This window comes from Pseudoalteromonas sp. L21 (assembly GCF_021728035.1).
In the GTDB taxonomy this organism is placed as follows: domain Bacteria; phylum Pseudomonadota; class Gammaproteobacteria; order Enterobacterales; family Alteromonadaceae; genus Pseudoalteromonas; species Pseudoalteromonas arabiensis.
In genome coordinates this window covers 115,344-230,686 of sequence record NZ_JAKKCV010000002.1, presented here as the reverse complement: position 1 = coordinate 230,686, position 115,343 = coordinate 115,344, and the positions used below count along the sequence as shown (strand labels likewise).

At 40.0% G+C, this 115,343-nt stretch carries 100 protein-coding genes (2 of these 100 cut by a window edge); 45 read left to right on the top strand and 55 right to left on the bottom strand.

The features are described from left to right. From fabG to dapA, 19 genes are all read right to left on the bottom strand, one after another. A protein-coding gene (gene fabG, locus L3V41_RS06280) for a 3-oxoacyl-ACP reductase FabG (RefSeq protein ID WP_062567124.1) crosses the window boundary here: on the bottom strand, positions 1-589 show its 5' portion. 137 nt of this gene lie to the left of the window's left edge; 589 of the gene's 726 nt are visible here — the first part of the coding sequence; it begins with the start codon at positions 587-589; its stop codon lies beyond the left edge, outside the window. Next, positions 589-1,041 carry a hotdog family protein gene (locus L3V41_RS06275; protein WP_237127362.1) on the bottom strand — a complete coding sequence of 151 codons (453 nt, stop codon included), beginning with the start codon at positions 1,039-1,041 and terminating at the stop codon, positions 589-591. The genes fabG and L3V41_RS06275 overlap by 1 nt, the downstream gene beginning before the upstream one ends. Beyond that, complete coding sequence (locus L3V41_RS06270; protein WP_237127361.1) at positions 1,028-2,191, bottom strand: beta-ketoacyl-ACP synthase; 1,164 nt, start codon at positions 2,189-2,191, stop codon at positions 1,028-1,030. Before L3V41_RS06270 ends, L3V41_RS06275 begins: the two co-directional genes overlap by 14 nt. A 2-nt stretch (positions 2,192-2,193) precedes the next feature. Beyond that, positions 2,194-2,745, bottom strand: coding sequence for a DUF3261 domain-containing protein (locus L3V41_RS06265; RefSeq protein WP_237127360.1), 552 nt, complete (start codon positions 2,743-2,745; stop codon positions 2,194-2,196). Continuing rightward, on the bottom strand, positions 2,733-3,974 hold the full coding sequence (locus tag L3V41_RS06260; protein ID WP_237115332.1) for an NAD(P)/FAD-dependent oxidoreductase: 1,242 nt from the start codon (positions 3,972-3,974) through the stop codon (positions 2,733-2,735). The genes L3V41_RS06265 and L3V41_RS06260 overlap by 13 nt, the downstream gene beginning before the upstream one ends. Positions 3,975-3,977: 3 nt before the next feature. Then, positions 3,978-6,197, bottom strand: a complete 2,220-nt coding sequence (locus L3V41_RS06255; protein ID WP_237115333.1) for a transporter — start codon at positions 6,195-6,197, stop codon at positions 3,978-3,980. Beyond that, positions 6,194-6,706, bottom strand: coding sequence for an outer-membrane lipoprotein carrier protein LolA (locus L3V41_RS06250; protein WP_167346326.1), 513 nt, complete (start codon positions 6,704-6,706; stop codon positions 6,194-6,196). Before L3V41_RS06250 ends, L3V41_RS06255 begins: the two co-directional genes overlap by 4 nt. A gap of 5 nt (positions 6,707-6,711) precedes the next feature. After that, positions 6,712-7,137, bottom strand: a complete 426-nt coding sequence (locus tag L3V41_RS06245) for an acyl-CoA thioesterase (protein ID WP_062567131.1) — start codon at positions 7,135-7,137, stop codon at positions 6,712-6,714. Continuing rightward, the gene (locus L3V41_RS06240) at positions 7,130-8,674 is read right to left on the bottom strand and encodes an aromatic amino acid ammonia-lyase (RefSeq protein WP_237127359.1); all 1,545 of its coding nucleotides are present in this window, start codon (positions 8,672-8,674) and stop codon (positions 7,130-7,132) included. Before L3V41_RS06240 ends, L3V41_RS06245 begins: the two co-directional genes overlap by 8 nt. A 1-nt stretch (position 8,675) precedes the next feature. Continuing rightward, positions 8,676-9,644, bottom strand: coding sequence for an acyltransferase (locus tag L3V41_RS06235; protein WP_237115335.1), 969 nt, complete (start codon positions 9,642-9,644; stop codon positions 8,676-8,678). Further along, a complete protein-coding gene (locus L3V41_RS06230; protein WP_062567134.1) occupies positions 9,644-10,381 on the bottom strand; it encodes a glycosyltransferase family 2 protein in 738 nt (245 codons plus the stop codon). Before L3V41_RS06230 ends, L3V41_RS06235 begins: the two co-directional genes overlap by 1 nt. A gap of 3 nt (positions 10,382-10,384) precedes the next feature. Then, positions 10,385-10,738, bottom strand: a complete 354-nt coding sequence (locus tag L3V41_RS06225; RefSeq protein WP_062567135.1) for a thioester dehydrase — start codon at positions 10,736-10,738, stop codon at positions 10,385-10,387. After that, positions 10,722-12,080 carry a class I adenylate-forming enzyme family protein gene (locus tag L3V41_RS06220; RefSeq protein ID WP_237127358.1) on the bottom strand — a complete coding sequence of 453 codons (1,359 nt, stop codon included), beginning with the start codon at positions 12,078-12,080 and terminating at the stop codon, positions 10,722-10,724. The genes L3V41_RS06225 and L3V41_RS06220 overlap by 17 nt, the downstream gene beginning before the upstream one ends. Then, positions 12,070-12,633: a septation protein IspZ gene (locus tag L3V41_RS06215; RefSeq protein ID WP_237127357.1), complete on the bottom strand. Its 564-nt coding sequence runs from the start codon at positions 12,631-12,633 to the stop codon at positions 12,070-12,072. Before L3V41_RS06215 ends, L3V41_RS06220 begins: the two co-directional genes overlap by 11 nt. Before the next feature lie 9 nt (positions 12,634-12,642). Beyond that, positions 12,643-12,888 carry an acyl carrier protein gene (locus L3V41_RS06210; protein WP_062567138.1) on the bottom strand — a complete coding sequence of 82 codons (246 nt, stop codon included), beginning with the start codon at positions 12,886-12,888 and terminating at the stop codon, positions 12,643-12,645. Between the two features lie 25 nt (positions 12,889-12,913). Next, the gene (locus tag L3V41_RS06205; RefSeq protein WP_062567139.1) at positions 12,914-13,171 is read right to left on the bottom strand and encodes a phosphopantetheine-binding protein; all 258 of its coding nucleotides are present in this window, start codon (positions 13,169-13,171) and stop codon (positions 12,914-12,916) included. Beyond that, positions 13,168-13,944, bottom strand: a complete 777-nt coding sequence (locus L3V41_RS06200; RefSeq protein ID WP_237115339.1) for a lysophospholipid acyltransferase family protein — start codon at positions 13,942-13,944, stop codon at positions 13,168-13,170. Before L3V41_RS06200 ends, L3V41_RS06205 begins: the two co-directional genes overlap by 4 nt. Next, positions 13,934-14,644, bottom strand: a complete 711-nt coding sequence (locus tag L3V41_RS06195) for a beta-ketoacyl synthase chain length factor (protein ID WP_062567141.1) — start codon at positions 14,642-14,644, stop codon at positions 13,934-13,936. Before L3V41_RS06195 ends, L3V41_RS06200 begins: the two co-directional genes overlap by 11 nt. A gap of 107 nt (positions 14,645-14,751) precedes the next feature. Next, the gene (gene dapA, locus L3V41_RS06190) at positions 14,752-15,666 is read right to left on the bottom strand and encodes a 4-hydroxy-tetrahydrodipicolinate synthase (RefSeq protein WP_237115340.1); all 915 of its coding nucleotides are present in this window, start codon (positions 15,664-15,666) and stop codon (positions 14,752-14,754) included. 160 nt (positions 15,667-15,826) lie between these two features. On the opposite strand from dapA, the gene L3V41_RS06185 reads away from it, so the two are divergent. Further along, positions 15,827-16,480: a DUF6058 family natural product biosynthesis protein gene (locus L3V41_RS06185; protein ID WP_062567143.1), complete on the top strand. Its 654-nt coding sequence runs from the start codon at positions 15,827-15,829 to the stop codon at positions 16,478-16,480. A gap of 34 nt (positions 16,481-16,514) precedes the next feature. Here the strand turns inward: L3V41_RS06185 and dkgB are convergent, their stop codons facing one another. Both dkgB and L3V41_RS06175 read right to left on the bottom strand, forming a co-directional pair. Continuing rightward, on the bottom strand, positions 16,515-17,330 hold the full coding sequence (gene dkgB / locus L3V41_RS06180) for a 2,5-didehydrogluconate reductase DkgB (RefSeq protein WP_237115341.1): 816 nt from the start codon (positions 17,328-17,330) through the stop codon (positions 16,515-16,517). A gap of 213 nt (positions 17,331-17,543) precedes the next feature. Next, positions 17,544-17,810, bottom strand: a complete 267-nt coding sequence (locus L3V41_RS06175) for a hypothetical protein (protein ID WP_237127356.1) — start codon at positions 17,808-17,810, stop codon at positions 17,544-17,546. 209 nt (positions 17,811-18,019) lie between these two features. On the opposite strand from L3V41_RS06175, the gene L3V41_RS06170 reads away from it, so the two are divergent. Both L3V41_RS06170 and ykgO read left to right on the top strand, forming a co-directional pair. Next, a complete protein-coding gene (locus L3V41_RS06170) occupies positions 18,020-18,271 on the top strand; it encodes a type B 50S ribosomal protein L31 (protein WP_062567146.1) in 252 nt (83 codons plus the stop codon). Positions 18,272-18,283: 12 nt separating this feature from the next. Continuing rightward, positions 18,284-18,421: a type B 50S ribosomal protein L36 gene (gene ykgO, locus L3V41_RS06165; RefSeq protein WP_062567147.1), complete on the top strand. Its 138-nt coding sequence runs from the start codon at positions 18,284-18,286 to the stop codon at positions 18,419-18,421. A 21-nt stretch (positions 18,422-18,442) separates the two neighbouring features. Here ykgO and L3V41_RS06160 read toward each other — a convergent pair whose 3' ends face one another. Continuing rightward, the gene (locus L3V41_RS06160; protein WP_237127355.1) at positions 18,443-18,829 is read right to left on the bottom strand and encodes a cytochrome b562; all 387 of its coding nucleotides are present in this window, start codon (positions 18,827-18,829) and stop codon (positions 18,443-18,445) included. Positions 18,830-18,984: 155 nt separating this feature from the next. Between L3V41_RS06160 and L3V41_RS06155 the strand changes: the two genes are divergently transcribed. Next, positions 18,985-20,004: a substrate-binding domain-containing protein gene (locus L3V41_RS06155; RefSeq protein ID WP_062567149.1), complete on the top strand. Its 1,020-nt coding sequence runs from the start codon at positions 18,985-18,987 to the stop codon at positions 20,002-20,004. Between the two features lie 43 nt (positions 20,005-20,047). Here the strand turns inward: L3V41_RS06155 and L3V41_RS06150 are convergent, their stop codons facing one another. From L3V41_RS06150 to upp, 5 genes are all read right to left on the bottom strand, one after another. Beyond that, entirely contained in the window at positions 20,048-21,706 is a 1,659-nt protein-coding gene (locus tag L3V41_RS06150; protein ID WP_237127591.1) for a sugar phosphorylase, read from the bottom strand. Positions 21,707-21,829: 123 nt separating this feature from the next. Next, the gene (locus tag L3V41_RS06145) at positions 21,830-23,050 is read right to left on the bottom strand and encodes a hypothetical protein (protein WP_062567151.1); all 1,221 of its coding nucleotides are present in this window, start codon (positions 23,048-23,050) and stop codon (positions 21,830-21,832) included. Beyond that, entirely contained in the window at positions 23,043-24,785 is a 1,743-nt protein-coding gene (locus L3V41_RS06140; protein ID WP_062567152.1) for an HAD-IIB family hydrolase, read from the bottom strand. Before L3V41_RS06140 ends, L3V41_RS06145 begins: the two co-directional genes overlap by 8 nt. A gap of 138 nt (positions 24,786-24,923) precedes the next feature. Further along, positions 24,924-26,162, bottom strand: a complete 1,239-nt coding sequence (locus L3V41_RS06135; protein WP_237127354.1) for a uracil-xanthine permease family protein — start codon at positions 26,160-26,162, stop codon at positions 24,924-24,926. A gap of 9 nt (positions 26,163-26,171) precedes the next feature. Further along, the gene (gene upp / locus L3V41_RS06130) at positions 26,172-26,801 is read right to left on the bottom strand and encodes a uracil phosphoribosyltransferase (protein ID WP_062567154.1); all 630 of its coding nucleotides are present in this window, start codon (positions 26,799-26,801) and stop codon (positions 26,172-26,174) included. Between the two features lie 196 nt (positions 26,802-26,997). Here upp and L3V41_RS06125 point away from each other — a divergent pair, with 196 nt between their 5' ends. After that, positions 26,998-27,825 (top strand): hypothetical protein, encoded by an 828-nt coding sequence (locus L3V41_RS06125; RefSeq protein ID WP_062567155.1) that lies wholly within the window; start codon positions 26,998-27,000, stop codon positions 27,823-27,825. Here the strand turns inward: L3V41_RS06125 and L3V41_RS06120 are convergent. The 9 genes from L3V41_RS06120 to L3V41_RS06080 all read right to left on the bottom strand — a co-directional run bounded on the left by L3V41_RS06120 (position 27,822) and on the right by L3V41_RS06080 (position 38,665). Next, entirely contained in the window at positions 27,822-28,793 is a 972-nt protein-coding gene (locus L3V41_RS06120) for a Gfo/Idh/MocA family oxidoreductase (protein ID WP_237127353.1), read from the bottom strand. The two genes, L3V41_RS06125 and L3V41_RS06120, sit on opposite strands and share 4 nt — an antisense overlap. Further along, positions 28,786-29,748: a kinase gene (locus L3V41_RS06115; protein WP_237127352.1), complete on the bottom strand. Its 963-nt coding sequence runs from the start codon at positions 29,746-29,748 to the stop codon at positions 28,786-28,788. Before L3V41_RS06115 ends, L3V41_RS06120 begins: the two co-directional genes overlap by 8 nt. Positions 29,749-29,833: 85 nt before the next feature. After that, positions 29,834-31,918 (bottom strand): TonB-dependent siderophore receptor, encoded by a 2,085-nt coding sequence (locus tag L3V41_RS06110; protein ID WP_237127351.1) that lies wholly within the window; start codon positions 31,916-31,918, stop codon positions 29,834-29,836. A 104-nt stretch (positions 31,919-32,022) separates the two neighbouring features. Further along, the gene (locus L3V41_RS06105) at positions 32,023-32,205 is read right to left on the bottom strand and encodes a hypothetical protein (RefSeq protein ID WP_237127350.1); all 183 of its coding nucleotides are present in this window, start codon (positions 32,203-32,205) and stop codon (positions 32,023-32,025) included. Between the two features lie 226 nt (positions 32,206-32,431). After that, positions 32,432-32,959: a hypothetical protein gene (locus L3V41_RS06100; protein WP_237127349.1), complete on the bottom strand. Its 528-nt coding sequence runs from the start codon at positions 32,957-32,959 to the stop codon at positions 32,432-32,434. An 18-nt stretch (positions 32,960-32,977) separates the two neighbouring features. Then, positions 32,978-34,066 (bottom strand): RHS repeat-associated core domain-containing protein, encoded by a 1,089-nt coding sequence (locus L3V41_RS06095; RefSeq protein WP_346656316.1) that lies wholly within the window; start codon positions 34,064-34,066, stop codon positions 32,978-32,980. A 200-nt stretch (positions 34,067-34,266) separates the two neighbouring features. Continuing rightward, a complete protein-coding gene (locus L3V41_RS06090; RefSeq protein ID WP_237127347.1) occupies positions 34,267-36,522 on the bottom strand; it encodes an acyl-CoA dehydrogenase in 2,256 nt (751 codons plus the stop codon). Between the two features lie 253 nt (positions 36,523-36,775). Further along, positions 36,776-38,272 carry a phospholipase D family protein gene (locus L3V41_RS06085; protein WP_237127346.1) on the bottom strand — a complete coding sequence of 499 codons (1,497 nt, stop codon included), beginning with the start codon at positions 38,270-38,272 and terminating at the stop codon, positions 36,776-36,778. A 198-nt stretch (positions 38,273-38,470) separates the two neighbouring features. After that, positions 38,471-38,665, bottom strand: coding sequence for a (2Fe-2S)-binding protein (locus L3V41_RS06080; protein WP_054554573.1), 195 nt, complete (start codon positions 38,663-38,665; stop codon positions 38,471-38,473). 530 nt (positions 38,666-39,195) lie between these two features. Here L3V41_RS06080 and L3V41_RS06075 point away from each other — a divergent pair. After that, a complete protein-coding gene (locus tag L3V41_RS06075) occupies positions 39,196-39,786 on the top strand; it encodes a hypothetical protein (protein WP_237127345.1) in 591 nt (196 codons plus the stop codon). Positions 39,787-39,932: 146 nt separating this feature from the next. Here L3V41_RS06075 and L3V41_RS06070 read toward each other — a convergent pair whose 3' ends face one another. After that, the gene (locus L3V41_RS06070) at positions 39,933-40,370 is read right to left on the bottom strand and encodes a hypothetical protein (RefSeq protein ID WP_237127344.1); all 438 of its coding nucleotides are present in this window, start codon (positions 40,368-40,370) and stop codon (positions 39,933-39,935) included. A 296-nt stretch (positions 40,371-40,666) separates the two neighbouring features. On the opposite strand from L3V41_RS06070, the gene L3V41_RS06065 reads away from it, so the two are divergent. Then, positions 40,667-42,937 (top strand): CHRD domain-containing protein, encoded by a 2,271-nt coding sequence (locus L3V41_RS06065; protein WP_237127343.1) that lies wholly within the window; start codon positions 40,667-40,669, stop codon positions 42,935-42,937. Between the two features lie 88 nt (positions 42,938-43,025). Here L3V41_RS06065 and L3V41_RS19995 read toward each other — a convergent pair whose 3' ends face one another. The 3 genes from L3V41_RS19995 to L3V41_RS06050 all read right to left on the bottom strand — a co-directional run bounded on the left by L3V41_RS19995 (position 43,026) and on the right by L3V41_RS06050 (position 45,622). After that, on the bottom strand, positions 43,026-43,511 hold the full coding sequence (locus tag L3V41_RS19995; protein WP_062567560.1) for a DUF6436 domain-containing protein: 486 nt from the start codon (positions 43,509-43,511) through the stop codon (positions 43,026-43,028). 13 nt (positions 43,512-43,524) lie between these two features. Then, complete coding sequence (locus tag L3V41_RS06055) at positions 43,525-44,991, bottom strand: methyl-accepting chemotaxis protein (RefSeq protein ID WP_237127342.1); 1,467 nt, start codon at positions 44,989-44,991, stop codon at positions 43,525-43,527. Positions 44,992-45,067: 76 nt separating this feature from the next. Next, positions 45,068-45,622 (bottom strand): isochorismatase family protein, encoded by a 555-nt coding sequence (locus L3V41_RS06050; RefSeq protein WP_237127341.1) that lies wholly within the window; start codon positions 45,620-45,622, stop codon positions 45,068-45,070. A 170-nt stretch (positions 45,623-45,792) separates the two neighbouring features. Between L3V41_RS06050 and L3V41_RS06045 the strand changes: the two genes are divergently transcribed. Beyond that, positions 45,793-50,328 (top strand): EAL domain-containing protein, encoded by a 4,536-nt coding sequence (locus L3V41_RS06045; RefSeq protein WP_237127340.1) that lies wholly within the window; start codon positions 45,793-45,795, stop codon positions 50,326-50,328. On the opposite strand, the gene L3V41_RS06040 is transcribed toward L3V41_RS06045, so the two are convergent. Continuing rightward, positions 50,306-53,089 carry a response regulator gene (locus L3V41_RS06040; protein ID WP_237127339.1) on the bottom strand — a complete coding sequence of 928 codons (2,784 nt, stop codon included), beginning with the start codon at positions 53,087-53,089 and terminating at the stop codon, positions 50,306-50,308. The genes L3V41_RS06045 and L3V41_RS06040 overlap by 23 nt on opposite strands. 62 nt (positions 53,090-53,151) lie before the next feature. Continuing rightward, a complete protein-coding gene (locus L3V41_RS06035; RefSeq protein ID WP_062567564.1) occupies positions 53,152-54,045 on the bottom strand; it encodes a cation diffusion facilitator family transporter in 894 nt (297 codons plus the stop codon). A 210-nt stretch (positions 54,046-54,255) separates the two neighbouring features. Here L3V41_RS06035 and L3V41_RS06030 point away from each other — a divergent pair, with 210 nt between their 5' ends. Beyond that, a complete protein-coding gene (locus L3V41_RS06030) occupies positions 54,256-55,701 on the top strand; it encodes a sensor domain-containing diguanylate cyclase (RefSeq protein ID WP_237127338.1) in 1,446 nt (481 codons plus the stop codon). 250 nt (positions 55,702-55,951) lie between these two features. Here L3V41_RS06030 and L3V41_RS06025 read toward each other — a convergent pair whose 3' ends face one another. Then, complete coding sequence (locus L3V41_RS06025) at positions 55,952-56,914, bottom strand: AraC family transcriptional regulator (RefSeq protein WP_237127337.1); 963 nt, start codon at positions 56,912-56,914, stop codon at positions 55,952-55,954. A gap of 97 nt (positions 56,915-57,011) precedes the next feature. Between L3V41_RS06025 and L3V41_RS06020 the strand changes: the two genes are divergently transcribed. The 6 genes from L3V41_RS06020 to L3V41_RS05995 all read left to right on the top strand — a co-directional run bounded on the left by L3V41_RS06020 (position 57,012) and on the right by L3V41_RS05995 (position 62,196). After that, a complete protein-coding gene (locus L3V41_RS06020; RefSeq protein WP_062567566.1) occupies positions 57,012-57,332 on the top strand; it encodes a DUF962 domain-containing protein in 321 nt (106 codons plus the stop codon). A gap of 435 nt (positions 57,333-57,767) precedes the next feature. Further along, complete coding sequence (locus L3V41_RS06015; RefSeq protein WP_062567567.1) at positions 57,768-58,604, top strand: patatin family protein; 837 nt, start codon at positions 57,768-57,770, stop codon at positions 58,602-58,604. 149 nt (positions 58,605-58,753) lie between these two features. Continuing rightward, the gene (locus L3V41_RS06010; RefSeq protein ID WP_062567568.1) at positions 58,754-59,107 is read left to right on the top strand and encodes a hypothetical protein; all 354 of its coding nucleotides are present in this window, start codon (positions 58,754-58,756) and stop codon (positions 59,105-59,107) included. 143 nt (positions 59,108-59,250) lie between these two features. Beyond that, positions 59,251-60,876: a methyl-accepting chemotaxis protein gene (locus L3V41_RS06005; RefSeq protein WP_062567569.1), complete on the top strand. Its 1,626-nt coding sequence runs from the start codon at positions 59,251-59,253 to the stop codon at positions 60,874-60,876. A gap of 37 nt (positions 60,877-60,913) precedes the next feature. Continuing rightward, positions 60,914-61,720, top strand: coding sequence for a transporter substrate-binding domain-containing protein (locus L3V41_RS06000; protein WP_237115362.1), 807 nt, complete (start codon positions 60,914-60,916; stop codon positions 61,718-61,720). Between the two features lie 5 nt (positions 61,721-61,725). Continuing rightward, positions 61,726-62,196 (top strand): DM13 domain-containing protein, encoded by a 471-nt coding sequence (locus L3V41_RS05995; RefSeq protein WP_237127336.1) that lies wholly within the window; start codon positions 61,726-61,728, stop codon positions 62,194-62,196. 102 nt (positions 62,197-62,298) lie between these two features. Here the strand turns inward: L3V41_RS05995 and ahpF are convergent, their stop codons facing one another. Together ahpF and ahpC are read right to left on the bottom strand one after the other, a co-directional pair. Next, on the bottom strand, positions 62,299-63,879 hold the full coding sequence (gene ahpF / locus L3V41_RS05990; RefSeq protein WP_237115364.1) for an alkyl hydroperoxide reductase subunit F: 1,581 nt from the start codon (positions 63,877-63,879) through the stop codon (positions 62,299-62,301). A 155-nt stretch (positions 63,880-64,034) separates the two neighbouring features. Continuing rightward, positions 64,035-64,604: an alkyl hydroperoxide reductase subunit C gene (gene ahpC, locus L3V41_RS05985; protein WP_062567573.1), complete on the bottom strand. Its 570-nt coding sequence runs from the start codon at positions 64,602-64,604 to the stop codon at positions 64,035-64,037. Between the two features lie 641 nt (positions 64,605-65,245). On the opposite strand from ahpC, the gene L3V41_RS05980 reads away from it, so the two are divergent. From L3V41_RS05980 to L3V41_RS05955, 6 genes are all read left to right on the top strand, one after another. Next, positions 65,246-66,781, top strand: coding sequence for an AMP-binding protein (locus L3V41_RS05980; RefSeq protein ID WP_237115365.1), 1,536 nt, complete (start codon positions 65,246-65,248; stop codon positions 66,779-66,781). Between the two features lie 99 nt (positions 66,782-66,880). Beyond that, positions 66,881-67,300, top strand: a complete 420-nt coding sequence (locus tag L3V41_RS05975) for a DUF3429 domain-containing protein (RefSeq protein WP_237127335.1) — start codon at positions 66,881-66,883, stop codon at positions 67,298-67,300. A gap of 54 nt (positions 67,301-67,354) precedes the next feature. After that, complete coding sequence (locus L3V41_RS05970) at positions 67,355-67,726, top strand: hypothetical protein (RefSeq protein ID WP_237127334.1); 372 nt, start codon at positions 67,355-67,357, stop codon at positions 67,724-67,726. 4 nt (positions 67,727-67,730) lie between these two features. Beyond that, positions 67,731-68,531 (top strand): class I SAM-dependent methyltransferase, encoded by an 801-nt coding sequence (locus L3V41_RS05965; RefSeq protein WP_062567577.1) that lies wholly within the window; start codon positions 67,731-67,733, stop codon positions 68,529-68,531. A 2-nt stretch (positions 68,532-68,533) separates the two neighbouring features. Next, a complete protein-coding gene (locus L3V41_RS05960) occupies positions 68,534-69,526 on the top strand; it encodes a Gfo/Idh/MocA family oxidoreductase (RefSeq protein WP_237115368.1) in 993 nt (330 codons plus the stop codon). A 134-nt stretch (positions 69,527-69,660) separates the two neighbouring features. Further along, positions 69,661-71,337, top strand: a complete 1,677-nt coding sequence (locus L3V41_RS05955; RefSeq protein ID WP_237127333.1) for a methyl-accepting chemotaxis protein — start codon at positions 69,661-69,663, stop codon at positions 71,335-71,337. 36 nt (positions 71,338-71,373) lie between these two features. Here the strand turns inward: L3V41_RS05955 and L3V41_RS05950 are convergent, their stop codons facing one another. Continuing rightward, positions 71,374-73,425: a TonB-dependent receptor gene (locus L3V41_RS05950; protein WP_237127332.1), complete on the bottom strand. Its 2,052-nt coding sequence runs from the start codon at positions 73,423-73,425 to the stop codon at positions 71,374-71,376. A gap of 403 nt (positions 73,426-73,828) precedes the next feature. On the opposite strand from L3V41_RS05950, the gene L3V41_RS05945 reads away from it, so the two are divergent. From L3V41_RS05945 to L3V41_RS05915, 7 genes are all read left to right on the top strand, one after another. Next, positions 73,829-74,119, top strand: coding sequence for a hypothetical protein (locus tag L3V41_RS05945; RefSeq protein WP_062567582.1), 291 nt, complete (start codon positions 73,829-73,831; stop codon positions 74,117-74,119). Next, positions 74,116-75,687: a PepSY-associated TM helix domain-containing protein gene (locus L3V41_RS05940; protein ID WP_237127331.1), complete on the top strand. Its 1,572-nt coding sequence runs from the start codon at positions 74,116-74,118 to the stop codon at positions 75,685-75,687. The genes L3V41_RS05945 and L3V41_RS05940 overlap by 4 nt, the downstream gene beginning before the upstream one ends. A 148-nt stretch (positions 75,688-75,835) precedes the next feature. Next, a complete protein-coding gene (locus tag L3V41_RS05935; protein ID WP_237127330.1) occupies positions 75,836-76,699 on the top strand; it encodes a DMT family transporter in 864 nt (287 codons plus the stop codon). Positions 76,700-76,869: 170 nt separating this feature from the next. After that, on the top strand, positions 76,870-79,209 hold the full coding sequence (locus L3V41_RS05930) for a TonB-dependent receptor (RefSeq protein WP_237127329.1): 2,340 nt from the start codon (positions 76,870-76,872) through the stop codon (positions 79,207-79,209). Between the two features lie 44 nt (positions 79,210-79,253). Beyond that, entirely contained in the window at positions 79,254-79,541 is a 288-nt protein-coding gene (locus L3V41_RS05925) for a hypothetical protein (RefSeq protein ID WP_237127328.1), read from the top strand. After that, entirely contained in the window at positions 79,538-81,145 is a 1,608-nt protein-coding gene (locus L3V41_RS05920; RefSeq protein WP_237127327.1) for a PepSY-associated TM helix domain-containing protein, read from the top strand. Before L3V41_RS05925 ends, L3V41_RS05920 begins: the two co-directional genes overlap by 4 nt. Beyond that, positions 81,142-81,366: a hypothetical protein gene (locus tag L3V41_RS05915; RefSeq protein ID WP_237115377.1), complete on the top strand. Its 225-nt coding sequence runs from the start codon at positions 81,142-81,144 to the stop codon at positions 81,364-81,366. Before L3V41_RS05920 ends, L3V41_RS05915 begins: the two co-directional genes overlap by 4 nt. A gap of 114 nt (positions 81,367-81,480) precedes the next feature. Here the strand turns inward: L3V41_RS05915 and L3V41_RS05910 are convergent, their stop codons facing one another. Beyond that, positions 81,481-83,457: a ligand-gated channel protein gene (locus L3V41_RS05910; protein WP_130152398.1), complete on the bottom strand. Its 1,977-nt coding sequence runs from the start codon at positions 83,455-83,457 to the stop codon at positions 81,481-81,483. A 119-nt stretch (positions 83,458-83,576) separates the two neighbouring features. On the opposite strand from L3V41_RS05910, the gene L3V41_RS05905 reads away from it, so the two are divergent. After that, positions 83,577-84,482 (top strand): LysR family transcriptional regulator, encoded by a 906-nt coding sequence (locus L3V41_RS05905; protein ID WP_237127326.1) that lies wholly within the window; start codon positions 83,577-83,579, stop codon positions 84,480-84,482. A 16-nt stretch (positions 84,483-84,498) separates the two neighbouring features. Here L3V41_RS05905 and L3V41_RS05900 read toward each other — a convergent pair whose 3' ends face one another. The 4 genes from L3V41_RS05900 to L3V41_RS05885 form a co-directional block, all read right to left on the bottom strand. Then, positions 84,499-85,116 carry a LysE family translocator gene (locus tag L3V41_RS05900; RefSeq protein WP_237127590.1) on the bottom strand — a complete coding sequence of 206 codons (618 nt, stop codon included), beginning with the start codon at positions 85,114-85,116 and terminating at the stop codon, positions 84,499-84,501. Between the two features lie 138 nt (positions 85,117-85,254). Next, positions 85,255-85,542, bottom strand: coding sequence for a hypothetical protein (locus tag L3V41_RS05895; protein WP_237127325.1), 288 nt, complete (start codon positions 85,540-85,542; stop codon positions 85,255-85,257). A gap of 126 nt (positions 85,543-85,668) precedes the next feature. Further along, entirely contained in the window at positions 85,669-86,163 is a 495-nt protein-coding gene (locus tag L3V41_RS05890) for a nuclear transport factor 2 family protein (protein WP_237127324.1), read from the bottom strand. Between the two features lie 240 nt (positions 86,164-86,403). Then, entirely contained in the window at positions 86,404-88,857 is a 2,454-nt protein-coding gene (locus L3V41_RS05885; protein ID WP_237127323.1) for a prolyl oligopeptidase family serine peptidase, read from the bottom strand. A 152-nt stretch (positions 88,858-89,009) separates the two neighbouring features. Between L3V41_RS05885 and L3V41_RS05880 the strand changes: the two genes are divergently transcribed. From L3V41_RS05880 to L3V41_RS05855, 6 genes are all read left to right on the top strand, one after another. Next, positions 89,010-90,017 carry a LacI family DNA-binding transcriptional regulator gene (locus tag L3V41_RS05880; protein ID WP_237127322.1) on the top strand — a complete coding sequence of 336 codons (1,008 nt, stop codon included), beginning with the start codon at positions 89,010-89,012 and terminating at the stop codon, positions 90,015-90,017. After that, positions 90,014-91,234 (top strand): glycosyltransferase, encoded by a 1,221-nt coding sequence (locus L3V41_RS05875; protein ID WP_237127321.1) that lies wholly within the window; start codon positions 90,014-90,016, stop codon positions 91,232-91,234. Before L3V41_RS05880 ends, L3V41_RS05875 begins: the two co-directional genes overlap by 4 nt. Positions 91,235-91,383: 149 nt before the next feature. Further along, positions 91,384-92,610, top strand: coding sequence for a threonine/serine exporter family protein (locus L3V41_RS05870; protein ID WP_083515266.1), 1,227 nt, complete (start codon positions 91,384-91,386; stop codon positions 92,608-92,610). A 221-nt stretch (positions 92,611-92,831) separates the two neighbouring features. Further along, on the top strand, positions 92,832-93,458 hold the full coding sequence (locus L3V41_RS05865; RefSeq protein WP_062567593.1) for a LysE family translocator: 627 nt from the start codon (positions 92,832-92,834) through the stop codon (positions 93,456-93,458). 21 nt (positions 93,459-93,479) lie between these two features. After that, positions 93,480-93,872 carry a hypothetical protein gene (locus L3V41_RS05860; RefSeq protein ID WP_062567594.1) on the top strand — a complete coding sequence of 131 codons (393 nt, stop codon included), beginning with the start codon at positions 93,480-93,482 and terminating at the stop codon, positions 93,870-93,872. A 208-nt stretch (positions 93,873-94,080) separates the two neighbouring features. Further along, positions 94,081-95,499 carry a serine hydrolase domain-containing protein gene (locus L3V41_RS05855; protein WP_237127320.1) on the top strand — a complete coding sequence of 473 codons (1,419 nt, stop codon included), beginning with the start codon at positions 94,081-94,083 and terminating at the stop codon, positions 95,497-95,499. A gap of 39 nt (positions 95,500-95,538) precedes the next feature. Here L3V41_RS05855 and L3V41_RS05850 read toward each other — a convergent pair whose 3' ends face one another. Beyond that, positions 95,539-95,823: a hypothetical protein gene (locus tag L3V41_RS05850; protein ID WP_237127319.1), complete on the bottom strand. Its 285-nt coding sequence runs from the start codon at positions 95,821-95,823 to the stop codon at positions 95,539-95,541. A gap of 140 nt (positions 95,824-95,963) precedes the next feature. Continuing rightward, positions 95,964-96,680 carry a hypothetical protein gene (locus L3V41_RS05845; RefSeq protein WP_237127318.1) on the bottom strand — a complete coding sequence of 239 codons (717 nt, stop codon included), beginning with the start codon at positions 96,678-96,680 and terminating at the stop codon, positions 95,964-95,966. A gap of 165 nt (positions 96,681-96,845) precedes the next feature. Here L3V41_RS05845 and L3V41_RS05840 point away from each other — a divergent pair, with 165 nt between their 5' ends. From L3V41_RS05840 to L3V41_RS05825, 4 genes are all read left to right on the top strand, one after another. Beyond that, entirely contained in the window at positions 96,846-97,649 is an 804-nt protein-coding gene (locus L3V41_RS05840; protein ID WP_237127317.1) for a helix-turn-helix transcriptional regulator, read from the top strand. An 87-nt stretch (positions 97,650-97,736) separates the two neighbouring features. Further along, positions 97,737-98,996 carry a tyrosine--tRNA ligase gene (gene tyrS, locus L3V41_RS05835; RefSeq protein ID WP_237127316.1) on the top strand — a complete coding sequence of 420 codons (1,260 nt, stop codon included), beginning with the start codon at positions 97,737-97,739 and terminating at the stop codon, positions 98,994-98,996. Between the two features lie 535 nt (positions 98,997-99,531). Beyond that, positions 99,532-102,093: a TonB-dependent receptor gene (locus L3V41_RS05830; RefSeq protein WP_237127315.1), complete on the top strand. Its 2,562-nt coding sequence runs from the start codon at positions 99,532-99,534 to the stop codon at positions 102,091-102,093. Positions 102,094-102,288: 195 nt separating this feature from the next. Beyond that, positions 102,289-103,704, top strand: a complete 1,416-nt coding sequence (locus L3V41_RS05825; RefSeq protein WP_237127314.1) for a TonB family protein — start codon at positions 102,289-102,291, stop codon at positions 103,702-103,704. Here the strand turns inward: L3V41_RS05825 and L3V41_RS05820 are convergent. After that, the gene (locus tag L3V41_RS05820; protein ID WP_237127313.1) at positions 103,697-105,814 is read right to left on the bottom strand and encodes a winged helix-turn-helix domain-containing protein; all 2,118 of its coding nucleotides are present in this window, start codon (positions 105,812-105,814) and stop codon (positions 103,697-103,699) included. The genes L3V41_RS05825 and L3V41_RS05820 overlap by 8 nt on opposite strands. A 155-nt stretch (positions 105,815-105,969) precedes the next feature. On the opposite strand from L3V41_RS05820, the gene L3V41_RS05815 reads away from it, so the two are divergent. The 5 genes from L3V41_RS05815 to L3V41_RS05795 all read left to right on the top strand — a co-directional run bounded on the left by L3V41_RS05815 (position 105,970) and on the right by L3V41_RS05795 (position 112,670). Next, positions 105,970-108,591 (top strand): TonB-dependent receptor, encoded by a 2,622-nt coding sequence (locus L3V41_RS05815; RefSeq protein WP_237127312.1) that lies wholly within the window; start codon positions 105,970-105,972, stop codon positions 108,589-108,591. 71 nt (positions 108,592-108,662) lie between these two features. Further along, positions 108,663-110,711 (top strand): S9 family peptidase, encoded by a 2,049-nt coding sequence (locus L3V41_RS05810; protein WP_237127311.1) that lies wholly within the window; start codon positions 108,663-108,665, stop codon positions 110,709-110,711. A gap of 116 nt (positions 110,712-110,827) precedes the next feature. Next, a complete protein-coding gene (locus tag L3V41_RS05805; protein WP_237127310.1) occupies positions 110,828-111,061 on the top strand; it encodes a cytochrome c family protein in 234 nt (77 codons plus the stop codon). Between the two features lie 254 nt (positions 111,062-111,315). Then, entirely contained in the window at positions 111,316-111,774 is a 459-nt protein-coding gene (locus L3V41_RS05800) for a hypothetical protein (RefSeq protein ID WP_062567603.1), read from the top strand. 422 nt (positions 111,775-112,196) lie between these two features. Then, the gene (locus L3V41_RS05795) at positions 112,197-112,670 is read left to right on the top strand and encodes a hypothetical protein (protein WP_062567604.1); all 474 of its coding nucleotides are present in this window, start codon (positions 112,197-112,199) and stop codon (positions 112,668-112,670) included. Between the two features lie 486 nt (positions 112,671-113,156). Here the strand turns inward: L3V41_RS05795 and L3V41_RS05790 are convergent, their stop codons facing one another. Continuing rightward, positions 113,157-113,567, bottom strand: a complete 411-nt coding sequence (locus tag L3V41_RS05790; protein WP_062567605.1) for a hypothetical protein — start codon at positions 113,565-113,567, stop codon at positions 113,157-113,159. A 175-nt stretch (positions 113,568-113,742) separates the two neighbouring features. Here L3V41_RS05790 and L3V41_RS05785 point away from each other — a divergent pair, with 175 nt between their 5' ends. Next, a protein-coding gene (locus tag L3V41_RS05785; RefSeq protein ID WP_237127589.1) for a TonB-dependent receptor crosses the window boundary here: on the top strand, positions 113,743-115,343 show its 5' portion. It continues 709 nt past the right edge of the window; 1,601 of the gene's 2,310 nt are visible here — the first part of the coding sequence; its start codon is at positions 113,743-113,745; its stop codon lies beyond the right edge, outside the window.

The following is a 115,343-nucleotide window of genomic DNA, read 5'->3' as shown; positions in this document are numbered from 1 at the left end:
CGACAGGTAAATCATCTGTCATTGCCGTTTCAATTAAACCAGGAGCCACACAATTGACGGTAATTTTACGCTTAGCAAGCTCTAGCGATAATGCTTTTGTGGCACCAATAATACCCGCTTTCGCCGCGCTATAGTTAACCTGACCACGGTTACCGGCAATCCCCGATACAGATGCCATCGTAACAATACGTCCCCCCTTACGTGTTTGCACCATAGGCATCACGGTTGGATGAACCACATTGTAAAAACCATCAAGCCCTGTGCGAATTACTTTATCCCAATCATCGCCCTGCATCGCTGGAAATGCCATATCATTGGTTATCCCAGCATTACAGATCACACCGTAGTAGGCACCATGCTCAGCAATATCTGATTCTATTTGTTCTTTTGCTAATGCTCTGTCACATACATCAAATTGTAATAAACTGGCATGCCGACCCAATGCGATAATCTCGTCGCACGTTTGTTTAGCTTCAGCCAAACCGCTTCGGCAATGTACGGCAATATCAAAGCCGTCGCCTGCTAATCGTAATGCGATTGCTTTACCTATACCACGGCTAGAGCCTGTCACTAAAATACGTTTTGTCATTAACTTTCTCTTATAAACTGCATTGGATCTTGTGGCTGAAACACATTGATTTTTGCTTCTGCTAATAGCGTTTCGTCGTGGTGAATTTGACACTCAAATACACTTAATCCTGACTCTTCTTGATACAACTGTGTAACCGTTACCTTAAGCGTTTGCCCTTTTTCAAAGATCGGTGCATAGGTTTGGTATTTACGCGTACCAATTAGAAAACCTATTTGTACATCGCTCCCTTTATCTTTTGCCAGCGCACCCGCATATGCGGCAATGGTTTGTGCCATATATTCACAACCAATATAACTGGCAACCCCGTGTAAAGACGTGTTGTAAAATGGACTCTGAGGGCTAATATCTACCTCACAACAAGCACTCTCTTCAGTATAATTGGCAAGACGATTGAGCAAAATCATAGGCGCACTATGAGGTACAACCTGCTCAATTTTATAATTCTTCATTCAGATGTCCTAGTACTACACTGACATTATTGCCACCAAAGGCAAATGAATTTGATAAACAATGGCTAACCTTTACGTGTGTAGGCTGAGTTATCAGGCCAATATCAGCTAGTGTTTCGTCAGTTTCGATTTGATTAAACACCATACTCGTAAATTCAGGATAAGCTAAGTACAACCAGCAAAGGCCAGCCTCTAGCGCACCGGCAGCACCTAATGTATGACCCGTCAGATGTTTTGACGAACTGACTGGCGTATTGTTGCCAAACACATCATTGATTGCAAGTGACTCCATGGCATCATTTTGCGGTGTTGCGGTGCCATGCGCATTAATATATTGAATATCTGAGGGGTTAATACCTGCCTCATTCAATGCAGCTTTCATTGCTGCTATAGCGCCTGAACCATCAGGAATAGGCGCTGAGATATGATGGGCATCAGAGCTCTCTCCTCCACCTAGAAAAGCAACACTGTGATCACTCAGCTTTTCTTTACTCATTACGAAAAACGCCGCGGCTTCGCCAATATTGATCCCTTTTCTATCCTTACTAAATGGCTTACAGATATCATCACTGATTGAAGACAGTGAATCAAAACCGTTAATTGTAAGCTGGCAAAGACTGTCTACCCCACCACATATCACCACATCTGCTAAATCCGCACTCAATAAAGCGCGAGCACTTATCATCGCTTTTGCGCTTGAACTACAGGCTGTAGAAATACTGTAATTTGGCCCTGATGCATTTAGTTTTTTTGCGATATAGGCAGCGGGTGCAACTAAAGCTTGATCATAATAATCAAATTGGCTTGGCCACTGCCCACTTTCAGCTTGTACTTTTCTGGCTCTTTCGCCCTCTTGTATGGCAGCTGTACTGGTACCGATTACCACTGCAATACGTTCATTTGGGCACATGATTTTTGCTAAAGTATCGGATAACTGTGCAAGGGCTAAGTCAATTAACTTATAAAAACGCATCGATTCAGATAAAGGTATCTCATGGACTAACCCCACACAGGTAGGTCGCTTTTCAAATGCCAGTGAAGTAACTTCTGTTAGTGTTTGCTTAGGCTGAGCACACACACTTTGCATAGTTTGCTCTTGCCCTACGCCCATCGCGCTAACAATTCCTAAGTCATTTAGCCAAAATGGCATAATTAATTAACCCTTTGAAAAATTATTGAGTAGTCTCGCTCGTAGTTAACAAGCTTGGTTTGACTGTCTAAAAATTGAATTTCGCTGATCAGCCGTTTTCCTTGGTAAAGGCGTCGTGTTGTCCCTTGCTCATCAATTACCAGGCCATAAAGCTGTGCATTAAGTACATCTATAGGCCAATGCACAAGCATAATGTCAGCTAAAATATAACGTGGATCAACCCCACTAATCGGCAACATTTTTTCACTTTTGACCGCTCCTAATGGAACTTTTTCGAGTTGAAAAATTGGCATGCCTTGCACCGACATTACGACTAAATTTATACCCGTTTCACTGCTCAAATTTAACTGCGCTAACAGAGTATGTTGTTCTGTATTATGTTTTACTGTAAGCACTTGCTGCCAATTATCAACGTCTAGTGAAACAGGCGGATCCGATAGATAGATACCTGCGTTAGGTGCAAGATCAAGCCCTGTTTTAACTGCATACTCACTGGCACAGCTAACTAAAAATAAGCTACAAATTACAATGATATAACGCATTATTGCTGACATAACTCGACCAAGGTGTTTAAACGTTTATCGCTTTGTTTAACAAATGGGTTATCAAGATCCCACGCATAACCCGCTAAAATGGCACTGATCATTTCGCGTATTTGTTGATTTTGTTCACTATAAAAAATGACATCCTGAAATGAACCATTATACCAAGCACTCACATAGGTTCTAAAGCAATTGACGCCTTGTTGCAAAGGGATGCTGTACTGCTTTTCAAAATCAACTTTCTCACCCCGTAAATAGCTATCAACCAAAGGAGCCACCAATGAAGCTGATTTTAAAGCGATAGTGACACCAGATGAAAAAACAGGATCTAAAAACTCCCCCGCATTCCCCAGTAACGCAAAATGCTCACCATATAAAGACGACACATTCGCTGAATAACCTTTAATGGCACGCGCCTCACCCTTTACGACACGATTTGCCAGTAATTTACTTAAGTAAGCATCTTGTTCAATAAGCTGATTTAAGCAAGTTAACGGTTCTTGCTGCTCAAACTGACTCGGTTTGCCAACCACACCGATGCTTGCTGTGCCATCGCTAAATGGAATAAGCCAATACCAAATATCTTTAAATTCGGGGTGAATATTAATGAGTATTTTCTCGCGGTCAAACTGCTCGTCGCGAATATTATCCTTAAAATGACTGAAAAAAGCCCAGCGCACCGGAAAGTTTGACGGTGTTTCTAAGTCAAGTAGTCTTGGTAACACTCGACCAAAGCCACTGGCATCGAGCACAAATCGACCTTTAATTTGATACCTTTGCTGATTTTCATCAATAACGCTAAGTAGAGCACCATCTTCACAATCCGTGTAAGCTGATACACTATGTTGATAGCGAATTTCTGCCCCCTGTTGCATCGCACCATCCGCCAAGCATTTATCAAAATCAGCACGTTTAACTTGAAACGTTGTGCTTGGGCCCGCACTGAATTTTTCTGTAAAGTCGATATGTGTATGCTGGCCACGGCGCTGAAACGCCGCGCCGTTTTTAAACTGAAAACCTAAATCTTGAGCCTGCGACTGCACTGCCTCTTCTAGGTTTGCTTCAGCTAAAAAGCGCATGCATTGGGGTAACAAGCTTTCACCTATCGAAAAGCGAGGGAAAACTTGTTGCTCCAATACCACAACACGCCACCCTTTTTTAACCAATAAACTGGCTGCCACGGCTCCTGATGGACCCGCACCAATGATAATCACATCTGCCTGTTGAATTTGCGTATTCACCTATTATTTTTCCTTATTATTAGGTAATGCAACACTAAGTGGTGCGAGTATATAAATACACATTAGCCCCACTAAAACCGTTAAACCAAAGCTAAAAATAGCGGGGGTTTTTGACACTGCGAGCATACCAAATACCCACATTGATGATGCTGCTGACAAACTAATTGCCAAAACATTACTCGGTACCAGTTTATTGATTTGATAAAATACGAGGTAATCAATTGCTAACGCTAAAATCAATAAACAGCCCAATAAGTTAAAAATCGATAATTGGCTTTGTATCAAACTGCACAACAATAGTACTGCGGTTAAAGTTAAAGCGAGTATCAAGCCTTGTTTGCATGCAGTTTTAAACCCAAACTTAAAGGTAAATAACAAAACAGCGAAGGTCATAGCAATCAGTAATGTGACTAATAATGACTGTGAGTAATGACTCAGCCCCTCAGTGATCAGCGCCACTTTATCATACACAATTAAATCGCTGTCGGCGGCTGCCCACTGCTTTAATTGCTGTTTTTCAATGCCAGTTACCATGAACCAACTGGCCACAAATGAGTTGTTTATAAACACTTGATTATGTATCAGTGGTGCTAGTGCTGAATCAAGTGCGCTCTCTAAAGTTAAGGTCGACTGGCTAAACTGCACGGGATTGGCGGTCATTTGGCTAACGATATTTATAGCAGCTTGATGGGTTAATAAATCCGCTTTATTCTCGCGTTGTCTATGAGTACTTGGTACAAGATCACTGAGCATCACAGCCTTGCCTTTATACTCATTAATTTTGCTTTTTAACGTTTCTTGCTTTTCTAAAAGTTGCTGTGCATTTTCAGCAAATAAAATCATTATCTGGCCATTGTCTTTTCCTAACAACGTCATGTGCAGTGCTTCGTTATCCATCAATGCTTTTGGGCTTGCATTTAATAGTTTTACATCATCATTTACTACTGGAGGTTTAAGTAGTGTAAATACACTTAACAGCACTAGTAGTCCTATTATTAGTGCTGTTTTATACTCGTTTACCTTCTGTAATTGCTTGCTAAGAGATGAAGTAAGATGATTAGCACTTTGACTCACTGCTAACCTGTTTTGCCAGTGGGGTAGTAAAAATCGCGTGCTAAACCAAGCAGTAACAAGCCCTGCAACAACAAATACACCGACTTGAGTTAACAGCTGAACGGGCGAGAAAAATAAACTTGCATACCCCATAGTCGTAGTCAGTAAAGAGAGCGCTAACGCAAGCTTGAGTCCACGACTAAAACCGCTTTTATGCTGCGTTAAATCAAGCATGCCATGAAATGCATAATCAATAGCAATGCCAATCAGTGTGACCGCAAATACAAGCGTCAGTACATGGATCTGATTAAATAAGCTAACGAGCACTATCGAGCCACCAAGTGCAGCACTGACCACAGTCACCGATGCAAGCCACAATGCATTCACTGATCTAAATACCCACACAACCATTATGAACAGTGCAATTAAGCTCAAGGAGCCAAATAAAGTCATTTCAAATTTTGCTTGTTTAGCATTTGCAGCGGTATGAAATAAAGCCCCTGAATAATGGACGGTTGTATTTGGGTACTGACTTTCTAATTGGGTAAGTTTAGTTAATATTTCATCATTTAAAGCGATTGCCTTATTAATCGAAAAGGCATTATTCGTGCTGTGAACAAACAAAAGTAAGTAATCTTCGCCTTGGTAGTTAGCTGTTATTCGGCCATCTTGTAATTCAAATTGTTGTATATTGGCTAAAACATGCCTCAAAAAACTTGCGGTACTAAGCGTAGGATCTTGATTGATAGTGCTAGATACAAAGGGATCAGCAATTTGGCTCAATTGCCCCAAATAATACTGCTCGAAAACTCTAGGTTCACGTAGGCTTTGTTGGTACTCGGGTGCCAACAAGTAACCTGCGTATTGGCCATAAAAATGGGCAAGGGTCTCAATCTTCGGCAGTGTAAAGCGCGGTTGAATGTTTTTGCCAGCTAACCAACTCACCATTTCGTCATAAGCTTGGGTATTATTTTCACCGCTAAACGAAAAGCTCAGTTGTTGCTTGTTTGCTGAAAAAAAGTGCTCTTCTACCTGTTGTAACCTTGGCTCCGACTTGGGCAGCAAGGCTAAAATGTCATTATTTAAAGCTGGTTGTTTTACCGCAAAAACAACAACTAACATAACAGTGAGTAAAGTTAGCCAAGATAATGTAATTGCCCACGCTTTCACTTTTGCTGCTCATTTTCAGTATATGAGAAACGCAATAAGGTAAAATTCTCATTTGGCTCTTGTAAGCGCACGGTAGTCACCTTATTAGCATCAAAACAAAGTTCAAACTGACTAAAAACGTGTTTTAGCAATGCTTGGTTAGGCAAGAGGATTTCGCAATTAGGCTCAACGCTTTTATTTATTGTAAATTGCTCTGCTAACGCCGCTCTGTCGTGTTTTAAAATTGCTCGTAGCAGGCTCACATAGGGCTCAGCCCCTTTTTGTAATTGTTCGTTTCCTTGACTGTCAAGAGTATATACTTGACCCTGTTTAATAAATAAAGTGCTTTTTACCGGTGATTGCACTTGCCACGTTAAGCCCTCTTCATTAAGTTCAAAAATGCCTTTTGAAATAAAGGGCTTGCTAAAGCCCTTAAAGTGTTTTTCTTGGCTGAATGAGCCATGCTCTATCACATTCTTAGCAAGAGCTGGCGTTATAAAAAACATACTACATAGTAGAAAAATGCTCATTCGCATTAGATCACCTTTTGTAATTTCTCATGCAGTACAGGCGGTGATACAAATTGCATCTCTTTGTTTTCTATATCAACCGCCACCTGAATAGTCGTCGCTTTCGTTAACTTTTTGCCCGTCGCAACATCGCTGATAATATAATCAATACGTAATCGCGTTTCATATTCTTTCAAATATGCATCAATCCGTATCTTTTGCGTAAACAATGCAGAACCCACATATTTAATATGCATATCAATAATTGGCCACGCATAGCCAGACTCCTGCATTTGCCCGTAATCATAATCAAATAAACGCAGCAATTCGCAACGTGCCACCTCTAAATAACGTGGGTAATTACCATGCCATACCACGTTCATAGGATCACAATCATGAAAAGGGATTTCAATTTCTACATAAGTACTCAATAAAGAGCCACGACTATGCATATAAACTCCAACGTTTAGTTTGAATAGCATCAACGGTAAAACGTAACACCGCCTCAAGTGGGCGATCTTCATCAAGCTGTGGGAAAAACTCACTAATGTCTTGATACATACTCTGCACTTCTGGGGTTAAGCTTGCGTAGTCAAGCTCACCGTTATTAATACGCAAACGTAAACCTTGAATACACGCTAACAATGTACTGGCAACCACTTGTTCGGTTAACTGCAGTACACGTAAACAATCACGTGCCGCAATAGTTCCCATGCTTACTTTGTCTTGATTATGACATTCGGTTGAGCGCGAAAACACACTGGCAGGCATGGTCAACTTTAATGCCTCAGCGGTATAGGCACTGGCACCAATTTGCACCGCTTTAAAACCATGATTAATATAACGACGTTCATCTGTACTTGCTGACAAGTTTGAAGCTAAGCCATTGTTATAACGAGTATCGACAAGTGAAGCGATTTGTCTGTCTGCTAAGTCAGCTAAATTAGCCACCGCCGTTTTCATGCTATCCATTACCATTGCAATGTGGCCACCATAGAAATGACCGCCATGCAGTACGTGCTCACCTTCACCATCGATGATTGGGTTATCATTCGCCGAATTAAGCTCATTCTCGATCATTTGCCTAAACCAAGGGAGGCTATCTTGTAATACACCAATGACATGTGGTGCACAGCGGATTGAGTATCTATCTTGTAAGCGGTCAGCATTACGTGGGTGCTCTACATGGTTTAAGTCACCACGGATCCACGCGGCCACTTGCTGTTGGCCTAGGTGAGGTTTTACCGAAAACAAAATATCATCAAAATGATGACTATTACCTTTTAAAGCAAGACTGGCAAGCGCTGTAATTCGGCTGGTTAATTTAGCAAGGTAATCGGCTCTATCGAAAGCAAGGCATGCTAAAGCAGTCATTACTGCGGTACCATTCATCACCGCAAGCCCTTCTTTAGGGCGAAGCGTTAATGGTTTTAAGCCAAGAGATTGCATAACCGCTAAACTGTTTTTAATTTCGCCTTTGTAATATACATCACGCTCTCCCACCATAGCGCCAGCGACATAAGAAAGCGGTGTGAGGTCACCACTGGCACCCACAGAACCTTCTTCGGGAATAACTGGCACGATATTGTGATTTAAAAAATCACGTAATAAATTGAGCACATCCCAGCTAACGCCTGAGTATCCTTGCGACAGTGATGCTAGGCGAGTCGCTAAAATAGCGCGTCCTTGCGTTAAGTTAAATGTATTGCCTAGACCACAACCATGAAATCGAGTTAGGTGAAGAGGTAGTTCATTAACCAAATCAAGGGGTACTTTTACAGTCACCGAGTCACCATAACCTGTGGTGACACCATAAATTACGCCATCGTCTTCTAAGAGTTTATCTAAAAATGCTACGGCACTGTCGATTTTTTTGGCAAATTGGTGATCTGAAGTTAATGCAACAGCCCCTTGTTGCAAGGCAATATGAACAATATCTTCAATCGATAAACGTTGCTCACCAAATAATGTAGTCGTGTACTCTGACACTTTAGTTCTCCTTGTTTTGGTCACGAGACACTTGCTCGTCATTTTGCCAAAAATCATAAAAATTAAACCATTGATATGGATAGGCAGCTGCGTAATAACTCAACCTTTGTGCATAATCGCTCACAATTTTTTGTAATGTTTGCTGTCTAGTTTTACGTGGCAGCGCTAGTTTGTCTGCGTATTTTTCAAATACCACCCGATAAACTCTCTTTCCACCGGCTAATTTATCTTTTAAACAGAACAAGTGAAAAACAGGGCAATCTAATAACGCAGCGAGTATAAAAGGGCCCTGTGAAAATGGCGCTGGTTTTCCTAAAAAGTCAGCCTCAACCACACGTCCGGCTGTTGTAGTACTGGTTCTATCTCCTACAATGACAACGATTTCGCCTTGCTCTACTTTATCTTTGAGCATAATCGCCATATCCGGTCCAAGATCAGTGACTTGAATTAAGTTAATGCCTACATCAGGGTTTATACTTTTTAGTAATTTGTTAAATTCGACCGCATGATGAGTAAATACCAATACATTGATGACTTTACGATAGCGATGCTGACTAAGCGCACGACAGACTTCTAAATTACCCAAATGTGAGCCAATAAAAATAGCCCCTTGCTGTTGCTCGTCAAGCTCTTTAAATAATGCCTCATTAGTATAGATAATATCGCTTTGCTGAATACGGCCAAGCCAAGCATCAATTTTATCAAACGCACTGTCAGCAAAAGAACGAAAGTGGCGAAAGCTGTCACGCCATGTAACCGCTTTATGGTTACCATTTACCTTACGTGCTTGAGTTAAAAATGCATAAGATGCTTCACGAGCTGTTTTACCTGTTAAAAACAAATAAAACACAACTGGAAACAATACGAACCATAAGCCTGAACGGCCAAAAACACGATAGCAAATTAATAAAATTTGCATACCGAGCCAATTGCCACGCTCTTGCATTTTAGACCAGTGCTTAACAGCCATCAGCCAACCACCTTACGCCAAAGTAGCTTAGGTGAACGCAGTAACATGCCGAAGAATAAACGCGTATGCAGCCAAGAAATACCCACGTTATCGTGTAAGGCTCGAAAGTGAGATACGCCATTTTCGGGGTAGATCACCTGCGTTGGCAAGAAAGTAACCTTCACACCTTGCCAATATAATCTAACTAAAATTTCGATATCAAAGTCCATGCGTTTGCCTAACGTCTGTTTAGACATTAAATCTTCAACAGCCGAAAGTGGATAAACACGAAAGCCACACATAGAATCAACAATATCAAAGCTTAAAGTTTCAACCCACACCCAAAAATGAGTAATGTAGCGACTCAAATAACGGTGTTTTGGCACAGAGCTATCATAAATAGGGCAGCCACTGATCACATTGTTGGGTGACTCATTACTCAATTCTATCAACCTACTAATATCTGCTAACGAGTGCTGACCGTCCGCATCAACTTGAATCGCATGACTAAAGCCGTGCTTATGTGCATACATTAAACCGGTTTGAACAGCACCGCCCTTACCTTGATTTTGAGCATGGGTGAGCAAAGTCAAAAAATCGTACTCGGCGTCAAGTGCTGAAAATACTTGTTTCACACTTTCGTCACTGCCATCATCAACCATAATAATCGGCAATTGTAATGCCTTTAGCTCATCAAGTACCGCAGCGATAGCATGGGTGTGATTATAATTTGGAATAACAATACAAAACTGGTTCATTGTTTAATCACAAAATACGATTCGGCCAGATGCATGCTGCCCTTTATCAGAGGAATAACTAAATAAGCATTTGCCTTTTGCATTGCGTTCTAGGCTTAAGTTAACCGTCATATCAGGCGTAGTAACCACTTGAAATTTCAATATTTCTAGATTTTTTACTAAAGAGCCAAAACCAAGGTATTGCTGCGCATATTTAACGGCCCAATCTAACTGTACGACCCCTGCTAAGATAGGCGCATTAGGAAAATGTCCACGAAAATAATCTAAATCAGCCGTAATCGTTAACGCTAAGCTGACGCTATCTTTTGCTTGTGATAAAACGCTCACCTGTGGCGTAACATTATTCAGACTTGGCAAAGTACTGCTCCAATATTTTGATGCTTAATTTAGCTTGGCTGTTAAAAGGAAGCGCATCGATATAGCGCCATTTACGTGGCAGGCATATGCGTTCAAACCGATTAGATAAATAATTTTGTAAAGTACGATTTATGATTAGTTTCCCTTGTTTAAGGCGTTCACTATTTCCATCATCTGTTAATACAACAACAGCACCTATTTGTACTCTTTTCGCGGGTAAAACAACAACTTTAGCCTCTTTTACCCAAGTATGACTTATTAAGTAATTTTCTAAGTCATCTAGATTAAGCCGTTTTTCTTCTATCTTGATTGTCCTATCAATACGGCCTAGCAATTTAAATTGACCATTGCTATGCACGTGTGCCCTGTCATCTAGCGCAAAGCCAGATTGCTCAAGAATATAAGAATCGAGTATTAAACGGCCTTCTTGATTAATTGATAAATAATTACCGCTAAAAGGCTGCCATGGAACCTCAACCGCTGCTTGAGTAACTTGCCTATAAGCAATGCCGCCTGTTTCTGTACTGCCAAAAACTTGTGTGACTGGACGAGCCAATTGATTGAAAAGCGTCTCTGCATGCTGATTATTTAACGGACCACCCGATGAAAAAAGCCACTTTATGCGTGCTCGCTCGGGTATCAGTACATTGTCTAAGCATAAGCGTCCAAGCTGTGCGGGGCTGGAAACTAACACGGCTTGTTGAGTCTTTTTCAGCTTTTGCACTATGTGCTCTGGGTACTGGATTTGTGTGCTATCAATAATGTGCCCTTTTGCCAGGGGCCAAAGCAACCTAAATAACAACCCATAAATATGCTGATGTGATACCGTTGCTAAAAATGTAAATTGCCCCTGTAAATCAAAGGCCATAGACAACACTGACAGCTCACGATTTAACACTCGCCATGGCTTAACAATCGGCTTGGATTGGCCAGAAGAGCCTGAAGTATAAAAAATCACCGCCGTGTTTGTTGGCCACTGGAGCTGAGTTAGGGGTGTAGGCGCACAAGACGCTTGCTGCTCAAGATTAGTAATCGCAGACTGCGTATCTAAATCTGCAGTATCTCCTGCAAATACCGGGGTTTGAGCCAACAACAAGCGTAATGTTTCAGGCTGGCCATTGGGCGGTAAAATGACATTATGCCCAGCACAAGCAAGTGCAAACAACCGAACGGCAAATTGATAAGTATCAGGGTGAAATAAAACGACATGACATGGGCTTTTTAACGTATGTAATTTCGCTTTAAAGGCCGCTATGTCAGCAAAAAACTGCTGCTGGTTAACGATTTTATCTGAAACAACAAAAGCACCGCTTGGGTGAAATTGTAAGTTATTAGCCAACATTATTTTTTACCTTTTGTCGGATCAACCACTCAACTAGCATTAAACCAGCGATAAGTATGTATGCGATTAAACCATTGTAAAGCGTCCACACTGATAACGAGGTGAATAGACATGTATATAAAGCCACTGAGGCGTTAAGCAGGAAAAATACGCTCCATACTTTCGTCACTTGACGCGTGTAACGTACACCGTTTTCATCAAGATCACCTTCCTTTAACCGCGCTAAACTCTCTATAACTGGAGGCCCCTTTTTTAGTGAATATAAAAAAGTAGCTGCCATGACGCTGTTAATTATCACAGGATAAAGCTTTAATCCTAATTCGCTATTAAAAACCTGTGTTACCACTAACGCCACAATTGCTAGTAAAGAGGCTGGTTTTATCCATGGCATTTTATTCGCTAAGCGCTTGCTAAGTATCAATCGTAAAATTAATAAAGCAATCAGTACTAGACTAACCTGCTTAATTGAACTGTGCTGCAAACCAAAATACACAATGAATGGGTATAAAGATAAGCCGATGATAATTAACGTAGTGGTAATTGCTTTAAGCATATTGCTGTATTAAGAAACTAGTTTTTCTACTTCGCTAACAACATCTTGCACTGTGCGTACTTGCTTAAACGCATCTGGCTCAATTTTTTTACCCGTAATTTCGCGCAATTTAACGACCAAATCAACAGCATCAATACTATCAAGGTCAAGATCTTGATATAAATTTGCATCAAGGCTAATTTCATCCGCATCGATTTCAAATTCATCGACTAAAATGCCCTGTAAAACGGTGTAAATTTCGGCAGCGGTTTTCATGCTTTTTCCTACTTCTAAGTCTATATTACGATTTGTTTTGATTAATAAAATCAGCAAGTGCATCTACTGAAGCAAAATGCGCTTTTGTTTGTTCCGAGTTCGCATCAATTTTCACATTAAACTCTTTCTTGATAGCTAAACCAAGTTCAAGGGCATCAATACTATCCAGCCCTAAGCCATCAACGAATAACGGTTGGTCATTCTCGATATCATCAATGCTAATATCTTCAAGGTCTAAGCTGCTAATGATTAATTGTTTTATTTGGTTCTTTAGTTCAGTCATAGTTGCCTGAGTTCCTCTGTAAAATAATCCTGTAAATCACGGGTTAATTGTCGCGCTTGCATTGCAGGCTGCTCATCTTTAAAAGAATCTGTGTATGCAAATTGTTGATTAGCAAAGCGCATCTTAAAATACGCCTTCGTGGGAGCGACTTTATACCAAGGTGTGTCTTTAGTTAGTGTACTTGGCTTCATACTAATCACTACTGTTGTTATGGGTGCTCGACAACGTGTTGCAATATTCGCAGCACCACGTTTGAATTTTAATGGTTCATTAGGCGTTGTTCTCGTTCCTTCAGGAAAAATAATCAAATTATTACCTGATGCAAGTGACGCTGCACATTCCTCTAGTAACTCTTGTGGATCTTCGTTACTAATATACCCCGTGCCCTTTATAACTCCGCGCATAAACGGGTTTTTAAATAAGTGTGCCTTAACGACACAATCTGCATTTTTAATCACTGATATGAGAACAACAACATCAATCAAAGATGGATGATTAGCCAACACGAGTTGACCTTTAAGTTGTTTAAAGCGCGCCCTATCATGCACAGAAAAATGAATAGCGCCTGTGTAGTGCATCAAAGCAACAAAAAACTTAAATGTGTAATGCACTGTGATACGTGCTTTTTGCTTTTGTTTATGGGCTGAGGGCTCAATACAACGCTGCAAAGGGAATACCAGCAAGGTTAAAACTATGCCACCCATACCAAATACAACAAAACAAAACCCAGTTGCAAAGATACGCCAAACTTTACCCAATAAGTTAAGAGCCATGGTATTGAAGCATCCAAGCCGACTGCTGATGTACAAGCACTGTTTTCGGTTCCTTGCGAATAAACGCATCTGCAAGTTGCACGCTCAATGGTAAACAATCGCTAGGAGGAGACACATCATGATTTGATAACTTGTTTAGTTCAAAATATGCATCGTTACCAAGTTGTGTTGAAAGCAAAAACGAGACACTATGATCCACTTGCAACTCATCAGCAAAGCAAAGATATTCTTCAGGCAGCACACTGTCTGTATGGTTGATTAGAATTTGACTTTCAAGACCTGATTTGACGCGGGCATAACCATCTGTAATAGCATCAATGATACTCTCTGCACCGCCGGCAATGGCATTCATAGCTGCTTTGTTTTGACCTGTTATCGAGAAAATACCCGTGGTCGCATTATGCACACTTAGCCCAAACGCAGTAGGAGATAAAGGCGCTTGTTCAACGAGGGTATTGAGTAACTTAGCTGTTTTAGGTAAGTCACCATGACGTGATGAAAAATTCACAGCAACTTGAGTGTGTTCTGCTTTTGCGTTATGTAAGGTATGCAATGCCATTTTCATGTAAGGGCTTAACCTACGGCGTTGCATGGCAGGGATCCAGTTTAAATCAAGTTCGCTGGAGCTTGATACTAATCGTTCAGGTATTTGTTGCCCGGGTGCAACCCAATAACACAGATTATTAACAACAAATTTCACAAACGTTTATTCTTTTAGCGCTAATCGATTGCTAATTTTACCCATTGTCCACAAAAAAGTAAAACTTTGACACTTAATTGTAACCAAAATTAAGTGTCAATTCAGTTTTATCGTAAGATAACGCCTTTTTCGTTTAAAAGTTGAGCTTTATCGCCCACAATATCAGCAACATTAAGCTCATTAATTAGGTGTTGTCCAAGCGCTTGTTGTGCTTGCGTTAACGGCACATACGGTAAACGGAAAACACTGTTTACTGCACCAGTCATCATTAAAGCGGTATTAATAGCAATTGGGTTTGGTTCACAGAATAACCATTGCATTAACGGCTGTAACTGAGTGTTAAGACTATCGTTTTTGTTATCCATTAACTGACGGAACAAGCCTGGAATTAAGTTGGAAGTTACCGAAATAACACCATGAGCATTATAGATATGACGAGCATCATGACTTTCATCATCATTGCCTGACCAACACGCAATACCTTGTTGTTCATAATGAGCAATTCGCTCATTACCACCACACTCTTTAACACCGATAAAATTTTCATGCGCTGCTAGAGGTTCAATAATATCAGGTGTAAGGTCTTGCCCTGTGCGGCCAGCCACATTATAGATAAACGCAGGACCAATATCTAATAAACGTTTAAAGTGCTCTTTCACACCAAGAATAGACGTACGACCATAATATGGATTAATTTGCAGTGCTGCATCCATACCAGTTGCAAAGCCATATTCGGTAGCTTTAATGGCTTCACGGGTATTATTACTACCTGTGTTACCTATGATAACTAGACGATCTGAAAATTTACTTACACTATGTGCAATAAGCATCAAGTGCTCTTCCCAATTCATTAGTTGGCCTTCACCTGTGGTACCACCAACAATAATCCCATCGACTCCTGCTGAAATTTGTTGTTCAACAAGCTCATCGTAACAAGCCAGATCAATATCACCGTTGTTGAGATAAGGTGTTTTAATTGCTGTGATCAAACTTGCTTGTTTAATTGTTTCTAGGCTGCGCATAACTATTTTTATGTTTGGAAAATTTGCGCTAGTTGTAACATAAATACAGGCATTTTCCGAGTAGTACATGCTAATAAATAAAAATACTTGATAAAATGTTTAGGGTAAGCCAGAATTAAACACTGTACAAATAAACAGTATTTATTGCGAGTAATTGATAATGCAACTTTCAAAATTTTTGGCTAATTACTTTTACACCACAGAGGAGCTTTGTCATGCACTATCAATTGATGAAGAAACACTAACTGATTGGCAACAAAAAGGGCTATTCCCGAAACCAAGTTACTGCTTACAAAGCCAATTAGAATGCAGCTCTTACTCAGGTATTTATCAATGTGAGGAATATCAAGACTTTTATCCTCGTGGTGCGTCTAGCTGGGGCCAGCACATTATTAAACATGATGTAAAATCATCATGCCAAGCCTTCAATCACTTTGCCCAACAATATTCGACTCAACTTAGTAAACTGGCCGAGCAAGGTTACGCCCTTAATGAAGACTTATTTGGTTCTGAGATTGACGAACATTTGCAACAAGTTTGGCAGCAGTTTTTATGCAGCAAATATGGGGTATTAACCCAAAATGGGTTGATTGAAGAAGCCGTGCAACTTGATGTAGCAAAGCTACTCATTGATGATATTACCGAACTTCGTACGAAAACAGGCTTAACAGTCGATGAGCGCCAAGCACTTCACAAAGCTTTAAAACTTATGAACAAAGCATTGAGTCACGGTACTGGCAACGAAGGTAAAAACACCCTGCGTCACAAATATATTGAAGAAGTTGTCTGCAAATATGATCTATCTGTAAAATAAATAAAGCCGCCAAATGGCGGCTTAACCTTATTATTTATTGATCCCACTGTGGTGCAAAATCAGGGTTCGCTAAACGTTTGTTTTGGTCTAACGCATTAATTCTATCTATGTCTTCATGATCAAGTTTCACTGAATCATCAAAATTATCAGCCAAATTTTCTCGCTTAGTTGATGATGGGATTGTCGTCATCTCATTTGCATTTACCCAAGCAAGTACGATTTGCGCAGGTGTAGCGTCATGTTTTTTCGCTATATCCAATATCACATCATCTTTGAGGGCTTCACCTACGGCAAACGGCATATAGGCGGTAACATGGATATCATGTTGTCCACAAAAAGCGCGCAATTTAGTATTGGTAAGATACGGATGAACTTCAATTTGATTGGTGAAAATTTCTCTCGCGTCGAGCGTTTGCATCGCCTCTTTCAAGTTGGCAATGGTAAAGTTTGAAACACCAATGTGTTTTGCTAAACCAAGTTCTTTTACTTTTTTGAGCTCAGTTAAATATTCACTCATTTTTTCTCCATTACTCGGAGAAGGCCAGTGAATAAGTAATAAATCAACATAATCTAGTTGCAGCTTTTCAAGGCTTTGTTTAACACTATCAACAAACTTGGCTTTATTTAGTTTGTCATTCCAGACCTTGGTAGTAATAAAAATTTCACTGCGGGGCACAGAGCTGTCTTTAATTGCTTTACCGACTTGCTCTTCATTACCATAAATTTGCGCTGTATCTATGTGTCTAAAGCCAATATCAAGCGCCATTTGAACTGAATTGTAAGCTGTCTTTCCTTCTAGGCGAAATGTACCAATACCTAAATCTGGCATTTCAATAACATGTTGTGACATAACCTCTCCTTTTGAAGTAATTCGTTATAAGCTTACTTACTTCACTGAGGCCAAATTTTAGAGTTTCAAGGAGGGATTTAAAATAAGTTAACTTAACAGGAAATTATTAACCGTAAATAAGTACTTCCTAAATTGCTCAAGATTACCTATAAACATGTATATAGATAATACACACGCCCTCATTGGGAGTTTTATACTCTTCTATTTATTAAATTAGTCTAAGTGCTCATAGTGACCGCGGTACACTTCAAAGGTTTTCACTACCGTATGCTGCTCTTTAGTGAGATTATCAAACCAAGTATCAAAACGCTCATCATCATCTTGCTCACCCAGAGCAAGGTACTGTGCTAAGAGTTCAATTATATCATTGTGACTGAAGTTTAAAGTATCGACATGGCTCGCAAGTGTTGAATGATCTTTATCACGAAGCGTATTCATTACATTTTGGTCCAATTGCTCAGTTTGAATTTCATCGTTCACTGCCTTACTCCTTCTTATTATATGAGCACACATACCTAGTTATAACAGCCTTATTAACAATAGCCAGCTTTTTGAATTCAAGTGGTCAGAGTTTGTTCAGACTGACTAAAATCAAACCACAAACATTAAATAAGAATTATTTTTATCTTGATCTTACCAGTTTGAACACTTATTATTTGATACATTATCACATAGCAAAAGGTTATATAATGAAACCGAATATACACCCTGATTACCAGCAAGTCGCCTTTCATGATACAGCAGCAGATAGCTACTTTATTATAGGTTCAACAATTAAAACATCGCGAACAGTAGAGCTTGAAGGCAAGACCTATCCCTATGTGCCTATCGATGTATCGAGTGACTCACACCCTTTTTATACTGGTAAACAAAAAGCTGTGGCAAGTGATGGTCGAGTTGCTGCATTTAATCGCCGATTTAAAAATTTAGCGAGCAAATAAAAAGAGAATTAAATGAAGGTATTAAGTTCATTAAAAAGCGCAAAAAATAGACCTGGGTGTCAAATCGTCAAACGTAAAGGGCGCGTGTACGTGATTAACAAAGAAAACCCACGCTTTAAAGCCGTACAAGGGAAAAAGAAAAAACGTTAAAAAGGTGCAAAGGCACCTTTTTTATTTGCCAAATAGTAGCTCCCAAAAACCAGGTGGCTCATGAAGTTCATGGTATTTTTTTCGTAAAGTATCTATTTCTTTTAATGGTACTTTTGCCGCTAGTATTCCCTGCTTATTGGCGAGCCTTTTAGCATCTTCTGCTTTATGGATAACTTTATCGATACCCTCAATAGAAGCAGATTGATGCTGTTTAAAGTCAGCCGTTTTTGCTTTCTCTAATAGTTGAATAAACTCATCAATTGCGTGGTTGAACTCGCTCAACTCACTGGCTTGCATAGCATTTTTGTATGCTAACCCCATATTCTTCATGTTAGCTTCTAAATCGATGCCTTTAGCAAAGCTAGATAAAGAGGTAACTAAAAAAAGGGCACTCAAAACAACTCTCATACTACTTCCTATTAAAACTAACTTCGCGTTAATTATATCCTTTTTGGTCGATAGAAACGAATTTATACAGCCTTTTTTATAAGCCAAACAGCTAATCGAAACTTCTGCCAATAAGCGCTATACTCACTTCATTGTTGTATTGTTTTTAGTTGTTTATGGCAAAGGCCCTTTCTTTCTTATTTTGTTTATTTTGCATTCCCAGTGTTTTAGCACAGCATAAAATTATTTTTATCAATCCGGGTTACGCCGATACCAATACCACAGGGCCTTTTTGGTTTGAAGTATCTGAGCTCATGCGCGATGCAGCAGATGATTTAGATATAGACTTAACAATTGAGTACGCTAATCGTAATCATATTTTAATGAAATCGCTTGTTGTTGAAGCGATAGACACTAAACCTGATATGCTGATTTTAGTGGATGAAAAAAGTGTACTCAGCCAACTACTTTTAGATCTGCCAAAGTTTGATACCCCGATATACTTTTTACTAAATCGTCCTACTGATGATGAACTTGCAGCCTTAAGTAATAAAGGGCTTAATATTTCAGGCAGTGTTGTGCCAAACAATGTTCAAGCAGGAAAGTTGTTAGCTCAAAAGCTCGTAGAAAAAAATAACGGACAAGCTAACATTTATGCAATTCATGGTGACTATACAACTCACGCATCTATTGATAGACAACAAGGCATAACTGATTATATTTCAAAAGCAAATAACGCGAAATTAGTCGCACAAAGTGTTGCCAATTGGTCAGCAACGCAGGCTTACCGCCAAAGCATTGGTTTTTTAAATCACCAAAAACAAATAAACATTATTTGGAGTGCTAATGATGCGATTGCGCTTGGAGCGATTAGAGCACTTAATGACAATAAGATACGCGATAAAGTCTTAGTAGGCGCGATTAATTGGCCACTCAAGGCTGCGTCGGAAAAAATCGACATTTGTATCGGAGGGCATGTCACACTTGGTGCTCTAGCAATGGTAAACATATATGACATATTCCAACAACAGCCTTTGGAGCTACATCAAAACATTGCTATTTTTACGCCTCACACAGCTAGAACAGTCACGTTCGTTGAGCAAATTCATAGCAATAGTTTGGCGATAGATTTTAAGAAATTTAGTAAAACTGAGCAGAATTCTGAGCCGTTCTCCATAGCAGCACTCCTCCCCTAGCCTTTAAAAATAAGCTGTAAAGGGCATTTACAGCTTATAAACACTACTTATTACTTAGCCAAATAGCTTGATAAGGTGACAACACTATATTTTGCGTGTTTTCTTCTATAACTTGCCCTGAAATCAAATCTTTCCAGCTTTCAGTTTCAATCAGGTTTAGATCTGCGAAGGTAAGGGTTTTTGATTCATCAGTAATGTTATAAATACAAAACATGCTCTGTGAACGATTAATACTTTGTCGCCAAAAGCCAAATAGTCCATCGCTAATATGTAAGGTGTATTGCGTCGCATTAGGATGAAATGCGCTCTGTGCCTTACGAATAGTCATCAGGTTTTTCATTGCTTTAAACACGGTACGATGGTGAGTATTTTCATTACTAAGTTTTGCCAATAGCTCTGACTCTTGCCAGCGATGGCGGTTAATCGCTCGGTTATGTTGGCTATTTTCAAAACGCTCGTAATCGTTAGTAGTACCTAACAAGCTATGAATATACAGACCCGGAATACCTTCAAGCGCAAACATTATGGCATGCGCACATAAAAAGCGTTCAACCCCCCATTTGTCTGGTCCTCGATGCGTACCTTGTAATGCATCAAACAAAGCAATGTTCAATTCGTAAGGGATATTGGTACCATCTGGTGCGGTTCGTAATGATACTTTACCACCATATTTAGCGGTCGTGCTGACCATTTCCGCTATTTGCGCTTGATCAAGTAAACCTTCAACAGGACGCAAACCAATACCATCGTGAGAGCCAATAAAGTTAAAGTAAGCTGTACCGTGCTGGGCTGGCGGCATACTCATCATCCAATGCTTCAATGCAGTACTGTCACCACTGAGTAAAGTGTGCAATAACAGCGGTGGCAATGAAAAATTATAAATACAATGTGCTTCGTTAGCATTACCAAAATACGACAGGTTTTCTCGATTAGGTATGTTAGTTTCTGTGATAATGATCACGTTAGGTTCAACATGCTCAATTAGGGTGCGAAGCAACCTAATCACTTCGTGAGTTTCAGGTAAGTTGATGCAGCGGGTATTGAGCTTTTTCCATAGAAATGCCACGGCATCAAGGCGGAAAATACGTACGCCATTGTCTAAGTAATGACGAATAATGCCCACAAATTCATTAAGCACATCTGGGTTGGCAAAATCAAAATCGACTTGGTCATGACTAAAGGTGCACCACACATGTTGCAAACCATCTTTAGTTTCAACTGCTTGTAAAAGAGGCGATGTGCGCGGGCGAACAACTTGAATAAGATCATCACTCGGACTCGCCGTTTTAAAATACCCTTTCCCAGGCTCTTTGCCTTGAATAAAGTTTTCAAACCAAACACTTCGACTTGAACAATGGTTGATCACTAAATCAGCCATCAACCTGACATCCTTCGAAATATCACGAATATGCTGCCAACTGCCTAACGCTTCATTCACTTGCACATAGTTCATCACCGCGAAGCCTTCATCTGAGCTATACGGGTAAAACGGCAAAATATGCAGGGCATTGAGTTCAGGCAAACATTGATTCTTAACAAATCGATGTAAGGTATGCAAAGGCGGTTCTTCAGGCTTAGCTACCGCATCATCCGTATTAGCATGACGAATGATTGAATCACCGTAGGCAATTAAGATCATGTCTTGCTCATCCCAACGGTTTTTATGCGGCGTCGGGTCGCGGACAGGATCATCACCTTGCATGGTGTTGATTAGCCTGTTTGCGAGTTGTTCAAGGGTTGTTGGTAGTTCAACCTCGCCGTAGATACAGGTTAAATGCTGTATAACCCGTTGTTGTAAAAGCTCTAAAGTCACGCGCCTTCCCCATTAAATGTAATCTTTGTTATCAAGCTCTACGGCTTCTTCTAAGCGCGCAAACACATCTGGCATGGCAGAGGCAACACGGTTCCAGCTCGGCACAAAGGGTGCTTCCATTGGGTACTCTAGAAAGTGCTGACCCGCATTCATAATATTTTGCGCGAACATCTCAACAGCTTTTTCTTCTTGGTGAATATCGAGCGTTAAGCCATTCATGAGCGCATCGTTGTGATAGGTTTCAATAAAATCGAGTGCAATACGGTAATAGGTCGCTTTTAATGAGCGAATTGTTTCTGTTGTAAAGGTCACCCCTTGTGTAGCCAGCTTTCTAAATAAAGCTTTAGTGATATCAATCGACATTTTGGACAATCCGGTTGCTTGATTACTGAGCGATAGCTCTTGGTGTTTATGATCGTAATTATCCGCAATATCGACCTGACATAAACGGTTATGCGAGTAGTTTCGATACATCTCTGATAGCACACCAATTTCTAAGCCCCAATCACTTGGAATACGAATATCGTTGAGTACATCACGGCGAAACGAAAACTCCCCCGCTAGCGGATAACGAAACGAGTCCATGTATTCTAAATAATCATTGCTACCTAAAATTGTTTTAAATGAGCGCAATAACGGCGTTACCAGCAAACGTGACACGCGGCCATTAATTTTGCCCTCAGCGGTGCGCGGGTAAAACCCTTTACAAAATTCATAGTTAAAACGAGGGTGAGCAACAGGGTAAATTAAGCGTGCTAAAAGCGCTCTGTCGTAAGTCAAAATATCACAGTCATGAAGCGCAATTGACTCAACTTTTGACGTTGCCAACTTATAACCCATGCAATACCAAACATTGCGACCTTTACCTAGCTCTCGTGGTGCAACGCCCAGTTTTTGGAGTTCTTTATCGAGCGCTTGTAAACGCGGGCCATCATTCCAAAGTACTTTATGATGCTGATCAAGCTCAGCAAAAAACTGTAGTGCATGGCGATATTGGCTTTCGTCGGCGCGATCTAGGCCAATGGTAATTTGCGATAAATAAGGCACATGTTTGAGCTCAGCAATAATATTTTGCAAAGCGGGGCCTTCTAACTCACTGTAAAGCGACGGTAAAATCAGTCCCATTGGGCGTTGTTTTGAAAAGCCCAATAATTCTTTTTCTAGCTCTTCTACTGGGCGGTCAGCAATATTGTGTAAGGTCGTGATAATGCCATTTTGATAAAAATCAGCCATGAGATTGCTCCTGTTTTGCTGCAAAACGCGCTTTGATGATAGTTAACGCAGAAACTTCTTGAACCCAACCTGCTGGGGCTGGTTTTTCGCTGAGCTGCCAGGCTTTTTGTAATATTTGTGATTGCACCTGGCTGCCAGGATTATTGATTAGAATGGCGGTGTCGGCCGCTTTTAGCATGGCCACATCGTTTTGACTGTCGCCGAGGGCTATCACAGTAAATGGATTGCGATAGGCTTTTTTAAACTGATTTAACAGCCATTTTTGTGCAAGACCTTTATTGTTACCTTTGGTTAAATGAATAAAACGCCCGCCAACAAGCACTTCGTAGCCTGCTTGGCTCATAGCATCTATCAAGCCTTGCTTTTCTTCATCGTTGCCCGAGAAACAAACCGGATCTGAGTACTGGCGCTGTAAAGCCAGTTCACTTTTACCAACAGGTAGTCCTGTTAACTCGGCTATTTCTGGTGCACTAAATTGGCTAAATAAGCGCACACAATGACTGTAATCACTCGCATATTGCTTAAGATCTTCATGCAATTTATCGGTGCTTTGTGTCATAGCAAAGCGCCAATAACCTTTATATTCATCACAGCCAATCGGTTTTACTTTGAAAGTGTCTTTTGGGATATAAACGGCCGCGCCATTTTCAACAATAAAAGGGTGATGATGATTTAAACCTTTTTGAATATCAGTAACTTCAGCAAAAGTTTTGCTGGTGTTAAAAATGACATTGACACCACTTTCATTCAACTTTGCCAAAAAAGGTTTGATTACCTCACACTCGTAACTATCGTGATCAAGTAATGTGCCGTCTAAGTCTGTAAAAATAAGTGGTTGTGCAATTTGGTCAGCCAGTAGTTCCATCTTGGTGATATCACGCTCGGTATCAAGCAATAATAACGCATCCACGCTGTGCGTAAGAGTGGCTAAGTTTTCACGCGTAATTCGTTCAAAATGAGAGATAAAACGCTTTAAACTCACTTCGTCAAAGGTGCCCTGCCCTTGGCCTTTTTTAGCAATTAACTTTTGCTCTTGCTCCAAGCGCCACGCATACACATCTTCAAATGAAGGCGCTTTTAACATAATGGTGTAATCAGCCATCGCGAATACATGTTGATATTCATTCGCTAAGCAACTATTGACACAACGGCGCCAAATGCCGTCGGCATCTTCTTGTTGTTCTAATTCATTAACTGGAGTTTGTAATTGATAAGGTTGCTGCGGTGTACTGGCTACACACCAGCCTTCAAAAAACACGATATCAATCGGCTTTTGGCTACTAGGCCATTGCTCTTTTGGCACTGGATCATCAGTTAGCTTATCAAATTGAGGTAATGGCACATCCACTTTACCTGCCAACAAGGCTGACAAGGTTTGCTCCATTAATTGCGTATCATGCGTCCCTGGTACCCCACGACTTGCAAACAAAGGATGAACGTCTTTAGCAAGCTCAGAGCGAGCATCGCGACTTAAATAAAAGTCATCGATTGATAATGACACGCTATTGAATTCGGTATTACTATTAACCCAGGTCACTAAAAAATCAGCGAGGGTTGTTTTACCTGAGCCTTGGCAGCCGTTGATAGCCACTAGCATAGGTTGGCCAGTTATTTTTGCACTTAAGATATCGTGCGCGAGGGGTATAAAAAACTGCTCACTTAAGTATTGATACTTCAGTGGTAACTGATGCTTCGCTAAAAACGGGGTAATATCCACAACATTTGCCTCTTGCATAATCGCTCCTACCAGTATGACATAGAGATAAATGCAGTTAGTAGACCAGTTTTATAATTCCTTATTTTTTAAATAGTTACAAAAAAAGCGCATATTTAACGCGCTTTTTTGGTGCAATATTCAAGCAGTTTCTAAATTCTAATCAGGTTGTTGCACTGCTTTGGGGAGAACAGCATTTAAGATAATCCCCAAGATTGCGCATAAGCTCACACCTTGCAAACTAAACTCGTTACCACCGATATGCATGCCACCAATACCAAACACTAAAATCAGTGCGATGATAGTCAGATTGCGAGGCGCGGTAAGGTCTTCACCCGATTTTACTAAGGTATTTAAACCAACCACGGCAATAGAGCCAAAGAGTAAAATCATAATGCCGCCCATCACAGGCACCGGAATAGTTTGTAAACCTGCACCCATTTTTGCTACAAAAGCGAGCACAATCGCAATAATAGCAGTCCAAAGCATCACCCGTGGATTGAAGTTACGGGTAAGCATTACCGCCCCCGTTACTTCAGAGTACGTTGTATTAGGTGGACCACCAAAAACCGATGCCGCGGAGGTAGCGAGGCCATCACCTAATAAAGTGCGATGTAAACCCGGTTTCTTCAAATAGTCTTTACCCGTTACTTGGCTAATTGCCATCATGTCGCCAATATGTTCTATGGCTGGCGCTATTGCCACAGGTACCATAAACAAAATAGCTTGCCACTTAAACTCAGGGTAGGTAAATGCCGGTACTGCAAACCAGTTCGCTTGAGTGACCGCATTAAATTCAACAATACCTATAAATAACGAAGCGAGGTAGCCTGCGACCACACCGGCAAGAATAGGAATGAGTTTAAATACACCTTTACCCCATACAGCAAAAATCAGCGTAACCAGTAATGATAAAGCTGAAACCCAAATAGCTTGCTCATAAGGGATTAATTGCGCACTGCCATCACCAGCTTTACCCATTGCCATGTTCACAGCGACTGGCGCTAAAGCTAAACCAATGACCATAATCACAGGGCCAACAACCACAGGCGGTAACACTTTATGCAGAGCATTTACGCCTTTAAACTTTACAATTAAACTAAGCGCAAAATAACAAAAGCCCGCCACCATTAAACCGCCCATTGTTGCAGGAATGCCCCACATTTGTACCGAGGCGATAATGGGTGCAATGAAAGCAAAAGACGATGCTAAAAAGATAGGAACTTGGCCTTTGGTAACCACATGAAACAGTAAAGTCCCTAAACCTGCGGTAAATAAAGCCACATTGGGATCAAGGCCTGTCAGTAAGGGCACAAGTACCAGTGCGCCAAATGCTACAAACAGCATTTGCGCGCCGGTAAGAATGGTTTTTAACGAAAATGGTTGATGATTTTCCACGTGAGCGCCTTACACTGTGCCAAAAATCTTGTCACCGGCATCTCCTAAGCCTGGAATGATATATCCTTTTTCGTTTAAGTGACTGTCTAATGATGCGGTGAAAATTTCAACATCAGGGTGTGCCGCAAGGGTTTTTTCTACGCCTTCGGGGGCTGCCACTAATACAATGACTTTAATATCTTTACAGCCTGCTTTTTTCAACATATCGATAGTGGCGATCATTGAGCCACCTGTTGCCAGCATTGGGTCAATAACAAGGCTTAAACGCTCATCAATTTTGCCAACTAACTTTTCAAAATAAGGCACTGGCTCAAGTGTTTCTTCGTTACGTTGAAGACCCACAACACTCACTTTTGCAGCGGGTAATAATTGCATCACGCCATCCATCATGCCAAGGCCGGCACGTAAAATTGGCACAACAGTAATTTTTTTACCTTTAATGTGCTCTACATCTAATGTTGAACCATCCCATCCTGTGATTTGCACGCTTTCTAGTGGTAGGTTTTTAGTTGCTTCGTAAGTAAGCAAAGTACCTACTTCAGACGCCAGCTCACGGAAACTTTTTGTACTAATACCTTCTGCACGCATAAGGCCAAGTTTGTGTTGAACTAACGGATGAGTAATTACATTAATAGACATAAGTAGAACCTAAATGAAATAAATTACGCCTATTTTAGCGTATAATAGCCCGCGCTACCGCAAAAAATGCGTTGTTATTGCATTAATTTCGTTAATAGGTCTAATATTAATCAAAAGGCCGAAATATTAATTTTTTTGCAACAAACTGGTGTGGCACAACATCACAATTTATTTAATTTTTAGGTATCAACGTAGCATGAAAATACATTCGCTCGTTTTTTTAATACTATTTAACCTCGCTTTTTTAAGTCCGACAGCTAATTCTGAGCCTTTAGAAATAAAAGTGATGGATGACTATATTCCGCAAGCCAGTGGTAAGCCGAGAAATGAAGCAACAATTTTCTTACTCGAAGCTGTAAAAGAAATACAAGATGAAATAAACATCCAGTTTGTTCCCGCAAGCAGGTTACGAGAGTGGAAACAACTCAGTATGCTTCCTGATGTTTGCTTATACAATAAGTTAAAAACGCCTGAACGAGAGGCTAACGCCCTATTTACTCGCTACCCAATTATGGCATTTCCTGCAAATAGGCTCATTGTATTTAATATGCCTACCTTACCTGATTCACTGTCACTGGAAAAAGCAATCAATGACTACGACCTCACAATTGGCATAACAAGTGGGCGCTCGTATTCCGTAGATATAGATACCTTTATTAAAAATAATGAAAAACACTTTTTTAAACTTGAAGGTGCAACCAATGCGAGTCGTTTGGGGCAGATGCTCTTTCAAAATAAAATAGATGCCATTATTGAATATAGAGACGTGTTTATAGACAGATATCAACGCGCTGCTAGTACGGATAAAATACGTTATTTAACCATTGAGCCTGATCAAGCAGCTGTTTTTGGTTATATAGCATGTTCACCTTCGCCGCAAGGAAGACAAGCCATTGCGTTATTTGACCGTGCTCTTCAAAGTGAAAGAGTCAAAACTCTTATTAGCAAGCGGCTATCGGAGCTGTTTCCAGCTCCTGAGCAAAAAGTCATTATTGAGGCATTTAATAATGCTTATGTGCATTAATTAGCTAAAATGTGTTCCATTACCCAGCTTGTATGAAGTGCGGATTCCCCTGTCGATGGGTGTGGCGCCCCTTGGTCAAAAAACCTCGCTATATTTTCAACATGGAACTGTTGAATATGAACGGGGTTTTCGATGGAAAATTTACACTTACCAGCAAGGTTATTGAGCTCAATTGGTTTTTCATCAAATACACTAAAGCGTATTTCACCTTTGCTACCATAAATAACCACGTCATCGAAACGCTTAGCAGAGGCAAAATTCCAACTGCCAACACCTGTCACACCAGAACTGTGCTGCCAATGAGCCGTAACAGCATCAAATGCTGAGTACAACCCCTGTTGATTTGAACTAAAACCATGAACCCGAGTAAACTCGCCCAGTAAGTAAGCGAATAAGTCTAAGCCATGACTCGCTAAGTCATCAAAGTAGCCACCACGAGCAATACGTTTATCAGTGCGCCAATTATATTCACCAGACAAATCAAGCTCACTTGGCACTTTACTTAAGTGCCAACTTACATGGCGTACTTGGCCAATTTGGCCATTTTGAATAAGTTCTTTAACCTTATTAAACCGTGGTAAAGAGCGTCGATAGTAAGCGACAAATAATGGTTGCTTAGCATCTTTAAACGCCTCAACAATTGCATAGCTCTCTTCGTAACTAGGAGCGAGTGGCTTTTCTATGCAGCAAGGTTTGCCTGCTTTGGCAACTTGAAGCGCCAATTCTTTATGACTATCGGGTGGCGTTGCTATATAAACAGCATCAACCATTTCATCGTTTATTAGCTCGCTATTAGTTGCGAATACTTTGGGTACAGTATGGCGTGTAGCATAATCATGCGCTTTGTTTAAATCTCTGCGTGTAACGCCAATAAGTTCAATACCGTTTACTTGCTGATAAGCAGGGCCACTTTTTACCTCAGTTACCGCTCCACAGCCAATAATGGCAAAACGAATAGGCTTATTCATCGTATTCCTTATTTTTGTTCAGGTATTCATTGAATTGGTTTTGCATATAACCATTTATCTTTACATGCTGAGGGCTCCAACCTGCTAAAAACCGATAAAAATCAGCCCATGCATAACACCAAAGACCACGCCAATTACTGATTAAATCGCCTGCGTTTATAGTAGGTTGATACTGTTTAAGTGCTGCATTTAACTCTGCAAAATATCGATTTAGGTAGGTTTGCGCATTTAACTTTAGTGCGCACTCATTTAAACAACTTCCCAAAAAGTACATTACATCGATAACGCCAACCCCTTTTCCAACATATTGAAAGTCATAACCAAGTACATGATTAGTCTGTGAGTTGATAGCAAAATTAGCACGCTTTGCATCCCCATGTATTAGTGTTTGATATTTGCATTTATAAAGTGCGCAATCAATATGTACAGCTGCGGCTTTAAGAGGTGAGTCGGGCATTCGCGCGTATTCATCAGGACGCGTGGCTAAATGCCAATAACTGCCTCTGGGCCATAACCCCTCGCCTGGGGTTGATAAATGAAAAGCATGAAAGTGCGCTAACCATTTAAGTATTGCATGAATATGTTGAGTGTGGTCTTGAGCTTGCTGATAGCCAAACGCTGTAAAATCATCAAAAATTAAAGCAAATTGATTTTGCTTCTGTATCTGATTAAAACAAGGAATGGCGGCAGCTTGGTCTGGTAAAGATGAGCTGTATTGCTTATACCAATTGTATTCAACTAAATAAGATTGCTGCTTTCTGGCTAGGGCAAATTGACTTTGCTCAATTCGCGAGTGTTCAATGAAATCAGGCATAGAAATCAATTTAATGACCCGTGTTTCATCGTCTAATCGACAACGAATAATTTCGCCACAGCCGCTCCATAGAGTGCTAATCACATTAATAACTTCAATATCTTGATAGTTATTTTTTAATAAAGAATAAAATTCTGACATCAACAAACAATATAAAAATACACAGCCAGATTATGTCAGGCAAACCAATAAAAAAATAGGCCTGTTAAGGCCTATTCATTATGTGCTACCACGTGTAGTTTACAGTCAAACTAACGGTACGTGGATCACCCACAAATAACTGCCCGTAACCATAACCACCACTCCAGTGCTGTTTATCGAGTGCATTATCAACAAGCAATGCAGCACTCCAACTTGGTTTCTTGAAGTATATACCTGCTTGCAACAGTGTATACGATGGCAAAACAGCTTCGTCGGTTGTATTGCGCTTATCAACATAGCTTGCCCCCGCCGCTAACTGCCATGTATCGTTTAAGCTATATTTACTCCAGAGTGTAGCTGAATTTTTTGGTGCATTTTCTTTTTGTTTACCAATTAAAAGCGTATTCGTGTCTTCAGTTATTTCAGCCCTATTGTAGGCGTAATTAGCAATCACTAACCAATTATCAGAGAGCTGCCCATTAATATCGATTTCGAAACCTGTGGCTTGCTCCTCACCCCTTTGACGAAAAACTCGGTAACCTAATTGCTGTGAACGAGCAAAATCTTGTACTAACACATTCTGCTTTGTTATTTGATAGATGGACGTTGTTAGCAACACCTTTTCGTCAAATAACTTTGCCTTATAACCAATTTCGTAGAGGTAACTATCGATTGGTCCAAATGGCCCACCTTGCTCTTTGGTATTTAAAAATGTGGATGGGGGTTCAAAGCCAGTTACCCAACTGGCATAGACACTCGAGTCTTGAGTAAGATTATAAACAACACCTAAGCGAGGTAAGAAATCACTGTCTGAACTTTCATTGCCATTTAGATCTGTTAACTTATAACCTTCGCGACGTACACTGGCTAAAATTGACCAGTCATCGAATTTAATATGATCTTGAATGTAAAGGCCGTTACTTTTTAATCCACCACCAAATTCAAAACGGTCGCCTAAATTGTAACTTGCTATATCGGGTTGCTCATAGGTTGGATTTAAAATATCAAATGTACCTGCCGAGCGACTCATTCGTTGCGCATTGAGTTTATGGTTATCAATGTAATCGCCACCAATGACAATATTGTGCTCAACATCACCGATATAAACTTTGCCTGTTATGTAAGCAGTCACATTATCTGAATCGGCATCAATATCCCGGTCTGTATACCAAACATTAAATACGGAGTCTGATCCATCAACATATGTCGCTGCACGATGCTCAACCAGCTTTTGCTCACTATCTAAATGCATGTATTTAAAACCCAATGACCAGTAATCATTAAAATGATGGTCTAAAGTCACACTTGATGATAACGAGGTTGTATCTAGCTTATCCCCTGGCTGATTTGACGATAAAGATATAGGCACCTGAGATAAATCGGTCGCGTTACGTAAATTGGGCTGACCGCGGTCGAGTAACCCCTTGCTGTCAGAGTAAACCACCTCAACATTCATTTTAGTATCGTCGCTTAGTAAATATGTAAAACTGGGTGAGAGTAATAAACTCTCATTAAAAATATTATCTCTAAACGTTTCTGAATCTTCGTAGCCAGCATTAAATCGATAAAGCCAACGCTCATTGCTAGCTACCTTGCCTGTTGTGTCTAATGCGACATATTTATCAGAATAACTACCAAGACGAGCACTAATGCTATGACGGCTTTCACCAAGCGGTTTTTTAGTTACTGTATTAACCGTGCCACCAGGGCTCGCATCACCAAATACAGCAGAAGCCGGCCCTTTAATAACTTCGACACGTTCAACATGAGCAATTAAGGTTTGATTCCAAAAGTTATTATGAGTACGCATACCATTGACGCGGCGATCGTCTTGGCTGCGAAACCCCCGAATTGTAATGTCATCGTAAACAGAGTATTCATTCGCGCCGCTAATAAAAGGTGTAACATCGTTTAAGCGCATCATTGCTTGATCCTGTATCACCTCCTTGGTTACTGCGCTTACTGATTGTGGGATCTCAAGAATATCAGCAGCAGTGCGGGTAACTGAATAACTGTAATCAGAGAATGTTGTTTGCGCGCTTCGCCCTAAAACCTCTATCACTTCAATATCAGAAAGTGCTTTTTTGCTTGGCTGCTTTTGAGTTTGCGACACGGCTTGTGTGGTAACAAATGCAGCTGATATTAGTAAAACCAATTTTTTAATTTTCATTTCCCCTTCCTTGTACCTATAAAAGAGCAAGAGATTAATTAAAAATAACTATCATTTCAATTGTATTTTAGATGTGTGAGAAAAAATGAAACCAAAAAATGAACTTAGTTAGTAATAACTTTTATAGAGGAAGTGTGGGAAGTCCAATGAGCGATATTAACAAGCATATCGACAACTTCGATTAAGTGGTTAATGTAAGGTGAGCCATCTGATTTACGCTGTTGTTGAGCGTGGTATTGGGCAGCCAACCGAAGTGATTTAGCCAAAAGCGCAAAATGATTCATCATGGCAACCTCAAAGTTTTAGAGCAAAATTAAGCGTAGACCGTGTTGATGTATTATGTCACGTTAAAGTGCAGCTATGATAAATCACCTGCACGCATCAAGCTATTTGAGTCAGCGCCACTAGGAAGTGGCACTAACACATTTTGCACGACCTGCGGACAGTAAGTGCGCAGTTCTACTGGGATTGGCTGCGCGTGATTGTAATTGTCATATTAAGAGCCATTTCTATTTAGGTAAAATTATCTAAAAAAGTTTTAGAGCTTTCTACAATTAAGGGGCTAAACCAAGCAAAGCCATCATTCATGGTTAACAACCAAGCTATAATAGATAGATTACTTATACCGACAACTAGCATGAACATGAAAGCAAATATATCGAGTTTACTTTCAATCACCCCGTCTGAAGGAATGAAAAAAGCTGTGAACCATAGAAAGGACGAACCAACAAACCAAATAAGAAAAAAAGTAATATCCAATGTTAGTAGCTCACCATTTCTAAACATTATAACTACATAAAGCCCAGACAGAATCATTCGATAATAAGCATAGTAATACACTTTACTGAACTCGCAGAGCGATTGTTCATCAATATATGTATCTGTTGATTTATACTCTTTTGCTATAAACCTAGAAAGTAAAATAGCAATTAACAAGAAGCCCCCCGTTTGCATTGGTTCTATAAGAAAGATTCCTGCTAGGAAAAATAAAGTTAAAATAAGGATATTTTTCCATTTTTGAGAAAATGAGAATATTGGCATTTTATGATAGTTACCTTGTTACCATGTTTTTTCGTATATAAACCTTTTAGGGTCCAAAACCACACTTCCAGCAGGTTCATATTTGCTAGGCCCAGGCTTCGGTGTTGAGTAAGGAACTTTTGGTTTCAAAAGTTCATCCGTAGCACTTCCTGGACCGCACAATCCCAGAAACATACTTATACAAGCTTCTTTTTGTTTTGTTGGAAGTTCGTTGAACTTTCTAAACTGCTTAAATGTAAATGAAGAGATATTATAAATTATATGTCTCGCAGAGCCTGCAACCCAAATTGAAGAGTAACCAGCTGCATACCCCTGATACTCTCTCATTCTTAATCTCATGATACTACGTGAAATGTCAGTTGAGGTTATTCGCCCTTGGTCGATAGCCTCTTTCTGACAAACAGAGTCGCAAGTAATAGTTGCCTGAATTGTATTTCCATCTTCATCCTCTTTAAAATCACTATATGAAGCATTTACACTTCCAAAGTATTCATTCGATATACCTCCTACCCTATCGATATCTAAATCAGAACCACTTAATTTAGAACTCTTCTCTTTGCTTGTTCCTGAAAAGCTATTGGGTTCGTTTATAGCTTCTTTTTGATTGCTTGAAGAACTCCCGATATCACTAATAGCTCCTTTATTTTTAGCTGTAACTTTTATTGAAGAGCTTCCATTTTTTTGTATCTGAGAGTTAATTTTTTTGAATGCAGCTTCAGTCATTTTAACTGATTTTTCTTCACCACTCTTAGTTGTTACAACCGTATCTATGGGGCACGTCCCGCTAGAAGCACAGACTGCAGAATACCCTGTTGGGTCAGTTCCCGCTAAGGGGTTATTCATAATATATGAATAAGGGTTAATACTCTGGCTATTCGTTGGGCTTTGAATAACAGGGTCAACTGACATAAACCGACCAAGGTTATAATCGTACACCCGACCGTTCATATGAATAAGCTCAATATCATCCAAATGCTCGTGATCAGTAAAGCCACGTCGTGTTTTTGCATCTGCTAAGTCATTTAGCTTTGCGTTTCCAACCGGCATTAAGCCACCACTGGCTAAACGTGGTTTACCAAATGGGTCATAGTTGCGTTGAGTACTCACATAACCATTATAGTCTGAGATTATGCGCGCACTTTGTAAACGGTCTCTATGTGTGTAACGATTCTAATGCTTCTATTCTCTATTTAGCTTACTCAGATTGCGTATATTTTTACGGGAAGTTTAGGCAATAAAAAAACCCGTGCTAAGCACGGGTTTTCGAAGATAAAGTCCTAATACTGCTCAGGACTTGCATTGTTGAATTACTCGTTTACCACACTCTTAAGTGGGTTAACTGGCTTTGCATTGTCATCAAGCAAGTTCATATCAAAGTCGAACTCATCAACACGAATCGCTTTTTCACGTTTCTTGTTGTAGTCAATCAATTTTGCATACTCTTCTTCGTTAATAACACTTGCCACAAGTGCATTATCAAGTGTTTCTGCAAAACGAACGCCCGGCTTGATTGTTTTAGCACGCAGTGCTTTTTTAACTTTTGCAAGTAAATCAAGGCATGCCATTTTCGCTTTGTACGCTTGCTCATTGATGTAATGACCATCACCTTCAATTGGTTTAACCAAATGAGTGATTTGCGCTTTAAATGCGGTATCCATTTGCGCTTGAGTCGCAAGTTCACGGATTAAATCATCGCTGATTTTAGGCATTTTCATTGAGTAGTTCATCGTAATGAAACGCATAAACTTACGAGTACCACTTGCAGGGAAGTTGTCTAAAAACTTATGCAATGCTTCTTCTGCGCTTTGTAGTGCAAAGCGAGTCGCATAATGGAAGTAAGGTGCGGCTTGCTCACGTTCACTGCTTGCTACTTTTTGCTCGTAGTATTTAATCGACGCCATCGCTGCGTATAAGAAACTCATTACGTCACCTAAACGTGCAGATAACATTTCTGCTTGTTTAAGCTTGCCGCCAAGTACTAATAATGAGAAGTCAGCGTAAACTGCAAGTTTTGCAGATAGTTTATGTGCTGCTTTTTCGTATTCACGTACTTCTGGTAATGACGATTTAGCACCCGCAGTAAACGGTAATACACCTAAGCGGAAAGCACGCAAACTGTTAGATACGCTGTAGCCCACTGTTTTACGTAAGATGCTGTTGAATTCTTTATCTGCATTTTTGTCTTCGCTGTGGATAGACTCAACCATAGTTTGTAGATATGGGTGACAACGCATTACACCTTGACCAAAAATCATTAGATTACGAGTAAGAATATTTGCACCTTCAACCGTGATTGCGATTGGTTGTGCAACATAACCACTTGCTAATGTGTTTTGTGGACCATTTTGAATCGCTTTACCCGCTTGAATATCCATTGCTGAATCAAGCACGTTACGACCAATTTCTGTCATATGGTATTTAGCAATTGCAGTGACTACAGATGGTTTTAAGCCCATGCCTAAACCTTCTGTTGTTAATACACGCATCGCTTCTTGAAGATACGTTTTACCCGCAATATCAGCGAGCTTTTCTTGAATGCCTTCGAATTGACCAATCGCAAGACCAAACTGCTCACGTACTGCTGCGTACTCAGAAGCACCTTTAAATGCAACTTGCGATGAGCTAACACCTAGTGCCGGTAACGAGATACCACGGCCTGCACCTAAACAGCTAACCAGCATTTGCCAGCCACGACCGATATTCTTTTGACCACCAATGATGAAGTCCATTGGTACAAATACTTTTTCGCCGCGTGTCGTACCGTTATAAAAACGGATACCCATAGGATCGTGACGATTTCCAAGTTCAACACCTGGGTGCTCTTTAGGAATAAGCGCACAGGTAATACCTAGGTTTTCTTTGCCACCGAGTAAACCATCAGGGTCAACTACTTTGAATGCTAAACCTAACACTGTCGCAATCGGCGCGAGTGTGATGTAGCGTTTGTCCCAAGTAATTTCTAAACCTAACACTTCTTCGCCATTGAACTGGCCACGTTTAACAACACCAATATCTGGAATGCCACCCGCATCTGAACCCGCTTCTGGGCTAGTTAGTGCGAAACATGGAATATCACGACCATTAGCAAGACGTGGTAAGTAGTGATCTTGTTGCTCTTTAGTACCAAAGTGCAGTAATAGCTCACCTGGGCCTAATGAATTAGGAACCATCACGGTTACCGCAACCGCAGAACTCTTTGTCGCGATAGTCGCAACGATTGTTGAGTTTGCGTAAGGGCTGAATTCTAAACCGCCGAATGATTTAGGAATGATAAGCGAGAAAAAGCGCTCTTTTTTCAAGAAATCAAGAATGTAATCAGGTAGATGAACACCGTTTTGAATTTCAGAATCATCAATCATTGATAATAATTCTTTCACTGGACCATCTAAGAATGCTTGCTCTTCAGCACTCAGCTTAGCAGCTGGAACATCACGAAGTGCATCGAAATCAGGTTTACCTTGGTAGATTGAACCTTCTAACCAAACATCACCCGCATCTAACGCTTCTTGTTCTGTAATTGAAATACTAGGTAATACTTTTTTTAATTTTGTACGTAAGCTCATAATAAACTCATCCGACCAGATAGTAATACCTACATTACGTCATAAATTGAACAATAGATCAATTGGTCCAACCAGTTTTTTAAACATTTTTTTATATTTAATTTTCTTAATGATGCTAAGCACTTGAATATATTAAACTTACACGTGTACGCTCAATTGGCATTTTTTATCCCGAAAATGTTAACAACTAAAGTATGAATACAAAAAAGCCCAACTAAAAAACTTGGGCCGAAGATTAGGTTTGCAGTTATAACTAGAGTTCATCCTCAATCGGAAACAGCGATATAAACCAAACTTGAAAACGCCGCCATGATGAGGTTTGTGGTTCTTTTTCAAACTGTTTGTTGTTTACTGTATCAAGCCAAATTAGCTGGTCATCATTTGGATTCTTCAATTCTACTTTCCAAGCATAGTCTGGCATTTTTTTATCAACCCAGTGCGCTAAAAAATGACTGAGTTTTTCACTATTAATTAATACGCCCATTTCAGTATTTAGGTCAAAAGAGCGCGGATCGAGATTCATAGTACCAACGAAAATTTTCTTATCATCGATCGTCATCGTTTTTGCATGAAGGCTTGCCTGTGATGAGCCCGTCACCTTACGCCCTGCTTTGCGTTTAATAGCAACTAAGTCGCTAGGTTTTAATTCCCAAAGTTTAACGCCACCACGAATTAAATCTGCACGATACTTCTTGTAACCCGCATGCACAGCAGAAACATCAGTCGCTGCTAATGAGTTAGTCAGTACGGTAACATCTACCCCTTTTTTTACCCAACTGGTTAGCAACTCAACGCCCTGCTCTTTAGGGATAAAATATGGTGAGACTATAATTGCTTTATGCTCTGGTTGACCCATCTCTTTGAATAAAGATGGCGACATATTAGCTGATTTTTCACTCACATCATTGAGCAGCTTATCAGGGTGGTCGAAGAATAAAGTCGACTCTTGCCAATCAAACTGGATCTCATCGTTTTGTAAACGCTTCACAAACTCACTTTCACGAAGTTGCTCTACATAGTTGCTGTCTTGGTTTTGCAAAACATAGGTTCGTAAGCTTTCTGTGATATTAACAAGAGATTGTTCATCACGACTACCATGCAAATCTTCAACGGGGTACGATAATTGATGATTCCAATATAAATCAAACGCTTTTGATGCTTTGGGTACAATGTCACCTGCGCTCATTACGTCTAAATCAATAAACTCTGAGTGATCTTCCGCGGAAAAATATGCATTACCAATATTTCTGCCGCCAGTAATAAAAACTTTATTATCAACAATAAAGCTTTTGTTATGCATTCGTCTTGAAAGCAGGCTGTAATTACTCACAAAACCCAATGCTCTAAAGCGGCGATTAGGAAACGGGTTAAACAATCTCACTTCGATATTGGGATGGACAGCCAACGCTGCTAAATCAATTTCACTATCGGCTTGAGATAAGTCATCAAGTAATAATCTTACTCTTACGCCGCGATCAGCCGCTTTGAGTAAAAAAGCGGTGAATAAAATTGTTGTTTGCTGCCTGTGATATAAATAATACTGCACATCAATGGTGTGCTCTGCAGAATCAATGAGCGCCAACCTTGCGACAAAGGCATCGACTCCATCTACTAAAGGATAAAACCCTGATAAACCAGGATGAACATTCCCCACTGCATCTCCTATTGTACTGGGTGTATCAGCTTTAATAGCATAACTTGGTTGGATAGACTCTCGAGAAGGTAATTGCGCACAACCTGCCACTATCATAAAAAAAATTGCACAAAAAAGATATTTGGGAGAGTCAATTATCATGGCTTCCTACCCGTGACTGTGTGATACACACATTGCTTTGATATAACCCTAATAAATGAGGGGATTAAAAGCAAATAAAACGCGTACGAAGTGATAAAGATAAGGCAGAAAGGTAAGAAAAATAGTTAAATAAACACGTTTAAGAGCAAGTAATTATGCTACTTGCTCTGTGATGTCTGCGATTTCAATGAGTTTACGGTTAAGAATCTTTTTACAGCAACCGCAACATTTACCACATTGGCTACCCACTTGTAGCTCTTTTGACAGATCGCGCATCGTCATTGCGCCATCATCAATAGTTTGTTCGATTTTTTTATCAGTCACACCATGGCATAAACAGATATACATGAATGCAAACCACTCTCATTTCTCTTGATGGTCAGCATATTAATCTAAACGGTAATAGTTCGCAATAGTGTTTTAGTGAAATTTGTATAACTTTCATACTGGAACTTCCTAAATGGCATACAGCTGAAAAATTTCTTCTTATATTTTGAGTGGTTAGTTGATGACGAGTACACAAAAAAATTTTCAACGTTGAGATATGTTTTAGCTTATGAAAAAAGAGGTAATCAGGTTTTGTAAAGGATATAACGAATAGCTAAGCTAGAGTGAACAATTTTGAATGACAAAGCATACTCACTTTCAAGGGAGCAGTGTTAAGATAATAAACTCTTTATAAATAACAAACGATAGTTAACACTTTAGTTGATAATAAAACTCTGTTTTTGCTATTTTATCTCAAATGCTTGATTTTTAAACGAGGACACATGGAAGCGCCTACTATTGAATTAACACGCGACAATTTTAAATCCATCTTTTTTCAGACTTTAATAAAAACAAAAGTGCAGCCTGAGATACCGATTTTAAGATGTGCTGTGCCCTTACCTAAAGCACAAAGATTAAAAGCAAAAATAATCACAGCTGCTGTATTCATTATTGCATGTCTACTTGTTTGGCAAACACAATCCGGTGCGGTCGCTATTGGCGCCGCGATCATTACCTATCTTAGTTACTTTTTAATTCAGATGTTTATTGCCAATAAACGTTACTTTATTCAAGAGTCCCCACTATGCGAAATTAAAATTAACCAAGAACAAATTTACTTACCAGCTCTTTTATTTGATGACAGAAAAGCACGGACACTTGAAAGAGAGGATTTACTTAATGTTGAAGCCGTATGGAATTTCACACGCTCCAAAAGCGGCTACGATATTAACGACCCAGAGCCAAGACGAGCCTACCTATTTTCTGTTATTTTTAAAACTCGTTATGGTAACACGATTCCTTTAAATGACTGGAGTATAGAGCATCCTGAACTATTCAAAACACTTGTTGAATATAATTACCCAGTAACCATGATAAGAACAGCCAAACGCGGGTCACCTATAACGGTTCACACTAAATGGTTCTTCCTATTTGTTTTTATGTGTATTCTCATACATTCACTTATAAAGTATGTTATTTAGCGAACGTATGAATATGCAATTGGCAAAGCAACTACAAATTACCAGTACTCTGCCTATAGTTATAGCGATAAAATTTTGTAGCTTGATGCTGAAACAATGCTTTCTAACAAAACATATCTGAAAAGACTACCACTTAACTTTAAAACTTATGCTTTATTATTGAACAGCATACCAGAGTGAGTACTGGACGTAGGTGCGAATAAAGAGTTAATCATCGTAGAAACATTCCTTTTTACTGTAAGCTGAACTGCATTGATTTCTTCATCAAGCTGTTTATTAAGTTCAAATAAATCATTTTCTCGTTGTTCTGGAGCTAGCTCTTCGTTACTTTTTAAACTATTAATCTTATTTTGTAACTCCTTTATTTTAGCTACTAGCTCTTGTTGTGTTTGTGATGTTTTCGATTTAGCCTCTACTTCAGGATCAGAATCGACATCAGTTTCTTGTTGTTTTGAGTTTTGAAGGTTTGTTGCTTTTTCACTTGCTGGGTTTAGCTCATTTTTATTCTGCTGGTCCAATTTTTTATTTTGCTGATCCAATAATGGCTCTGTTAGTAATGAAGATGTGTATGAAGTTAACTGCATAGTTTTCCTATCGCGAATTTTTTGACGTTTTACTAAGTAATTAAAAAACTAATGCATAACCCGTACCTATATCAAAACCTATCAGCACTAAATTAAACTGCTATAACTGTTCAAATTATCTTTGCATGTAATTGCTATCTAACTCTTACTTCTTAAATTCGTCAAAAATCAATCCTAAAGGGGTGTGTTTTAACTTTTTAATAACCTTTTGTGATCGCTTTTTAAACACCTGTCGTAAGCCTTATTGAAATGGACACGTCGTACCGTCCGAACATACTTAGATATAAGGAAGAACGATGAAATACATACTCTTGGTAAGCAGCTTACTCCTAGTCACTGCTTGTAGTGATGATGACGACGATAATGAAGTGATTACCCCTCCCCCAGTACAAGAATTCAGTCCCAGCCAAACCTACTCTGTCACTTTGAGCGGCAAGCAAGAAGTACCAATGAATAACTCAATGCAAACCGCCACAGCAACCGTAGAGCTTGATGAAAGTTTAATGCAATTTCGTGCAACGCTAGATGCAAGCTCAGTAGAAGGGTTTAGTGCTGCGCACATTCATGATGGTGATTTGGGTGAGAATGGCGACGTTGCATTCGCTTTTGAAGCAACAAGTGAAGGTATGTATGAAGTGGCTATTACCGACCTTGATGAAAGCTCGATCGCTGATTTAATGGACGGGGATTGGTATATCAACCTCCACACTGAAGCATTCGCAGACGGCGAGCTCCGCGCACAAATAGTGCCAGATACAACGAGCATCATCACTTTCGCCTTAAATGGTAATCAGCAAGTTCCTATGAACGACACCGATGCGATGGGTTACGGTTACGCATCTTACGATAGTGCAAGTACAGAACTTAAACTTCGCGCAGTCACTATGGGTGTAGATGATGCAACAGCAGCGCACATCCACACAGGCAAATTAGGTTCAAATGGTGATGTGTTTGTGGTTTTAGAACAAGACGATGAAATTATGACTGATTGGGTTGTGCCTGAGGGAACCACCATTGACAGTGATACTCTTGCGGTGCTCTTAGATGGTGGACATTATGTGAACATTCACACCCCTGAATTTGCTAATGGCGAAATTCGCGGACAAATCCTGACTGATAATTACGCTGTGGCAACATTTGATCTTAGTGGTAAGCAAGAAGTGCCTATGGTAAACACCATGGCCAGTGGTGATGGCTACGCATTAGTAGACACAACTGACTACAGCGTAGAACTCACGGTTGTTACTTCAAACTTAGACGATGCAACTGCAGCACATATCCACACAGGTCGAATTGGCACTAATGGTGATGTACTCGTCGCTCTTGAACAATCAATGGGTGACAGTAACGTTTGGATGACTCCTGCAAATACCATGATAAATGCTGACATTTTTGCGGTGCTTGCTTCTGGTGGTCATTATGTAAATGTTCATACACCTGCTAATGCTGGCGGAGAACTACGAGGCCAAATACTTACCAACAACTTCGCGTTCACAAGCTTTACACTCAATGGTGAGCAAGAAGTACCTGCTGTTACCACCAATGCTAGTGGTGAAGCGTATGCTCTTATTAATATGAATAATTACGACCTCGAGCTTCGTGTAAACACAACAGGTGTAGATGACGCAACAGGCGCTCATATTCACACAGGTCGAATTGGCACTAATGGTGATGTACTTGTTGCACTTGAGCAGTCAACAACTGATGCCGGCACCTGGGTAACACCTGCCAATACAATGATAAACGCAGATATTTTTGCGGTACTTGCATCAGGTGGTCATTATGTAAATGTTCATACACCTTCTAATACAAGTGGTGAAATCAGAGGCCAAATTCTGACAGATAATTATCAATTAGTGACTTTCCCATTAACTGGCATGCAAGAAGTACCCGCAGTCGATACCATGGCGTCAGGCAGTGGTTATGCACTAGTCAATATGGATAATTACCACTTAGAGTTAAGAGCATTAACAGAGGGCGTAAGTGATGCAACTGCTGCGCACATCCACACTGGCCGCATTGGTATGAACGGTGATGTACTTGCGGCGTTAGAACAGTCAAGCGATAACATTAACCTATGGCAAACACCTGAAAACATCTTGATAGATGCAGATACTTTTGCAGTACTTTCATCAGGTGGCCACTACGTTAATGTGCACACGCCGGCTAATCCTAGCGGTGAGCTACGTGGGCAAATTTTAACTGATAACTATGTATTTGTGACCTTCCCGCTAAGCGGTGCACAAGAAGTACCAAGTGTTGTGACAAGCGCATCAGGTGATGGCTATGCATTAGTGAACACCCATGATTACAGTGTTGAACTACAAGTACTCACCTCAGGTGTGAGCGACGCCAGCGCAGCGCATATTCATACCGGTGTGACAGGTGAAAATGGCCCGGTATTGGTTGGCCTTGTGCAAGATAGCGATGATATGAATCGCTGGATGAGCAACGCTGGCTTGATGATTGATGCCGACACCTTTTCAGTACTCGCCTCTGGCGGTCATTATGTAAATGTACATACACCTGCTAACCCGAGTGGGGAAATTAGAGGCCAGATCCAGTAATCTATTCCTAATCCTGCTAATCCTAGTTGTTCTGAGGCCAATGTGATTTTGGCCTCTTTTTTTGTATCTGTTTGCTTAAAAGTTAAACTTAACCAATCTTACAATAACACCCTTTGGCATTAGAATTAACGAACTGACTATTAAAACCAGCACGTAAATTTTTAATTACCAACTCAACAAAACCGTTCTGACTCGAGCATGCTAAGCCTTTTGATAATGGCCCTGCATATGCCAACTCTTGATTATCTGAAATAAGTACCGCAGCCGGTTGCGCGGGTATAAGTGAAGACAAAGCCATACTCGGGGCTAGTTTTACTACTTTCACTCCCTGCTCGATAGCGTAGTCTGTTAAGCTCTGAATGTGCGCTTGTGAGCGCGCGGAACAGACACAGGTGTTTTCATCCACAATATACAAAGTATCGCCTTCGACTGCATTAAGCCCAACGGTATTTTGAAACAATGACAGCCAGTTTGGTTGCGACAGCGTGTTATCGGGGTCAAATGTTTCTGTTTGCTGGGTGTAAGCAAAAACTAAAGTAGCAAGCACAGTAACAACCCATAAAAGGGTCGCCACTGTTAATCTTATGCTATTTGAATTTAGCAATACCCTGCTCCAGCACATCAATACTGACATCAATTAACTGCACACGATCGGTTAGCTTTTCAATCATATGGTTATCATTGTCTTGATTAGCAATTAAGGCTTGTGAGTTCTCGGCAATTGCACGGGTGTTACCCGCTTGGTTTTGCACTACATGCGCAACCGATTGTGAGCTAGTGGCAGCACTATTTACTTGCTCCGTCATTTCAGTGATTTGTTGCTTCATTTGTGTGCTAATTGCCGATAGTTGCTCAATCAGAGTGATACTCCCTTGCATTGACTGAGTCGATGAAGCACTATTTTGCATCAAACTTTCAAGGGTTGTCGTTATTTTATCTGTGGTGTGTTTACTACGCGTTGCAAGGTTTCTAACTTCATCTGCGACCACAGCAAAACCGCGCCCCTGCTCACCGGCACGAGCCGCTTCAATAGCCGCGTTTAAAGCAAGGAGATTGGTTTGCTCAGCAATCGATGAAATCTCATTCAGTAAGTCTGAGATATGGCTACATGCACTTACTAATAGTGCAATATTTTGATCTGCCTCTTTAAGGTTACTAGCAAGCTCAGCGGTTTTGTTGTCTGTATTCGCCACCTCATTTAATGCCTCGCTCGCACTTAAATGAAGCTTTTCAAACTGGGTTTGTAGTTCATTACTTTCTTGCTCAACATGGGCAAAGCCTTCAGCAACGCGCTCACCTGATTGTGCAATATCAGCCGATAACTGCTCTCGGTGCAGTGCTTGTTGGTGCAGTTCATCATGTACTTCAAGCAATTGTTTAGACTGATTTTTTAAAACACTACTTTGACTTTGTACATCACCAATTACACTTGAAACAAAACCAAGAAGACGATTGAAGCCCGCCACCGCTTCACTGTGACTCTCATCGGCTCTTAGACTAATATTAATACTGTTTTCATCCGCCATAATTTGCTCTGTAGTATTACTTAACGAGAGCCCTGCACTGCGTTCACGGTGCAATGTTTTAGCGATGTAGCCCGCAACAATAGCTTCAACAATGGCATATACAGCATGGATAAGTACGGTACTAAAATACAATCTGTCAGGGTCAAAAACATATAAACCCATTTCATTGATTTGTAAAAAATAAAAACTTAAATGATGAACGGCAACAAACGCAAGTGCAGTAATAAACACTCGCCACTCAACAAACATGATTAGCACAGCCATCAATATAAAAATTTCAAAGTGAACTTCAATAAGTCCATAGCTTTGTTGGATGTGTAAAAACGAAAACATCATGCAGCCAGCTGCAACCACATGAGCGGTCAATTTACTACTTGGGAAGCGGTACAGCATCCAAAGCGGCAAAGACAGCAAAAGTAAGCCTGTGACCACACCGGTTAACAAGGTTGAGTAGATAAACCCTAATACCAAAGACTCTACAAATAAAAGAAGAAACAAATAGGTAAAAAGGCGGCGCACACTTGTCATAGTTAAAGCCTTAATTATTAAATTATTTACAAAAATACAATTAACCGAGCCTATACGGTTTGATGCGTATCATGGTTCACTTTATTAATGGCAATAATGCTCTAAATTGTTCAGTTCCTGCTTTTTCTAACCATTGAAATAACACACTTTCGGTACAGGTTATTATAGCTCCAGCCTGCGTAAGTTGCTTTGTTGCTATGTTTTTATGGTGTGAGTTGCGCGATGCAATAGCATCATCCACAATGAATAATTTAAAATCGGCAGTTAATAAATCTAAACACGTTTGTAAAACACAAACATGCGCTTCTGTCCCTGCAACAACAATTTGGGGACGATTAAAGCGCGATAGCGACTCTATAAAGTTTAACTCTAAACAGGCACTAAAATGTATTTTTTCTATGTTACAGCTTGTTGCCATAAAGTGGGCAAGCGATGGGTCGGTTGCACCTAGTTTTTCAGGGTTTTGCTCCGTAAAAACCACTGGAATATCAAAAAGAGATGCCCCTTTTAAAAGCTTTTCGGTATTATTAACAACCTCTGCAAACTCGCTAATAACAGGAGAAAGCCCAGCTTGTTCATCAATGATAAGTAAAATCGTTTGCGTTTTTTGACATATAAATGGATGACGCATAAAAGGCCTTGGGTCATTTTTAATTAATGTATTTATAGCACATAGATACATTTGTGTGCCTTAATTAACATTATGCTAAATTATCTTTTCTTACACGTTAATTACGTGCATATTTGTGCTATATTTTACTAAAAGTTTTGTGCAAATAATCATTTAGGGTTCAACATTCGGTGCCTAAACACTTTCTCCTAATTTTCATTTTTACTCTATTTGTATTCCCTAACGTTGCGAATGCGCAAAATTATGCTTTGCAAATTCAGCGACTTTCAACAGATGAAGGCTTAACTCAAGGCTCTGTTACTAAAGTTGTTCAAGATGATCTCGGTTTTATATGGATTGGTACTTACCAAGGTTTAAATCGTTATGACGGTTACCAGGTATCTCCATTTTCAGGAGAGCACATACTCGATCAGCGACAAATTGCCTTCATGGCAAAGACTAACAATGGAAAACTATTTGTAAGTACCGAGTTTTCAGGGGCTTTTTTAATTGACCCAAAATCTTTGCATGTTGAAAAAATCTATTCAGGAAAACTAAACCCTGAAGATAATTTTTTCTCTCCAATATTGGCTTTCGATGAAAGTGATAACGATTACTTTTTCGCTATAAACCAACACGTTTACTCCTACCACAAGCAATCAAAAAAGTTTTTACATGAATTCTCGATAAATAAAGAGGAACATTTTGTTCGCTCTCTGAAACTCTATGAAAACTCTCTATTTATAGGTACCTCAAATGGGCTGTTTTCTAAGAATCTCGCAGATGAGCATATTTCGTATATTCCATTGGCAAGTCAAAAAACCATCAACGATGACAACAAAAACGTTAAATTTTTGCATATCGATAAACAGCTAGGACTTCTCGCCGGAACGGTGGAAGGAATGTATAATATCCCTTTTAACAACAAAGAGTTACTTGAATTTGACAAAGCGAGGTTACTCATTTCAAAGCTCAATATATGGGATTATACCGACAGCCCTTTTGGTGAATATATAGTGACCGAAAAGGGCTTATTTGAATTTAATCGACAAACACTAGACGCTGAATTTGTTTTACGTTTCGACCAAAGCAAATTCAACATGACCGATAACACTATACCAGATGTCATGGTTGATAAAACGGGTCTGCTTTGGCTTGCGTCACGTTCGCAAGGGGTATTCACTTGGTCTACTTTGGCCAAGCGCTTTAAACATATCCAGTTGAAGAATGAACAAAGTTATTACGACAATAACATTTGGTCAATTATCCAAGATGACAATAATACCCTTTGGATTGGTACCGATAACGGCTTAATGAAATACAACCAGTTAACTAAAAAAACCACTGCGTACTTAGTTAACAATGATGAAAAAGCATTTCATGGTGAGCATGGTATTTATGGTATTAGCAAAGCACAACTAGATGATAATAACCGTTACCTATGGCTGATGAAGTATGTTGGATTGACGCTGTTTGACAAAAAAACAGGCAAAACAATACCCATTAACGGCAGTGAAAAAACAAAGGCATTTTTATCAACAGAGCCTAGTTGGGGTTTTCACGTTATAAAACCTGATCAATTTGCCTTTATAACGAATGACGAGTTTTACACTTATAACGGTAAAACTGGCGAATTAAATGTCATTAAAGGGCTTAAAGAGCAAGTAGATATAATTAATGCAAATTCATTTTTAAAGCCTTTCCCCAATTATCCTGATGAGTATGTGCTTAACCTGTCGGGTAAGCTCTATCGTTACAATGAATCCACCCAAAAGTTAACGCTAATATATAAAGTAGAAAACTATAACCCTTTAGCTTTCTTTCTAATAGATGACTGGGTCATCGATCACAATAATATGTTATGGCTAGCTTCATCACATGAAGGTTTAATAGGCTTAGACGCTGAAACCTATGAAGTTAAGCATCGTTTTGGGCAAGCATCTGGCTTACAGGCTAAATCAGTTTTTGGGCTTCAAATAGATCGTTTTGGGTTTTTATGGTTTAGCTCTCAAAACGGTTTATATCGTTTAGATTTGAGCTCATTTACGTTAGATCGCTATTTTATACGAGACGGTCTATCCGTTAACGAGTTTAATATAGATGCAGATACAACACTCGCTAATGGGCAAATAGCATTTGGTTCAACCCGTGGCGTCTTACTTGTCTCGCCAGAAGATTTTCTTTCTTCGCCAGTCAGTACGCAGAAAAACGCAACTGAAATTACCAGTGTTTCACTCTTATCAAGAGAGCTTAACTATCACCCCTATAAATACGCTGATAATGCGCTGCAACTCACCGCAGATGATATAGGCTTAGAGGTCACTTTTTCTAACTTTGACACATTAAATAAAGACACCACACGATATAAAGTGACTTTAGAAGGCCCTACGTCATTACAATACGACAAACTAACGACTAATAAGGTACTTTTTACAAAGCTTCCTCCTGGTGATTATGTGTTGTCGGTTTCATCTACTTCAGAGCTCACTAAAGCTGACACTGCAACCCGCCAGTTAAGGTTCAACGTGGCATATGCAATGTGGTCCTCTCCGTTTGCAATCGCTTGCTACACAGTGATTGTTTTGGCTATTTTATTTATTATTTTTTGGCAGTATCGTGCTCGTCAGCAAACGATCCGAAAAGCGCATGATGAGATCGTAAAATCCCAGCAACAAACTGAGCTTGCACTAAGTAGTAATAACAGTGGTGTATGGGAAGCTAACCTTAAAAATATGACTATACACCATAACCGTATAGCGGCTGAATTAGGTTATAAAGAATACGAGGATACAATTAAACTCACTGAATTTTTAAACCTGATTCACCCTCATGATCGACGCTTATTCATCAATCAATGGGACTCTTTTTCTAAACAGCTCAATCAACAACAGTGGAATGTAACCTACCGTCTAAGACACAAAGCAGGTCAATGGTTATGGTATCAAGATCTTGGCCGTGTCGTTGCAGCGGATGAAAATAATACACCGCTGAAAATATCAGGAATATATAGCAATATTACTGAGCAAAAAGCAAATGCACAGCAAGCCGCCGTGCTTGGGGAAGCCTTCGGTCAAATAAATGATTGGCTACTTATTTTAGATAATCAATTAAAGCCTTTTTCAGCTAATGCCAGTTTCAGCGAAGCCTTTGCCACACCGAATAACATTGCAGACTTGAGCTTAAAAGACTTCTTAGGTGCGATAGGAAAAGCGCACTACGTTGAGTTTTTGACTGTTTTAAAAACCCTCAAACCCAAACAAAACTGGAAGACAGAGGCATTTATCCGCACCTTAAAAAGTCCCGCTCACCCAGTACACATAAGTGTTACAGCCGTAGCAAAAGATCAGCAAACAATTAATTACTACGTTATCGTAATATCAGATCTAACAGAGCAAAAACGTGCCGAAGATGAGCTTAGATACCTAGCTAACTATGACCCTTTAACAGGCTTACCTAATCGTACGTTAATGCATTCTAAAATAAATATCTGTATTAATGAGGCCAGCAAAGAGAATAAATTAGCCGCTCTGTTGTTTATCGACCTAGATAAATTTAAACCTGTCAATGACTCTTTTGGTCATGCGGTGGGCGATCAGTTACTGTGCAACATCACCAGAAGAGTGAGTTTAATTTTACCTGACAATGCAATAATAGGCAGGCAAAGTGGTGATGAATTTTTAGTGCTAGTGCAAGACTTACACTCGCCTCAAAGCTTAAGTACCTTAGTTAAATCACTCACCGATGAACTAGGTAATAAAGTGGTTATTGAAGATTTTTCTATCAATATATCGGCCAGCATCGGGGTTGCTCTGTATCCATTTGATGCAACAACTGCGGATGACTTAATTCGCAACGCTGATATTGCAATGATGCATGCAAAACAGTCTGGCCGTAACAACTTTAAATATTTCACAGAGCAAATGAATAACCAGCTCACTAAAAAGTTGTTACTCGAAAACGCACTAAAAGATGCTTTTAAAGATGACGAGCTATTTAATAACTATCAGCCGATTGTTAATGCTAGGAATAAAACCATCAACGGTGTTGAGCTTTTAATGCGCTGGAAAAACGAGCAAGGATTTGTCTCCCCCGCCGAATTTATTCCTATCGCTGAAGAAATCGGTTTAATTGATGTCTTAACAGAGCAAGCACTTGAGCGCGCATTAACCGAGCTCAAGCCCCTTTTACGTGCAAACCCTCGCTTTTATTTGTCGTTAAATTTATCACCGATGCATATTTTGAAGTCAAACCTTACAGAGCGTTTGTTGATGATACTGAATAATCATTTGGTAAAACCAATTCAGCTGCGCTTGGAGATCACTGAGAGCACCTTACTTGAGGATAAAATAAAAGCATCAAAGCAGTTACAAAAATTAAAAAATGCGGGTTTTAAACTGTTACTGGATGACTTCGGGACAGGCTATTCTTCATTAACCTATTTAAGCCAATTTCCTATCGATGTTATAAAAATAGATCAAAGCTTTGTGCGTAACATTGGCCAAGATAAAAGTAACGAGTCAATCATCAAAACCATTCATGCGCTATCGACAAATTTAGGGCTTTATTGTATTGCTGAAGGTGTCGAAACCACAGAACAAATTAAGTTCTTAGAGAAGATGGGTTGTGAAGATCTACAAGGATATTATTTTGCTAAGCCCATGCTGATCGATGAGCTTAACAAGGAGTCTACCATCCAAGCTATTATTAGCCGTCTAAACGCGCTTTAAACCACTTATTTAGACAATTATATAGCTCATCTTTATTAATAGGCTTAGAAATAAAATCATCCATTCCTGCTTCAATGCAACGCTTTTGATCATCTTCAAAAGCGTTTGCGGTAATCGCAATTATAACAGCTCGCCCATAGCGTTCTGGCGCTAATTTAATCGCTTGAGTGCACTGATAACCATCCATATTTGGCATCTGACAGTCCATTAAAATAATGTCAGCCACAAAGCTCTCTAAGGCTTTAAGTGCTTCTACACCATCACTGGCTTGTTGAATTGTACACTGAGTTTCATGCATCATTTTATTGAGTACCAGTTGATTAACTGGATTATCCTCAACTATCAGTACATTGACACCTGCTAGCTCTGGCTTCTGAACAGATTGATTATCTACAAGCGTGGATTCACTTATTTGAGCAGGTACACAAAGTGTAAACACACTGCCCTTACCTTGTTCACTTTGAAGTTTCAGCTCACCTTTCATTAACTCTATAATACGCTTTGAAATCGCTAAACCAAGCCCAGTACCACCGTACTTTCGGGTTGTAGAAATATCAGCCTGAGTAAACTCAGTGAAAAGTATAGCTTGCTGGTCTGGCGAAATACCAATGCCCGTGTCACGAATACATACTTCAATTATTCCATCTTTGTAACGACTGGATAAAGTAATTTCACCTGAATCGGTAAACTTACCCGCATTACTTAAAATATTATTAATAACTTGGCTGAAGCGAAGCGGATCTAAGCTAACGTAATCGGGAATGTCTTTTGATATATCAAGTTCAAACGAAACGTTAGGCTTCACACACGTATTACTAAACACTTGCGCTAACTTATATAACAGCTTTTTCACCTCTACAGCACGATATTCTAATTTTAGTGCTCCAGCTTCAATTTTTGAAAAGTCTAAAATATCGTTAAGTATCAATAATAAATTGTTGGCACTTTGATGCACCATTGCCAGCTCTTCGCGTTCTTTTTCTGGTAAGGTTTGATTATCAAGAAGCAACTGCGTCATGCCTAAAATACCATTTAACGGCGTCCTTATCTCGTGGCTCATATTGGCTAAAAATTGCGATTTTGTTTTATTGGCATGATTTGCAGTTTTAACGGCCTCTACCAACTCATTTGTTTTATCACTAACTTGGCGTTCCAATTGTGCATTAAAGTCCTTAAGCTTGCTGTTAAGGTGCTCATTTTCATGGTTTACTTGACGTAGGCGGCTAAAGCTCAGTGTTAGTTTATTAGCTAAATTAGCAAACTGTGATTGCAACCTGCTTACTTCAAGCCAAGTATTAGGCAAATATGCATCTGTATTTGCCTGCTCAGGTTCAAATTTATCAATTTGTTCAGCTAACTTTGAAATAGGCGCAACCAACCAGCGGCTAAGCTGGGTTATAAAAATACTGGTCAATAAGATAATAAATACAATCATTACAATTGACTGCCCCCAAGCATGCACTGCAACATTGTTAGCATACTTGCGATTAAGCATAGTCAACACCACCCAGTTGTGCTCTGATGATCGTGCTTGACGAACATAAAACTGCTGCTCACTATCAGGGTTAAGCACCTTAAAGCGAGTCTCATCTGCAAACCCGCTCAACTCATTGTCTTTAATTTCCTGTAATTCAATAAAGTCATCTAAGGAGCTGTAAACCACTTTATTCATTGAATCTAACACGACTAACTCACCTTGATGGCTGAATAAACTAGGTCGTAACTTTGAAAAGTAATCAAACATCAATGAGCCTTCAACAATTCCTGTAAAGGTATCTTTAATATAGATAGGAGCAGAAACAGCCACGATAGGAAGCGCACCAAACCCACGTCCTTTAAAAATAGAAGACACATACCCAAGCCTATGGTTAGGAGCATTAATAAAGTAGTCTCTATCTGAAACATTTGGTTGGATCTTAGATTGCTCTAGGCTAATTGCTAAAGATTTAGGATAAAAATGAGTCACATCAGCAACTGCATTTGTAATGATTTGCGTTCTAAAATCAGGATATAACTGCGCCATGTTCTCTAACATTGCTTGTTTAGGAGCGCCTAAAGCAATACTTTTTGCAGTTAAAAGAACACCTTTTTTATGGTGCTCTAAGTGAGTATCTATGGTCTGCGATATTTCTTGTGCTTTTTCATAAAGTTGAGAATTGATCTCATACTCAATGCGTGAATAGTGATTATTGGTTAATACTATAGACGTTAAAATAACGACCAAAATAATGAGTAAAGTTACTATATAATTGAGTATTTTATATAACGAAGAATAGTATTTATACCATGAGTAACGGCTAAAGAAGAAGCTCAATAAATCAATGACAGACAAGTAAATCGCTGCATTGAGGCTGTATTTTGCCAAGGCTATGGCAATAGTCAAAATTGGCAAGCCCAATGTGAAATGACCAAAACTCCAAAGTAAGGGCAAGCCGACTATAAACCAAAATATCATACCGCGCAGGAACACAGGTCGGGCTTTACTTAAACAAAAAACGTGCAAAAAGATAAGTTCAAGAGCAAATACAACTGAGGGCCATGCATGCCCCCAACGATAAAAAATAAAGCCAGTGCTTATCACAAATGTGATAAGCGCAAATCGCCAACCAAATAGCAGTAAACTTAGGATGACAAAAAATTGCCCTAACAAAAATTCGGAGCTATCTAAGAAAAAGATAGGAAGTAGATTGGTAACACCCGCAACAGCTCCTAACAACACAGCTGCAAAAAAGCTAAAATATGGCGGTTTATGGACTAGCAAAGGCGGTACCCTATCTTATAGTGATACCTTTAAATTAAAAGAAAAAAAGGTAATTTGCCACCTTAATTAATAGGGTGGCATTCATGGCTTTCAATTTGTAAGACACTTTTCGCAACTTTAAAGCGCGAAAGTAAAAGCTTTTCGACTTTTAGGCGACACGCTTCATCATGTTTTTCTACTGTACAGTGCTGTTTTAACACGACATGCGCGCCGACAATGACAGTGTTATCCTGACGAACAACCGTTACATTATGCACATTTTGAACATGCTCAATTGAAGCTATGCTTTTTTCAACCTCAGCCACATTAGGCAGTTTACTATTATTTTCAACTAGGCCTTTAATGCAACGTATTATTACTTTGACACCCGTGAATAAAACGAAAGAGGCAATTAACATGCTCGAAATAATATCGATTTCAGCCCAGCCAGTAAGGTAAATCAAAATTCCTGCAAAAAAAGTTGAAACCGTTGAAATTAAATCAAAAAACGAGTGAAGAAACACCGCGTATACATTAATGCTCGCTTTGCGCCCTTTGTAAAGGACCCAAGCTGCGGCACCATGAAATAAAAAGCCAATAGCTGAAATAACAGACATTAGATAGCTATTAATTTCGAGATGATTACCTTCATTATGGTGTAGGTATCGCTCACCACCTTCGTATAAAATAACCAAACTAATACTTAAGTACAGAATACCATTGATTAAACCGCCTGTTAGTTCTGCACGTTGATAACCATCATTAAAGTTTTTGGCAAAATGTATCGCCATTGACGACGCTATTAATGCGATAAATAAAGAACTATTATGGACAAACAAATGCCCCGCATCAGCAAGCACTGCTAACGAGTTTGAAAAATACGCACCAATGATCTGAATTACCATAAACGAGCAAGTAATGGCTAAAGCAATTAGCAAGCGACGTCTAGATGCTTGGTGAGTCGTAATATCTGTCATGAAGAAGAGATAAACCTATTCGCTGGAAAAAGAGTAATGATATACAGTCTCAATTGTAATACGTGACGCCACTAAACGCACTAAAAACTTATTTATCTCTTACGCTGCGCATGTTTTTAGCTTTCTGATTGAGAGAAAAGAAAATTTTATATCAATATTTTGTTAAAAATTGTAACCTTATACCGTGTATTGGTTTTAGGTCGTTTTTTAATGAGTTCAATTGAGCAAACATGGCAGACTCTCGCAGCATTACCGATAGCTATCATCATGTTTGATCAGCAACACAATCGTTTCTATTTTAACTTACCGGCACAGTCGCTATTCTCAATTGAAGAGCAACTAAGCTCAGATGAACTCAACCTAACTCATCTTGCACTTAATAACGCGCTAAGTAGCGAATCACTAGGCATTACCGACTTATTGCCAAGTTCGTACAACAAATATCCCTTGTTTGTAACCCTCACCAACCGACGTACTCAGTCAGCCAAACTGCTCGACCTAAAATTTGCAACACTTTGTGATTCCCTTTATATCACTGTGTGTGAACCTCGTACATTACCTAGCCAAGCCCAAAGCCAAGACTTCGATGAGCTGATTTCTCAGATTTCAACAGAACTTATCGATATCCAAAACGAAAATATGAGTCAGCAAATAGAGAAGGCACTGCAAACAATAGGCTTAAATTGCCATGCTGACCGTACTTACATTTTTGAATTTAGTGATGACGGATTATCGATGAGTAACACCTACGAGTGGGTAAACGACGGTATTACCCCCTTTAAGGAGCACCTTCAGAATATCCCAAAAGACTCTTTACCTTATTTTTTTCAGCAAATGCACACTCAGCATATTTTTAACGCATCAAACACCGCTGAATTACCCCCTGAAGCCAGCGCAGAGAAAATGGAGTTCACTAACGAGGGAATTCAATCTGTTATATGTATTGGCTTAGTCGTCGAAAAAACATTATTTGGCTTCATCGGTTGTGACTGCGTTAATAAAGCCCGTCAATGGTCTCAAACAGATTTGTTAAGAATAAAACTCGTCGGCGACATGATCACAAATGCATTAAAAAATATGCAATATAAAAATAAACTTGAAAAGATACAAAAGCTGTTACTTGCTGCAAATAAAGAGTTGCATGAGCAAGCTCATAGAGACAGTCTGACCGAAATTGCTAATCGTCGACAACTCGATACTACCCTACAACAAGAATTAAAACGCTGTGCCCGCAGCAGACTCTCGTTAAGCTTAATTCTGTGTGATATTGACTCATTTAAATTGTATAACGATACGCTAGGTCATCAACAAGGTGATCAAGCATTAAAGCACGTTGCTAAAACCCTTGAAGAAAATTGTCAGCGTCCAGGAGACTTAGCAGCCAGATACGGTGGTGAAGAGTTCGCTATTATTCTCCCCGCTACTAATAAGCAAGAAGCCTTTTTATTCTGCCAAAAGTTACAGCTAGCGATTAAACGACTCGCAATTAAACACCCTAATTCTAAAGTGAACCCGTTACTAACATTAAGCTTTGGTATTTACTCATGCCAACCTAACGCGCACAACGTAGCTGATCATACGCTTATTATGGCCGACAAAGCACTTTACCGAGCAAAGCAAAATGGGCGTAACCGCATAGAAGAAATGGCTGAGTAATTTAACTTTGAGTTTTAAATTTTTTTACACTTTAAACTGGTTTACTTATTATTCTTTTTTTACCGATACGCTTAATTAAGCGAGCTATTTTCAGGCAATCAAAGCTCGTAGGTAACAAGGCAAGATTGCGTTCTTTAAATTGTGCTGTGCAATTGCTCCTACATTGCTGTATCTCCTGCATCCATACAACCCAAAATGAGAACTTTTTAACGCAGATAGCGAAAGGTTAACCCCATAAAACAATTAAATATTACTGCGAATTTGGTTTTAATTCTTGCCTGTATGTCTTTGGTGACACGCCATACCAACGATTAAATGCATGATAAAATACGCTCACTTCTGAGTAACCACATAAAAACGCTATTTCAGTGAGTGATAAGTCTGTTTCAACTAAAAGTGTGGTGCTTCTTTGTTGTCTTAAGTTCGCCAGTTCTTGGCTGAAGTTAGTTCCTTCTTTAGCAAGACGCCGTTGCAAGGTTTTTTCACTCATATTGAGCGCCTTTGCCATATCTTTACAGCCAAACTCCCCTAGGGTTAAATGCTCTTCAAGTAAAATACGCAAAACATGACTGACATTACTTTGTGTAGCAACTTTGATTTGACCCGCAATAAATGGCTGCGCATCGGTTTGCTCACAAAAAAATAAGCTGTGAGTTTTGGCTCCATACTCGACAGGGCAATTAAAATGTTCATTTATTTCAGCAAGATGCTCTTTTCGCTGTAAACAAATACGCGATGGATGCCAGTTTTTTCCTTTTACAGTACGTGCTATTTTCAAACAAAATGCCATTGGTGCCTCATAACTTAACAATGACATATCACGCTCACCATCACTGAAATTAAAGCGCAATTCATACTCAGCACCATGATCAATTAACGACACATTATGCGTATCACCCATCAACTTTTGATAGCGTAAAATAAGCCGAAAGGCACTGAGTAATTGCGTTGACTGAATAATCGCCATCCCTACCACAGGTATGGCTCGCACATTCATAGTACTACCAACATATATGCCTAAATGAATATCAGGCAACATCGCCTGAGCTTGCTTCCAAAGCGTACTTACACTAGCTTGCGGATAACGAGCTGTTTGGCTGCTTAGATCATTCAGCGATATATGGGCTTGTGAAAATAGCGCATTGATGGGTAAACCTTGCCACTTGAATGACTCAGCCATGGCGCGTAGCCACCAGCTTGATAAGGTACGCATACGTGTCTCTAACAAACAATTTAATGACCTATAATATCAAGTAAGTTAGAAAACAAAAGCCTATTGTTAACCTGTAATTAACAACGGAGACAACAATATGGGCACCGTCGCAAGTAAACGCGAGTTCGCAAACTTTAAAGAGTTTTACCCTTACTACTTACAAGAACACAAAAATAAGGTATGTCGACGCTTACACTTCATTGGCAGCTGGTTTGTGTTGGCTATCTTGTTTGCTGCACTTTATCAACAGCAATACAGTTGGCTCATTTTCTGCCCGCTAATCGGCTACGGTTTTGCTTGGGTAGGTCACTTCTTTTTTGAAAAAAACCGCCCCGCCACATTTACTCACCCTTTTTATAGCTTTATTGGCGACTGGGTGATGTTTAAAGACATTATTGTTCGTAAGGTCCCATTTTAGGAAGTAACTATGACTATAAAACACACAGTATCAGAGCAATAATGGCAAGCTCGCCATATTAATTGCCAGTAATAATGATGGGTTATGGCTATTCCTAGCGCTACATATAGCATAGTTATGTTCGTAACAGGCTATGTGTTTTGTACCTTGTTTAATGCCCATCCGAATATACAAACTCCTATTTTGGGAAAACGCTAAAACTGATCACCTGCCTCTACTCATGCACCTAATTTGGGGTGCATTTACATAAATAAAGCCACATCTATTTTTTCAATATATTTATCTATTTATTTAAGTGCTTACGTTTTTTAGCTATTTAGCTTTAGCGTATTTAAGTAAATACAATTTTTACAACTAGAGCCAAAACTCTATTTTGTTTTTAGCCTGTGTTTGCTATGGTTTGGGTATAAACAGTTTGAAAGCAAGGTAGCTATTATGACAATTAACAAAGCTCTGGTTGTAGAAGGCGGCGCTATGCGCGGTATTTTTGCTACAGGGGTACTTGATGCCTTTTTAGAAGCGCACTATCAACCTTTCAAACAATGTTATGGTGTATCGGCGGGAGCAACAAATATTGCAGCTTACTTATGTGCTCAATACAAACGTAACCATGCCGTTATTACTGATTATTCATGCCGTCCAGAGTTCATTGATTTTGTTCGTTTTATTAAAGGTGGCCATTTATTTGATTTAGATTGGCTATGGCAAGAAACCATGCGAGATATTCGTCTCGATTTAGAAACCTTTGAGAAGCAAGCTGCTGAGTTTTATATTGTTGCCACCAACATAAACACTGGAAAAGCAGAATACCTAAAAGGTCATGCTCAGTCCCTCGAAGAGCAATTAAAAGCATCCTGTGCTTTGCCTATTGCTTATCGCCAATACCCAAGAGTTGACAATCTACAGCTTGCTGATGGCGGTGTTGCTGACTCTATTCCCGTTCGAAAAGCTTATGAGATGGGTAATAAAGATATCACGGTTATTCTCTCTCAACCTTTAGGCTACAAGAAAAAACCATCAAAAGCCCCTTGGCTTGTAAAACGCCTGTACAAAGACAACCCCGCGCTTGCTATGGCCACGTTACATCGTGCCGAAAACTACAATCAGAGCATTGATTTTATAATGAATCCACCTAGTGATTGCCATATTAATATTATTGCTCCGCCACCTACATTTGCTGTCGGCCGCACCACCAAGTCGTTTGCCAAATTATCATCGGGATACAATATGGGCATTGATGCAGGGCAACAATTTTTAACTCAAGCGGCTTAAAAATAAAATCAAAGCCATACAAATTAACCTAGCTTAGTCATATTTTGCGAGGCTGAGCTTACACTTAAGCCATATCATATATAAGGGGCTTAATTAGATGACGTTCCAAAAAGTAAAACTCTAAAAATAGAAGGGTTAGAAGAGATTAAATGAAAAAAATACTGCTTTTAGTATTAACCATGTTATTTCTCTGTGCTTGCGATGCTCAACAAATTGACCTTGATGTACCGAAAAAACCAAGTGCAGTACCAAATAAAGCATTTTGGGTGGGCGGTTTGGATGGCGGCGTATTTGTCTTAATTGCAAAAAATAAAAATTTAGAGCCAGATGAATACGTTGCCAAAATATATTATGCATCCGGAGATATTGCTTATGAGGGAGGAATGAGACTATCCCCTAGAGGAAGTACTGCCATAGACCACATTAACCCCGCGATTTTTCAAGGTTGGGATGGCGATACTTTATACATTGAAGGCAATAAGCAACTTAAAGCTCAAAACTAAAATTAGTACTTGAAGCTTTAGTTACCACCATCTTGTACACCGTCGATTCAACCACTTTCACATTTACTATTGCAAAAACTTGATTAAATACATTTCTCTATTAGCTTTAATAATACGTCCTTATTAAAGTTTGTATTCCTACCATGTTAAATAACTACACCGTTCGTACGCGATTAGCCGTTTTGGCTTTGTTACCGGTTACTGTTTTTGTGATCACTTCATTTTTTGCAATGTCTATAATGTCGAATATGGTCAAAGGGATAGACAGCTTATATGATGACAGGGTCGTCCCTCTTGAGCAGATAAAGTCAGTGTCTGACAACTATGCAGTTAATATTGTTGATTTATTTCATAAATACCGCGCGAATCAAATAGCTAAAAATGAGTTTTTGACTTCAGTTACTGAAGCAAAGAATATCGCTGATAGAAAATGGCAAAGTTACCTAAGTACAAAACTTACGACGGAAGAGACGCGGCTCGTTAGCGTTGTAGAAAAGCGCTTAACTGTGGTCCAACAAAAACTAACGGCTTTATTGAACCAAGTTAAAAATGATGAGTTTAAGGCAATCCCTTCAGATACATTCGTCAAAGAGTTATATGATGTATTTGATCCACTAAGTGCCAGCTACCAAGGGTTAATTGATTTGCAAATTACTGAGGCAAGTAAATTCAGAATGTCTGCAGACAAAGATTTTAGCCAAGTCAGTATTGCAATGACAGCATCCATTACAATACTTATTATTCTCTTATTATTTATAGCCTTTATTATTTATCGTTCGATTCATAATCCACTACTCTCGCTCAGTGAAACAATTGGTTCCATCTCTGAAAATGCCGACTTACGACTTCGCGCACAGCCTCATGGCAGCGACGAAATAGCGCAAGCCGCACACCATTTTAATGCCATGATGGAGCGCATTCACGCCCTTGTAAACGATGTAACAAGCGCAACGCTCACTCTCTCTTCTGCGGCAGAACAGATGAACTCAATCAGCGACCAAGTTGCCAGCACAGCCACTGAACAAGAGCACCAGTCTGCGATGATAGCGACCGCCATTACGCAAATGAGTAGTGCAATTGAACAAGTCGCGGCAAATGCATTGGCAACATCAGAAAAAGCATCTCACACAGATCATACTGCAAAGCTTGGACAAAAGTCGGTGCAAGAGAATATTGACGCAATCAATCATTTATCACATATCGTCAATGCCAACACCCAACTTATCAATGAGTTAAACACACAATCAACCGATATCAATCAAGTTGTTATGATGATTCAGGGTGTCGCTGAGCAAACTAATTTACTTGCTCTTAATGCAGCGATAGAAGCAGCACGAGCCGGTGAGTCTGGTCGAGGCTTTGCTGTCGTTGCTGACGAGGTAAGGCAATTAGCTCACAATACACAAAAAGCAACCGCAAGTATCAATGACATGATCACTAAGTTACAATCTATGGCACAACAAGCTGTTAGTGCGATGGGGAACGCAGATGACAGTGCAAAGCAAAGTGTTGAATATGCTGAACGATCATCACAACTTTTAGCCGAAATAACACAAGAGATGGCCCAAATAGCTGAGATGAATAATCAGGTTTCGACTGCAACCGATGAACAAACCACTGTCGCTAATGAACTAAGTTGTAATATTAACGAGTTTAGTAGTAGTATTTCATTGGTAAGCGAAAGCTCTCAGCAAAATGCGCAAGCAAGCCAAGAATTGGCTTCATTAGCATCGCGCTTACAGCAACAAGTACATGTTTTTAAAGTGTAAATTTAAATAATTTAGAAATCTTAACAAAAGTATAGCCATGAACAGAGCCATTTTATTGTGTATTTTTTATTTTGCTCTGTTCAACTTTTCAGTCACAGCTCACGAAAGGCTTGTTATTCAACTCGCCAAACCCAATTATACCGATGCTACTAAAAACCAATATATCCATGCAATTTTAGAAAAAAGCTTTGCCGTAATGGGTGCTGATGTCGCCTTAATGTATAACGTTAAACCCATGAACAATAAGCGAATTATAGAGCAGTTAAGTCATAATAAGGCGATTACTCTTGCATGGTTATCAATGCCTAATGAACAACCTCACGCGCTTATTAGAACATCAATTCCCTTGTACAAAGGGCTGCATGGAAAACGCTTATTAATTATTCGCAAACAAGACCAAGAAACCTTCAAACACATTACCCACCTTAACGAACTAAAACCATTTGTAGGTTTACAGCAACAAAGCTGGTCTGATTACACTATTTTAAAAGCGAATGGATTGAAAGTTAATGGCGAGTTAGACTACCAAGGAATGCTCAAAGCCTTAGAAGTGGGCCTTGGGGATTACTTCCCCCGCTCGGTGTTGGCTATCGAGTCAGAATTTAACAAATTAAATTCGTTTGATTTTGCTATTGCGCCGCAAATTATGCTGCAATACCCAAGTCACTATTATTTTTATTTAAGTAAAGAGAACGTTGAAGTTAGAGATCTTCTTGAGCAAGGCATGCAAAAACTCGCAAAATCGGGCGAGCTTGAAGCACTCTTCATACAGTATTTTGGTGATGTAGAAAAGCAATTTAAGCTCAATCAGCGACACGCAATAATTCTCACTAACATGGAGTGACAATAATGCTCAAAAAATTACTGATGTTGATAGCTGTCATTATCATTTTTGCAGCCGGTTTTTTCACTGGCATATACAGCTTACCTATTTTGACTGAAGCACCCGCTCCTAGCTCAAGCACCCTAACGCAACACAAAAACCGTGCTTTATTCAGTGGTGAATTTAAACCTAACTTAGCGGGGTCTGATCGTTTTCACTATGGAAACGGCACAGTCTACTTAACGAATGATGCCATCTCAATGCAAGGTGAGCTATCACCTGGCCCTGATTACCAATTGTATTTTTCGCGCAATTTTATTGATAACGAAGCCGATTTCTTAGCACAAAAAGGCACCATGCAACATGTTGCAGCCGTGCGTTCGTTTAATGGTTTTAAAGTGCAAATACCGCAAAGTATTAATATTTCTGATTACAATACGGTGATTATTTGGTGTGAAAGTTTTGAAGAATTTATTACTGCAGCGCAGTATCAATAGCTGTATTAATAAAAAGCAAAGCCGCCTTTGGAGAGGGCGGCTTTAAAACGGCAGCTATGGGTGTAAAGCTGCCTAATCAAGAGGCATTATTAATACAACTAATTAAGCTGCATCTTCCGTGCTTTGAGTCTCATCGCTGTGGCGAATTAAGTAATCAAATGCACCTAAACTTGCCGTTGCACCACTGCCCATCGCAATAATGATTTGTTTAAATGGCGTTGTTGTGGCATCACCTGCCGCATAAACACCCGGTAATGATGTTGCACCCTTGCTATCAATCTCGATTTCACCAAAGCGAGTCAATGATAGCTCTGAATCTTTTAACCATTCAGTGTTTGGCACCAAGCCGATTTGCACAAAGATACCTGCAAGCTCAAGTGATTTTTCATCGCCAGAGATGCGGTCAATATAGCTTAAGCCTGTTACTCGTTTACCATCACCAATAACTTCTGTCGTTTGCGCATTTTTGATAATAGTAATGTTGTTTAAACTATTTGCTTTACGAATAAGGACTTCGTCAGCACGTAAGGTATCGGCAAACTCCAGCACGGTGACATGTTCAACAATGTTTGCAAGGTCGATTGCAGCTTCAATACCTGAGTTACCACCACCGATAACCGCTACCGCTTTGCCTTTAAATAACGGACCATCACAGTGAGGACAGTAAGCAACGCCATGACCGCGATACTCTTTCTCGCCTGGTACATTCATTTCACGCCAGCGAGCCCCCGTTGCTAATACCACTGATTTAGCATTTAAAACTGCACCATTTTCTAGGGTGATTTGATAATTACCTTGCTTAGTCAATGATGCCGCACGTTGATTTTGCATCACATCAACATCGTATTCTTTTACGTGCTCTTCAAGTTGTGCAACTAATTTAGGGCCTTCGGTCGCTTTAGTTGATATAAAGTTTTCAATGGCTAAGGTGTCTGATACCTGACCACCAAAACGCTCAGCAACCACACCTGTGTTCAAGCCTTTACGTGCTGAATAAATCGCCGCAGAAGCCCCTGCCGGACCACCACCCACAACAAGTACATCGAATAACGCTTTGTCGTTCAGTGCTTCGGCTTGGCGTGCAGCCGCTTTGGTATCCACTTTGTTTAAAATGTCGGTCAGGTTTACAGCACCTTGACTAAATAACTCGCCATTTAAGTAAACAGCGGGTACTGCCAACACATTACGCTCGTTCACTTCGTCTTGGAACAAGGCGCCGTCAATCATAGTAGCCGTAATATTTTCATTGTGCGCTGCCATTAAGTTAAGTGCTTGCACAACTTGCGGGCATGTTTGACAACTTAATGAAATGTATACTTCAAAGTTAAGCGGCCCAGGTAATGATTTAATTTGTTCAATTTCAGTCTCTGATGCCTTGCTTGGATGACCACCTGTGTGAAGAAGTGCAAGGATCAAGCTGGTGAATTCGTGGCCCATCGGCACACCCGCAAATGTAATTTGCGTATTGTTTATAGGTGAAGACACCACCATAGACGGGCGACGCACGTCTTGGTTAGGGTTATCTCGCACCGAAAATTTGTCGCTTAACGAAGCTAAATCGTTTGCTAAGCTTTTAAGTTCTGTTGATTTATTGCTGTCATCCAAGGCGATAAGCAGCTCAACAGGGCTGGTAATAGAAGCAAAGTGGCTTGTTAATTGGTTTTTGATATTCGTATCTAACATGGCTTAGCCCTTGAGTTCAGAATAAATAATCTAGAATAAATTTAGGGATAACTGCCCATCACCCGCTAATGTGCTTAATGTGAGTTGTGATGGGCAATTAAGATTGCATTGGGATAGCAAAGCAAAACTTTGCTATCGTTTAATGCTATGGCAAATTAGATTTTGCCAACTAGGTCTAGTGAAGGAGCAAGTGTCTCTTCACCTGGCTGCCATGATGCAGGACATACTTCACCATCGTGGTCAGCAATGTACTGTGCAGCTTGTACTTTACGTACTAACTCTTTCGCGCTACGGCCGATACCTAAGTCGTGAGTTTCGATTACTTTGATTTCGCCTTCAGGGTTCATTACAAATGTACCGCGAAGAGCAAGACCTTCGTCTTCGATCATCACACCGAAGTTACGTGTAATGCGACCTGTAGGGTCACCAATCATTGGAAATTTGATTTTACCAATTGTGTCAGACGTATCGTGCCATGCTTTATGAGTGAAGTGCGTGTCAGTTGATACTGAGTAAACTTCAACACCCATTTCTTGCAGTTGCTCATAAAAGTCAGCAACATCACCAAGCTCTGTAGGGCATACGAAAGTGAAATCTGCTGGGTAGAAGAAGAAGATTGACCACTTACCTAGCACATCTTTTTCAGTTAGCTCAACAAAGTCACCATTGTGGTAAGCTGTTGCATTGAATGGTTGTAATTTTGTGTTAATTAATGAAGTGCTCATATTTTTCCTCATTGATGTATTTAAAAAGTTTAATTAACGCAGCCTTGCGTCTGCTTGATTAATACAATAGAGGTGTGAGCGAACAAAATAAAATTGATTGTTTAGATTAAAACGATTGATTTTTCAGATTAAACTATAAAAAAATAAAAAATAATTAATAATTCAAATAGTTAGATAATAAATAGCTTTGTTACTTCTGTGTAAAGTTAGTAAAACCCACACCCATTCTCAGAATCCAGCATCAATGGGTAATGGATCGTTAAAAAAATCTTAATGATTAATAATGTCTGCCATGCCAAGGTCTGCCTCTCCAATGCTTGTTGGTAATGTAGTTTATTGTTGTCGTTGATACATAGTTTGGCTGGTCACAATTTCGTTATTGTGGTTAGCCCAAACTTTGAAATGCACAGCTATTTGCTATTAATAATACCGATAAGAGTTTATACCCAAACCTTCACCCAGTCTAAGTCGCTAAGCAAATGTTACACAGCTTGGATAGACAAAAATCTATGGTGATCCTAGGCTTACAATCTAGACTAACCTCTATCATGAGCCGTTATTTGCCTAGTTGGATAATGGGTTCTGTAATGGATCGCCTCATCAAACAACAATTAATAAAAACAACACGCTAAGGAATACCCATGAACACACATGATAATCTCGCGCAATTAATTGAGCATACGTGTAAAACTTATGCCAGTCTCCCCGCTTATAATAGTGATGATAAAACAATCACTTATGCCCAAGTAGAACAACAATCTCGTTACTTAGCACAGTGGTTTCAACAACTAAGTGGCTTAGTTACAGGGGATCGAATCGCCATTCAACTGCCTAACATTGTTGACTACCCTATCGTTACCTACGCAGCATTTCGTGCAGGGTTAATTGTTGTAAATACCAACCCACTTTATACTGCCCGTGAAATGCTACACCAGTTTAATGATGCAGGCGTAAAAGCGGTTGTTATTCTTGATGCCCTCACCGATAAATTAGCCACCATTATCGATGGCACATCACTGGAAACAGTTATTGTTGCAGCCGCTGTTGCTGAACCGACACTGCAAGAAGGTCAGTTTTCGTTAAATGAACTCATTCGCCTAGGTGAAAGACTCGCACCACTCAACGCTCATCAGGCAAGTCGCGATGATATTGCAGTTTTACAATACACGGGGGGTACAACAGGCATAGCCAAAGCTGCGATGCTAAGCCATGGCAATATTTTAGCCAATGCAGAGCAAATGAATGAGCGCTTTGACGACATTTTAAAGCCAGGTGTAGAAACAGGTATTTGCCCGCTACCGCTTTATCATATTTATGCCTTTACTGTGAATATGGTTGGCCTGTTTGCCATGGGGCAATTTAATGTACTGATTCCAAACCCTCGTGATTTAGATGCCTTAGTAAAGCAAATCGAACCGTTTGAAATTAATTACTTTTCAGGCATTAACACCTTATTTATTGGTTTGTGTATGCACCCAAGGTTTAAGACACTGAATTTTTCGAATCTAAAAATGACAGTGTCAGGCGGCGCAGCCCTTACACATGCTGCTGCCGATGCATGGATGAGCACCACAGGTTGCACTATTACTGAAGGCTATGGCTTATCAGAAACCTCACCTGTTGCGACACTCAACGACTTTAAAAAAGAAGAAATTGGTAGTATTGGCCGCCCACTATCGAACACCACTGTCGAAATTTGGGATGAAAACGACGAGCCCGTTGCAGACGGTGAGTCTGGCGAGATAGTTGTTAAAGGTCCGCAGGTGATGATGGGTTACTGGCAACGCCAAGATGAGACTGATAAATGTATGAAACATGGTTTTTTCAAAACCGGTGATGTAGGTCTGAAACTACCAAGTGGTAATTACAAGATTATAGACCGTCTAAAAGACATGATTATTGTCTCTGGTTTTAATGTTTACCCTAACGAAGTTGAAAATGTGCTGTGTCAGCACCCTGCTATCTGCGAAGCGGCCGTTATTGGTGCGAAAGATGAAAAAACCGGTGAGCGTGTATGCGCCTACATTACCTTAAAAGAGCATATTGATGAGCAACAAGTGAGTGACTATTGCCGCGAAAACTTAAGTGCTTATAAAGTGCCTAAATCAATCATTTTTATGGAGGAGCTGCCTAAGTCAACGGTAGGCAAAATTTTACGTCGTGAGTTACGCCAATAACAAAGCGATCGTTTTAGCCGCATAACTGGTATAAAATAGTTAAAAGATAAAAGCATACCGTTAGGTATGCTTTTTAATTTAAGCGGTTTTAAGGTCATTATGGAAAAGTTTATTAATCACATTCAACTCGGTTACTTAGGTTTACTGCCGTTTTTAGGCTGCGTAGGCTGGCCACTCATAGCAGGGAGTAATGCTGTCAACTTAGACTTTTTCACTTATTATAGCATTGCTATTTTAGCCTTTATGGCTGGTAACTTATGGCATGCTGGCCAACAGACGCATGCTGATGCCATTAAAGCCATTATCCCTATCTTACCGATTGGCTTTTTAAGCTTTTTACCAGCGACCTGGACACTTGCTTGGCTCGCTGCGAGTTTTTGGTTAGTGCTTTTATTCGAAAAAAGCTCACCGCAGTGGCAAACCTATCATGTTGATTACCAAAAGATGCGATTCGTTTTAACCTCAGTGGTATTTGTATGTCATATATTTGTGATTGGCATGAGCATCTATCCTGAGTAGCCCTTTTCTTGCGTTTGCGGTAACATCCGCGGCTCAGATTTTTAAGGACTTGCTATGATAGATCAACTACGCGCCAAGCTAGACCACCTTGGCGAAAATTACGTTGAAAAAGGTGCTCACTTCAAAATTAAAGTGATCCCATTTTTTTGTGCGATTCACATCAAAAAAGACCACAAAAACCAAGGTTCTTTAAAGCTATATTCAAATCAGCTGATTGAAATATTTTTAGCAACCATGTTTTTGCTGTTTGGATTAATGCTTTTTGATACAGATGCGGGCTTTACGCATGGTCCTATTCATATCGTTATTGCCGTTTTGATTAGTTTTAACTTAATCTTCAAACAAATTGCCATTGAAGGTTTAAAAACTCGCTTAGCCCTTTGCCCTGAAATTGCAGTTGAAACACCGTCAGAGCAAGGCAAATAACAGCATGTTTTTAAACCCAAGTTGGCGTATTTTAACGGTAGGCGATGGTGACTTGTCTTTTTCGCATGCTTTAGCGAGTCATTTAAAACCCAAAAAGCTTGTTGCTTCAACCTATGATGATGCAAAAACCGTAGAACAAAAATATGCCGACAATGCACTTAGCGCCTTGCAACAACTCAATATACAAACACTTACCGAGTTTGATGTAACAAAACCTAAGTCGTGGCAGCGCTTAGGTGGTGAATGTTTCGATGTGGTTATTTTTCAATTTCCACTTATACCTGCGTTTGTAGGTGAAGCCGCATTTAAAGCAAATACAAAACACGGTGGTATGAATGTGCTAAACCGTGCCTTACTGCATCGCTACTTAGACTACGCTAGCCAGTTCGCATTAGATAAAAACGGCCCAATGCTATGTTACATCACCTCTAAGGATGTAAAGCCCTATCGCGAATGGAATATTGAAGGCAGCTTAAATCAAGGGCTCGATTGTCAATACTTGGGGCAAATGCCATTTGATATTAACCTGTTCCCTGGCTATAAGATTCGCAATGTTGACCGCGATAAGCACGTTAAAGACACCAGTGGCATTACCTATGTCTTTAGCGAAAAAACGGACACCGAGATTGCCTCTAAGCTTGCTTTACCTGCTTATTTAGGTGATAAACACTGTGCATTATGCCGCGTTGGTCCTTATATGGCACAAGAAGATGAAGACAAACATTTGTTAAGCAAAAAGCATAAGCAAATGGAAAAATTTGAACAGGATTGGCAAGCATGGCTTGCACAAAACAACGAGGAGTAACCATGAACTTTGTGATTGTCGGTACCAATTTTATAAGCGACACACTACTCAGTGCAGCCAAACAAATTGAAGACTTCTCCTTATATGGTGTGTGCTCTCGAGAGCAGCAAACAGGCAAGGCTTTTCTTGCAAAACACGACATTACTGACGCTAAAGTGTTCACCAATATTGAGCAAGTATGCCAAGACCCATTGGTAGACGCTGTCTATATAGCAGCACCAAATAGCTTACACAAACACTACGCTGTCATGTGTTTAGAAGCCGGTAAACACGTTTTAGGTGAAAAGCCTTCGGCTGCAAATAGCACAGAACTTGAGGCCATTATTCAAGCGGCAAAAACACATCAATGCCTATACATGGAAGCGATGATGACCACGCATTTACCAAATTTTGCACGCTTAAAAAATGCCCTCACAAAAATTGGCGTACCGCGCAAATATATTGGTCAATATAGTCAATACTCATCACGTTACGATAAATATAAAAATGGCGAGCGGCCAAATACTTTCTTGCCAGAATTTGCTAATGGTGCACTGGTCGATTTAGGCATTTATCCGCTGTATATTTTACTCGCTTTATGGGGCGCGCCTCAAAGTGTAAAAGCCAGTGGTGTGTTGCTTGAAACGGGTGTTGATGGCGCTGGCGATGTGTTATTGAATTACGCCGATAAACAAGCAGTGATCAGCTACTCTAAAATCTCGCAAGGTGATAATTTTACTGAAATTCAAGGTGAAAAAGGCCGTATCCGTATCGAAGCAGTATCACTATTAAGACGTATGCAGTTTATTGGTAATGATGGCACGGTTGAAGAGCTCTCAGAACCATTTGATGAACACTTTATGCGCCACGAAGTGAAGCACTTTATTAATGCAGTAAAAGCAGGGCAGATTGAGTCGAGTGTAAATACACATACTTTATCAAAACAGGTTATGGCTGTGCTTGATGAAGCAAGAGCTCAATTAGGTGTTGTGTACCCTGCTGATAAATATAACTAAACTTTCATTTAGGCTTTATAGCTTTTAGTAAGCATTAAGTTTGAAATTATATTTTATTATTGTGATCGTGTTTACTCTCATTATTTTTGCACTATGGTTAATAATAACCGTTGTAAATAAATGAGAGTTTACCTTTGTCTATTAGGTATTTATTAAGAGCTGTTTTTGCAGCAACGATTACCCTAGCAGCTGGACTATTAATCATTATCCTAATGCTAAAGTCAGGTCAAACAGACAGCCAACAGGCAGCACAACAAAGGTATCAATTAAGTCACCTCGCTAAATTATCGTCGTCTAACTCTATCAAGTTAACAGAACTTGCTCGACAGTATGTTGTTACTCTGGAAAGCCAGTATAAACAACAATACTTTGAACTGGTTGGGCAAATACAAGGAGATATAGCTTGGCTCAATGGCGAAAAGAAAAGCTATTTAGCAAGGTTACAAGCCTATAATGTCGATAAATCTGATTTAGCATTACTCGCAGAGTCAAACGAGCTTTCCCTAAAATTGGTCAAAACAGAAGAGCAGGCATTCGCTCTAGTAGATCACCTTGTAGGGCAAGATCCTCATGTAATCAGTGAGAAAGACAAAAGCCAATGGATTGACGCTATCGCATTACTTACCGATGAAAATTACATGGCTGAAGTGGACAAAATCCAACAACCTGTCAGTGCATTTTTGTCTTCAATTGAGCGAAAAAGTGCCGAACAAGTCACACAAAACAATGATAAGGTTTCAACGTTCAGTATTATCAGCATTGCTTTTGTTATTGCAATTATATGCACTTTAATACTTTGCTATATTCAGCTAGAGAAAAAAGTGATTAAGGCCACACAAGGGCTGATTAGTGAGGCAAACCGAATTTCACAAGGCGATTTATCACGCTATATTGACCATGTCAGCAATGATGAAATTGGTAAGCTTGCTGCCAGCTTTAACTTGATGGTTGATAAACTTTCAAACCTTTTAAAAGAGATTAACAGTCTTTCTGATCAAGCACAGATTTCAGCAGCTAACCTCGATAGCGTATCTCAGCAAGCAAAAATACTTAATGATAGACAAAGCCAAGCTATCGAAGTTATATCTAGCTCCGTTTATGAAAACTCCACAGCTGTGAAAGAAGTATCGCAAAACTGTTCAGAAGCAGCGCAAAGTGCAACAGCTGCTAATAACAAAACGCAAGAAGGCTTAACCATTGTCGATAAAGGGATAAAGTCTGTTGAGTCCGTTGCCGCAACACTCAATCAATCATTGAATGACCTCAATAACTTAGAGTCATCAGTCAAAGAAGTAACCGTAATTCTGAGTGTGATCAGTAACATTGCAGAACAAACTAATTTATTAGCCCTTAATGCTGCAATCGAAGCTGCTAGAGCCGGCGAACAAGGTAGAGGATTTGCCGTTGTAGCCGATGAAGTGCGCACACTGGCGAGCCGAACTCAAAGCTCGACGCTTGAGATTCAAGATAAAATTGATTCGCTGCAAGCCGCGAGTAATGCCGTAACAAATCGCATACGCTCAAGCGATTCACAGATCAAAGAAGCTGTTGTTAATTCTGAAAATGTGGGGCTTATGCTTGAAGAAATAAGTACCCAAGCTCATTCAATTTCAGATGCAAACTTAACAATAGCGTCGGCTTCTGAGCAGCAATCTCAAGTCACTGAAGATATTGCTCAGCGTTTGAATGATGTTCAAGAAACAAGTAAAGAAGCTCAAATGCAAACTGAAAAAATTTCTGTTTCATCAAGTGAGCTTTCTAAGCTAGCCAGTAGCTTAAATGCACAAATAAACCGTTTCAAATTAAACTAGCCAGCCAATGAGACTGGGTGACTAGTTTAATACCATTTAAAATCTATAGGTAACTGAAGCCCCTAAAGTTTGTGGGTTCACAACACCCACATAACCTTGCGGGTAACGACCACTGGCAGGCTCTTTAGCTGTGTACTCTTGTTCATCGAATGCATTATTAATAAATGCGCTCATCAACCATTGCTCAGTATCATAAGAAATCGTTAAACGAGTAAGGGTATAATCACCTGCAACGCGCTCTTCTGTGTTTGTTAAATCACCATAAAACTCATCAACATAGTTAGCGCTTAAATTAACTTTTAGGCTGTCTGTAAACCAGTGCGATAGACCTAAACTCGCTGTTAATTCTGGCGCTGAGTTAAGGTCATTATCCACCGCCTCAGGAAATGCTGACGATTCATCAATTTTAGTTTTTAATAATCCTAAACTACCATGTAATTGCCATTGGTCGCCCAACATACTGTATGCTTCAAGCTCTAAGCCGTAGCTGTGTGCATCTTCAATATTAGTAATTCGACGTGCCGCGCTCAGTGCCTGATAACCGTTAAAGTTGTTATAAAACACGTTAGCACTAATATTTAGATCGCCATTATTTAAAACACTACGGGAGCCAATTTCATAGGTGTTTACCGTCTCTTCATCGTAGTAGTAATAATCTTCAGCAGTAAAGTCTAATGCGCCACCACCGGCGTTGTAACCTCTGCGGGCACTTGCAAATAATGTTGTTTCTTCGGTAATTTTGTATTGCAGCGCAAGCTTAGGTAAACGTAGAGTATGCGAGTCATCTAATTGCTCAACAAGCATGTCACCGCGAAATGCCATATTGAAGTTACGTACTTGCTCTTCACGCTCAATACGCAGCCCTGCTGTTAAAGTAAGTTGGCTATTCAAGTTAAAGCTTGATTCACCGTAAATTGCCGTTGATTTGCTGCTATCATCACCGAAGTAATAAGTAGCCCCTACACTCTCAAAATCTTGATCACGGTCAAAATAAGCAAGCCCGACAAAACCTGAGTAAAAATCACTATTTAAGCCAAAGTTTAATTTAGTATCTAGGGTTACATTTGATTCATCCATCGAAACATCTGATTCAGCACTTTGTTGCGGCTCATAGGCATCAAATGCCCATTTGTAATCCATATAGGCAACGAGCACATCCAGCGAGAAGTTTTCATTAATTTTGTAGTCAACATTGACCTGTGTTGTATCTGATTCAGTATCCAGAATACGTTGAAATAGCGGTATATAATCGGTTGGCTCAGCAGCTTCAAAGTATTTACGTCCAGCGTTACCCTCTTCGTTGTATGTTGAATAGGTTAGTTGTACAGATAAATCCTCGAATGGGGTATAAAGGAGCTTGGCACGGGTGCTACTAGTATCCAGCTTGTTTAGTTCTTGATCTGTTGGGTTTGTGTCGTACACCGGTGGGTTAGAGAAAGTCTCGCCATCAATATATTGCGTTGATAAGCGAAATGCTAACACATCTTCAACGAGTGCCCCCGATATAACCGCCGCCGTATCAAAATAATTATCTTGATTACGATAACCAACGCGCACTGCACCCTCAAATTCTTGCGTTGGTGCTTTAGTTTTCATGTAGACCGCACCAGCAATACTATTTCGGCCATTGCTTGTAGATTGCGGGCCTCGGTATACTTCGATCTGCTCCATATCCCAAAGACCAGTATCACCCGTAAGATCTGCAACAAAGGGCTGGCTTACCCCATCAATTAATGTTGAGACACGCGCTTTCGAACCACCACTAAACGAGTTAAAACCTGTTGCACCGCCATTGCCAGACACACCCCGCATATCCGGAACTGCGCCAGTTAAAACAACCACATTAGCCATCTCTGAAAGTGCTTCTGATATAGATGCAAGCTGACCATTTTCAATTAATGACGTATCAACAACAGCAACTGATGACATGGTTTCTTTCAATGATTTTTCAGTTTTTTCACCGGTGACAACAATCGTATCCATCGATTTTCGATTACTTTCGTCATCAGCTAATACGGCTGTATTAGTAACAAGTAATGAAGCTGTAATCACAGCTGATAGTGAGTTTAATTTAAATGCAGTGGCCAATTTTCTTTCCCCAAAAAGAGATTGTTAGTATTTATGAATGTTTGAGCTAATAGAAAAGCGCGAAAAATCTAGCACAACAAAAACGCTATTGCAATTGAGTTTAATTATCATTTAGAATTAACAAAAATAACTACAACTAACTACCTATGTTTTTTACTTTATCAACCTTACTGCTTTCGCTCGCGGTGGGGATATTTTATTGCACTCGAAAGCAGCAACGCTTGTTAGTAAAACCTTTGAATAAACGTGTTCGAGGGGTCGCTGTGAGCTTAGTAATCACCGCTACTATTTTAACCTCTCAACAGTTTTCAAACACCGCAACTGTGTTTCTAGTCATTTTTACACTGATGATGATGTTAATGCTGATCCCACTTCTAAGCTTGTTCTATAAAAAGGATAATTCATGACTCGCCCTCAAAAATATCAGCCAACATGGTTAGGTAAGACCTTCGCAGGCGCACTACTAGGATTAGCGCTTGCTTTTATACTTATCGCTTTTTTTGCGTGGTATGGTCCAGGCGGAATTGATGCACGCGATAAAGTACAGTTCAACATGTGGATGATTCCCCCCTTGTGGTTATCTATTTTTAGTTTCACTTACTTATTTAATTCTGCAAAACAGGCATGGCTACTTTTAGGTGGGTTAACTGTACTGCTTTACACAGGCTTTTTTATGCTTAGAGGTGGGCTATGAAAGTAAGGTCTGATATTTTACGTACCTATCAAGGCGTACATACTTGGACAGGGATCATCGCCGGTTTAGTGCTATTTATTGGCTTTTATGCAGGCAGCTTAACCATGTTCAAGCATGAAATCCAACAATGGGCAGCACCTCTGCAAGCTTCTAAAGTTACGGTTGAGAACTATGATTACCAACCTTTAGTTGATGCTGCAATAGCTGAAAAGCCAGTGCAGCTGGCAAAAGGATTTAGCCTCGATTTACATACTGAGAATGCGCCTCTTTCTTGGTATGTAAAAGGTGGCCCACGGGGTATGCACCTAGATAATGAGTTACAAACAGCTTATTTAAGCGCAAAGGGACAACTCACAATAGAACAACAAACAGAAAACAAACTCGCTGATTTAGTGGACTATTTACATCGCACTGCAGGCATTGCAGGCGAAATTGGTCATGATCAGTCAGGAGTTTATGTGTTAGGTATCGCTTCTGTCTTGTACTTTTTGGCGCTTGTCTCTGGTGTAATTATTTTACTGCCTACCTTAGTGAAAACATTTTTTGCCCTTCGTAAAGAAAAAGGCCCTAGCCGCTTTTGGCTCGATAGTCATAATCTAATCGGCATTGCCAGCTTACCTTTTCATTTAGTGATTGCATTTACTGTTGTAGTGTTTGCTTTTCACGACTTTATTTATGGTGGTCTCGCTCAATTTTATGGCGATAAACCTTTATTTGAACGCACTCCCCCAGCAGCACAAAGCTATCATATTAAAGATTTACCACGTATAAATGAGCAAATTTTAGCTGCTAAAAACTATGCACCAGGCTATACACCGATTCATGTCCGCTACAGTAACCTAAATTCAGCCACTCCATCCGCTGTATTTATGATGAGTAATAAACAAGCCGTCGTGCGCGGCCCAGTAACTGATTACTTGTTTATGAATCCGTATACTTTGGAAGTGGTAAACTCAAGCTACCCGCAAGGTGATGAAAGTATTTGGGGCAATATGGTCGCCAGTATATTTTCTTTACACTTTGGCACCTACGGTGGTGAATGGGGGCGCTGGGGCTACTTTATTATGGGCCTACTGGGCGCATTTTTATTCTATTCTGGTAATTTACTATGGATTGATAAACGTTTTAAAAAAGACCCGACTAAACGCAGTACTTTATTCATGGCAAAGCTTACAATTGGTGTGTGTTTAGGCTCGATGCTTGCTGTGGTAAGTACCTTGATCACCGCCAAATGGCTACCCAGCATTGTTGCGAATACTAATTACGGCACATTAATATGTTATTACGCAGTATTTTTTGTATTTGTTGGATTCACCTTTGTAAAAGGCACAAGCAGAGCAAGTGCTATGGGCTTATATTTACTTGCAGCCTTATGCGCAATCATGGTTATTTCTAGTTTTGTGATATTGCTGACAACCCATAATGGTTTTGCTTTGTATTCAAGTTATTTAGTGGATGCTGTCGCCATGATATTCAGCGTTATTTTCTTTGCACTTGCTAAGCGAAACCAGCGCAAAGCAGAGCCTGACAGGATCATGCCTAGCTTCAATAAACTTAGTCAAGCTTAAGCTAGCACTTTGCTAGGGTAGTAAAGGAGTTTACTACCCTATTCACACTACTAATAACTGAATTCATTTAACGAAAAACATTTCTTAAAACTAAAAACATCAGTAGAATCGCGGCAAATTCAAGCTTAAAACTCTCATAAGGACAGTGATGCCGCGCACTATACCACCGTTTCTAATTGCTGTTATTTGCGTTCTTCTAGCCATGGTTACGATTCAATCAGGCGCTTCTGTTGCTAAGCAATTATTCCCTTTGATTGGCCCTGAAGGCACAACCGCTTTACGCCTTGGTTTTTCTGCCGCCATTTTATGTTTAATTTTTAAACCTTGGCGTGCCTTTCCTCCTGTTGGCCAAAGGATGCCTGTTATTGTTTACGGGCTGAGCTTAGGCGGTATGAATATTCTTTTTTATTACGCTATAGAGCGTATTCCTTTGGGTATTGGTGTCGCGCTGGAGTTTACCGGTCCACTAGCAGTTGCCCTACTCTCATCACGCAAAAAACGCGACCTTTTCTGGGTTGCCTGTGCGATTGCTGGCATTATTTTGTTACTACCCGATATGAAAGGCGAAGACAGTTTAGATCCTGTAGGTGTTATATTGGCATTAGCTGCCGGTGCTTGTTGGGCGTTTTATATTTTGTTTGGCAAAAAGACCGGTAATCAAGGCTCTGGCGGTATGACTGTAGCAATGGGTATGAGTGTTGCTGCTATTGTGTTAGTCCCCTATGGTGCAGCGTCACAAGGTATGGCCTTATTAAGCTGGGAAGTTCTGCCATTAGGTATTTTAGTTGCCGTTATGTCCAGCGCACTGCCCTATACCCTTGAGATGGTAGCACTAAGAAATATGCCAGCCCAAGGCTTTAGTATTATGATGAGTTTAGAACCTGCCATAGCGGCACTCGCCGGATTTATAATCTTAAGTGAATTTTTAAGTATATGGCAATGGCTTGCTATTTTACTTGTAATAACAGCATCAGTGGGCAGTTCAATGTCTCACAGTGACACTAGGAATTAACTTTACTCATAAGTAAATTATTGAAAAAAGACGCTCAAGAGCGTCTTTTTTGTTCATATTAATCACTCCTTTTAAAATCTTTTAGTTTTTACTCTATTTAACAATTGTTAACAATAAGTCTCATTGATACAATGATAACGATTCTTATTACAGTATAAATGGAACCTACAATGCTTATTCTAAGAAAAACAAAGTTAGCTGCCGCTATAGCAAGTTTTTTAAGTGTCTCACTTCTTTCCCATACCGCGCTTGCTGATGAAGCTGATATTGAAAAAATTGTCGTTAAAGGCCAAAAAATAGATCGTACATTACAAGAAACCCCAGCAAGTGTAGCCGTTATTACAAATCAAACTATAGAACGTGAAAACCTAAACGACTTTTACGACGTGCTTGCTCGCACACCAAGTGCCTCAGGCATGGACGGTGCAGGTTTCAATATTCGTGGTATTGACGCATTTAATGTTACTGGCGGTGGGTCTGGTGGCTTAGCAAGTGTGTATGTTGATGGTGCTCCTGTGCCTTATCGTATGATGCAACAAGGTGGGTTTTCGACTTGGGATATTAGCCAAGTCGAAATTTTGCGTGGCCCACAATCAACGCTTCAAGGACGTAATTCACTGGCAGGTGCGGTGGTAATGAAAACCCGTGATGCCATGCACGAATACGACTTTAAAGGACGTATTGGTGTTGGCGAATATGGCACACAAGAAGCCGCCGTTGCGTTTGGTGGGAGCCTTATCGAGGACGAACTAGCATTTCGTGTTAGTGGCGAAAAACGCGACTTTGATGGTTACAACACAAATGTAGCAACAGGTGAAGAGTCTGACTTTGATAACAACGAATTTTACCGTGCAAAACTACGCTATACCCCTTCAGCATTGCCCGAATTCGAAGCCCAATTAAGCTTTATGCACGGTGAAAATGAAAAAGGGATTGATTGGGTCATGGTCGAAAGTGGTCACGAGGACTTCCCTATTAACGATATTTATGACGACCGTTATGTATACCTCGACTCACCGACGTATGAATGGGTTGATACCGATTTATATATCTTAAATCTCGACTATGACATTAATGATCAATGGTCATTTTCATCAATCACCACTTATTCTGACGCCAAGTATGGTTATGAGTGGGATGGTGATGCCAGTATGAATCCGCCACAATCAACCCTAACAGATGTGCGAACAGATGAAACAAGCACACAAGAATTTCGACTAACCTACGACGGCGACAAACTTTCGGGATTAATCGGCTTTTATTACTCTGATCTTGATGTATTTGATAGTAGTGGTGGTGAGCGCGGTATTACATTCGCGGATTTAGGTGTGCGTTCGCTCTTAACAGCGCCCACTGAATTTGGAGGTCTAGGTCTACCAGATGCATTAGCGTCGCAAGTCTTACAGTTTTACGCTGGCGCAGATCCTGTCTTTATAGGTCAAAATTCTGATTACATTCAAAAAGTAAAAACAAAAGCTTTATTCGCCGATTTTACCTATGAAATTAACGAGCAATGGGATGTTTTTGCTGGTCTTCGCTACGATAAAGAAGAACAAGCCAACGGAACCATTGCTGATATTTACATCACAGAGCAAACCCAAAACGCTTTACCTAAGCCTGAAGATTTTGCGAGTAACCCAACGCTTGCGCAACTCATTGCAGGTATTAATCAGCAGCTTTTTGCAATGGCCGATGGCGCATCAGGGGATGAACCTGTAGAAGATGCTGATTTTGACTCATGGCTACCAAAACTGGGCGCAACATACCGCTTCAATCAAGATGTTTCTACGAGCTTCACAGTACAAAAAGGCTATCGCTCGGGCGGTGTTGGTACCAACATAGCAAAAGCGACGCCATTCACTTTTGATCCTGAGTATACATGGAACTACGAATTAGCATTTCGCTCTGTTTGGCTTGATGAAAAGCTGGTAATCAACGCCAATGCGTTTTACTTAGATTGGACAGATCAACAAATTGCTGTGTTTTTATCTGGCAATCAATATGACAGAGAAACTCGCAATGTTGGTAAATCACATGTGCAAGGCTTTGAAACAGAAATTAGTTATGAGTTAACAAATAATCTTAACCTTTACGGCGGGTTAGGTTATTCAAAAACTAAAATTGATGAATTTATCACTGACGTGAATGGTTCAGACGAAGATTATCAAGGCCGTCCTTTCGCAGGGGCACCAGAGTGGACTGCACTTTTTGGTTTAGATTACTTTAATGAACAGGGTTTCGTTGCAAATATCAATGCAAGCTATACAGGAAGTTCACAACGTTTATCTATCCCAAAAGAAACAAGTGATGGCAGCGTTATCGATCCACGAAATGACGCTTATTGGTTAGTCAATACACGTGTTGGCTACCAATGGGATAACTACGGCATTTATGCACTTATAGAAAACTTACTTGATGAGAAGTCTGTGCTTTTAAAACCAGCAGGGCTTGGTAATCAAACTCTTACTTCACCTAGAACAGCGAGTCTTCGTTTCGAAGTAAGTTTTTAATTAAATGCGGCGGCTACGGCCGCCTTTTTCTTTGGGACACAATAATGACAAAAAACCACACATTTACTGCAACCAAGTTCCGCCATTTTATGGCCTGCTTACTCGCACTACTCACAGCAATTGTAATGATCCCAGCGATGACAACCTACCTCCCTTTTGCACTTGAAGAGCAGATCCTTATTCCTATTATGCTGTTTCCGCTAATTTGGGCAGGGTTATTTATTTACGCTTATATGGCTATTAAAGCTTGGCACCCTTTTCTATTAATGCTGCTCATATTACTCAGCCATGGTGCTTTAAGCTATTTCGCTGTCTCAGGGGGGCAAGCATGAAATCGATCACGTTAAAAAAGCTATTTTTACTCCATAGTTGGGTAGGAATTATTACCGCTATTTTATTATTTATTGTTTGCTTTACTGGTGCGTTGGCTGTGTTAAGCCGCCCAGAATTAAAGATTTGGGCAAACCCTGAGCTGCATCAACTCAGTACACTTCCTAGCGAAAAAATTACAGAAATAATAAATACATACCATAAAACCGTACCAAAAGAGTTTGGTGAAAATATTCATGTGTATTTACCAACGGGGCACAATACACATTTACTGACCGTATTGTTTGAATCACACCATGGCGATGAAAACTACAGTGAAGCCGCTGCCTATGCTTATCAGTTTGATCCACGAAATTATCAACTAGTTAATGAATATTATGGAACGACGAGTTACTTTTATGAACACAGAAAAACTGATGCTCCATCATTTATCGGGCATTTTCACGCTGACCTGCACTTAGGTAGACCTATTGGCCTAATTTTAACCGGATTTCTAGGATTAACATTACTTGTTTCTACAGTGACTGGTTTATTTATACATAGACAATTCTTTAAAGAGCTATTCACGTTCAGACGCAAAAAGCCGCTTGATGTCATTATTAACGATGGCCATAAAATTATGGGGATTTGGGGCAGCTTATTTCATGTAATCATCGGTTTTACAGGTGCTTTTTTAGGTCTAGCAACTGTTATTTTGCTGCCCGCTGCGGCTTTTGTTAGTTTTGGTGGTGATCAAGATAAGTTAATAGAAAAGTTCACCGCCATACCAGAACCTGTCATAAGTGAGCAATTTCAAGCCACCGATATCAATACCATTTTGCACGATGCACAAACTCGTTATCCAAAAGCTAAAATCGTCGATTTAACAATCATGGCGCACAACGATGCAAATGCAGAAGTCTACATGCGACTAATTGGTGGTGAGCAAGTGGCTTCACAACTGTTGAAGTACCATGGTTCAGGCGAATTTGTGAAGTCGATGAGTCGTTTTGGCGATATACCAGGCACATCGATAAAGGTATTAGAGCTGCTATTCCCATTGCATTTTGGCAATTTTGCAGGGCTATTTGTAAAACTCATCTGGGTATTCTTGGGACTTACAACGGCACTTTTACCCTTGTCAGGCATGATGATGTGGTTATCTAAACGCAGTAGAGGTAATAACCCAACATTAAGCCAACAAGCCTACCAACGCTGGAACAGAATTATTATTGGTACTTGTGGTGGCCTTGTAACCGCTTGCGCAATCCTATTTCCTACTCAAGTAATACTGAATAACTTCGTTGACAGCGCATTACACAATAATTACTTTGCACCACTGTTCTTTTATAGCTGGGTAGCTTGGTGTTTAATTGCCTTTATACCACTAAACTACTATCGTTTTTTACAGCTGACACTACTCACTATAGGCCTAGCATGTTGTGCAATTTTGCCATTAAATTTATTGTTTTCGTCAAGCCATGCATTCACTGCAAATAACCTTTTAATTAGCGTTGTCGATATCAGCTTTTTTGTTATTGGCAGTGTAGTCATTTACTGTGCAATAAGTAAGTTATCGGCTCGACTAACCACTAAAAAAATGGCTAAACAGGGAGTTGTTGTATGAATGTTATTTATTTGCTGATTGCGATGATGCTACTTATCACTAGTAGCTTATTACTTAGAAATACAAAAAAGTCTCACAGTTACATTGCGCTTTGTCTGTTTGTGGGTGCAAATATCCCGCTCATAATACTTTATGGTGCTATTGGTGGTATTTTTATTTCTATTGCAAGTTTTCTCGTTATAGGCCTGTTTACCGCACTTATTATGGGGAAGGCACAATAGCTCAATTTATGCTTGTCTGATTAGGTAAGTTATTCAGCATCGACAATAAAAAGCCAACCATCAAAAAGCCTGGTGGTTGGCATCTTTATAACTTTAGTGCCTAGTTACTAACAATTAAAAACTAAACCCAAGTGATACCCAATAACGGCGACCATCTTCAACATAGCCGTATTCATCTTCAGTGATTTCTTTATCAAACAGATTATAAACACCAAAACCTAACTTAATGCTGCGGCTTAAATCATAGTTACCGCCAATATCAGCCAAGGTGTAATCTGGTGCTATTAGGCTGCTTTGTGATGGCCCTGTTGTTGGCTGGCTTTCTTCACCACGGTAATGAACGCGTAACCACGTGCCTAGCTTATCAACCGGACGCCAATTAACAGAGGTTTGGACAATATGCTTAGGTAATTGGTTAAGTGGACTGCCTTTATATTCACCGGTTTTTTGCTCTGAATCTGTGTAAGTGTAATTTGCACTTACATCAAGCTCACTGGTAATATCGTAAGATACAGATAACTCAAAACCTTGCGTAACGGCTTCATCCACATTGACATAGGTTGTTGGCATCGAACCAAACTGGTTTGGTCCATCGGTACACTGTGTTAATGGGCATGAAATACGGGTAATTTTGTCATCAAATTCATTGTAGAAGATGGTGCTCGAAAGAGTTAAATCACGATTTGCATCATAATAAATACCCATTTCATAGTTTACTGACTTTTCAGGGTTCAAATCAGGGTTACCGTAAATGTTACCGCCACGGCTCACTTGCCCCCAAGCTGCGGTAGACTGACGAATATTCGGCGCTCTAAAGCCTGTTGAAATTCCCCCTTTAAGTGTTATCGCTTTTGATGCAGTGTATACACCATATAATCGAGGACTAAAATGGCCTGCAAAGTTACCATCATGATCGTAACGAAGCCCTGTTGTTAGCTTGAAACGCTTAGTTGCACTCCATTCATCTTCAGCAAACACCGACCATTGCTCATTCTCCACATGGGTTAAATCACTAATGCGGTTACTGGTGTAATCGTCCAGCTCTTCTTTTAAATACGACGCACCAAATGCAGCGTTATGATTGGTAAAAGGTAAAGTCCAGCTTGTTTGTGCATCCGTATTTTCAACATACATTTCACGAGAAGTATTATCGAATTTATCGTATTTTATGTAACTGCGTGATGAGCCAAAATCATAAAAGCCATTATGACTCAATGAATAGGTCTCTTGCTCATATTCAGTTGTTGATGATTCAGGGCAACCATTGCGCCCACAACTTTCGCCCTCAGCTAAAGGAGCAACCGTTTTACCCAATGTTTCATCGAGCTTTTGTCGTGCGCCGCCTATCTCAAGCATCACTTCGTGACTATCTGATGGGGTTAAGATAAACTTCGCTTTTAAGTTACTTTGCTCTTTGCCACGAAAGCCTGCTTCAAAATCGTCTTCATCACGCTTTGAAAATTGACCCGATAGCTGCATACCTAATAACTCAGGAATTAAACCACCCGCAGTAAAGAAACTGCCTTGATTGATATTACCCGACTCACTTGACTCTTGAATGGTGCTGTCTAAACGCAGTTCGCCATACCATTTTTCTGGTGTTTTGCGGGTAATAATATTGATAACCCCACCAATCGCATCTGAGCCATATAATGACGACATAGGACCGCGGATAACTTCAATACGTTCAATCGCTGAAATAGGTGGAGTCCACGCCCCTTCAACACCTGGGCCATCACTGTTTGGGCGGGTTTCGCGTGAGGTTTGGCGTTGACCATCAATTAAAATTAAGGTGTATTGGTTTGCCATACCACGTAGGCTAATGTCCTTTCGGTCCCCGCCGCCTGTTACAACAACACCGGGCACGTCAGTCATGGCATCTGTTAAGTCACGATAAAAGCGTTTTTCTAGTTGTTCACGATCAATCACACTAATACTCGCAGGCGCTTCTTTAAGCATTTGCTCATAGCCAGATGCTGATACCACGATTACTTCCATATCTTGTTTTTTATCATCTGCATTTGCGTAGCTAGACAATCCAGCTAACACTGCTGCGCTAAGTGGTAAAAGCGTAGAAACTACCCTCGACATAATAATACTCCGTGACATTTGTTTTATAAATGATAATAATTAGCGTTTGCGATATTAATGAGAAGTCCCTATTTCTACAATTTACGATTTCTTAAAACTGAATTAAGAAGGCCTGAACAATGAACTCAAAATTAGTTAAAACATTACGAGTATTTTCTCGAACAGTTGAAACAGGCAATATGAGCAGTGCCGCAACAGAGCTGGCAATGACCACATCTGCGGTAAGCCAACACATCAAACATTTAGAACAAGAGGTTGGGTTAAGTTTATTTAATCGAAGCCCAAGAGAATTGACCCTAACAGAAGCTGGGCATGTGTATTATCAAAGCTGTTTGAAAATGCTCACACTGGCAGAACATGCCAGTAGTAAATTGCAAAATTTGCAAAGAAATCCAAGTGGGGAGCTAAAACTGGTTGCGCCGGTTGGTTTTGGCAGTGGTTTATTGAGTGAGCCGTTAAAACAGCTGATCCATCAATTTGATGATTTAAGCATTCAGCTTGTTTTAACAGATGAACCTGTCGATATGATCAAATCTGGTGCTGATTTGGCCATTGCAATCGGCCCTTTAACAGACTCTAATTTAGTGGCTCGTAAACTCGCAACATGGCCACTTAAATTATGCGCCCATAAAGATCACCCGCTCAGCAAAATTCAGCACGCAACATGGAATGATCTTGAATGCCATGCCAGAGTTTCCCATATCAGCGCCGACAGTAATGCATTCAATGCACTTACCCTTGACAGTAAACCATTACCTAAGGCAAAAATTATCGTCAATAATATGCAAGGTCTAACCAAGCTAGTGTGTGATGGCGTAGGTTATGGTGTACTGCCTGAGCCTGAAGTGAGAAGTTTATTAAAAAGCAAAGAGCTTATAGAAATTGCTCCTGAGTGGTCTTTACCTGACTATACTGTGTTCGCCGTTACACCCGCTAGAGATAGCCTTGCAGCGAAAACAAAAACAGCAATCGAGACACTAAAGCAATGCTTTAATCTCGTAACCAACGATAAAGAGCTCATTTAATTAGAAAAGTGTATGGTTAGCCCAAAGCTAACCATACACCAACAGCCATCATCAAAGCACCGGCAATACGGTTCAACCACTTAACGTTATCGCCTTTATCTAAAAACACCCGCAAGCTCTTACCACCAGTGGCATAAATAAGCATACAAATAAACTCACTAAGCATAATAATACTCAGCAATATAGCTAACTGAGGTGCCACGGCGGCATCAACATTAATGAAAGGAGGCAAGAGTGATATCATAAATGCCCACCCCTTAGGATTCGCTATCGCAGTAATAAACCCTTGCGAGAATAATTGGCTACGCGCTATTTTCTGCTCAGCCTCGCTGCCAAGTTTAAAGCTTGTTTTTGCGCGCCACATATTGATGCCAAGGTAAATAAGGTAGGCCCCTCCTAAGTATTTTAAAACAGCAAATAACTCAGGGTAGTTAAGCATTATACTGGCAACCCCAATCACTGCAGCAATAGCAACCACTGCAACACCAAGCACTTCGCCTGCCATCATCCAAAGAGTACGTCTAACGCCTACACTCATACCGAGTGTCATGGCAAGTGTCATACACATTCCCGGCGTAATAGAAACAAAGAAAAAGGTCGGAATAAAAACCGCGAGTACTGCCAAATCGAGCATAAATGCAATCACATGTTCGTTGCTTAAAAAGAGAAAGCGATTAAATCACATTCATTTCAATAAGCAAACAAACACGCGATCACTGACATCACAACATGACCAACATCACTACACGCTGTGCTTGTGTTGAGCTAACAACTAATCGAGCAAAAATGATAAGCGCTCATCAGCTTTAGATGGCGTAAACTCAATGATTTCAGGTTTAACTACATTTTCGATTACAAAAGGATCTTCAGCGACAATTTCTTCGATCTCCTGCTTGGAAACACCGACTGCAATAATGCCGCCGCCTGCGTTAGGCTGTAAGCTTCCAGATAACACAAAGATACCTTTATCAAACCCCGACTGAAGCCATTTTTTATGGCCTTCCATGAAATCTTTAGCTTGAGATTTATTATCTGAGAACGTTAGTTGAATTATAAACATTTTTACTCCTTTTTACGTATTACTTGAATTCACTTTCAAAGTACCAGAACTATTTAAAGCACATAAACATACTAACTTTCATATGATGCTAGTTTGGAAAAACATAATATATTTTGTATATAAACATTACTCATGATACTTACGAATTACCGCAACTTTATCATCTTCTAGTTCAAGCACTTCCATCATTGTTTGAGAATATTCAATCAGCTGTTTACTTTGTGGGTGTACACCTTTTGCATAACTTTTGTATCGAATCGCAATGGCTGATTTGTTAAAAACAAATACGTCTAATAACGTCGCTTCATATTCAGTATGTGCTCCCAAGTAAAAAGTCATCCCCTTTCTCATCAACTCTTTGCCATCAGGTAATCTGGAATCATCAACAACATAAGGTAAATGGGAATGCCCAATATCGTCTGTTAGTAAAGACAGGTATTTTTCTAACTCAACACTAGATGCATTAGGAGACTGAGTAGCTGTCATAAGCTTGAAATATGTTTGTGCGAATTTTTCCAAATCTAACTCTTTAGAAGCTAAAGAAAAAGAAGAGGTTAATAATAAGTAAGCAATAAAATATATTTCATTAAAACTCCATTTTTTAAATAAACTTAATATCAAGCCAATGGGCTTTTTCCATATCTAGCTCAATTTAATCTCAATATCTTTAACAACTAATTATTAATAACAGAAAATATTACCTCTATCTACAGCAAATAAATGGCAAATTGATATTTGGCTAATGTAGTAACAAAAACAACTGATTAAATCGATTTCTTTACTTTGAAAGAAACTTTACAACCATAAATACAAAAATCCCCGCTTCGAGGGCGGGGATTTTTAATATAAACATTTAACTAATTACTGAGTGACACTTTCAGCGGCAGCTGGCTCTGCAGGCTCTTCTTCACTTAGTAAGTATTTATCAAGCCATTGCTCTTGCTCCCACAGCACATGCAATAGGCTCTTACGAGCGCGGTAGCCATGAGCCTCATACGGCAGCATCACTAAGCGGGCTTCTTTACCAAGGCCTTTTAATGCCGCGTACATACGCTCGCTTTGCATCGGGAATGTACCTGAGTTTGGATCTTCTTGACCGTGGATCATTAGCATTGGCTCATTGATTTTCTCAGCATGGAAAAACGGTGACATAGCCGCATACACATCTTGGGCTTGCCAAAAATCACGCTCCTCACCTTGGAAACCAAATGGCGTTAAGGTGCGGTTATAAGCACCACTGCGAGCAATACCTGTTTTGAATAAATCACTATGAGCTAATAAGTTTGCCACCATAAAGGCACCATATGAGTGACCAGCTATAGCAATGTTATCTTTATCTGCAATGCCCCTTTCAACTAACACATCAACCGCAGCTTTAGCACTTGCCACCAGCTGTTTACGAAATAAATCATTTGGCTCTTTGCCATCAACACCCACAATTGGCATTTTCGGATCGTCAAATACCGCAATCCCTTTTGCAAGATAAGGCATTGGCCCCCAATAACCAATATAGGTAAATTGATAAGGAGACTCACGTACCTGTGAAGCAACCGCTTTATCTTTATATTCAAGTGGATAAGCCCACATTAATACAGGTAATGTGCCTTGGGTTTTATCATAGCCTGGTGGCAGGTATAAAGTACCGCTTAGCTCAACACCATCATCACGCTGATAACGAATAAGCTCTTTTGTTACCCCTTTAAACTCAGGGTAAGGATGCTCAAACGTCGTTAGTTGTGTCAGCGTATCGTCGCCTAAATCACGGATAAAAAAGTTAGGTTGCTCGGTTTTAGATTCTCTAATGGTAATGAGTCGCTCACCTTCATCATCCAGCATCGCACGAATACGTTCATAATAAGGTGCAGCCGATTGCCAAATACGCGTTTTTGAGTTCGTTTTTACATCATAGCGATCTAAAAATGGGATATTACCCTGTTCTGATGCCCCATTACCACGTAAGAAAATATAACGCCCGCCAACGACTTTGATAACACTTACACCGAGATCGTTTCGCTCATAAATGGGTTTACCTGGATCCTTATAAGCATCGTTATAGCTGCGCTCTGAAAATAACACGCGATTTCGATCAGCATTGCGCGGCTGAATAACGTATGTGCGTAACTGCCTATCACTAAAGCGCCATTCAGATAACAGTGCAACATTATTATTGCCCCACTCTATTGAATCAAAGCGACGTTCGACTTTAGCAAATAATTTTGGGTCACGTTTAAACGGTGCACGCAAGCTATAAAGATAGTCATGATGAGGCACGTCTGTTTTCATATCGCCGCCATCTTGCGCCTGTGCCCAAATAACTTCTGCGCCTTGATCTGCACGCCATTGAAACTCACGAGGACCTGTACGAACACTGTCATAACCTTGTGGGATGTTGTCTGCTAGCGGCTGCTTAGCAAGTTCAGCTAAGGTATACCCTCGCATACCCCATATTTGCCATGTGGCTGCAAACCGGCTGTAAGGAACTTGATATGAGAATGGCTCATCAATCATGCCTACTAAAATATTGGTTGAATCAGGTGAGACTGAAAATGATTTAATTAAGCCTGGTTGGCCAATCGGCTGTGCCTGACCACTAAGCGGAATATAGGTAAGTTGGCTTTGTCCATAAAACTTAAATTGCGCCTCATCAAATGGGCTACTAAGTAAATTTTGATACGTACGCGCAGGGGCTTTTTCACCGCTACTTTGTTGGATAACAGGTACAACCCCCGTAGTGTCATTCGAAAGGCGTGCTTTGCCTAAATTAACGGCTGCATTAGCAACCAAAGCGCTGCTATCTGGTAGCCAACTATAGGGCGAACGAGTAAGCACTGAGTTTAAAGCGGTGTCACTTAACTGCCTTGCTTGTTTAGTACTGACATTATAAACCCATAAGTTTGCAGCAGACGCTTGTTCTACAACGAACGCTAAATACTGGCTATCGCTAGACCAACTTGGCGCGCGAATAATGCCTTGAGGTAACCCCGTTACCTCTATTTCGGTGCCTGTTTCAACATGCTTTAGAACAATGTTTGTAAATTTTGTTCGCTCTCGAGAACGTGAGAAATTAGCAGGGTTAAGCTTTATACCCGCTAACTTAAGCTCCTCTTTTGACAGGTCTTGTAATGTTTCAATGCGTTTCCTATCGAATAACGCCAACCACTGACCATCATTTGATAGGTAGCTACTGGGCGCTAACTTGGCATCAACAACAGCCGCAAGAGCTGGTGACGGGGTTTGGTATCCTTCGTTGGCAAAACTTGAAGTACTCACGGATACGCCAATAACTAGCGCAAAAAGCAATTTAAATGCTTTCATATCGGTTCCTTTTTCGTTTTTATTCTCGATAATCTAGACAGTTTAGGGCAATTCATAAAGAGTTTCGACTCTTTTAGCTGCCAATCAGTGACTTAAACCTGAAAATTACGCTAAAATAAGCGTACTCTTTTCACTACTTCTCGCTAAATATAATGATTAAAAAAACAGGCAAAGTCACGATTTGGGATGTTGCTAAAGAAGCTCAAGTATCCAAATCTACCGTGTCTTTAGTCCTAACAAACAGTGATAAGGTCAGTAAAAAAAGTAAGGATAAAGTACTTAGCGCAATTGAAAAGCTGGGGTATGTATACAATCGTGATGCAGCGGCACTAAGAAGTAAACGCTCAAACTTGGTTGCCCTTGTCATTAATGACTTAACGAACCCCTATTCTGCGCAACTGGCAGTGGGCCTTGAAAAGCATATTTTAGCTTTAGGTATGTTGCCTATGTTGGTTAACATTGCTGAGGATGTTGAAAGGCAAAAACAGGTTGTAAAAACATTAAAAGAATACAATGTCGCTGCCTTTATAATGTGTCCGGCTCCGGGCACTGAGCAAAGCTGGCAAGATGAGCTAATAGAAAGCGGGTTTCCTGTTATTAATATTATGCGTGAAATCCCATTTTCGGCAGCCCCTTGTATTCTGCCGGATAATAAAAAAGGCACGCATGTAGCCACCTCCCATATTCTGTCACAGGGTATTGATGACATTGCTTTTTTAGGTGGTACTAGTGAAATATCTGATTACCATGAACGATTAAGCGGCTTTTTATCGGCTTTAAAACAATTTAACATTCATGATGAAAAATGCGTCATTGAAGCCCACACCAATCGCCAAGGTGGACGCGAAGCATTCGATAAATTGATTACGCAGGCACCCAGTACGCAAGCAATTATTTGTTTTAATGACGTGATCGCTTACGGCGTTATTGAGGCAATGCGCCAACATGGCCTTGAGCCTGGAAAAGACATCAAGGTCGTTGGCTTTGACGATCTTGAAGACTCACGCTTGATGCTCCCCTCTTTATCAACCATTGCTATCAATGCCGATGAAATAGGCAAAAGAACCTGCCAAGTACTCAACGAATTGCTCAATCAGTCGACTCCCCCTGTTCGAACCTTGGTGGACGTCAACCTACAAATAAGAGACTCAAGTAAATGAAAAAAGTGTTAGTGATCGGCTATGTGTGGCCTGAGCCAAACTCCTCTGCAGCCGGCACGCATATGATGTCATTATTGCGGGCTTTTCGCAGTGAAGGTTGGCAGGTTGAATTTGCAAGCCCTGCACAAAAAACAGAACACATGGTCGACCTCAGTGATGATGGCATTAGCACACAGGTTATTGCACTAAATTGCTCAAGTTTTGATGACTATGTGCAATCTTACAATCCCGATATTGTGATGTTTGACCGTTTTATGATGGAAGAACAATTTGGCTGGCGTGTTGATAAATACTGCCCTAACGCCCTGAAAATTCTCGACACTGAAGACCTTCAATGTTTAAGAAACGCCCGCCACGAAGCACATAAAGCAGGGCGCGAGTTTACCACGGCAGATTTACACAGCGATATTGCAAAACGTGAGATTGCCGCCATTTTGCGCTCTGACATTAGTTTGATCATTTCACACTTTGAAATCCAGTTACTGAATGACGTATTCAACGTTGATGCAGCTTTGCTTCACCACCTCCCCTTTTTAGTTGACTTAACAGCATTGCCCCAAGCCACTAAGTCATTCAGTGAGCGCAAACATTTTATGACGATAGGTAATTTTCGTCATGCGCCAAATTGGGATGCTGTTTTGTACTTACAACAAATTTGGCCGCTTATTCGAAAACAATTGCCTGATGCCGAATTACATATTTACGGCTCTTATCCACCACCCAAAGCCACGGCACTTAATAATCCAAAAACAGGCTTTTTAATTAAAGGCTGGGCTGAAGATGCCTTTAGAGTAATGGAAGAAGCTAGGGTGTGCTTATCGCCACTGCGTTTTGGGGCTGGGATCAAGGGTAAATTACTTGAAGCGATGATTATGCAAACACCGAGTGTCACTACCCCAATTGGCAGTGAAGGCATGCACAAAGAGGAACCTTGGCCGGGTGCCCTATGCGAAAGTACCGAACAGTTTGCCGACGCAGCGGTTGCACTGTACAAAAACGAAGCGCAATTTACTCAAGCCCAACAACATGGGCAACAGTTACTGCAAAAATATTATGATAAATCAAAGCTTCAAACCCAACTAATCGCTAAAATAAAGGCCGTGAGTGAATCTCTTATTAGCCATAGGCAAGCAAATTTCACGGGGCAAATGCTGAAACATCACACTATGCGTTCAACACAATATATGGCGCAATGGATTGAGGCAAAAAATAAGTAAATTCCTCTTAAATATTACTAGACATAGTGGCGTTTGCCGCTAAAATCGCGCTGGAAAATTTAACCGATATTGTCTTTAGCAATGACTATATCTTATTGAAATTTGGTCTATCCTTAACTGAACAATTTAACCTTTGGTTCAAAACACCTTTGAAAAACGCAACGTTTACTGAAAAACGAAAATTTATCGTTAAGCTGGGTAAAATGCTCCATAAATATGGCACACCTGCTTACCGACTTGAAGCACACCTAATGGAAGTTGCTACATACCTTGGGCTCAAGTCTTCCTTTGTTATGTCGCCCACATCCGTTACTTTTGTGATCTGGACAGACGGCCACGAAGAAGAATACACCCATGTTGCACGTGTAGATCCTGGCGATCACGATTTAGGCTCTCTGGCTGATACCGATGACTTAGTAAACAAAATGCTCAATGGCGAGTTAACATTACAAGAGGTTGATAAACAGCTCGACATTATTTACACCATGCCTAACCCGTACAACAAATTTACCACAGGTGTCGCGTTTGCAACCTCTGGCGGTGCATTTGCAATGTTAATGGGCACCAGCTGGAATGATGTATTTTGGTCAGCATTACTCACGCTCATTGTTTATTTATTTGTACTTTGGTCAACACGTTCTAAACGTGTCGCTCATATGCTCGAACCATTAGTTGCAATCGTTTCAGCAATTTTAGCCTGTGCAATTAGTGTCTATCTTGATGCCGAAATAAACATACGCTTAGTGGTGCTTTCTGCCATTATTGTGTTTATACCTGGGCTTGCCCTTGCCCTTGGGCTCGCTGAACTTGCAGCAAGACACTTAGTATCTGGCACTGCAAGGGTGATGGACTCCTTTATGCTGTTATTTAAGCTTTATTTTGGTGCTTTTATAGGGATTGGAATTGGCTTTGCCCTCTTTGGACAAACAGACTTTATACAACCTGAGCCATTACCCAAGTGGACAGCTTGGCTGGCTATTTTTATGCTGTGTAGCAGCCTAATTGTCATTTTTAGAACTAAAATTAAACATGCCGTTTGGTCTATTGCCTCTGGCTTCATTGCTTATGGAACCAGTATCGGCTCGGCAATGTACCTAGATTACACATTAGGTACTTTTGTGGGTGCACTTGCTGTGGGTGTGTTTAGTAATTTATTTAACCGTGTAGCAAATGCGCCTGCTTCTATTGTTGCTATGCAAGGCTTAATTGTATTGGTTCCGGGCAGTAAAACTTATATTGGTCTTAACTCATTAATTGAGGGTCAAGATTTCGTATATGCTGATCACATAGGTCAACAAACCTTTTTGATCTTCATGTCGCTCGTGGCAGGCCTTATATTCGCAAACGTTGCGTTGCCACCGAAAAAGAGCTTGTAACACTATTAAGCCCTGGGTTCCCTAGGGCTTTTTGCCAAAAACAACTCATCAATATCAATACGAATAAAGGTTAAAAATTCTTTCCCCCTATCGAGTGCTTCTTTACATTAGTCCATATTACTAGTTTACAAAAGCAGCATTCAATGAAAGTATAAATAAAGTACACATCGTCTTTAAAGATATAGTTATTTGCTTTATTTGCCATGTAACAAGGAGGTTTCATGTTCCCAATCGAGGTTTTTGTAACTTATACACTTGCTTGCTTATTGCTCGTTATCTCTCCTGGGCCAGATAATTTACTCGCGATTGGACGAGGATTAAGTCAAGGTCGAATGGCGGCGGTTATGTCGGGAGTGTCTTCTGGTGCGGGTATTTTATTTCATGTTATTGCCGCTACTTTTGGCCTGACGCTGTTAATTCAAACCTCTGAAGTCGCATTTTATGCCGTAAAACTAGTTGGTGCCGCTTACCTAATTTGGTTAGGTGTAAAAGTGCTACGTACGAAAAACCTCTTTTCATTAGAGCCTGCTAAGAAGCAATCTCTAACAACTATCTTTTCTACCGGCTTTCTTTCAGCTGCATTAAACCCCAAACCTGGGATCTTTGTTCTGGCATTTGTACCCCAGTTTGTGAACCCTAACTTGGGTTCAGTAACGATTCAAATGATTGGTTATGGAGTTTGGTTTGCGATATTAACAGCAATTGGCTTTAGCCTGATGGGTGTTTTTTCATCGCAACTCTTTAAATGGTTGAAAGATAAACCCAAGCTAGTCTCAGGGCTAAATATTGGGGCTGGGGTCACGTTTGTTTCTTCAGGGCTCGCTGTCGCATTTATGAAACAGCGATAAACAATTGGTAAGGAGTTAAAAATGAAATGTCCTGAGGATGGTCAACCATTAAAAGCTGATGAAGCTGAAGCGCATACGGGTTATGGATGTGCATCATGCAAAGGAGCCTGGCTACCCAAAAGTTACGTTCAATCCATTAAATTCACTAAAGAATTTGATCCAAAAGATTTTTTTAGTGCATTATCAATCTCTAAAAGCCAAACGAGCAACAACCAATGTCCCATGAATTGTGGCGCTTTACGTTCAACGAATAATCTTAGCTACTGCCCTTCTTGTCTAGGCGTTTGGTTCAAGCATAAAGCACTTAGAAAGATGCTTAACAACTACCAAACAAAAAGAGATAACGCAAACTCCGCCGATACGCCAATTATGGCTGAAGGTATTTTTTCTTTACTTGGGGCACTGTTTAAATAGCAGCATAGTATGCAGTAAGTTCGCGTAGATAGATTTTTAAAAAGCATCAATGAATCATTAATTTAGCATCTCCATATTATTGGTAATAACTAGCAGTTTTTGCACTTAATGAACGCCAAAATTAGTTCTTGCCGCATAAAAGTAGTGGACGAAGATAAAACAACTAACACTATCTCCACTCTGTCTTTTCATCAGCAAAGGAATTTCAATGAAAACGTTTTTATTAATCATAACCACATTACTTTATTCTCTCCCCTCATTAGCGAATAAAGCGTTAGCTCCCACATTCATCAACGTATTTAATGAAGGCCCGCGCCTTGAGGTCATTGATTATGTTTCTAATAATATGTCTGAAAATGTAATAGAAAGGTTTGGTATTGATGCGCATGTAGGCGACTTTCTAAACTCCCAAAATACCTATGGCAAGCTCAAGCTAATAAAGGTTTTACCACCCGAAGGTAACAATGAAATAGTCGAAGTTATATCCAGCAACAATAAGCTAAAATATAACCTAATTATCAATAAAGAAGAGAACCCTCCTCATAAATTTAATTATTTCACATTACAAGACCCTGAATCGCAGGAAATACCTAAACAGCCGATCTCTAAGCAAGAACTAAAAAAAGCACTGTCTAGCTTTATAAATAACCTAGCTGCTAAAGATGCTTTTTCAGGCTCTGTCTTAGTCGCTAAAGGTCGTGACATCATTTATCAAGACGCTGTTGGCTATGCAAATCGAACATGGAATGAAAAAAATAAAATAGATACACGATTTGCCTTAGGCTCAATCAACAAAATGTTCACTGCAATTGCGGCATTACAGCTAATCGAGCAAGGGAAATTAAAATTTGAAGATAAGCTAATCCAGTATGTTGATAAGAGCTGGCTACCCAAAGAACACGCTGATTTGATCACTATCAGGCAGCTCATGACACATACATCAGGATTAGGAAACTTTTTTAACGACGAATTTAATCAAAGTAATAAAGAAATATACAGAGATCTAGCTGCATACAAGCCACTCATATCAAAGAGCGAACTGCTATTCAAGCCAGGTACACGAAACCGCTATAGTAACTCGGGAATGTTAATGCTTGGCTTAGTTATCGAAAAAGTCTCTGGCGAAAGCTATTACGAATATGTTCAAAAAAATATTTACAATAAAGCAAATATGCCTAATTCAGGAAGTTTCGAGCTTGATTCGGTAACAAATAACTTAGCATCTGGTTATTTAAAAAGATCGTATAGCGACCAGTGGGTAGACAGCCGTTACACCAGAGCAGTTAAAGGCAGCCCCGCAGGTGGCGGTTTTTCTACTCTCGAAGATTTACATAACTTTTCTCTGGCTCTAACCGAGTTTAAATTACTCAGTAAAGCTTTTACCGAAGACGCTTACTCTGAGAAGACACAATATAACTCTGCTTTTTGGTATGGCTATGGTTTTTCTGTAAGTGGCGAGCCTAACAATCGTAAAGTAGGACACGGCGGTGCCTATTTAGGGGTTGATGCGCGTTTAGATATTCATCTTGATAGTGGATTCATTGTCGTCATACTAGCAAACCAATCAGATGTAGTCGCCCCAGTGAGAAGAAAAATTGACGAGTTAATCAACCGTTATAATCTATAGGCTAAAGTTTCCAAGGCTCAATATATCTTTCTCAAACTGCTATTGTACTTTGACACCAAACTTGATTAAAAAAGCCATAAGAATAAATAATCCTACGACTGCTAGAGATGAATATTTTATGGCTTTGCATACCCACACTTTATCTTCTCGATAGTATTTAGCTCTGAATAGCTTAAAACCATTATAAATAGCACCTGTTCCACTGTAATAGCTAGTGAAAAGCTCTTTCTCTGCGTATTTTGGAGCTAAAATAAACAAAACCATTAAGAATAAAAATAGAGTCGCTGAAAGTATCATTAGAATACTAAGAAAATAATCTATCATTTCATCTTACCGGTAAGCACCCAACCATTACTCTTGATAAATGGTACTAAAGCCCTTGTATTTACGATTTACCTAGATTTAAAGGCAAACAGGGAAAAGTCAGGCTTATTCAAATTTTAAAGAATTAGCGTAGAATTTGGTTATTTCCGTGTTGTATTCATGCTCAGTTGTGCTGAAACATTGTCATATAACTTTAGCCAACTGGTTTTGTAGCCCCATGTCTTATTAAAGCCTTCATCACTTCTTGAAGCTTCTAGCATCTCTTTGAAATCGAACACATCAGCAAAGTTTTCTTCAGTAACATTAAACCTGCCCCACCCCTTGTTTTCAAACACAATATTTTTTAGGTAACTAGACTTAAATTCATTAATAGCCGATGCTAAAGCTTCTGTGTTGTTTAGCTTGGTTTCTAAAAATTCTTTTTCATTGTCTGTAAGCGCACCCGTTGCTTCTAATTTGCCAGATTGATTAATAGCAATTCCCCAATCTTTATCCGCTAAAGCTGGCTGCTGCTGACTAATATCTGACATCAACCTGTCATAAGGCGACAACATCTTCTCCACAGCTTGTGGTACACTGCCACCTGGCAAATAAAGCTCCCCTAACGCAATCGCTTTTTCTCGCATCGCTTCATCAATTGTTTTGCTCAAATCAATCTTGCTAGCACTCATGGTAAGAGGCTTTGTGTATGTTGGTTCTGTTTCAGATGTTGCGCTTTTTTGGAAAGTATCTGTTGCAAGCTTACTTAACTCATCATTTAAGCGAAGCTCAGTATCGACAGGTGTTGCTAATTTAACTTGTTGATTGTTTTTGCTTTGTTTTAAGCCAAACAACATAGCGCTAGGATTAATCTTCATAACACGTCCTTGATTATATAAGATAGATCTTTATCGGCGACATAAGCCATTACATTAGCTTATTTAAACTTTTACACCTCACATCACTCTCATAAAACCCATCACTTTTAAAAATACTCCTCCCTGCGTTATGATGTACCAAGCGCATTATTACCTCTTAATCTCATGATAGAAAAAACATTTAATCAGTTACTCGCCGCTTCCATTTCGGCAATTAATTCAGTCACGTTTACGCCTAAGTTGGTGGCTTTTATCAATCATATTGTAAATTTTGATTGTGCTGTTGTAACGGGTTTAAGAGGTAATAAACATCCTATTTATTTGTATGACTCAATTAAAGAGTCACGTGAGCTACTTTTTGAGCGCTACTTAACGGCATCGTTTCGTGATGATCCCTTTTATCAGATGATTTTAAGCAACAAAAAACAAGGGGTTCATTCTTTAAAGGATATCATTAACAATAAAGCTAAAATCACCTCAACCGATTACTCACTTTTTTACTTACAAACAGGTTGGCAAGATGAGCTTTGCCTCGTTATTGAGATAGAGCCTGATCGCTGGGTCATTATTTACTTAGGTAAAACCAAAAAAGACCATGTATTTACTCGTGAAGATATAAACACATTAAAGTCACACTTCTGTCTAATTCAGTCACTATGTCAGCAACATTGGCTACAAGCAGAATTTCTTCTCGCTGAATCTTTATTGCAACCTGCGCTTCACACTGAGAAAAAACGCGAATTAATTAAGCGTGCTCTATTCACTTTTGGTCAGCACTTACTTACAAAACGTGAAAAACAAATCGTAACCTTAATTATTCAAGGCCTTGATAGCCAAGAAATAGCAACCCAGCTTGGTGTATCTGAAGGCACTGTTAAAAACCACCGAAAACGCATCTATGCAAAGTTACACGTGGCTTCATTAAGTGAACTTTTCCAACTTTTCTTAAACCACCTCATTACGCAATAAAGCTAAAACTGTCCCTTTTGAGATATACAAATCGCTGTTGTCTATTCGTACTCTGTCAATCTGATAGTAAAAATGAAGACAAGACAGATGACACTTATTCAACAATTAAATGATCGCGGGCTAATTGCTCAAGCCAGTAATCTCGAACAGATGCAGCAGCAACTCAATGATGCACCTCAAACTGTGTACTGTGGTTTCGACCCAACAGCGGGAAGCCTTCATATTGGTCATTTAGTACCACTTATTATGCTTAAGCGCTTTCAAGACGCGGGTCATCAAGCAATTGCGCTTATAGGTGGCGCTACAGGTATGATTGGCGATCCGAGCTTCAAAGCTAATGAGCGCAACTTAAATAGCGAGCAGATAGTCACTGACTGGGTTAAGGCATTAACAAGCCAAATTCAAAATTTATTATCACCTCATTTAGATAAACCCTTACTAACGGTTAACAATGCTGATTGGATAAAGGAAATAGATGTCATCACTTTTTTCCGTGATGTAGGCAAGCACTTTTCTGTCAATAATATGATTAACCGCGAGTCAGTAAAACAACGTCTGCACCGCGCTCAGCAAGGTATTTCGTTTACTGAATTTAGTTATTCTTTGCTACAGGCTTACGACTACGCACAGCTAAATCGTCAGTATGGTTGTAGTATACAAATTGGTGGTAACGATCAATGGGGTAATATTGTCAGTGGCATTGATCTTACTCGCAGGCAAAATAGCGCTCAAGTCTTTGGCTTAACCTTGCCGTTAATTACAAAATCAGATGGCACTAAATTTGGAAAAACAGAAGGAGGCGCGATTTGGCTTGATGCAACAAAAACGTCTCCTTATACTTTTTACCAATTTTGGTTATCAACAAGCGATGCTGATGTTTACACGCTTTTGCGTTATTACACCTTTTTAAGCTGTGAAGACATTAATGCAATTGAACAACGAGACAAAGCAAGTACAGCTAAACCTGAAGCACAGCTGATCCTCGCAGCAGAAATGACACGCTTTGTTCATGGTGAAAAAGGACTTAAAAGTGCACAGCGCATAACACACGCTTTATTTACAGGTCATGTTCAGCAGTTGAGTTTAAGTGAGCTAAAACAATTAGAACTCGATGGTATGCCTTGCATAGCAAGTGCAACGCAAAACGTGTTAGCGTTATTAGTAGAGGCAGGCTTAGCTAAATCAAAGCGTATTGCGCGGGAGCTAATAGACAGTAACGCCATTAGTGTCAATGGCAATAAAGTAACCTCAGATAATCAAGAGCTTGATTTTGGGTTATTTGATCACTATTGGCTAATCCAACGTGGTAAAAAACACTTTTGCTTAATTAAGCGACAAGGTGCCTAGTAGCCTTCACTAAAATGCGGATAAACGTGCCTAAAGCAAGTTTGTTCGCATCGCCACAGCGCTGTTATTTTTCAAACTACCTGCACATGTTTACTCACAAGCGCCACATTCATAAAGAACTGTTAATAATTGCGAGTTCAAATAGCGAACATTTGCACACTTTTTCCTCTATAAGTTATGAATCGTGTGCTTATTTTTACCTTAAAATTAATAAGTAAATTTAACTTATTAAAGAAACGAAACTTTTTAAAAATTAAAAGCACCGTAAATTCAATAAAATAAAACTAAAATACCATTTAATTTAATCTATTTTTAACATTTCACAACTTTTCATTCAGATTCAAGACTCCCTTGCATTTAAAAGCGTTTAATAGCCTCTCAAACTTAAAATGACAGCGCTGCCTAAAAGCAGAGCAAGAAAAATAAGCAACCATTAAGTTGCGTTAGTTTGACAACAATTCAGTGTTATGTGCATTCACATAAGTACAAACACAAATGATAAGACAACATTTCGAATTCAAGGGGATCGACGACAATGTTAAGCTTGAACAAAAATAAATTAAGTTTAGCTATCAGCTTGTCATTGGTGGGTGCGGGTATCAGTTTACCTGTATTTGCTAATGAGGCAGATAAAGCTACCACCGATGAAGTAGAAGTTATTCAAGTCCGCGGTATTCGCGGCAGCGTTGTAAAATCACTCAATACAAAACGCTATGCAAACTCAATTGTAGATGCCGTTACATCAGAAGATATTGGTAAGTTTCCTGATCAAAATGTTGCCGAATCGCTACAACGTATAACGGGTGTATCAATGAGTCGTGCGTTTGGTGAAGGTGAGCGTATTAGTATTCGTGGTACCTCAGAAAACCAAAACCGTACTTTATTAAATGGCCAAGCGGTTGGCTCTGCAGATTGGTGGGTTGATTCATCAGCAAGCAGGGGCTTTAACTATACGATGCTTCCTTCTGAAATAGTATCTGGTCTTGAAGTCTATAAATCACCTGAAGCCGACATTGATGAAGGTTCAATCGGTGGTACAGTAATTGTTAGAACACGCAAACCTCTCGATCTCGAAGCAAATAAAATAGCAGGCTCAGTGCTGATGCAACACAGCGAGGTTTCTGGCGAAACAGACCCACAACTTGCAGGCCTTTACAGCTGGAAAAATGACAACGAAACATTTGGTGCACTTGTCTCTGTTTTTAAACAAAAACGTAATCTTCGTCGCGATGGTATTGAAGCATGGAGTTGGACACACCGTGATGTAACCCTAGAAGATGGCTCTGTTATTGAAGATGTGTACACACCTGGTGGTGGTGGTTCAGCCATGTTCACCCAAGAAAGAATCAGAACAGGTTTCAATTTAACACTTCAATACCGCCCAACAGACGATATTGATATTACCTTCAATGCACTTGATTCAACCATGAAGGCCAATAATGCCAACCAAAACTTCCTTTGGTTACCTGGCTATGGTGGTTCACAATACACGTCTTTAGATGTTGTTGATCATGACAAAGTGGGTCGCTTCGCCCAAGCTGGTACCTTTGGTTTATCTGAAACTGGAAATAATGTTCTTGATGAAACAAAAGTTCGTAATTCAGAGCTAAAAACCAATTCATACGATATTAAACTGGTTCATGAAGGCGAAATGTGGAAATCGTCTTACCACATTGGTGTAACAGAAGGTTCAGGAGGAACTCAAACAGACCGAAGCGTTGGCTGGGAAGGTAACACTGTACATAGCTACAACGCGGCAAACACTGAAAGTATTGAAACAAGTTACGCCAACGATCCTGCCGATGGTAGTTTATGGAATTTAGGCTTTTTACGTTATGACTCAAATGATGCACTCGATAAAGAATACTATGCGCAAACAGATTTTGAGCGTGCAATTGATGTTGCAGTATTCAGTAAAATTAAGTTCGGTGTTAAATACCGTGATCACAAGCGTGAAAATGTTCGCTTGCAGTCACAAACTCGCACAGATCTAAACTGGAGCCTAGCCGACTATTCAAACCCTGCACCAAGCGATTTCTTATCGGATATTGGATCAAGCGGTACATTGCGTGATTATGCCATGACGGATCTTGGAAAAGTACGCCGTGATGGTGATGCCCTCGATTGGCAATATAACCTATTGTTCGATAGTAACTTTGCAATAGAAGAAAACATCTTCGCAGGTTATGTGAAAGCAGATATCGATGTTGAAGGTATGCGTGGTAATGTGGGTGTGCGTTTAGTTGAAACCAAACAAACCACAGGTGCTTATGTAGGGCCTGCTGATGCTAAAGTGTGGCAAGAAGAAGAAACCAGTTACTTTGATATTCTTCCAAGCTTAAACTTAGCAATTGACTTAAATGACGACATGTTACTTCGTATTGGCGCTGCACGTGTTATGACGCGCCCAGACTACGCCGCGATGACGAATGCCACAACCTATAACACAGAAACTCGTGTAGGTACGGGTGGTAACTCAAATATCGACCCATACCGTGCAACACAATTTGATGTTGGCTACGAGTGGTATTTCGCTGATGCAGGCATTTTTTCAGCCGCTCTGTTCTATAAAGATTTACAGTCTACTTTAGGCAATAACACTCAAACCGAAATATTTGACGGTGTGGAAATTGAAATAAGCCGTCCGATTAATGGTCCGTCAGGCACATTAAAGGGAATAGAGCTTGGTTTCCAAACAGAAATAACCGAAGGGTTTGGGGTCGCGGCTAACTACACATTTGTGGATGGAGAATCAAAAGACTTAGAAGGCAACGATGTGCTTATTCCTGGTATTTCTGAGCATACGTATAACATCAGCACTTACTACGAAACTGAACGTTTTGGCGGTCGAATTTCTTATAACTTCCGTACTGGTTACGACACAGGTCGTGCATGGCCTGGTTATCAAGATGATTACGGCCAAGTTGATGCCACTTTTAACGTTAATATCACTGAAAACATCACCGCTGTTTTCGAAGCAACCAACCTAACAGATGAGCATACCTTCAGCTATCAAGAGGAAAGCGTTAAGCAAGCACTTACAGGCGTATATGCTGACGGGCGTCGCTTTTCTGCTGGGGTTCGTTTCAATTTCTAGTCGACACACTTGCTAACACAGGTATCCGACTATCGCCATGGATGGTGAGCCTCAATGCCCTGAGGTCTTTGAGCGGTGGACTTTGTTCACCGCTTTTTTTATTGATTAAATAGCATGTGTTGTTCTAGCAATCATGGCTAAAACAAGTACAATCAACGACTAAAGAGCTTTTAAGAATCTTAAAATAAATTACCAGTGTCGCTCATAACCACTCACCCAAAAGATGCAAAACGTGCAACTCGAACCATGCAACTATTTGCATGGCTGGTCACTTATGCTCTTTTATCTTGTAGTGTAAAAGCCGATCTTCTCGATGCCACCTTAGCTTATCATCAAGGCGATTATAACAAAGCTCAGCAGCAGTTTTACGAGCTTGCTCAGTTAGGTAATGTAGATGCGATATATAATATTGGTGTTATGTATTTACATGGTCAAGGCCGTGAGAAAAACCCTGCCAAAGCCTATGCGTGGTTTAATTTAGCCGCAGATTTTGGCCTAGAAGAAGCACGCGATACTGCAAGGCTTATCGCCAAACAAAGTGAACAACAACACCAAGCACTTGAAGATGCATACGCAGCCTTGTTAACAAATATAAGTTATGAAAAGTATGATCAAGAACTGCGCCCAGAACTAACTGCAGAGCCTGTGCATGAACAAAGTGTGTATCGTAGCTATACCGTTGAACCAACCTACCCCGAACACGCCTACAACAATGGTTTAGAGGGTTGGGTTTGGTTAGAGTTTGATATTGATAAAAACGGCGCTGTTGGCGATATTACACTCGTAGACTCTTACCCTAAAAATACGTTTGACAAGCCTCTCATAAATGCCGTCAAACGTTGGCAATATAACGCGCCTAACGAGATAGAGCACGCATATTATAATCGCTCTTTGCTTTATCACTTTACAACCTTCAAAGGTGAGCAATACCAGCAAAGTTTTCAGCGTCAGCAAAAAAGTTACCAAAGTGAAATAAGCGAATTAATAGATGCAGCCGAACAAGGCAATGCGCTAGTTCAATACTATATTGCTAATTGGTTAAGCTCTGATAAGTACAATGCGAGTAAGTTATTGAAATATCATTGGCAAAAAGACACCGCCAGTAGTGAGTTATTACTTACCTCAGCTCGCAATGGTTACGCTAATTCTCAATACCGAATAGGCGCTAATTTGCTGCGCGGTGATTATGGTCGAGTAGACAGACAAAAAGGCTTAAATTGGGTTTTATTAGCCGCGCAAAATGGTTTTGCTAATGCTCAATATCGCCTTGGTCGTGAGTTATTAAACAAACAGTATGTTGATTATGCGCCTAACAAAGCAAGAAAATGGTTAATTGCGGCAGCCGCACAAGGCCACTTTAGAGCTAAGCGCGATTTAGCAGCACTTCTTTTTGAATTAAACGAACCCGCCGCTAATATTCAACAGGCATTAGATGATGCATTAAAACTAGATAAAAGCCATCCACAACTATTGTTGCTACAGGCCAAACTCCAACAACAACAAAAACAAATCGAACAAGCTAAGTTCTCTGCACAAGCTGCGCTTAATGAAGCACGCGACAGAAACTGGAGTACTCAAGCCATTTCAGCCTTTTTAACGGTACTTAATTAACCACTTGATGTAACAAAATATCAGTTTCAATACCATCAACCTGACTAAACACCAATTGTGCTCCATCCACAGAGCTACTCATTGTCAAACTAACTCCTATGTCTAACCCATAAGCACCTAGCTTTTTAATAAATATATTTTCTTGTGAAGCAATAACATAACAATACAAAGATAACTGATGGCCTTCACGAAGAATATAATACATCCCTCCGTCAAATAACGCCGGCTTATATAAACTAAGTGATGGCAACAGTTGTGATAAGGGAATATGTTGTTCTAAAGCTGCTGACAGATAAACACGCAATGTGTGCTCATAGTTAATGTAAGACGGATTCAATTGCCACAGAGGCTGAGCTGGCGATAACCTTCGGGGTGTCACATTATTTGCCTTTAATGAGTTACTGCTCAGTTGCAAATCATACTGCCAATCTTGCCATTCACCCTGCTGCGATTTTGCTTGATAAAAAATAGTTTGGCTATCATCAGACCAACGAACCGCATTCAATTGCTCAAAGCCTGAAATAACGGGGACCAATCGGCGTGAAAAGGAATTTATTAAATACACATTTTGTCTTTCATCTAGCAACAATAATGTATCGCCATTAGGCGAAAATTGCAGATATTTTGGCGTAATATGGCTGGGTAATTGAGCCACTCGATTGGCTCCTTTTCGGCGTTGATGTTTAATCCAAATCTCTGCTTGAGAATACCGAGTAACACCGGGGCGCTGTACAGAAATAAATGCAACCTGCTCACCATTGCTTGATACGGTAGGCATGAAGTCCATACGGGTTGAAGAGGCAAGCTGAGTGGTTTTATCGACACTTATTCCGTCACTGTCTTTATGTAAACTGAGTTGATAGGCATTTATTTGCGCTAACCCCTCTGCATGGGCAACGTCGCCATTAACAGGGTTTACATCTAAACTGGCAATAAACCCCATAGGTTTATGTAATGAGTGTTTTTCCCCTTGCAATGTGCTGCGCATCAGTTCATCTTCCACTGACCAAATGTGTTTTGCAAACGCGCCATAGATGGGCTGTTGTTTATACTGCTGACGACTAATAATGCGCTGCTCACTCAGGTTATACAAATTCACTTCGCTTAGTGTGTACCAAATGCCCTGCTTTTCAACAATCAGCATTTTTCCTTCGCCACTAATATCAAACGCGAGAGGTTTAAACTCCCCTATCAAGGTTGTATCTTGCACTCTAACTTTATCACCCAAACTCAGCGTGTATTTCATCAAACGGGGCTGGTTGTCGTGCCAAACAATGCCAAAAAGTGCATCTGGCTTATACCACTTGAGCCGTGTGGGAGCGCTACTGGGCTGGCACTGTGTTAAGGTATACTCTGGGCTCAAACGCCATGTTTCAATCGCGTTATTAACGCCTATTATGCGAATATCACAGCGTAACGGATCATAACGATAATATGCCAACCACTGACCATCCGGTGACCATACCGGTGCTTCTTCGGAATAACCTGAGCTTTTAATATTATGAACTGTTTGGCTTTGTTGATCGAATACAGCTAAGTCAAACTGATTTTGTAATTCGTTTGACTGACTAAAGGCTAAATATCGCCCATCTGGGGAGTAACGTAAAAAAGCCTCAGTGCCTGGTGCAGATGTTACGCGAGCACGGTAATTAAACTCTGTCGGTTTGCCCTTTGCCGTGAATAAATACTGTAAAAATAAAGTGCTAATTACACCTACAACAATACCTGTGACGCCAAACAACGCCATCTTTTTTGGCGAATGTTGACGAGCCTTATCAAACAGTGTTGGCGGTTCACTCACATTGGCAATGAGCTGATAGCCGATGCGAGGAATCGTTCTAATAATTTGCGGTGGAGACTTATTGTCATGAAGGCTTTTTCGAAGTTGAGTGACCAATTGACTAACCGAGTTATCACTGACGATCACATCTCCCCATAGCGCATCCATAATCTGTTCTCGTGAAACAGCTTCGCCCTGTTTTTTTAATAACAAAGACAACAAGGCTAATTGCCTAGACTCTACATCAACCCATTCGTTCTGTATTTTTATTTTCAGGCTCACAAAGTCAACGATGACATCGTTAAGCATTACTTTTTGTTGGGTTGACATCGACATTTGTTCAATTGTTACACAGGTTAATCTATGGTTAAATTAATCGAGAAAGCGTAAAATATAAATAAGGTACAGACAACAAGCAACAAACTCTTGATTTTATTATCATGAGGCAACTTGAAGAACACATTAACCGCTTTATTGGATTTGGCATGGCTTTAAGAACGCTCAATTTTATTAACATTTTTACCTATATTGGTTTTATTTTACTTGTATTTAGTTCAACGTACAGCGTTGCTCAAACAAGTGATAAAGAAAAGAACGCTTTAGAAACCATTCAAATTAGGGGTTTCCATGACAGCGCTGTCAAGTCACTCCATGATAAACGAAATAGCCAATCAATTATAGATACTATTAGCGCACAAGATATCGGTAAATTTCCTGATAAAAATGTCGCAGAGGCACTCCAACGTGTGACCGGTATTTCATTATCACGTATTCAAGGTGAAGGTGAGCGAGTGGGTGTTAGAGGAACAACGCCTGAGCAAAACCGTACTTATTTAAATGGTCAATCAATTGCATCAGCCGATTGGTGGATTTCATCGCAACCCAACAGGGGGTTTAACTATACCTTATTGCCCGCTGATTTAGTTGCTTCACTCGAAGTCTATAAAACACCACAAGCGGACCATGATGAAGGCTCATTAGGGGGAGCGGTTAACATAAAAACCATGCGCCCTCTGACAACACCGAATAAGCACTTTGTGATAAATACTCAACTGCAGTATAACGACCTATCAGGTGAGTTTGATCCACAACTAGCGAGTTTCTATAACTGGAAAAATAGTACACAGAGTACTGGCTTACTACTTACTTTTAGTCGCAATGAGCGCTCATTACGTCGTGATGGCCTAGAGTCATGGGGGTGGCACGAACAAAACTACACCTTGAATGATGATAACAGCCTCTCCCCTGTAGACAGGCTAGCCGATATAAATCGAGTTTGGACGCCTGGCGGTGGTGGGTCGGCGCTCTTTAAGCAACGTCGAATTCTTACCACTGCAACATTTGCTTTTGAGCACCAACTTAATTTTGATTGGAATATTCAACTAAATGGCTTGTATTCAGTGCTTGATGCCGACAATAGTAACCAGAACTTTTTATGGCAACCAAGTAGCGTTTTTGCCAGAGGAGGTCGTATTCATGACGCTGAAATCATTAACAATACATTGGCTTTTGCTCGTTATAGCAAAGTCACTGATATAAATAGACCTTATAGCACTGCAATGGAAGCTATTTGGCGAAAATCACAAATCGACACAAGCAGTATACAGTTGGTCGCATCGCAACAGGCTGATTTGTGGCATAATACTTATCAATTAGGCTTTACTCATGGCGGTGGAGGCTCAAAGCAAGACTATACCTCTCAATTCTCAGCGAATACGGCGTTTAGTGTCGACACACGGCAACAACAAAATATCATTGCTAATTATGCCATTTCACCCCTTGATGCCGCACAATGGCAACTCACCGAGGCCAGAAACGACAGTCAAGATTCCACTGATCAAGAGCTTTATATACAAACTGACTTTGAACGTGCCGTTGATCATTCAATTATTTCTTCTATAAAATTTGGCGTAAAATATCGCGATCATCAACGTGACTTTATTCGCTTACGCTCAATTAATGGCTCATACGATCAACTAACAGAGCAACTTGCTTGGACACTTGCTGATTTTCCTGCTGCTATCCCACATGATTTTTTAACCGGTATTGGTAATCAGCACACTTTAAAAAACTATAGCTATGTTGATATCAACTTACTTGCAAAGCAATTTAATACACTTAATTTTGTACAGCAGGAAGAAAAAGCCAGTCGTTTTGATATACAAGAAAGAACGACTGCGGGCTATGTTAAGCTCAATTTAAATGGCGATACATACAACGCAAACCTTGGGCTACGAGTTGTTAATACTCGCCAAGATAGCGCTGCTTATGCTCGCATCGCATCACCTATTGAGCTTCCGGACAGCTATCAATGGCAAACCCACTATAAAAATTACACAGACTTACTGCCGAGTATAAACCTCAACATTGATATTACCGATGATGTGATTTCTCGCTTTAGTGTAGCCAGAGTCATGTCTCGCCCGCAATATAATCACTTAATGCCTTCTACCAACTACAATGTCACCCAAGCACAAGGCCAAGGCGGTAACCCTGATTTAGACCCTTACAGAGCCAATCAATTTGATGCGAGCCTTGAATGGTACTTTGCTGATGCAGGGTTATTGTCTGCTGCTTTATTTAATAAAGATGTTGAGTCATTTATTGAATTTAACCGTGGTGTTGAAGTGCATGAAAACATTGCTATGACAATAGACAGACCAATCAATGGCAGTGGTGGTACGATTCGTGGTTTTGAACTCGGTTATCAACAAGAGCTATTTTATGGTTTCGGGTTAATTGCAAATTATACCTTTGTTGATGGCGAAAGAAGTAAACGTAATAATGCCAGCCTTAACGCCACTCCTGGTACTTCAAAACATACTATTAACTTAACTAGCTACTACGAAAACGAACGCTTTAGTGGCCGTTTAGCATATAATTATCGCACTGACTTTGCGACTGGCGTGGGTGAAACCATCATGGAAAACTTCGGGCAGTTGGACGGTAATTTAACCATAAAACTAAACAAACAATTCGATATTATTGTTGATGCAATAAACCTTAGCAACGAAACAACCTACACATATGAACGTAATCAGTATGCTCCTACCGGCATCTATAAGAATGGCCGGCGGTTTTATTTAGGTATTCGTTACAGCCACTGATCGCATTTGTTACTAATGTGATTCCACACTGCTATAATCACCGCAGAACATAACAAGCGAAGGGAACTACTATGCTAAAAACTGCTTTAGCCTTAGCCGTTGGTCTTTCAAGTACACTTGCTACTGCCAACGACACAATTACAATTGACGACATTCCAACAATACAATCAGTTATCCAAACAAGCGTAAGCCCTGATGGTGACTCGGTTGCGTTTACCCGCTCAGTGCCACGTACACTGTACAAAGATGAAAATGGTCGTAATTACAGCGAACTTTACATTGTTGATGACGAAGGCGTTGAGCGTCCGTACATTACAGGTAACGTTAACATCGGTAGCATTCAATGGTCTAAAGATAGCAAAACCATTTATTTTCTTGCTAAATTAAACGATGAAAAATTCACTTCACTGTATCAAATACCCGTTGACGGTGGTCAAGCTCAAAAAGTAATGTCTTTAAAAGACACATCAATATCAAGTTACGAGCTAAGCCCTGACAATCAAAAAGTTGCTATTTTAGCACTCCCTGCCAAAGATAAGTCTGAAAAAGAGCTAAAGAAATTAGGCTTTATGGCAGAAGTATATGAGCTTGGTCTTGATAATAAACAGCTTTTCATTGTTAGTCTGGCAAAAACAGACACGCCATTAAAGCCAACGGCATTAAACGTTAGTGATTATGTTAGTGATATGAATTGGTCAGCTAACGGTGAAAAACTACTTGTTAAAACTCAACCAACTGCTCTTATTGATGACAAATACACCAAGTCAATGTGGCATTTATATGATGTTGCAAATGACCAAGTAACCTTATCTTTTAAAACCGAAGGTAAGTTAGGCGATGCCGAGTTATCTGCTGATGGTAAATACATCGCGATTTTAGGTGCTGAGGATAAGCATGATCCAGCTACTGGCCGCTTATTTATTGCTGATACAAAAACGGCTGAAATCACAGAGTGGCTACCAAACTTTATGGGCCATATCGTTGATTTTGAATGGTCTCATAAACGCAATACATTAAACTTCATCGCCAATGTTGGTACAGAAAGCTTTATTGCAAGTATTAAAACGGGCAGTAAAAAATATAAAAAAATCATTGAAGAAGGTCGCTTTATTGCCAGCAACTTAAGTGTGTCTGATTCAGATAAAACCTTAACTGTACGCGCGAATACAGCAAAACATCCAAATGAAGTGTTTATTATCCGTGGTAATAAAGCAACCCGTTTAACTGATTCTAACCCTTGGTTAAATAATAAACGTTTTGCAAAACAAGAGACTATCTCACTTAAAGCACGTGATGGTGTCGATATAGAAGGTATATTGGTTTACCCTCTTGATTATAAAGAAGGTACCCGATACCCACTTATTATGTCTGTCCATGGTGGGCCTGAAAGCCATGATAAAAATGGTTGGGTAACCAATTATTCTCGCCCAGGCCAAATGGGAGCCGCGCGTGGTTATGCGGTTTTCTATCCTAACTACCGTGGTTCAACAGGTAAGGGGGTTGATTACTCAAAACTAGGCCAAAACGACTATGCAGGCAAAGAATTTGACGATTTGGTCGATTTTAAAAATCACCTTGTAGAAATGGGACTTGTTGATACAAAACGTGTTGGTATCACAGGTGGCTCATACGGTGGTTATGCCTCAGCGTGGGGGGCAACAAAGCTGACTGAACACTTTGCAGCAAGTGTGATGTTTGTGGGTGTATCTAACCAACTTTCAAAATTTGGCACAACAGATATTTCTAATGAAATGAATCTGGTTCACGCACGCTCATATCCTTGGGATAAATGGCAATGGTATTTAGAGCGCAGCCCTATTTACTGGGCGGGCCAATCTAAAACACCACTGCTTATCATGCATGGTAAAGAGGATCCACGTGTACACCCTGCTCAATCAATGGAACTTTACCGTTACATGAAAGTACAAGGCAAAGATGTACGCTTAGTCTACTACCCAGGTGAAGGGCATGGTAACCGTAAGGTTGCCGCACAGTACGATTACAGCCTCCGTCTAATGCGTTGGATGGACAACTACTTAATACAGGGCAATAAAAACATGCCTGAATTTGAGATTGACCATGCAGCTAAACTAAAGGCCGCAAAAGATACAGATAAATAATCTAAACGCCTTGCTTTAAAAGCAAGGCGTTTTTCTTTTTGCCATTGGCTTTACTTACACTCTAAAACTAATATAACTGATTAAAAGTGTAGGCAAAAAGTAAAAGGAATTATTGAATGGTGCGTGTAGTATGCTTTTTTATTGGATTGACTATATTCAATTTACAGGCCGAACCAGAGTGCGCAAACTGCCACCAAAGCCAAGTACAAGATTGGCAGTCTTCGCACCATTTTCATGCAACGGAAAAAGCCACTGCCACGACTGTGCTCGGTAATTTCAACGACCAAACCCTCGAATACGAAGGCCAGCAAGCGCGTCTCTACAAAGTAAAATGTACAATGCCGACGTAACCTGTACACAAAGCCAACATTATCAGAACAGGAATGCGTTATCTTATCGATGAATATTTTGGCATAGCTATCTGCGCATGGCCCTGAGCAAAATGCAATTTATATACAAGCTGGATCAACATGGTAATGAAAACCCTTTGCTCATGACTCAAACCATCTCAATTTAGAGTATAAATATTGACCTTGTTGAATTCGCTGCTATTATCAAATACTAATAATTATTAACTAATATCAAAGGCTCAGGGATTGAACTAATGCACAGCATAGCCTCAACTAAATATTATCCATACGCAGATTTTAAGCCCCACGGCCTTGTTGAGTTTTATCAACGTCAAAATACACTTTTTACAACCGCAGTCGGCCCATTCAATGAAGAGATTATTGATGCCTTGTCATTTACTCAACACACTTATATTGAAAAAATCATCGCAGAGCATGGTGACTGGTGTGAATTAGTTGAGTTTGAAAACTCGTGCATGGCAACGCCTGGTGCCCTTGAAAAACTAATGATGTATTTAGCTGATTTAAAACGCCAGAATAGTGCACCGAAGAAAACAGCCTTTATCATTAAAGAGGGGCTTGAAGGTGGAAACCTGCTGAGTAATACATACTGCAATTTATATAAAAAAACAGGTATGACTATGCAGATATTTAAATCTAAAACAGCTGCGCTCAACTGGTTATCAAGCGAGACAACCACTGCAATAGCTTAGTTATTTAGCACATGTTTTTCTTCATCACGCAAAGTTAATACTTCCACTCCTCATGCATCACGGCTAGTATGCTCTCGCTGGGCAGAAAGTTTTTTACTTCTCGTAGCAACTATCCAGCCACTCAGCTTTAATTTAACTATTTCTCACTTTACAAAACACTTCGTGCAGCTCATCACTCATTTTTAAAGTGCCTTCAATGCGTGCAAAATACTCATGCACAAATCACATATGACAAGATCCAAAAAGAAAAGTAAGAACTTTTCATTACTTATGGATTGAAATAGCAAGTTTAACTCAGGCTTTTCTCTATAAGTTAAAAAAATTCATCTATCAGGTTTATTTTAATCGTTTGTCGATTTAGAGGGATTACTCTAAAGTTAACTCATCAGCAAACGATGCTGCGATTAACGAGGAAACTAATCATGGTTAAACCACTTTTAAAACGACTTGCTCTTAGCTCATTACTAACATGTTCAGCTTTTGCAATCGCTGAGCAAAGTGACTATAAACTGATGGTAATTAACGACTCAGATTCATCGCAAGCAATTATGCAAGGCCAATATGACGCGGTGTTAAATAGCACAGCGCAAGCAACTGATTTAAATAGTCAATATGAACTTGCATTCAATCGATGCGCAGCAAGCGTGAAATCTAAAAATTTCAGCCACGCGGAATCTTTGTGTACCGAAGCTATCAAGCTTCTAAATAAAAGCGAAGTACGCGGCTATAAACGTCGAGAGCTTACATCATTCGCTTTAAGTAACCGTGGTATAGCACGCATTATGTCGAAAAACGACACAGCTGCACTATCAGATTTTTATGAAGCGGTAAAAATGTCGGGTAATGATTTAGTAAATCACAACCTCAACCGCGCTAAGAAAAACTTAGCACTTTAATCAAATTGTTGTCACAAAAAGCCTAGTTTGTGTGTTCTCTTGGCTTTTTTATATCCGAAGTCATTGCATACGCGGTGACTCAACCATATTGTTGTCGAAAGCTTAGTTTGTGTGTTCTCTAAGCTTTTTTATTCCGAGTCATTGCATACGCGGTGACTCAACCATATTGTTGTCGAAAGCTTAGTTTGTGTGTTCTCTAAGCTTTTTTATTCCGAGTCATTGCACACGCAGTGACTCAACCACATTGTTGTCGAAAGCTTAGCTTGTGTGTTCTCTAAGCTTTTTTATTCCGAGTCACTGCATACGCGGTGACTCAATCATATTGTTGTCAAAAGGCCCAGCTTGTGTGTTCGCTGGGCTTTTTTATTTCTAACGCATTTAAATTTTATTAATAAAAATTTTCATTAAAAATCATTAATATGAAAATAATAAAAATGAATTTACCCTATTTAATTAGGCTAAGAGTATTTAAACTAGTTTATAAAATCACACTACATACTTCACATCTTCATCACGCATTAAATATAAAGTAAAACAGGCTGCCCACATTGGCCATGCAGCAAAGAAAAGTAAATTATTAAATCCATCTATATATTGAGCATACGAAGAAAGTGTGGATGCGCCGTGTAATAAAAAGATTAAACCGTAAGTGATTTTTTTCTTAAACCCCACTACAAAAGCAAACACTAAAATTATTTGCAAACTTCCTAGAATATAAGCAACTGTATCTGTTGAGCCGCTCAATCCATAGAAGTGTTCAAACACAATTGCACTGTGACTTGGATTTACAAATTTATCCAAACTCCACATTAACATAACCACAAATACGCCCAAACGTAATGATAAAAGCGACCATTGCAAGCGATTTTGTGTATCCGATGTAGTTGATTGAATCATTATTTTTTCCTTTGAACTATTCACGCTTAAAAACAACAAGACCGAAAATAAAAAGAAACATTACAAAAATAAAATAAAAATGCTTTGAAAGTATTTTTTCCGGCTGTTGGTCTCATTCATCGTCAATAAATTATTTAATCGCAGAGAGAACATTTTGAAATACGCATTTTTAGCGCTGAGTATTTGTGCAAGCTTTGTATCACTTGCTACCGAGAATAATGAGATTGAGGTTATTCAAATATCAGGCGAGCAATTAAAAAATACCCAAATTTCACCTAAAGATACGCCTATAAATGGACCTTTTGGCGATGATCTTTTTCTGCAAGATATTGCACGAAGTGTAACGCCAATCACCAGAGAAATGATCGAACAACTCAATATTACCACCCTGCAAGATATTTTATCTATTACACCTAATAGCTATTCAGCGAGCGGATTTGGTAATCCGAGCTTACCAACTTTAAGGGGGCAGTTAGGTGAACTATTTCAAGATGGCGTCCGCCGACAAGCAGGTAATAATGGTTTTGGCATTCCAATATCCTTCAATGCGATTGAGCAAATAGATGTAGTAAAAGGTGCACCACCCGTCTTATTTGGTAGTAGTCAACGAAATGGGGGCTTTGTAAACCTGAGCTCAAAAAAGGCAAATACTGAACAATCTCAAGGCAAACTAGTGCTTTCGGCTGGTCGCTGGGATCACTACTCGGCACAACTCGATTACACAGCGCCGATAGTAGAAGGTAAAAGTGGCTTCAGAGTAAGTGCTGAACATATTGATAATGGCAGCTTTTATGATTTTTCAGGTTATAAGAGCGATAGTTTATTTGCAGCTGTGCGCTTCTTGCCTGACGCACAAAGTAGTTTAGATATAAATTTCGAGCTCTATCAAGTTGAATTTACAGATAACGCAGGTATCAATCGCCCTACTCAAGCGCTTATTGATGATGGCCTTTATATTACTGGGCAAGGTATACAACCCAATGGCAGTACTATTGCAGGAGCGGGGGCTATTATTTCACCCACGGGGCAAGTCCGTATACCGCGAAACCGAGTTTTAACAGACCCCGATAATATCAATGAAGCTACGACCTATTTACTTCACAGTATCTATAAACGTGAACTCAATGATAAAACGACGCTTAAAAATACAACTTATTTTCAGCACCTGCAACGTGAAGAAGTCGCTCAAAATAGCTTTGTAGAGATCATTGATGGTGCTGACACAGCCCAAAACCGCACTGAGTTAAGCTACCAATGGAATGATAGTCAAAGCTCTATTTTTGCGTTTGATGTTCGCTTTAACAAAGTAAAAGGGTTCAGCCAATTTACCACAGAAGCAGATTTACCCATTGATTTAACAGGCCCGATTGAAAACCGTCGTATCCCGCCCAGAACAGAGCAAAAAGCAAGATTAGTTGAATTAAAGCCAGGTGTATTTGTATCTCCAGGAGCCCAATACGATTTAGATAACGATGGTGTTGGAGATTTTTCACTCTCTGATACAACCGATTCGACCAGTTGGCAAACGGGGCTTGCTTTTGTGCATGACAATCAATGGACTGAAAAATTGCGCACAAGTTTAGGCTATCGCCTTGACTATTATGATGTAGAAGCTCGGGATCCCATTGCACCACAAGGTCAAGTTGCAGCGCGCGATAATATTTATGAAACCCTGCATGCAGGGCAAATTAGTGTTAACTATAAACTCACTGCAGAATTAACCTCCTATATTACAGGGAACTATAACGAAGCGACCTCCAATAGCATGGCTGGCGG

Excerpts from the sequence above, each read along its gene's own strand:
- L3V41_RS06275 (WP_237127362.1), bottom strand. The coding sequence starts at position 1,041 with ATGAAGAATTATAAAATTGAGCAGGTTGTACCTCATAGTGCGCCTATG.
- L3V41_RS06270 (WP_237127361.1), bottom strand. The coding sequence starts at position 2,191 with ATGCCATTTTGGCTAAATGACTTAGGAATTGTTAGCGCGATGGGCGTA.
- L3V41_RS06265 (WP_237127360.1), bottom strand. The coding sequence starts at position 2,745 with ATGTCAGCAATAATGCGTTATATCATTGTAATTTGTAGCTTATTTTTA.
- L3V41_RS06250 (WP_167346326.1), bottom strand. The coding sequence starts at position 6,706 with ATGAGCATTTTTCTACTATGTAGTATGTTTTTTATAACGCCAGCTCTT.
- L3V41_RS06245 (WP_062567131.1), bottom strand. The coding sequence starts at position 7,137 with ATGCATAGTCGTGGCTCTTTATTGAGTACTTATGTAGAAATTGAAATC.
- L3V41_RS06235 (WP_237115335.1), bottom strand. The coding sequence starts at position 9,644 with ATGGCTGTTAAGCACTGGTCTAAAATGCAAGAGCGTGGCAATTGGCTC.
- L3V41_RS06230 (WP_062567134.1), bottom strand. The coding sequence starts at position 10,381 with ATGAACCAGTTTTGTATTGTTATTCCAAATTATAATCACACCCATGCT.
- L3V41_RS06220 (WP_237127358.1), bottom strand. The coding sequence starts at position 12,080 with ATGTTGGCTAATAACTTACAATTTCACCCAAGCGGTGCTTTTGTTGTT.
- L3V41_RS06215 (WP_237127357.1), bottom strand. The coding sequence starts at position 12,633 with ATGCTTAAAGCAATTACCACTACGTTAATTATCATCGGCTTATCTTTA.
- L3V41_RS06210 (WP_062567138.1), bottom strand. The coding sequence starts at position 12,888 with ATGAAAACCGCTGCCGAAATTTACACCGTTTTACAGGGCATTTTAGTC.
- L3V41_RS06205 (WP_062567139.1), bottom strand. The coding sequence starts at position 13,171 with ATGACTGAACTAAAGAACCAAATAAAACAATTAATCATTAGCAGCTTA.
- L3V41_RS06200 (WP_237115339.1), bottom strand. The coding sequence starts at position 13,944 with ATGGCTCTTAACTTATTGGGTAAAGTTTGGCGTATCTTTGCAACTGGG.
- dapA (WP_237115340.1), bottom strand. The coding sequence starts at position 15,666 with ATGCGCAGCCTAGAAACAATTAAACAAGCAAGTTTGATCACAGCAATT.
- L3V41_RS06185 (WP_062567143.1), top strand. The coding sequence starts at position 15,827 with ATGCAACTTTCAAAATTTTTGGCTAATTACTTTTACACCACAGAGGAG.
- dkgB (WP_237115341.1), bottom strand. The coding sequence starts at position 17,330 with ATGTCACAACATGTTATTGAAATGCCAGATTTAGGTATTGGTACATTT.
- L3V41_RS06170 (WP_062567146.1), top strand. The coding sequence starts at position 18,020 with ATGAAACCGAATATACACCCTGATTACCAGCAAGTCGCCTTTCATGAT.
- ykgO (WP_062567147.1), top strand. The coding sequence starts at position 18,284 with ATGAAGGTATTAAGTTCATTAAAAAGCGCAAAAAATAGACCTGGGTGT.
- L3V41_RS06160 (WP_237127355.1), bottom strand. The coding sequence starts at position 18,829 with ATGAGAGTTGTTTTGAGTGCCCTTTTTTTAGTTACCTCTTTATCTAGC.
- L3V41_RS06155 (WP_062567149.1), top strand. The coding sequence starts at position 18,985 with ATGGCAAAGGCCCTTTCTTTCTTATTTTGTTTATTTTGCATTCCCAGT.
- L3V41_RS06150 (WP_237127591.1), bottom strand. The coding sequence starts at position 21,706 with ATGCAAGGTGATGATCCTGTCCGCGACCCGACGCCGCATAAAAACCGT.
- L3V41_RS06145 (WP_062567151.1), bottom strand. The coding sequence starts at position 23,050 with ATGGCTGATTTTTATCAAAATGGCATTATCACGACCTTACACAATATT.
- L3V41_RS06140 (WP_062567152.1), bottom strand. The coding sequence starts at position 24,785 with ATGCAAGAGGCAAATGTTGTGGATATTACCCCGTTTTTAGCGAAGCAT.
- upp (WP_062567154.1), bottom strand. The coding sequence starts at position 26,801 with ATGTCTATTAATGTAATTACTCATCCGTTAGTTCAACACAAACTTGGC.
- L3V41_RS06125 (WP_062567155.1), top strand. The coding sequence starts at position 26,998 with ATGAAAATACATTCGCTCGTTTTTTTAATACTATTTAACCTCGCTTTT.
- L3V41_RS06120 (WP_237127353.1), bottom strand. The coding sequence starts at position 28,793 with ATGAATAAGCCTATTCGTTTTGCCATTATTGGCTGTGGAGCGGTAACT.
- L3V41_RS06115 (WP_237127352.1), bottom strand. The coding sequence starts at position 29,748 with ATGTCAGAATTTTATTCTTTATTAAAAAATAACTATCAAGATATTGAA.
- L3V41_RS06110 (WP_237127351.1), bottom strand. The coding sequence starts at position 31,918 with ATGAAAATTAAAAAATTGGTTTTACTAATATCAGCTGCATTTGTTACC.
- L3V41_RS06105 (WP_237127350.1), bottom strand. The coding sequence starts at position 32,205 with ATGATGAATCATTTTGCGCTTTTGGCTAAATCACTTCGGTTGGCTGCC.
- L3V41_RS06100 (WP_237127349.1), bottom strand. The coding sequence starts at position 32,959 with ATGCCAATATTCTCATTTTCTCAAAAATGGAAAAATATCCTTATTTTA.
- L3V41_RS06090 (WP_237127347.1), bottom strand. The coding sequence starts at position 36,522 with ATGAGCTTACGTACAAAATTAAAAAAAGTATTACCTAGTATTTCAATT.
- L3V41_RS06085 (WP_237127346.1), bottom strand. The coding sequence starts at position 38,272 with ATGATAGTGGCAGGTTGTGCGCAATTACCTTCTCGAGAGTCTATCCAA.
- L3V41_RS06080 (WP_054554573.1), bottom strand. The coding sequence starts at position 38,665 with ATGTATATCTGTTTATGCCATGGTGTGACTGATAAAAAAATCGAACAA.
- L3V41_RS06070 (WP_237127344.1), bottom strand. The coding sequence starts at position 40,370 with ATGCAGTTAACTTCATACACATCTTCATTACTAACAGAGCCATTATTG.
- L3V41_RS06065 (WP_237127343.1), top strand. The coding sequence starts at position 40,667 with ATGAAATACATACTCTTGGTAAGCAGCTTACTCCTAGTCACTGCTTGT.
- L3V41_RS06055 (WP_237127342.1), bottom strand. The coding sequence starts at position 44,991 with ATGACAAGTGTGCGCCGCCTTTTTACCTATTTGTTTCTTCTTTTATTT.
- L3V41_RS06050 (WP_237127341.1), bottom strand. The coding sequence starts at position 45,622 with ATGCGTCATCCATTTATATGTCAAAAAACGCAAACGATTTTACTTATC.
- L3V41_RS06035 (WP_062567564.1), bottom strand. The coding sequence starts at position 54,045 with ATGACAGATATTACGACTCACCAAGCATCTAGACGTCGCTTGCTAATT.
- L3V41_RS06030 (WP_237127338.1), top strand. The coding sequence starts at position 54,256 with ATGAGTTCAATTGAGCAAACATGGCAGACTCTCGCAGCATTACCGATA.
- L3V41_RS06025 (WP_237127337.1), bottom strand. The coding sequence starts at position 56,914 with ATGCGTACCTTATCAAGCTGGTGGCTACGCGCCATGGCTGAGTCATTC.
- L3V41_RS06020 (WP_062567566.1), top strand. The coding sequence starts at position 57,012 with ATGGGCACCGTCGCAAGTAAACGCGAGTTCGCAAACTTTAAAGAGTTT.
- L3V41_RS06015 (WP_062567567.1), top strand. The coding sequence starts at position 57,768 with ATGACAATTAACAAAGCTCTGGTTGTAGAAGGCGGCGCTATGCGCGGT.
- L3V41_RS06010 (WP_062567568.1), top strand. The coding sequence starts at position 58,754 with ATGAAAAAAATACTGCTTTTAGTATTAACCATGTTATTTCTCTGTGCT.
- L3V41_RS06005 (WP_062567569.1), top strand. The coding sequence starts at position 59,251 with ATGTTAAATAACTACACCGTTCGTACGCGATTAGCCGTTTTGGCTTTG.
- L3V41_RS06000 (WP_237115362.1), top strand. The coding sequence starts at position 60,914 with ATGAACAGAGCCATTTTATTGTGTATTTTTTATTTTGCTCTGTTCAAC.
- L3V41_RS05995 (WP_237127336.1), top strand. The coding sequence starts at position 61,726 with ATGCTCAAAAAATTACTGATGTTGATAGCTGTCATTATCATTTTTGCA.
- ahpF (WP_237115364.1), bottom strand. The coding sequence starts at position 63,879 with ATGTTAGATACGAATATCAAAAACCAATTAACAAGCCACTTTGCTTCT.
- ahpC (WP_062567573.1), bottom strand. The coding sequence starts at position 64,604 with ATGAGCACTTCATTAATTAACACAAAATTACAACCATTCAATGCAACA.
- L3V41_RS05980 (WP_237115365.1), top strand. The coding sequence starts at position 65,246 with ATGAACACACATGATAATCTCGCGCAATTAATTGAGCATACGTGTAAA.
- L3V41_RS05975 (WP_237127335.1), top strand. The coding sequence starts at position 66,881 with ATGGAAAAGTTTATTAATCACATTCAACTCGGTTACTTAGGTTTACTG.
- L3V41_RS05970 (WP_237127334.1), top strand. The coding sequence starts at position 67,355 with ATGATAGATCAACTACGCGCCAAGCTAGACCACCTTGGCGAAAATTAC.
- L3V41_RS05965 (WP_062567577.1), top strand. The coding sequence starts at position 67,731 with ATGTTTTTAAACCCAAGTTGGCGTATTTTAACGGTAGGCGATGGTGAC.
- L3V41_RS05960 (WP_237115368.1), top strand. The coding sequence starts at position 68,534 with ATGAACTTTGTGATTGTCGGTACCAATTTTATAAGCGACACACTACTC.
- L3V41_RS05945 (WP_062567582.1), top strand. The coding sequence starts at position 73,829 with ATGACTCGCCCTCAAAAATATCAGCCAACATGGTTAGGTAAGACCTTC.
- L3V41_RS05940 (WP_237127331.1), top strand. The coding sequence starts at position 74,116 with ATGAAAGTAAGGTCTGATATTTTACGTACCTATCAAGGCGTACATACT.
- L3V41_RS05935 (WP_237127330.1), top strand. The coding sequence starts at position 75,836 with ATGCCGCGCACTATACCACCGTTTCTAATTGCTGTTATTTGCGTTCTT.
- L3V41_RS05930 (WP_237127329.1), top strand. The coding sequence starts at position 76,870 with ATGCTTATTCTAAGAAAAACAAAGTTAGCTGCCGCTATAGCAAGTTTT.
- L3V41_RS05925 (WP_237127328.1), top strand. The coding sequence starts at position 79,254 with ATGACAAAAAACCACACATTTACTGCAACCAAGTTCCGCCATTTTATG.
- L3V41_RS05920 (WP_237127327.1), top strand. The coding sequence starts at position 79,538 with ATGAAATCGATCACGTTAAAAAAGCTATTTTTACTCCATAGTTGGGTA.
- L3V41_RS05915 (WP_237115377.1), top strand. The coding sequence starts at position 81,142 with ATGAATGTTATTTATTTGCTGATTGCGATGATGCTACTTATCACTAGT.
- L3V41_RS05910 (WP_130152398.1), bottom strand. The coding sequence starts at position 83,457 with ATGTCGAGGGTAGTTTCTACGCTTTTACCACTTAGCGCAGCAGTGTTA.
- L3V41_RS05905 (WP_237127326.1), top strand. The coding sequence starts at position 83,577 with ATGAACTCAAAATTAGTTAAAACATTACGAGTATTTTCTCGAACAGTT.
- L3V41_RS05900 (WP_237127590.1), bottom strand. The coding sequence starts at position 85,116 with ATGCTCGATTTGGCAGTACTCGCGGTTTTTATTCCGACCTTTTTCTTT.
- L3V41_RS05895 (WP_237127325.1), bottom strand. The coding sequence starts at position 85,542 with ATGTTTATAATTCAACTAACGTTCTCAGATAATAAATCTCAAGCTAAA.
- L3V41_RS05885 (WP_237127323.1), bottom strand. The coding sequence starts at position 88,857 with ATGAAAGCATTTAAATTGCTTTTTGCGCTAGTTATTGGCGTATCCGTG.
- L3V41_RS05880 (WP_237127322.1), top strand. The coding sequence starts at position 89,010 with ATGATTAAAAAAACAGGCAAAGTCACGATTTGGGATGTTGCTAAAGAA.
- L3V41_RS05875 (WP_237127321.1), top strand. The coding sequence starts at position 90,014 with ATGAAAAAAGTGTTAGTGATCGGCTATGTGTGGCCTGAGCCAAACTCC.
- L3V41_RS05865 (WP_062567593.1), top strand. The coding sequence starts at position 92,832 with ATGTTCCCAATCGAGGTTTTTGTAACTTATACACTTGCTTGCTTATTG.
- L3V41_RS05860 (WP_062567594.1), top strand. The coding sequence starts at position 93,480 with ATGAAATGTCCTGAGGATGGTCAACCATTAAAAGCTGATGAAGCTGAA.
- L3V41_RS05855 (WP_237127320.1), top strand. The coding sequence starts at position 94,081 with ATGAAAACGTTTTTATTAATCATAACCACATTACTTTATTCTCTCCCC.
- L3V41_RS05850 (WP_237127319.1), bottom strand. The coding sequence starts at position 95,823 with ATGATAGATTATTTTCTTAGTATTCTAATGATACTTTCAGCGACTCTA.
- L3V41_RS05845 (WP_237127318.1), bottom strand. The coding sequence starts at position 96,680 with ATGAAGATTAATCCTAGCGCTATGTTGTTTGGCTTAAAACAAAGCAAA.
- L3V41_RS05840 (WP_237127317.1), top strand. The coding sequence starts at position 96,846 with ATGATAGAAAAAACATTTAATCAGTTACTCGCCGCTTCCATTTCGGCA.
- tyrS (WP_237127316.1), top strand. The coding sequence starts at position 97,737 with ATGACACTTATTCAACAATTAAATGATCGCGGGCTAATTGCTCAAGCC.
- L3V41_RS05830 (WP_237127315.1), top strand. The coding sequence starts at position 99,532 with ATGTTAAGCTTGAACAAAAATAAATTAAGTTTAGCTATCAGCTTGTCA.
- L3V41_RS05820 (WP_237127313.1), bottom strand. The coding sequence starts at position 105,814 with ATGTCAACCCAACAAAAAGTAATGCTTAACGATGTCATCGTTGACTTT.
- L3V41_RS05815 (WP_237127312.1), top strand. The coding sequence starts at position 105,970 with ATGGCTTTAAGAACGCTCAATTTTATTAACATTTTTACCTATATTGGT.
- L3V41_RS05810 (WP_237127311.1), top strand. The coding sequence starts at position 108,663 with ATGCTAAAAACTGCTTTAGCCTTAGCCGTTGGTCTTTCAAGTACACTT.
- L3V41_RS05805 (WP_237127310.1), top strand. The coding sequence starts at position 110,828 with ATGGTGCGTGTAGTATGCTTTTTTATTGGATTGACTATATTCAATTTA.
- L3V41_RS05800 (WP_062567603.1), top strand. The coding sequence starts at position 111,316 with ATGCACAGCATAGCCTCAACTAAATATTATCCATACGCAGATTTTAAG.
- L3V41_RS05795 (WP_062567604.1), top strand. The coding sequence starts at position 112,197 with ATGGTTAAACCACTTTTAAAACGACTTGCTCTTAGCTCATTACTAACA.
- L3V41_RS05790 (WP_062567605.1), bottom strand. The coding sequence starts at position 113,567 with ATGATTCAATCAACTACATCGGATACACAAAATCGCTTGCAATGGTCG.